The sequence below is a fragment of the Bradyrhizobium sp. UFLA05-89 genome, from assembly GCF_059803475.1.
Window position 1 is genome coordinate 1 of sequence record NZ_JBANBA010000025.1, and the last position, 92,252, is coordinate 92,252.

At 61.7% G+C, this 92,252-nt stretch carries 82 protein-coding genes and 1 tRNA gene; 30 read left to right on the forward strand and 53 right to left on the reverse strand.

Features of this window, described 5'->3' with window-relative positions; all coding sequences use genetic code 11:
• Nucleotides 1–168: sugar phosphate nucleotidyltransferase (locus SO139_RS15505; RefSeq protein WP_498540217.1), on the reverse strand; the 168-nt coding region annotated here is incomplete at its 3' end.
• A complete protein-coding gene (locus SO139_RS15510) occupies nucleotides 165–1,484 on the reverse strand; it encodes a methyltransferase domain-containing protein (RefSeq protein ID WP_474799980.1) in 1,320 nt (439 codons plus the stop codon). The genes SO139_RS15505 and SO139_RS15510, both read right to left, overlap by 4 nt.
• A gap of 244 nt (nucleotides 1,485–1,728) precedes the next feature.
• Between SO139_RS15510 and rfbC (SO139_RS15515) the strand changes: the two genes are divergently transcribed.
• Together rfbC (SO139_RS15515) and SO139_RS15520 are read left to right on the forward strand one after the other, a co-directional pair.
• Nucleotides 1,729–2,259, forward strand: coding sequence for a dTDP-4-dehydrorhamnose 3,5-epimerase (rfbC, locus tag SO139_RS15515; protein WP_449383049.1), 531 nt, complete (start codon nucleotides 1,729–1,731; stop codon nucleotides 2,257–2,259).
• A gap of 83 nt (nucleotides 2,260–2,342) precedes the next feature.
• Nucleotides 2,343–3,182 (forward strand): thioesterase domain-containing protein, encoded by an 840-nt coding sequence (locus SO139_RS15520; protein ID WP_474799938.1) that lies wholly within the window; start codon nucleotides 2,343–2,345, stop codon nucleotides 3,180–3,182.
• 244 nt (nucleotides 3,183–3,426) lie between these two features.
• On the opposite strand, the gene SO139_RS15525 is transcribed toward SO139_RS15520, so the two are convergent.
• From SO139_RS15525 to rfbC (SO139_RS15560), 8 genes are all read right to left on the reverse strand, one after another.
• Entirely contained in the window at nucleotides 3,427–4,758 is a 1,332-nt protein-coding gene (locus SO139_RS15525; RefSeq protein WP_474799936.1) for a DUF4910 domain-containing protein, read from the reverse strand.
• Entirely contained in the window at nucleotides 4,755–5,807 is a 1,053-nt protein-coding gene (locus SO139_RS15530) for an NAD-dependent epimerase/dehydratase family protein (RefSeq protein ID WP_474799934.1), read from the reverse strand. The genes SO139_RS15525 and SO139_RS15530 overlap by 4 nt, the downstream gene beginning before the upstream one ends.
• 93 nt (nucleotides 5,808–5,900) lie before the next feature.
• Entirely contained in the window at nucleotides 5,901–6,902 is a 1,002-nt protein-coding gene (locus SO139_RS15535) for an SDR family NAD(P)-dependent oxidoreductase (protein WP_474799932.1), read from the reverse strand.
• Nucleotides 6,899–8,089 carry a DegT/DnrJ/EryC1/StrS family aminotransferase gene (locus tag SO139_RS15540; protein ID WP_449383064.1) on the reverse strand — a complete coding sequence of 397 codons (1,191 nt, stop codon included), beginning with the start codon at nucleotides 8,087–8,089 and terminating at the stop codon, nucleotides 6,899–6,901. The genes SO139_RS15535 and SO139_RS15540 overlap by 4 nt, the downstream gene beginning before the upstream one ends.
• A gap of 198 nt (nucleotides 8,090–8,287) precedes the next feature.
• Nucleotides 8,288–9,166, reverse strand: a complete 879-nt coding sequence (gene rfbA / locus SO139_RS15545; RefSeq protein ID WP_449383044.1) for a glucose-1-phosphate thymidylyltransferase RfbA — start codon at nucleotides 9,164–9,166, stop codon at nucleotides 8,288–8,290.
• Nucleotides 9,075–10,064 carry a dTDP-4-dehydrorhamnose reductase gene (gene rfbD / locus SO139_RS15550; RefSeq protein WP_449383043.1) on the reverse strand — a complete coding sequence of 330 codons (990 nt, stop codon included), beginning with the start codon at nucleotides 10,062–10,064 and terminating at the stop codon, nucleotides 9,075–9,077. The genes rfbA and rfbD overlap by 92 nt, the downstream gene beginning before the upstream one ends.
• An 8-nt stretch (nucleotides 10,065–10,072) precedes the next feature.
• Nucleotides 10,073–11,131: a dTDP-glucose 4,6-dehydratase gene (rfbB, locus tag SO139_RS15555; protein ID WP_498540204.1), complete on the reverse strand. Its 1,059-nt coding sequence runs from the start codon at nucleotides 11,129–11,131 to the stop codon at nucleotides 10,073–10,075.
• 10 nt (nucleotides 11,132–11,141) lie between these two features.
• Complete coding sequence (rfbC, locus tag SO139_RS15560) at nucleotides 11,142–11,699, reverse strand: dTDP-4-dehydrorhamnose 3,5-epimerase (protein ID WP_474799927.1); 558 nt, start codon at nucleotides 11,697–11,699, stop codon at nucleotides 11,142–11,144.
• Between the two features lie 925 nt (nucleotides 11,700–12,624).
• On the opposite strand from rfbC (SO139_RS15560), the gene SO139_RS15565 reads away from it, so the two are divergent.
• The 3 genes from SO139_RS15565 (at nucleotide 12,625) to SO139_RS15575 (ending at nucleotide 18,771) form a co-directional block, all read left to right on the forward strand.
• Nucleotides 12,625–14,958 carry an AAA family ATPase gene (locus SO139_RS15565; protein ID WP_449383040.1) on the forward strand — a complete coding sequence of 778 codons (2,334 nt, stop codon included), beginning with the start codon at nucleotides 12,625–12,627 and terminating at the stop codon, nucleotides 14,956–14,958.
• Nucleotides 14,959–15,164: 206 nt separating this feature from the next.
• Nucleotides 15,165–17,087: a hypothetical protein gene (locus tag SO139_RS15570; protein ID WP_498540205.1), complete on the forward strand. Its 1,923-nt coding sequence runs from the start codon at nucleotides 15,165–15,167 to the stop codon at nucleotides 17,085–17,087.
• A 220-nt stretch (nucleotides 17,088–17,307) separates the two neighbouring features.
• The gene (locus SO139_RS15575; RefSeq protein WP_449383038.1) at nucleotides 17,308–18,771 is read left to right on the forward strand and encodes an exopolysaccharide biosynthesis polyprenyl glycosylphosphotransferase; all 1,464 of its coding nucleotides are present in this window, start codon (nucleotides 17,308–17,310) and stop codon (nucleotides 18,769–18,771) included.
• A gap of 69 nt (nucleotides 18,772–18,840) precedes the next feature.
• Here SO139_RS15575 and SO139_RS15580 read toward each other — a convergent pair whose 3' ends face one another.
• Entirely contained in the window at nucleotides 18,841–19,224 is a 384-nt protein-coding gene (locus tag SO139_RS15580; RefSeq protein ID WP_449383037.1) for an H-NS histone family protein, read from the reverse strand.
• A gap of 730 nt (nucleotides 19,225–19,954) precedes the next feature.
• On the opposite strand from SO139_RS15580, the gene SO139_RS15585 reads away from it, so the two are divergent.
• Nucleotides 19,955–20,344 carry an H-NS histone family protein gene (locus SO139_RS15585; RefSeq protein WP_449380089.1) on the forward strand — a complete coding sequence of 130 codons (390 nt, stop codon included), beginning with the start codon at nucleotides 19,955–19,957 and terminating at the stop codon, nucleotides 20,342–20,344.
• Nucleotides 20,345–20,416: 72 nt separating this feature from the next.
• On the opposite strand, the gene SO139_RS15590 is transcribed toward SO139_RS15585, so the two are convergent.
• Complete coding sequence (locus SO139_RS15590) at nucleotides 20,417–20,662, reverse strand: hypothetical protein (protein ID WP_449380085.1); 246 nt, start codon at nucleotides 20,660–20,662, stop codon at nucleotides 20,417–20,419.
• A gap of 721 nt (nucleotides 20,663–21,383) precedes the next feature.
• On the opposite strand from SO139_RS15590, the gene SO139_RS15595 reads away from it, so the two are divergent.
• From SO139_RS15595 to SO139_RS15610, 4 genes are all read left to right on the forward strand, one after another.
• Complete coding sequence (locus tag SO139_RS15595) at nucleotides 21,384–22,877, forward strand: hypothetical protein (RefSeq protein ID WP_498540218.1); 1,494 nt, start codon at nucleotides 21,384–21,386, stop codon at nucleotides 22,875–22,877.
• 104 nt (nucleotides 22,878–22,981) lie between these two features.
• Nucleotides 22,982–23,977 (forward strand): TAXI family TRAP transporter solute-binding subunit, encoded by a 996-nt coding sequence (locus SO139_RS15600; RefSeq protein WP_449380087.1) that lies wholly within the window; start codon nucleotides 22,982–22,984, stop codon nucleotides 23,975–23,977.
• Nucleotides 23,978–24,162: 185 nt separating this feature from the next.
• Nucleotides 24,163–24,510, forward strand: a complete 348-nt coding sequence (locus SO139_RS15605) for a hypothetical protein (protein WP_449380084.1) — start codon at nucleotides 24,163–24,165, stop codon at nucleotides 24,508–24,510.
• A gap of 62 nt (nucleotides 24,511–24,572) precedes the next feature.
• Complete coding sequence (locus SO139_RS15610) at nucleotides 24,573–25,139, forward strand: DsrE family protein (protein WP_449380086.1); 567 nt, start codon at nucleotides 24,573–24,575, stop codon at nucleotides 25,137–25,139.
• 455 nt (nucleotides 25,140–25,594) lie between these two features.
• Here SO139_RS15610 and SO139_RS15615 read toward each other — a convergent pair whose 3' ends face one another.
• A complete protein-coding gene (locus SO139_RS15615) occupies nucleotides 25,595–25,888 on the reverse strand; it encodes a hypothetical protein (RefSeq protein WP_449380083.1) in 294 nt (97 codons plus the stop codon).
• Nucleotides 25,889–26,672: 784 nt separating this feature from the next.
• Here SO139_RS15615 and galE point away from each other — a divergent pair.
• The 5 genes from galE (at nucleotide 26,673) to SO139_RS15640 (ending at nucleotide 29,336) form a co-directional block, all read left to right on the forward strand.
• Nucleotides 26,673–27,668, forward strand: coding sequence for a UDP-glucose 4-epimerase GalE (galE, locus tag SO139_RS15620; protein ID WP_474799921.1), 996 nt, complete (start codon nucleotides 26,673–26,675; stop codon nucleotides 27,666–27,668).
• Between the two features lie 284 nt (nucleotides 27,669–27,952).
• Nucleotides 27,953–28,126, forward strand: coding sequence for a hypothetical protein (locus SO139_RS15625; RefSeq protein WP_449380081.1), 174 nt, complete (start codon nucleotides 27,953–27,955; stop codon nucleotides 28,124–28,126).
• Between the two features lie 27 nt (nucleotides 28,127–28,153).
• Nucleotides 28,154–28,345, forward strand: coding sequence for a hypothetical protein (locus SO139_RS15630; protein ID WP_474799919.1), 192 nt, complete (start codon nucleotides 28,154–28,156; stop codon nucleotides 28,343–28,345).
• A gap of 249 nt (nucleotides 28,346–28,594) precedes the next feature.
• Nucleotides 28,595–28,960, forward strand: a complete 366-nt coding sequence (locus tag SO139_RS15635; protein ID WP_449380079.1) for a VanZ family protein — start codon at nucleotides 28,595–28,597, stop codon at nucleotides 28,958–28,960.
• A gap of 121 nt (nucleotides 28,961–29,081) precedes the next feature.
• Nucleotides 29,082–29,336 (forward strand): hypothetical protein, encoded by a 255-nt coding sequence (locus tag SO139_RS15640; protein WP_474799917.1) that lies wholly within the window; start codon nucleotides 29,082–29,084, stop codon nucleotides 29,334–29,336.
• Between the two features lie 9 nt (nucleotides 29,337–29,345).
• Here the strand turns inward: SO139_RS15640 and SO139_RS15645 are convergent, their stop codons facing one another.
• The 13 genes from SO139_RS15645 to SO139_RS15705 form a co-directional block, all read right to left on the reverse strand.
• The gene (locus tag SO139_RS15645) at nucleotides 29,346–29,636 is read right to left on the reverse strand and encodes a CHRD domain-containing protein (RefSeq protein ID WP_474799915.1); all 291 of its coding nucleotides are present in this window, start codon (nucleotides 29,634–29,636) and stop codon (nucleotides 29,346–29,348) included.
• Nucleotides 29,637–29,710: 74 nt separating this feature from the next.
• Nucleotides 29,711–29,992 (reverse strand): hypothetical protein, encoded by a 282-nt coding sequence (locus tag SO139_RS15650; RefSeq protein WP_449380078.1) that lies wholly within the window; start codon nucleotides 29,990–29,992, stop codon nucleotides 29,711–29,713.
• A gap of 381 nt (nucleotides 29,993–30,373) precedes the next feature.
• Nucleotides 30,374–31,897, reverse strand: coding sequence for a sugar ABC transporter ATP-binding protein (locus SO139_RS15655; protein WP_474799911.1), 1,524 nt, complete (start codon nucleotides 31,895–31,897; stop codon nucleotides 30,374–30,376).
• Nucleotides 31,894–33,012, reverse strand: coding sequence for an SMP-30/gluconolactonase/LRE family protein (locus SO139_RS15660; protein ID WP_449380076.1), 1,119 nt, complete (start codon nucleotides 33,010–33,012; stop codon nucleotides 31,894–31,896). Before SO139_RS15660 ends, SO139_RS15655 begins: the two co-directional genes overlap by 4 nt.
• A gap of 2 nt (nucleotides 33,013–33,014) precedes the next feature.
• The gene (locus SO139_RS15665; protein ID WP_449380075.1) at nucleotides 33,015–35,162 is read right to left on the reverse strand and encodes an ABC transporter permease; all 2,148 of its coding nucleotides are present in this window, start codon (nucleotides 35,160–35,162) and stop codon (nucleotides 33,015–33,017) included.
• 57 nt (nucleotides 35,163–35,219) lie between these two features.
• On the reverse strand, nucleotides 35,220–36,242 hold the full coding sequence (locus SO139_RS15670) for a sugar ABC transporter substrate-binding protein (protein WP_449380074.1): 1,023 nt from the start codon (nucleotides 36,240–36,242) through the stop codon (nucleotides 35,220–35,222).
• Between the two features lie 61 nt (nucleotides 36,243–36,303).
• Nucleotides 36,304–37,329 (reverse strand): ABC transporter permease, encoded by a 1,026-nt coding sequence (locus tag SO139_RS15675; protein WP_449380073.1) that lies wholly within the window; start codon nucleotides 37,327–37,329, stop codon nucleotides 36,304–36,306.
• Nucleotides 37,330–37,593: 264 nt separating this feature from the next.
• Entirely contained in the window at nucleotides 37,594–38,046 is a 453-nt protein-coding gene (locus SO139_RS15680; RefSeq protein ID WP_449380072.1) for a hypothetical protein, read from the reverse strand.
• Nucleotides 38,047–38,282: 236 nt separating this feature from the next.
• On the reverse strand, nucleotides 38,283–39,272 hold the full coding sequence (locus SO139_RS15685; protein WP_449380071.1) for an ABC transporter substrate-binding protein: 990 nt from the start codon (nucleotides 39,270–39,272) through the stop codon (nucleotides 38,283–38,285).
• A gap of 31 nt (nucleotides 39,273–39,303) precedes the next feature.
• Nucleotides 39,304–41,457, reverse strand: a complete 2,154-nt coding sequence (locus tag SO139_RS15690; protein WP_449380070.1) for an adenylate/guanylate cyclase domain-containing protein — start codon at nucleotides 41,455–41,457, stop codon at nucleotides 39,304–39,306.
• 36 nt (nucleotides 41,458–41,493) lie between these two features.
• Nucleotides 41,494–42,507: a SphA family protein gene (locus SO139_RS15695; RefSeq protein ID WP_474799901.1), complete on the reverse strand. Its 1,014-nt coding sequence runs from the start codon at nucleotides 42,505–42,507 to the stop codon at nucleotides 41,494–41,496.
• A gap of 50 nt (nucleotides 42,508–42,557) precedes the next feature.
• Nucleotides 42,558–44,264, reverse strand: coding sequence for an arylsulfatase (locus SO139_RS15700; RefSeq protein WP_474799899.1), 1,707 nt, complete (start codon nucleotides 44,262–44,264; stop codon nucleotides 42,558–42,560).
• A gap of 10 nt (nucleotides 44,265–44,274) precedes the next feature.
• Complete coding sequence (locus SO139_RS15705) at nucleotides 44,275–45,288, reverse strand: formylglycine-generating enzyme family protein (protein ID WP_449380067.1); 1,014 nt, start codon at nucleotides 45,286–45,288, stop codon at nucleotides 44,275–44,277.
• A 482-nt stretch (nucleotides 45,289–45,770) separates the two neighbouring features.
• Between SO139_RS15705 and SO139_RS15710 the strand changes: the two genes are divergently transcribed.
• From SO139_RS15710 to SO139_RS15720, 3 genes are all read left to right on the forward strand, one after another.
• Complete coding sequence (locus SO139_RS15710) at nucleotides 45,771–46,748, forward strand: helix-turn-helix domain-containing protein (RefSeq protein WP_474799896.1); 978 nt, start codon at nucleotides 45,771–45,773, stop codon at nucleotides 46,746–46,748.
• A gap of 178 nt (nucleotides 46,749–46,926) precedes the next feature.
• Nucleotides 46,927–47,592, forward strand: coding sequence for a hypothetical protein (locus SO139_RS15715; protein WP_498540206.1), 666 nt, complete (start codon nucleotides 46,927–46,929; stop codon nucleotides 47,590–47,592).
• Between the two features lie 18 nt (nucleotides 47,593–47,610).
• Nucleotides 47,611–49,755: an adenylate/guanylate cyclase domain-containing protein gene (locus tag SO139_RS15720; RefSeq protein ID WP_474799894.1), complete on the forward strand. Its 2,145-nt coding sequence runs from the start codon at nucleotides 47,611–47,613 to the stop codon at nucleotides 49,753–49,755.
• Between the two features lie 60 nt (nucleotides 49,756–49,815).
• Here the strand turns inward: SO139_RS15720 and pobA are convergent, their stop codons facing one another.
• On the reverse strand, nucleotides 49,816–50,988 hold the full coding sequence (gene pobA, locus SO139_RS15725; protein ID WP_449380063.1) for a 4-hydroxybenzoate 3-monooxygenase: 1,173 nt from the start codon (nucleotides 50,986–50,988) through the stop codon (nucleotides 49,816–49,818).
• A 51-nt stretch (nucleotides 50,989–51,039) separates the two neighbouring features.
• Between pobA and SO139_RS15730 the strand changes: the two genes are divergently transcribed.
• Nucleotides 51,040–51,942, forward strand: coding sequence for a helix-turn-helix domain-containing protein (locus SO139_RS15730; RefSeq protein ID WP_474802322.1), 903 nt, complete (start codon nucleotides 51,040–51,042; stop codon nucleotides 51,940–51,942).
• 38 nt (nucleotides 51,943–51,980) lie between these two features.
• Here the strand turns inward: SO139_RS15730 and SO139_RS15735 are convergent, their stop codons facing one another.
• From SO139_RS15735 to pcaH, 4 genes are all read right to left on the reverse strand, one after another.
• Nucleotides 51,981–52,520, reverse strand: a complete 540-nt coding sequence (locus SO139_RS15735; protein WP_449380061.1) for a hypothetical protein — start codon at nucleotides 52,518–52,520, stop codon at nucleotides 51,981–51,983.
• 260 nt (nucleotides 52,521–52,780) lie between these two features.
• A complete protein-coding gene (locus SO139_RS15740; RefSeq protein WP_449380060.1) occupies nucleotides 52,781–54,265 on the reverse strand; it encodes an ATP-binding protein in 1,485 nt (494 codons plus the stop codon).
• Nucleotides 54,266–54,402: 137 nt separating this feature from the next.
• A complete protein-coding gene (gene pcaG / locus SO139_RS15745; RefSeq protein WP_449380059.1) occupies nucleotides 54,403–55,029 on the reverse strand; it encodes a protocatechuate 3,4-dioxygenase subunit alpha in 627 nt (208 codons plus the stop codon).
• Nucleotides 55,030–55,033: 4 nt separating this feature from the next.
• Nucleotides 55,034–55,834, reverse strand: a complete 801-nt coding sequence (gene pcaH, locus SO139_RS15750) for a protocatechuate 3,4-dioxygenase subunit beta (RefSeq protein WP_474802318.1) — start codon at nucleotides 55,832–55,834, stop codon at nucleotides 55,034–55,036.
• A gap of 91 nt (nucleotides 55,835–55,925) precedes the next feature.
• Here pcaH and SO139_RS15755 point away from each other — a divergent pair, with 91 nt between their 5' ends.
• On the forward strand, nucleotides 55,926–56,855 hold the full coding sequence (locus SO139_RS15755; protein ID WP_449380057.1) for a LysR family transcriptional regulator: 930 nt from the start codon (nucleotides 55,926–55,928) through the stop codon (nucleotides 56,853–56,855).
• Nucleotides 56,856–56,923: 68 nt separating this feature from the next.
• Complete coding sequence (gene pncB / locus SO139_RS15760) at nucleotides 56,924–58,228, forward strand: nicotinate phosphoribosyltransferase (protein ID WP_449380056.1); 1,305 nt, start codon at nucleotides 56,924–56,926, stop codon at nucleotides 58,226–58,228.
• A gap of 92 nt (nucleotides 58,229–58,320) precedes the next feature.
• Here pncB and tcuB read toward each other — a convergent pair whose 3' ends face one another.
• Together tcuB and tcuA are read right to left on the reverse strand one after the other, a co-directional pair.
• Entirely contained in the window at nucleotides 58,321–59,421 is a 1,101-nt protein-coding gene (gene tcuB / locus SO139_RS15765; protein ID WP_474802314.1) for a tricarballylate utilization 4Fe-4S protein TcuB, read from the reverse strand.
• Nucleotides 59,408–60,799, reverse strand: coding sequence for an FAD-dependent tricarballylate dehydrogenase TcuA (tcuA, locus tag SO139_RS15770; protein WP_449380054.1), 1,392 nt, complete (start codon nucleotides 60,797–60,799; stop codon nucleotides 59,408–59,410). The genes tcuB and tcuA overlap by 14 nt, the downstream gene beginning before the upstream one ends.
• A gap of 143 nt (nucleotides 60,800–60,942) precedes the next feature.
• Here tcuA and SO139_RS15775 point away from each other — a divergent pair, with 143 nt between their 5' ends.
• Nucleotides 60,943–61,623: a GntR family transcriptional regulator gene (locus tag SO139_RS15775; protein ID WP_449380053.1), complete on the forward strand. Its 681-nt coding sequence runs from the start codon at nucleotides 60,943–60,945 to the stop codon at nucleotides 61,621–61,623.
• A gap of 120 nt (nucleotides 61,624–61,743) precedes the next feature.
• Entirely contained in the window at nucleotides 61,744–61,980 is a 237-nt protein-coding gene (locus tag SO139_RS15780) for a hypothetical protein (RefSeq protein WP_449380052.1), read from the forward strand.
• A gap of 30 nt (nucleotides 61,981–62,010) precedes the next feature.
• On the opposite strand, the gene ybaK is transcribed toward SO139_RS15780, so the two are convergent.
• From ybaK to mobB, 8 genes are all read right to left on the reverse strand, one after another.
• The gene (gene ybaK / locus SO139_RS15785; protein ID WP_449380051.1) at nucleotides 62,011–62,484 is read right to left on the reverse strand and encodes a Cys-tRNA(Pro) deacylase; all 474 of its coding nucleotides are present in this window, start codon (nucleotides 62,482–62,484) and stop codon (nucleotides 62,011–62,013) included.
• 285 nt (nucleotides 62,485–62,769) lie between these two features.
• Nucleotides 62,770–65,535, reverse strand: a complete 2,766-nt coding sequence (fdhF, locus tag SO139_RS15790; RefSeq protein WP_474802309.1) for a formate dehydrogenase subunit alpha — start codon at nucleotides 65,533–65,535, stop codon at nucleotides 62,770–62,772.
• A complete protein-coding gene (locus SO139_RS15795; RefSeq protein WP_498540207.1) occupies nucleotides 65,532–67,235 on the reverse strand; it encodes an NADH-ubiquinone oxidoreductase-F iron-sulfur binding region domain-containing protein in 1,704 nt (567 codons plus the stop codon). The genes fdhF and SO139_RS15795 overlap by 4 nt, the downstream gene beginning before the upstream one ends.
• Nucleotides 67,236–67,401: 166 nt before the next feature.
• Nucleotides 67,402–67,686, reverse strand: a complete 285-nt coding sequence (locus SO139_RS15800; protein ID WP_498540208.1) for a hypothetical protein — start codon at nucleotides 67,684–67,686, stop codon at nucleotides 67,402–67,404.
• Nucleotides 67,687–67,778: 92 nt separating this feature from the next.
• Nucleotides 67,779–69,431 (reverse strand): OFA family MFS transporter, encoded by a 1,653-nt coding sequence (locus SO139_RS15805; RefSeq protein WP_449380047.1) that lies wholly within the window; start codon nucleotides 69,429–69,431, stop codon nucleotides 67,779–67,781.
• A 315-nt stretch (nucleotides 69,432–69,746) separates the two neighbouring features.
• Nucleotides 69,747–70,010: a sulfurtransferase TusA family protein gene (locus SO139_RS15810; RefSeq protein WP_449380046.1), complete on the reverse strand. Its 264-nt coding sequence runs from the start codon at nucleotides 70,008–70,010 to the stop codon at nucleotides 69,747–69,749.
• A gap of 45 nt (nucleotides 70,011–70,055) precedes the next feature.
• Nucleotides 70,056–71,312, reverse strand: coding sequence for a molybdopterin molybdotransferase MoeA (locus SO139_RS15815; RefSeq protein WP_474802302.1), 1,257 nt, complete (start codon nucleotides 71,310–71,312; stop codon nucleotides 70,056–70,058).
• A 9-nt stretch (nucleotides 71,313–71,321) separates the two neighbouring features.
• Nucleotides 71,322–71,849 (reverse strand): molybdopterin-guanine dinucleotide biosynthesis protein B, encoded by a 528-nt coding sequence (mobB, locus tag SO139_RS15820; RefSeq protein WP_449380044.1) that lies wholly within the window; start codon nucleotides 71,847–71,849, stop codon nucleotides 71,322–71,324.
• A gap of 132 nt (nucleotides 71,850–71,981) precedes the next feature.
• On the opposite strand from mobB, the gene fdhD reads away from it, so the two are divergent.
• Together fdhD and mobA are read left to right on the forward strand one after the other, a co-directional pair.
• On the forward strand, nucleotides 71,982–72,872 hold the full coding sequence (gene fdhD / locus SO139_RS15825) for a formate dehydrogenase accessory sulfurtransferase FdhD (RefSeq protein ID WP_474802300.1): 891 nt from the start codon (nucleotides 71,982–71,984) through the stop codon (nucleotides 72,870–72,872).
• Nucleotides 72,817–73,500, forward strand: coding sequence for a molybdenum cofactor guanylyltransferase MobA (mobA, locus tag SO139_RS15830; RefSeq protein WP_474802298.1), 684 nt, complete (start codon nucleotides 72,817–72,819; stop codon nucleotides 73,498–73,500). Before fdhD ends, mobA begins: the two co-directional genes overlap by 56 nt.
• A 67-nt stretch (nucleotides 73,501–73,567) precedes the next feature.
• On the opposite strand, the gene SO139_RS15835 is transcribed toward mobA, so the two are convergent.
• From SO139_RS15835 to SO139_RS15860, 6 genes are read right to left on the reverse strand one after another with little or no spacing between them, the layout of a single operon-like run.
• Complete coding sequence (locus SO139_RS15835) at nucleotides 73,568–74,698, reverse strand: FAD-dependent monooxygenase (protein WP_449380041.1); 1,131 nt, start codon at nucleotides 74,696–74,698, stop codon at nucleotides 73,568–73,570.
• Nucleotides 74,699–74,748: 50 nt separating this feature from the next.
• Nucleotides 74,749–76,698, reverse strand: coding sequence for a molybdopterin biosynthesis protein (locus SO139_RS15840; protein WP_498540209.1), 1,950 nt, complete (start codon nucleotides 76,696–76,698; stop codon nucleotides 74,749–74,751).
• 13 nt (nucleotides 76,699–76,711) lie between these two features.
• Nucleotides 76,712–77,818 carry a molybdopterin-binding protein gene (locus SO139_RS15845; RefSeq protein WP_498540210.1) on the reverse strand — a complete coding sequence of 369 codons (1,107 nt, stop codon included), beginning with the start codon at nucleotides 77,816–77,818 and terminating at the stop codon, nucleotides 76,712–76,714.
• 56 nt (nucleotides 77,819–77,874) lie between these two features.
• A complete protein-coding gene (locus SO139_RS15850; protein WP_449380038.1) occupies nucleotides 77,875–78,708 on the reverse strand; it encodes an ABC transporter substrate-binding protein in 834 nt (277 codons plus the stop codon).
• Nucleotides 78,709–78,722: 14 nt separating this feature from the next.
• A complete protein-coding gene (locus SO139_RS15855) occupies nucleotides 78,723–79,445 on the reverse strand; it encodes an ATP-binding cassette domain-containing protein (protein ID WP_449380037.1) in 723 nt (240 codons plus the stop codon).
• A gap of 2 nt (nucleotides 79,446–79,447) precedes the next feature.
• Entirely contained in the window at nucleotides 79,448–80,140 is a 693-nt protein-coding gene (locus tag SO139_RS15860; RefSeq protein WP_474802291.1) for an ABC transporter permease, read from the reverse strand.
• Nucleotides 80,141–80,227: 87 nt separating this feature from the next.
• Here SO139_RS15860 and SO139_RS15865 point away from each other — a divergent pair, with 87 nt between their 5' ends.
• Together SO139_RS15865 and SO139_RS15870 are read left to right on the forward strand one after the other, a co-directional pair.
• On the forward strand, nucleotides 80,228–81,121 hold the full coding sequence (locus SO139_RS15865) for a substrate-binding domain-containing protein (protein WP_474802289.1): 894 nt from the start codon (nucleotides 80,228–80,230) through the stop codon (nucleotides 81,119–81,121).
• Nucleotides 81,122–81,233: 112 nt separating this feature from the next.
• Nucleotides 81,234–82,451, forward strand: coding sequence for an ABC transporter substrate-binding protein (locus SO139_RS15870; RefSeq protein WP_449380034.1), 1,218 nt, complete (start codon nucleotides 81,234–81,236; stop codon nucleotides 82,449–82,451).
• A 19-nt stretch (nucleotides 82,452–82,470) separates the two neighbouring features.
• Here the strand turns inward: SO139_RS15870 and SO139_RS15875 are convergent, their stop codons facing one another.
• Nucleotides 82,471–83,445 carry a TAXI family TRAP transporter solute-binding subunit gene (locus SO139_RS15875; RefSeq protein ID WP_449380033.1) on the reverse strand — a complete coding sequence of 325 codons (975 nt, stop codon included), beginning with the start codon at nucleotides 83,443–83,445 and terminating at the stop codon, nucleotides 82,471–82,473.
• Between the two features lie 107 nt (nucleotides 83,446–83,552).
• Here SO139_RS15875 and SO139_RS15880 point away from each other — a divergent pair, with 107 nt between their 5' ends.
• Together SO139_RS15880 and SO139_RS15885 are read left to right on the forward strand one after the other, a co-directional pair.
• Nucleotides 83,553–84,530, forward strand: coding sequence for a Bug family tripartite tricarboxylate transporter substrate binding protein (locus SO139_RS15880; protein WP_474802287.1), 978 nt, complete (start codon nucleotides 83,553–83,555; stop codon nucleotides 84,528–84,530).
• Nucleotides 84,531–84,844: 314 nt separating this feature from the next.
• Nucleotides 84,845–84,920 (forward strand) — tRNA-Ile (locus SO139_RS15885).
• A gap of 18 nt (nucleotides 84,921–84,938) precedes the next feature.
• On the opposite strand, the gene SO139_RS15890 is transcribed toward SO139_RS15885, so the two are convergent.
• On the reverse strand, nucleotides 84,939–86,189 hold the full coding sequence (locus tag SO139_RS15890; RefSeq protein WP_498540211.1) for a tyrosine-type recombinase/integrase: 1,251 nt from the start codon (nucleotides 86,187–86,189) through the stop codon (nucleotides 84,939–84,941).
• A 362-nt stretch (nucleotides 86,190–86,551) separates the two neighbouring features.
• A complete protein-coding gene (locus SO139_RS15895) occupies nucleotides 86,552–88,051 on the reverse strand; it encodes a CoA-acylating methylmalonate-semialdehyde dehydrogenase (RefSeq protein WP_498540212.1) in 1,500 nt (499 codons plus the stop codon).
• A gap of 149 nt (nucleotides 88,052–88,200) precedes the next feature.
• On the opposite strand from SO139_RS15895, the gene SO139_RS15900 reads away from it, so the two are divergent.
• A complete protein-coding gene (locus tag SO139_RS15900; RefSeq protein ID WP_498540213.1) occupies nucleotides 88,201–89,088 on the forward strand; it encodes a LysR family transcriptional regulator in 888 nt (295 codons plus the stop codon).
• A 21-nt stretch (nucleotides 89,089–89,109) separates the two neighbouring features.
• Here SO139_RS15900 and iolB read toward each other — a convergent pair whose 3' ends face one another.
• The 3 genes from iolB to SO139_RS15915 all read right to left on the reverse strand — a co-directional run.
• Complete coding sequence (gene iolB / locus SO139_RS15905) at nucleotides 89,110–89,916, reverse strand: 5-deoxy-glucuronate isomerase (protein ID WP_498540214.1); 807 nt, start codon at nucleotides 89,914–89,916, stop codon at nucleotides 89,110–89,112.
• Nucleotides 89,917–89,970: 54 nt separating this feature from the next.
• Nucleotides 89,971–91,806, reverse strand: a complete 1,836-nt coding sequence (gene iolD / locus SO139_RS15910; RefSeq protein WP_498540215.1) for a 3D-(3,5/4)-trihydroxycyclohexane-1,2-dione acylhydrolase (decyclizing) — start codon at nucleotides 91,804–91,806, stop codon at nucleotides 89,971–89,973.
• The coding region (locus tag SO139_RS15915) for a 2-deoxy-5-keto-D-gluconate 6-phosphate aldolase domain-containing protein (protein ID WP_498540216.1) at nucleotides 91,803–92,252 on the reverse strand (450 nt) is incomplete at its 5' end. The genes SO139_RS15915 and iolD, both read right to left, overlap by 4 nt.

Below are 92,252 nucleotides of genomic sequence, written 5' to 3' on the forward strand. Positions count from 1 at the left end.
TTTATAGCCAAGACACAGAACGAAATCCCGATGTCCATACTGGCTGTAGTATTGCATGACATGCCAGAGGATCGGCTGATGACCGATCGGTATCATCGGCTTCGGGATACTCTCCGAATACTCACGGATCCGGGTACCAAGTCCTCCGCAGAACAGAACTACCTTCATGGCGCAAACTCTCGCGGATCGATAACCTCTACATTCGGAATGGGCACCACCAACTTGCAGCCCCAAGAGCTCACGTGACGCATCTGTCCGACGATTTCGCTCTTCAAATTCCACGGCAAGATCAAGAGATAGTCTGGCCGCGCCTCGTCGATCGCGGAAACCGGACGAATCGGAATGTGCATTCCGGGCGTGTAGCGTCCATGCTTGTAGGGATTGCGGTCGACGGTAAAGTCGAGAAAATCTGTGCCGATCCCGCAGTAGTTGAGCAACGTGTTGCCTTTGCCAGGGGCGCCATACCCGCAGATCTTTGCACCCTTCTCCTTGCACTCGATCAGAAATGACAGGAGCTGGCGCTTGGTGCGATGAACATTTGCAGCGAATCTGGCGTAGCTCGCAATGTCCTCAAGTCCAATTTCTCGCTCGCGAGCGAGCAAGCCATCAACCTGCGGAGCTATCGCGTGTCTGCTGTCCTGATGGCACAGATACACACGTAGCGATCCTCCGTGTGTTGCAAGTTGTTCGACATCAAATATTTTCAGGCCGTGCCTGCGCGCAAGGCGATCGATGGTGACGAGCGAAAAATACGAGAAATGCTCATGGTAAATGGTGTCAAACTGGTTTTCCTCGATCAAGCGCTCAAGATGTGGGAATTCAAGTGTGACAACTCCATTCGCCGCCAGAAGATGAGCCATTCCGGCCGTGAAGTCGTTGAGATCGGGCACCTGCGCCAGCACATTATTACCGATGATGAGATCGGCCTTGCCACCTTCCAACGCAAGGCGCCGGGCAAGATCCAGCCCAAAGAACTCAACCAACGTCGGAACATTCTTTCCCCGAGCGGCCTGGGCCACATTCGCGGCTGGCTCGATTCCGAGAACGGGAATCCCCAACGGCAGAAAGTGTTGAAGCAGGTATCCGTCGTTGCTCGCAATCTCAACTACCCTGCTCTTGGGCCCGAGAGCAAACCGCGCTGCCACCGCTTCGCAATAGCGACGCGCATGCTGAACCCAGGAGGTGGAGTATGAGGAGAAATACGCATACTCCGTAAATATGTGCGCCGGTTTGACGTACTCCTGCAACTGCACCAGGAAGCAGCCGTCGCACACGAGCACGCGTAACGGAAAATAGGGCTCCATCTGATCGAGTTGATCGCCAGGCAAGAAGCTCTCGCACAGCGGCGACATCCCAAGGTCGATGAACGTCGTTGCGAGCTTTGCGCCGCATAGGCGACAACACCCCCGGGGAGACGTATCGATGCTCACTTTCGCGGTTTGGCGTGTCGCCACCTGGATTGATTCTGCTTGACTGGTAAACATCACTATTCGACGCCCTGCTCCAACGCCGGCCTTGAACCTTAAGCCAGAAATGAACACTGTCCTATAATACACACCCGCATTTAAATTTAAATATGGTTTTGCAATAATAAGCGCGCTATTTTTGTTAATTAAATCACCAAATAAACCATCTTCCGCCTGCTCTCGCCAGAAGACAAAGCCTGCGGGACGGCGGGATGAGCAGAAGGTTCCTCCCAGGTTTGGTAATCCAAAGGCAGTCATTCAGATGGAATTTTGCCCTACAGAGCTCCATGAAGCCTATCTCCTACGACTTGAGCCGGCGCACGACAGACGCGGCTTCTTCGCTCGCAGCTTCTGTGTCGAAGAATTCGTGGCCCGTGGACTCGAGGCCGATTATCCGCAGCACAGCATTTCATTTTCCGCGCGCAAGGGAACTCTGCGCGGCATGCACTACCAGAACGCCCCGTACGGCGAGGCAAAATTGGTCCGCTGCACCCGAGGCGCCATCTTTGACGTTATTATCGATATCAGACCCGACTCACCAACCTATCGCAATTCGCAGGGATTTGAGCTGTCGAGCGCGAACGGCGACCAACTCTACATTCCGAAGGGGTTCGCGCACGGGTTCCAGACGCTTTGCGATGATGTCGAGGTGAGCTACCTGATTTCCACGCCATACCAGCCTGATTTCGCCCGCGGCATTCGCTACGACGATCCGGCGTTCGGACTGAATTGGCCGCTAGCGATTGCGGAAATTTCCGAGAGGGATTTGCATTGGCCTGATTTTTCCCAATAGAGCGCACGAGCCTTGTACAAGGGTCAACTCAGTCGGCTTCTTGCTGGCATTGCAACGCAAATTCTTGAATCAAATGGTGGTTTATGGCGGCCATTCTCCAGCTCAACGCCAACTCCGGCTCTCTGGTCCAGTTGAGAACGGGCGCAGCGGATGCGCCGCTTTTCCTCTTCTGCGGAGGCGACGGCAACCCCCACGGCCTCTCAGCACTGGCATCGCGCATACGCAACTCAAGAGCGTCGATTGGCATCGATTTTTGTCGAGGCGACAGTCACGGTAAGTTACCTTCGACGGTCGAAATTATGGCGGATCGCTGCTGCTCTGCAATCCGCGCGTTTCAGCCTCGCGGGCCCTATCACCTTGTTGGCTATTCGTTTGGAGGCCTAGTCGCGATCGAGGTTGCGCGCTTGCTTCGGCAGTCGGAAGAGGAGATTGGGCTGGTAGGACTAATCGATACTCGGTTCGACCAACGCTTCTGGCCGACGCGTATTTTTCTCCGCTCACAAGCGCACCTGATCTACCGACATCTCGCGATCCTTGTCGGAGTACCACTGAACCAAGTCGTTCCGACGTTTTTCCAACGCTCTCGGCGACTGGTCTATCGCTTGCTGAGACGACAAATGCCTGCCTCTCGACCCACCTCGACGACACCGGTGGAGTCGATGAGCGCTATCGAACAACACTGCAGAGCACTGATGGCCGAATACCGTCCAAGGTATTATGCGGGAAAGATCACTTCGTTCGAGGCCGACAATCACGATGCGTACGGTTGTAGCCCGGCCGAGCTCTGGCAGGGAATGGCTGCTGACATCGAATGCCGGTCGATAGTTGGCACCCATGTCGGCATCGTGACTGACAGCGCATCGCTCAATGAGCTTGCCGCGGCCCTCGACTCTGCTCTTATGGCCTGCCTACCGCCCCCTTGAGCTTGGGATTTTCAACCATCTCGGCCTTTGCAGTGGAGCCGCCGGCTCGACCGCAATGCGGTTTCCCTCATTCTCGTTTGACCTATTTGCGACGTGCTTCGGATTCCGGTCACCCGAGAGATGACGCGGCGTGTTGGGCGGTGCCCCCGAAAAAAGCCCTGCGTCACGATCTCGGCGACTCTCTCTCATCCAGACCAGCGCTCCACTTGCATACTGATTGGAGCTGGCATCGTTACCCAAGCATCTATTTTGGTTGAGCAACGAACAGTGGCCTCAAGAGCCCGCTCTGATACAGTTGTTGCGCTGCGCCCCCGATTGCAGAAAATGGCAAATTAGCACGCTCGGCAATGTCAAGTAGCGAATGCGCTCCATCAGAAAGGTTCAGTATCCACAGCATAGCCATGTTGGCAGCTACAGCGCCCTTGTCTCCGCCGACCGGTCCATAGAGTCCGCGCCGTCCGAGTTGGGGCTCGCATTTCGGCAGTGTGTTGCAATACACCCCGTTGTTTTCCACGATATCGATTGTCTCGGCAATGAGGCGGTACGACAGGGACAAGTGGTTGGGTGCAATGAAATCGAGATTGTCGCCCGACGTATGGTACTCAGGAATTTCACCGAATTTGCTGCGCTGGAAAAGCCCTACCGGCAAGTTAAATCCGGGCGAACAATACTGGCGTTCGTCATAGCCGTAAGGAGAAAAGTCAAGGATCGTCGGCGTCAGCCCGGAGTGATGCATCGCATGGATAACCGCCCGATCGATCTCGCTATCGCCGCGCCGGCTCTTCTTGTAGGTTGGTCCGCCACCATCTCCAACCATGGAAACGATCAGCCCGTGCTTGATGCGTCGGCACCGATCCTCGTTGCGCGCTAGCCACGTAATCGCGCCGATCGTACCAGGCGCAAACAGAAACCGGTAAGTATATCGCGTCGGCAGTCCCTTCATCCGCTTCGCAAGCTGTGTCAGCAGCGCGATGCCGGAACAGTTGTCGTTGGCGAGCGAGGGGTGGCACACGTGGGCCGAGAGCAAAAATTCATCCTCGGATTCGCCCTCGTGCAGATACTCGCCGTATGTCAGGTATCCGTCCTCGAGGGTCGAGTCGATGACGACCTCGTAGGTCTCGTCTCTGAGCCCCTCAAACAAGCGGTGGCTCATGCAGAATGCCCAGTTCTCCGCGTAATATGATGTTCGATAAGGGATCCGGTCGGGTTGATCCGGCAACGTGTAGACGTGCTGCTTCAACTCGCTCAGCGAGACATGCTTTCGCACCGGCACGCTATAGCTCATGACATGCAGATTTGACCGAGCGAAGTCGAGAATCTTCTCGCCCCGCTCATTCTTGATATACGCATCGCGAATATTCCATTCGCGGGGGACGACCCAGTCGAAGACCGCGGTTCCAGTTGGTACCTCGTGGATCTTAAGATCGATATGCGTGCCGACCGCACGCAGCGTTTTCCGTACCCCATCTCCGGTGATGCTACGGCAGATCGGGTATATCTCCGCAGCAAAGGCGAACAGATCTTCGCCAATATTTTCGCTCAGAAGCAATTCGTTCAACTTCAAATGATCATTCATACTTCAGCTTGAAGATGCTGCTTCGCGTAGCGCAAGTCCCGATCAAGCACTCCGTCGCGGACGAGCTTCCGAATATGGCCAATCCGCTGATATCGCGCTCCTTCGAACTCTTCCAAGGTCACGTTGGACAAACGATAGGCCCTGTAAAGCTGCTCAGCTCCCATTCGGGCATCCCAGCGCGGCTGGAATCCCGGCAACTTGCGCCCGATCTTCTCAAAATTCACCCGGTAGGAACGCGCATCTGGACCCGCACCGTCGGCCAATTCGATCCTGCAATTCGGCACGACGCTCGCGACGATTTCGGCCAAATCTCGAATTCGATAATTGTGGGCGGTCTGGCCGACATTGAATGCTTCATTGAACACAGCCTCGGCCGGCGCCTCCAGGGCGGCAATGAACGCTCTTGAAATGTCTTCGATGTGGACGATCGGACGCCACGGCGTGCCATCCGACTTCAGATGAATCTTCCCCGTCGTGAACGCCCACGCAACCAGATTGTTCAATACGATATCGAAGCGTAGCCGCGGTGAGAGCCCGTATGCCGTTGCGGGCCTCAGATATACCGGACAGAATCCATTTCCGGCCAGTGTCGATATACCTTGTTCGGACGCGACCTTGGATTCGCCGTAGGCCGTCACGGGATTGAGAGCGGCGGTCTCGTCGATCATCTCATCGCCGGCTTTCCCATAGTTGCTGCATGAAGAGGCAAATACAAAGCGCTGCACGCCGGCCTGCTTGGCTACCGCAGCCATTCGAACGCTTGCGCGATGGTTGATTTCGTCCGTCAGCTCAGGCTTCAAATTTCCAAGCGGATCGTTCGACAGCGCAGCAAGATGCAGTATTGCATCATAGCCGACGAAGTCAGCCACCTCCACATCTCTGACATCCTTCTGAATCGTGGGAACATCGAGAATCGAGCCGCCTGCCGAGTATGTGCATCGAGAATAGAGATTACTGTCTAATCCGGTCACTTGGTGGCCAGCGCTGACCAGCATTGGGGTCAAGACGGTACCGATGTAGCCAAGATGTCCAGTTACAACAACTCGCATTTCTTCCTCTCCAAGTAGTGTCTTTTCAGGAACGGGGCTGCCTCACGCGTCCTGGCCAAGCATCGCACGCTCGACCGTCGACAGTCAGCGAACTCACGAAGCTATCCCCTGTTGCTCACGGGCGGCCGCGAACCCACGTTCGGCGCGCCACCACTTCACAAGATCAGATAGCCCCCGCTCAAGTGAGATCGTGGCGCGAAAGCCCAGAAGACGTTCCGCCTTGCCCGTGGCAGCCAAGCGGCGCGGAGCCGGATTCGCCGAGCGTTCGGGTGCGAATTGCGGAACTACCTCGCTACGCCCCATCACTGATGCGAGTGCTGAAGCGAGCTGCACGATGCTTGTTTCGATGCCGCTTCCGACGTTGAACACCTCGTCGCTGACCCTTGCCCGCGCAGCAAGGATGTTGACACGTGCGACGTCGCGTACGTGTACTAAATCCAACGTCTCTTGGCCGTCGCCAAAAATCACGGGAGGCATTCCGACTTCCAGCCGCTCCATCCACCGAATTAGCATCTCAGTGTAGCGTGCGTGGATATTCATCCGACTGCCATAGACGTCGAAATATCTGAACGCGACATAATCAAGGCCATACATATCGTTGTAAGCACGCAGCAGTCCTTCAATACACGCCTTCGCAGCTCCATATACCGTCCGGTTGCCATACGGATTCTGACGCTCGGTCGTCGGAAACTCTTCAGCCATGCCGTATACCGACGCCGACGACGCCGCGATGACCTTCTCGACGTCGTGCTTCACACAGAGCTCAAGCAGCTCGAAGGTGCCATTTACCATGACATCCATCGCCATCCGCGGTTCGGCGGCACAATGGGAGTTTCGTAGTGCCGCTTGATGAAAGACGATATCGGCGCTCTTGACCAGCGCCGCTACCAATTGGCTATCGCGTAGGTCCCCGTCGACCAGCCGCACCGGCCCTCTCGTCAGCGGCCGTCGAAGATTCTCTGGTCGACCAGTCGACATATTGTCGAGCCCGACGATTTCGGTGCAGCCCTCGTCGCACAGCAATTCTATGATATGCGAACCGATAAACCCGGCGGCACCAGTAACGAGAACGCGTTTACCCTTGAGGTCAATCAACACCACTCTCCTGCTGCTAACCTGTTAGGCCTTGTCGCAACGACTTTCTTCTGGAATGCGCCATCATCGCGGAACACTTGAGCTTCGGATCCCGCGATCGTCTTCAGTTCGGCTGCGATGGAAGTGATTCGGTCCGGCGACAATTCCGGATAGATCGGAAACGAGAGAAATTCCCGCCCAAGTCTCTCGGTCACCGGGAGATCGCCAATTCGATATCCAAGTTCGACGTATTTCTTCTGTAGATGGACCGGGATAGCGTAGTGAACACCAACCCCAATCCCAGCGTCGCGTAGCTTCTCGATCACCTTATCACGACATTGAAACCTGACGGCGTATACATGATAGACATGTCGGCTATGGCTGGATGGCTGCGGATGCGCGAGTGACCTATCCGACAACACCCGATCATACTGCATGGCGATGGACCGACGAGCTTCGGTCCAGAACTCAATATGGTTCATCTTAACGTTCAGCACGGCAGCTTGAATTTCATCCATGCGGTCGTCATATGATGATGGGACAACCTGATCACTGTTGTCGCCCTGCTTCCAATCGAGCAGCCGTGATATCCGACGGGCAAACTCGGGGTGATTTGTCGTCACGGCCCCAGCTTCGCCATACGCTCCGAGATTCTTGTCGGGGTAGAAGCTGAAACAACCGAGGTCCCCGATCGAACCAGCTCGCCGGCCCTTGTACTCGGCGCCGTGGGCCTCTGCCGCATCCTCGATGACAATGAGACCGTGCCGGCGGGCCATCGACATAATTCGGTCCATGTCGGCCATGAGTCCATGTAGGTGGGCCGGCACTATTGCCTTCGTCCGCGGTGTGATTGCCGCCTCGATCGAGGCCGGGTCCATCGTCCACGTGACTGGATCGACCTCAACGAAAATCGGCGTAGCGCCCCGGCGGACAATGGCAGCCGCTGCTGCAGCGGAATTCATTGACACCGTGATCACCTCGTCGCCCGGTCCAACTCCGGCCGCCAACAATGCCAGATGGAGTGCCGTCGCGCCGCTATTGACGGCTCGGCAATAGCGGACGCTACAATAATCGGCAAAGCGCGCCTCGAAGACGCCAACCTCAAGCCCGCGCGCAGATTGCGCACTTGCGATAGCACACGCTATCGCGGCTTCGATCTCCGGCCCGATCGTGCGAGCTTGTGCTTTCAGGTCCAGGAACGGGATCAATTCAGCTACCACGATCGTCGTTCTATATGATTTAATAATTTAATGTATCACTATCATTAAATCAAATAAATTGTAATAATCTGGCGACAGATAGTATTAACGGCAGATTTTCGAACCGTCCCGCAGGTTTCCCGTTCGGATTGTCGATTCAGTCCTGGGGGCGCCGCAGACGACGCCGGATTGTGCGGCACTCATTTTCTATCTGCGGTCGATATGCGCGACCTCATTTAGATACGTCCCATAGCCGCTTTTCTCTAACGATCTCGCCAGCGCGACGACCTGGTCGCGATCGATGAATCCCTGCCTTAAGGCGACTTCCTCGAGACAGGCAACCTTCATCCCTTGCCTTTTCTCAATGGTCTGCACGAACATCGCCGCGTCAATCAGCGACTCCACTGTGCCGGTATCCAGCCAGGCGAAGCCTCGTCCCATCCGCTCAACGTGGAGCGCATCGGCCAACAGATAGCGCATCTGCAGATCGGTGATCTCCAGCTCGCCCCGTGCCGAGGGCTCGACACGTTGTGCATATCGCACGACGCGGTTGTCGAAGAAATAGAGGCCCGTGATAGCCCAGTTCGATTTCGGAACCTTTGGCTTTTCTTCGATCTGAAGTGGACGATCGGCGTCATCAAAGGTAACGACGCCATATCTCTCAGGATCTCGCACGTGATAGGCAAAAATCGTTGCACCTTCCTCACGACCCGCAGCTCTGGCGAGGAGTGCACTTAGCCCGTCGCCGAAGAAAATGTTGTCGCCGAGCACCATCGCAACGCGATCGTTCCCGATGAAATCGGCACCAACAATGAACGCATCCGCAAGTCCGGCGGGACGGGGTTGCTCCGCGTACCTGAGCCGAATCCCCCATTGGCTGCCGTCGCCCAGCAGGCGCTCGAACTGACACCGATCTGAGGGCGTGGTGATGACAAGAATCTCGCGGACTCCTGCCAACATCAGCGTCGACAGCGGATAATAGATCATCGGCTTGTCATAGATCGGCAGCAACTGTTTGCTGACAACGTGCGTGATCGGATAAAGTCGCGTTCCGCTGCCCCCAGCCAGCACGATTCCTTTCAGCATCCGCTTCTCCTTCTCCGACAAGTTGATCGAGACAAGTTTCGAGAGAATGGCGCCACACCGGCAGCCGTATCCCGAACACGCGTTCGGCTTTGGACGAATCCAGGCGCGAATTCGGCGGCCTCCGGGCAGCGGTCGGGTGTTCTTCCGTCGTAATTGTTTCGAGTTTCGGAACCTGAAGTCCACGACGGGCGAGGCCATCAAAGATCGCCTCAGCAAAACCGTGCCAGGTCGTTTCGCCCTGCGCTGCGAGATGAAAGATGCCGGAGCTTGCCCTGCGATCAACCGTTACCGACCGTTCCGCAATGTGGAGCAGCGCTGCAGCTAGATCCAAGGCGGACGTCGGCTTTCCGTGTTGATCCTGAACAACCCTTACCACCGGCTGTGTTTCGCACAGCCGCAGCATCGTTCGAACGAAGTTGGTGCCAAAGGGGCTATACAGCCATGAGCATCTGATCACTGTCGCAAGCGGATGCGCCGCTAGAACGGCAGCTTCGCCCGCAAGCTTTGACTCGCCATAGACATTTATGGGAGCCGGAAGATCGCTTTCGTCATAGACGCCCGACTTCGCACCGTCGAAAACATAATCGGTTGACAGATGAATAAGCGGAATATTCCTCCGCCATGCGATGTCTGCCAACGTAGCGGCGCCATCACGGTTGATGCTGTACGCATTCGCTACTTCGGACTCAGCGCGATCGACTGCTGTATAGGCGGCGGTGTTGATAATGATTGAGGGGGCAATCGAATCGACGGCTTTTTCGATCGCTAGACCGGCCGCAAGATCGAGCTCCTTACGACCAAGTGCGACCACGGGCAGCCCGCGATCGACACCGAGATTGTAAAGACACCTGGCTAGCTGACCATTGCGACCGGTGACTAGGATGGATCTTTCCGTCATTTGCGACCTCAATGTTGGGCAACCAGAAGCCCCAGGCGCGAGCCCTTGTGGATTTCCAGGCGTGCGCGTTCCCACCACGCGCGATTCCTAAGATACCAACCAACGGTCTCGGCTAAGCCTTGCTCGAAAGTTCTCTTGGGTTGCCAGCCAAGTTCGCGATGAGCTTTCGACGCGTCGATAGCGTAACGAGCATCGTGGCCCGGACGATCTGCTACAAAGGTGATCAGGGATCGCCTCGCCGACAAACCAGGACATAGCCGGTCGAGCACATCGCAAATCTGGGTGACGACGTCCAAATTTGAGCGTTCTGCGCCACCGCCAAAATTGTACTTCTCTCCGATTTGGCCTCTGAAGAGCAGCTCGATCAAACCAGCTGCATGATCCTCGACATGGAGCCAGTCGCGCACGTTGCTACCGTCGCCATAGACCTGCAACGGCTTCTGCTCGATTGCGTTGAGAGTGGTCAGTGGGATCAGCTTCTCCGGGAATTGAAACGGCCCGTAATTATTTGAACAGTTCGAGACCATAGTGGGCAAGTCGTAGGTTCTGCACCAGGCAAGTGCGAGGTGGTCCGATGCCGCCTTGCTCGCTGAATATGGCGAACTGGGCTGATAAGGCGTATCTTCGCGAAAGCGATCCGACGGCCCCAGCGAGCCGTACACTTCGTCGGTCGAAACGTGGACAAAGCGAAACCGCTTCCGGCGTGCAGCAGAAAGGCCAACGTAATATCTCTTGGCCGTTTCCAGCAGAGTATACGTGCCGAGTATGTTGGTGTTGATGAATTCCGCCGAGCCGGTGATTGACCGATCGACATGGCTTTCGGCTGCGAGATGGATGACCGAGGTCGGCTCGTATTTGGTGAACACGAGGTCCATGGCCGCCTGGTCGCAGATGTCGTGCTGCTCGAACGCATATGAACTTAGCCCCGCGATCGACGACAAGGAGGCGACGTTGGCCGCATATGTCAGCTTGTCGACATTGACCACTGAAGCTCCATGCTGCAGCATCAGTTGCCGACACACTGCAGAACCGATGAAGCCCGCCCCGCCGGTTACTAGGACACGCATGCTCTCTCCGTTATTCGAAGATCGAATTCAGCTGGTTGAGCGTAGGAAGCGTTCGATCTTTTGGTGACACCTGGGCTTCAGACACGTCGACCGGCCACGTAATCGCTAATGCGGGATCGGCCCAATAGAGCCCCCCGTCATGAGTCGGAGCGTACACCTGATCGACCTTGTAGAAGACCACGGTTTTTGGCTGCAACGTACAGAACCCGTGGGCGAATCCCTTCGGAACAAACAACTGCTCTCCGCCTTCGCTATCCAACTCGACCGCAACATGCTTGCCGAAGCTGGGCGATGAGCGTCGGAGATCAACCACCACATCGAGGATGGCCCCGCTTAGCACCCGGATGAGCTTGGCCTGTGCAAACGGCGGACGCTGGAAATGCAAGCCGCGGACCGTGCCAATCCGGTCCGAACTCGACTGGTTGTCCTGAATGAAATCGTGGAGAATTCCCTTCTCCGCGAAGGCGGACCGTCGAAAAGTCTCGCAAAAATAACCGCGGGCGTCGCGGAATCGATCCGTTCGGATCATCTTGACGTCAGGAATCGCCAAACATCGCATTTCCAGCATCAGCGCGTCCTCCGATTATACCGGCCCTCTATCTTCCGAGGGAAAGTCGGCCAGATCTGCGATGCGAAATTTGTCCGTCACGCAAAGGCGTCGCATCTGATGCATTCGAATCTCCGAACCTACGCTCATCGAGTCTCGTGCCTCCAACCATTGCAGTGCGCGATTTCGTGCTCGCGCACGCGAGCCTGGTCGTCGAGCGAGCTCCCGTTCCTCACCTTCGGGACGATGATCAGGCACCCCCCCGCCCCCCAAATAGAGCAACCGAATATCTGTTTGCCCTCCGCCGCTGCTGCTCCAAGAGTCCGACAGAGAGTGTCGATCTGGCCCAAGGACAACTCCAACTCGACCATGCCTGGGGGAGCCGGAGCAATCCACGCGGCCGGCGGAGACTGAATATCGATCATCGAAGCCTCCCCGTAGAAGACCAAAAGGCACGCACAACGGATCGACCTCCTCCGACCGTGCAGACGGCGCAAACGAGGCTCGGCAGCACTGCCAGTTGAACAACCGCAGCGCTTCGAGACGGGCTGCCCAAGTAGCGGCGGTTGTCTGGGAATCGATCAGCTGCGAGCGCCGTCGAAGCGGAGGCTGCCAAACATCGCACTTGCAACATCGAAGCTCTCTGACTTTGCTCGCAATTAAATCCATTATTACAGCACGAAGCCCGAAACCGGGTTCATGGCTGCGAAGACGATCAACGCGAATGAAAAAATAGCTCTGTAATTACCGACAGTTCCACTCCACAACCAACTCGTGCACCTTCAATCGAACTACGCAACCCGAGCCCAAATAATATCTCAATACTATTTAATTTGGCAATTGCCATTTTACCAGATATATTTCATTTAAATGCCAGACGCAAAATACAGACGCCGGTGCAAGCGGCTGCGCCGTCGTGGTTGCGCCAACCGAGAACAGGTACCTAATGCTCCAGAGCAATCTCCCACAGACCGACAGGGCACGCCTGCAGCTGAGTGGGCAGACACAATTCGATCAAATCGAAGGCGGGGGGATCGCCGATCTCGTCAAATACGGCATCACCTTTGTAAGACGCCAGTATCTCGTGATCATCGTCACCGCGGCGCTCGTAGTGGCTGCCACGACACTCTATCTTCGAATGGTCCCCCCAACATACACGGCACAAGTTCAAGTCCTGTTGGCGAGTCCGAGGTCTCAATTTGTCCAGCAGCAATCTCTTCTTCCTGAGCCCGTGGTCGATGCCACCCAGATCGAGACACAACTGCAAATGGTCAAATCGCGAGCCGTTGCAGCTGCAGTTATCACACAGCTCAAGCTCGCCGATGACCCTGATTTTACTGGACCAAAACTGTCTCTAAGCTCCTTGCTGCAGCACATCCGAGGCTTGAACCTACGGAAGGACGATCAGCCCTCAGTCTCGGTCGGCGCGGGTCAACCCTCCGAACGGGAAATTGCCGCATTCCTGGACCGACTGTCTGCGTATCGTGTCGGGTATAGCTACGTCATCGAGATCAGTTTCAGCTCGAGCAGCGCGATGCGCGCGGCGGAAATCGCCAATGCCGTGGCGAACGCCTATATCAACGACCAGACAAACGCTAAGTTTGAAGCCACGCGAACAGCGAGAAACTGGCTGCAGGAACGCCTGGAAAAACTCAATGAGCAGGCCCAGGCAGCCGAGCGTGCGGTGAGCGCGTACAAGTCTCAGAACAACATTGTGTCGGCCGGCGGAAAGCCGATCGACGAGCAGCAGATCAACGATCTCAATGCCAGACTGGTGGCAGCTCGCGCGCAGACCTCTGATGCGCAGGTAAAGGTAAACCGGTACGAGGCGATTTTGCGCTCCGATGCTAACGGTTCGTCGGGCATCAGCTCCCCTGATGCGGCTGGCGCGGATGTGCTGCAGAGCCCGATCATCAATAACCTTCGCCAACAGTATCTCGAGCTTTCGCGTCGTGAGTCAGATTGGACGGTGCGGTATGGGCGCGACCATCTGGCAGTCGTCAATCTGCGAACTCGAATTCGAGATCTTCGCACGTCGATTCTGGAAGAAGTCAAGCGGCTCGCCGAGGCAAGCCGGAATGAAATGGAAGCAGCTCAGCAACGGCAACAAGAACTGGAGAAACAGCTCGCTCAGGCGGTCTCTCAATCGCGCCTGACGAATTCGGCGGAAATAACGATACGAGAGCTGGAGAGCCGAGCGAAGGGTCTTCGTGCGATGCACGAGGCGTTCCTTCAGCATTATATGGGCTCGACGCAGCAGGAAACATTCCCGATTTCCGAGACCCGGGTGATCTTTCCTGCCTCACCGCCCCAGAGCAAGAGCAAACCCAAGACGAAGATGGTACTTGGCTTGGGCATATTCGCGGGGATCGCCCTAGGCTTCGGCCTCGCTTTCATCAGGGATCTCATGGATCGGGTCTTCCGTACCTCCTCGCAGGTAGAGACCATATTGGAGCTGCCGTGCCTATCGCTAGTCCCTTTGCTGCGGCTTCCTAAAACTCTAAAACCGCCAGCCCGCTCGCAGCAAGCAGATGAGGATACGCGGCTGCGGACGATCTCAAATGTTCCGGCCATTCATCGGGCTGTTGTAGGGATGCCGCTCTCGCGGTTTACGGAGTCCATCCGTTCAATCAAGCTTGCCATTGACCATAGTCCAGCGAAAGTTTCCAACCAGGTGATTGGCATAACTTCCGCTCTGCCCAACGAGGGCAAGACTTCAATCGCAGCATCTCTGGCTCAACTCATCGGGCATAGTGGCAAGAAGGTTATCATCGTCGATTGCGATCTCAGAAACCCGTCCCTGTCTGCTGGCGTAACACCCAAAGCGCGCACCGGCATTATCGAAGTTGCGAACGGCAGCCGCTCGCTCGAGGAGACGATCTGGCGCGATCCGAAGACCAATTTGGACGTGCTTCCTGCAAGACGGGGCTCCCTGATCCACACCAGCGAGTTTCTTTCAGCCGATACCATTTGCAAGCTGTTTGAGCGTTTGCGTCAAACGTATGACTACGTCATCGTGGATCTTCCCCCACTAAGCCCCCTGGTCGACGTACGCGTCACTGCCCCCTTGATCGACTGCTACGTTTTGGTTGTCGAGTGGGGGCGAACGAAGATCGACGTCGTTCAGCACGCTCTGCATACCGCGCCGACCATATCGGATTCGTTGATCGGCGCTGTCCTCAACAAGACGGATATCAAGGCGATGACTCGATTTGATGCTTCGCGCAGAGACTATTACGATGACAGCCACTACCTTCGATATGGTTTCTCTGATTCCTAAGTTGCCTAGCCGCAAGAACGAATTCAGGTTCGGCGGCGGGCATCCTCGACCGAGGTGATCGCCTGCGGCGAGGGCCGAGTTACAAATGGTGTCAGATGATTGTCCGGCTCCTACTGCTAGCCCAACTCCTGGTCGTTGTTCTGGCCTTAGCCATGGGCGACAGCTCCCCAGCGTTGGGCACCGTGTCAGTCCTCCTTGCGTCAGCCATGTTAACCATCGGGATCTCGGTCTCGTCCTCCGTCCTAACCCGCTTTGGGATGCTCCTGCATCCTTTCTTTGTCGTTCTCCTCGCGCTTCCAGCGCTTTGGATGGTCTTTCAAGTGCTTCCGATCCCGATGCGGGGACTGGGCAACCCAATCTGGGCGACCGCGTCGGCTGCCTTGAATGAACCTTTGGCCGATAGAATCACCGTCGACATCTGGGCAACTGTGCTCGGACTTGCTTGGTATAATGCAATCGTCGCCCTCGGCCTCCTTACAGCGGTCGTCACACTCGACAGGCAGCGCGCGGCACACACCCTTTACGCGCTCGTCTCAATCACGATGTGCACGTCCGCGTTATCCATATGGGGAAAGACCAATGGTTTAGATACGCTCTTTCTTGGCAAGCCTATTCCCCTACTGATCTACAGCCCGACCGCAGCAGTATTGGGCGTTCTTCTCTCTTTGGCGATGGCGATACGTACGATCGACCAATTGCCACGTAGTCGGCAGCCACGACGACCTGCAGGCGCCCGGACGACCACTCTATCGGTCGCGGTGATCGCATTCTTGATATGCACGGCGGCGATTCTCGTTCGTGGAGATTCCACTGACGTTATTGCCGCGTTCATTGGCGCGAGCCTGCTTCTGGCCATCGTCGCCATTCGCATATGGTTCTTCGGACTCTGGGGCATGGCCGGCGTCCTTGCGACCGCCGCAGTGATCTTCGTCGCAAGCTTAACGGTCGTTCCCTTCAAGTGGGACGCGGACCTCACCATAGCGTTGTCGACGCAAAATCAGGCCGCAACCGAACGAATGCTACAGGACATCCGCCCGGGCGGATCCGGCGCCGGTACGTTCAAGGTGCTTCTGCCACTCTATCGAGATATTGGCAGGACCGCACTGCGTGAGCAGCCGACTGCCGCCTCCGCGGTTACAATTGAGATGGGGCGGGCTTTCCTTTACGGGATGTTGTTCGTCGCGGTGATCGGTGCCTTTATTTTGTTTAAGCGGTCTCTGGCGCGTGGTCACGACTATGTTTATGCGGCGCTCGGGGCAGCCGCGTCAGTCTCTCTGCCAATCATGGCGTTTACAAAAACTAGCATTTTCGATTCGGGCGTGCCGTTTCTGGTGGCCGCACTTTACGGCTTGGCTTTTAGCCAAAGCCTCCACGGACCAAGGCGCGAAATCGGTTCATCGGGCTCAGGGCTTTCAACTGAAAGCAACGATCAGCCTATGGCGGCTCGATCTGTTTTTCCGCCTTCTTTCGGCAGCTTGAGCGCGCGTGCGGCACTCTTGTCAATTGGAGTACTTCTGATCATTCAAGCGGCAGCGATTTTTTCGCAATCGCTGCATTTTGACCTCAACGTCTCGAATATGCTGGGCACGACTTCCAGCGAAGCGTCGCTGCGAAATGGGCCCAACACGACCGCGATCACGTCCGTCCCCAAAAACGACGAAATAGGGTCGCGATTACCAGTTGCAGAACAGTATCAGGCGGATGAGACCGCTCGGGACCATCTGAGCACCGATCGCCCCGCGCTCAACGTGTTCGCCAGACGATTGTACTATTCGCCGCTTCGCGGCGATCTTTGGCTTATGCTGGCAGCAACCTCGCAGCGAAGTCGGGCATCTGGATACGACACCGCAGCCCTCCTTAAGATGTCCTACTATACAGCACCAAATGAGGTGGATCTGTTCCCGCTTCGACTGTCCGTCGCCCTGGGTACGGATGCCGCCATGAAGGACCCTGAATTCCGTGATCTGATCAGACGTGACCTCAAATTTGTGCTCACGCGCCAGCCAGCTCTCAGGCCAGCCATTGTTGCGGCGTACCGATCTGCTTCAGCGGATGGCAAGAGGTTTGCCGAGAACCTGCTTTCAGAGTTCGATCCGGGTTATCTCCCGAACGTGCGTGGGCTACCGTAAGGAGCCCAAATCAACATTGGAGCAACCCATGGCATATACGCGCTGGTAGAGCTGACAAGGCGCGTATCCGAAAGCCCGGAGCGATCTTTCCCAGCCCGGCGCTTCTTCCAACGAGAAACATTTATCAGGCGTCGCTTTTTTATAGATTAAAATTTTTTTCTTGATATTATCGAACAATTAATCATACATTAAACAACAATATTTTCTCGCGTTCCCCAATATGAATTTCGTAAACAGACATATCGCAGATCGCGCCGTCGAAACCGCCGATCTGGGCTCGGACCTCTCGCTGGTCGCGCGAAAGTGGCCGATCCGTTATGATTCAATTGAGTTCGTTACGCTCTGTGCAGATGTTGCAACCATTCTGTGCGCCAGCATCGTTTCCGGCCTGCTCGCCGAAAGCGGTGGGACGGCGAATGAGCTAGGCACGTCACTCGGATACGGCATTATCGCGTCTGCGTTTTTCGCATCCGTACTCAAAGCAAATCGCCTTTATCAACCAACCGAGCTCCTTGTGCTCCGAGGTCAGGTCCGCGCCATTTGCCTGACTTGGGCTTCCTTGCTGCTTCTCGCTGTGATTGTGGATCATTTCAAGGCTCACCCGGATTTTTCGCGGGGCGCCGGCCCGTTTTTTGCGCTGCTCGGCCTGGCCTCCTTGATTGCCGAGCGGTGTGTTATCAGAACTCTACTCATAAGCTGCCTGAGCGGCAGGAAATTTGCCGAAAAAAATATCGTCCTGATTACCGATCAACCACTGTCGCTACATGCGGGATTGTCGGAGACGCTCGCGATCCTGGGCTTTCGCGTTACGAGCCGATTTAGCTTACCTCCGATTGGATTCGATCCCACCTGGCGAAAGCGACTCAGCGCTCGCGTGATTGAGCATATCCGCAGCTCCGAGATCGACGAGATTGTGGTGGAGGCTACCCCCGACCGATGGTCCGACTTGCGGGCTTTCATTGCCGATTTGAGGGTATTGCCATTCCCGATCATGTTTGTCCCGGTCGGGGCAGCCTCTGACCTGCTCCGCCACCCAACACGAAAACTCGGGAGCGCTGTTTGCGTAGAACTTCAGTCAGAATCTCTGACGGCATTTGAAAGTACGATGAAGCGAGCGATCGATCTCATTGGCGCTTGCCTGGTCCTGATTGCATCGGTTCCGTTAGTCGCGATTGTTGCACTAGCAATCAAGGTTGATTCCCCCGGCCCTGTTCTGTTCCGGCAACAACGCTGCGGCTTTAACGGCCGTATTTTTTCAATTCGCAAGTTCCGCACAATGCACGTACTTGAAGACGGACCCTATGTCGTTCAGGCCGTCCCCGCCGATCGCCGTGTCACCCGCGTTGGACGATGGCTACGCCGCACTAGCCTTGATGAGTTGCCGCAGTTGTTGAATGTGCTCGACGGCAGCATGTCGCTGGTGGGCCCGCGCCCCCATGCGCTGGCTCATGACGGACAATTCGAGAAACTCCTGCGGAGCTATGCCCTCCGCCGCCGCGTCAAGCCAGGTTTGACGGGCTGGGCACAAATTCATGGCTGCCGGGGACCCACCAATGCCCCGATTGCGATCGAGCGGCGTGTTGAATACGATCTCTGGTATATCAACAACTGGAGCCTAAAGCTCGATTTAGCAATCCTGCTACGCACGCCCATCGAGGTGCTGAGGGGACGCAACGCCGTCTGAGAACCTATTGCGGCTTTGGCTACCGTAGTACAACTATTCGGCGAAGGTTCCCAAGGCTTAATTTAATACCTAAGCTCGCTGGCGAGCTTTCCCGCTGACCTCGCCGATCTGGAACTCCTCGATCTTACGTCCGGACTTCATAGCCGCCACCAACCACCGTGGCCGCTTGCCGCGACCAGACCAGGTCTCCGAGGTCTGAGGATTACGATACTTCGGCAGTACCCGCGGATACTTCCGCCGTGGCTTGTCGCCAGGACCGCCTTGATTCGAACCGCCTTGAAACGAGTTCGCGTCCCGCGGCACGCGCGTCCCACCATTGAGCACGGCCAAACGCTTCTCTAGTTCCTGCTTTTCGGCCTTGATTCGGGCTGACAAAATGCCACTGATTTCCCCATGAAGCGACCACAGGTCGTCTAGTGACATCGATTCTAATTCCAGCTTCTTTGCGGACATGCTGTCACCCTATAATTGCACCGTACTCATATTCCCGTAATGGACATTAATCAAGCTGGATAGAGCATATCCACCTGAGAATATGGAACTGCAACAAAGGCTGAAATAGCGGCTCCCCCATGATTAATCAAGCGGTGAACTCGCGGCCGCGCATTAAACAGCACAACAAAATGCCACGGTCGGAACGTGTACTCTGGACGTTCCAACCGGGCTGATATGCTCTAGAATTGGATACCGAAGGTCAGGCTCGGCGGACCACGCGCCGGCAAGACCGGCTCCGCGATGATCCGGCCGCCCCTAATCGACTGAGGCGCCTAGGCGTTTGGCGCCTCAGTGCCTGGAGTGTGCAGCCGCTGCCTCGCAACCGGGATCGAATGATCTCGATGTCGCTCAGCACTCGTCGCCGCAATTCGATCTGGTTCTCCAGTACCTCGACGTCCCTGCACCCTGCGGTCGGCAATGCCAACTGACCCATGCATGCCTGCAGTCGGGAGAGAGTGAGATCGACGAACACAATTTTCGTCTCTTGCGCCAACAGAACCTCCCGCAGTCCCATCATTTAAAAATAATTATCGCATAATTCTTTAAAATGATTATATTTATATTTGTTTGAACGTCAATTTCAAAATGCGATTGTTCTTTCTTGCTTCCTTTTCCGCCGCTCGGAGCAAACCGAATGTCGACGGCAGCACGATGGACCTGGAGTCACCTGAACAGCGGCGAGAGCGCGATGCGCAAGGAAGATCTCGAGGCCATGGATTTCGACGAACTCTGGCTTCTTCACGAGGAGCTAACAAAACTCCTGGCTGAAAAGATCACAGCGGAAAAACAGGAACTCGAAAAGCGCCTTGCGCAACTCAATCGCCCTGAACACGAGGTCACCGGCGACAGAGGTCCGGTGGACCCGAGCACGGAACCACCAGCTCGGCGCAAATATCCAAAAGTAATACCTAAATACTACAATCCGCTCAGGCCAACCGAGACTTGGTCCGGACGCGGCAAACAGCCCAGGTGGCTCGTTGCGGCGCTTCAATCCGGACATACGCTCGAGGAATTTCAGATTCCTGAAAAGGCCAAGGAATCTGATCCGAACTCTCGGGAGCAGGAGCACGGTTCGTAGTCGACAAACAAATCATTCTTGCAGATGTTCTGGCGGATGCGCCCCTGCTCGAAGTCCTAGGCCATCTGGCCGTTATGCTGCCAGCTGATTGAATTGAGCTGCCGCAACCTGGTGAAGGTCCGCTACTTGGCTCGCAGGAAATGTTTCCCGCGCAAACACCTTGTGAGCGTCGAGCAGGTAACGATAGGCCTCGCGACTCGCATTCCGTTCGTTCAAAATTCGCTCGATCTCCCGTAGGTTGAGCAGTTTCCGTCGCATCTCAGCGATTTGCTGTTCCATAGAAACCATCGCATGTTCCCTGTGAAGATCCTGCCGCATCTTTTCCTCCCTCCGGACGGACTTGGCACTCAGAGCTTACCCTTTTGTCGAAAATTAACCAATGATATTTCAGCACCGATTTTTGATCACGATTTATTTCTATTATAGATCTTCGACCGCGTTCCGAATTCGGCAGTTTCCATGCAGTCAGCCGAACTTTGCGCGTCACAGCTTCGCAGTGACGACCAGACTGGCCTGATAAAGCACGATGATCCTCGCTGAAATGCAAAGTCTCTGAGCAATTACCCGCATCAGAACCTCGGAGATCGACAGGAGCACGGGACCTCAGACGCGGAGGTAAGCTTGGGAGCCGCAGGCGTGCGACGCTGCGCGGGGCCACTGCAGCTGCGCCCGAGCCCCGCGCCATTGCCAAGCGAAGATTGATTTCGAGAATTGAATGAAATTTAATCCATTGAAATGAAGCCGGATTTTGTTTAACTTTAAAACATAATCTAAAAAAACCGCGGGCCTTGCGCTACAAAATGCAGAGCCTAAGGCGGAACATTTGTAATCAGCTAGCCATTTCCTGACAGTTTGGTGATTTGACGTGCACACCAGACCTTTAGTCACACAGAGGCGTATATACGAGGCCTCAATCGCAGCAACCCTCCTCGCGGTGACGTGGGCGACGGAACTGCAGAGTTCCCCTAGGCAGCCGGGGAAACCCGAAAGTCCGGCCGGAGCCGAAACAAGTATCTCGTCAGGAGCTGAGTTGGGCCCCGTGACGAATAGCGGGCAATCCCGAGGACGATTTTCCGAGCAAACCTCCGAGAAAGCGCTGCGGTTCGCCCAGGCCACTAAAACCGACAATGAGGACGTACGAGCGCAGCTGTCGCAGGAGCAGCAGAAGGTTCAAGCACTGACTCAAGACCTCCGGGCATCTCGGCGCGAACTCGGAACCGTCTTGAACCTACTGAAGCAGGCGCGCGAACAATGGCTCGATATAGCGGATGCGGCAGACAGCCAGGCGACAAAACTGCGGAACTCACTACAACAGGAGAACGAGCGGGCGCAGCGCCTCGAGCAGGAGCTTGCGGCTACTCGCCGTGATCTTCAATTGCAGGCAGAGCTGACTGCCAAGGCAAACGGCGAGAGCAGCGACGTCAAACAAACCGGAGGACGCGATCTGGCTCCGGTGCAAAAGCTTCTGCAGGAAGAAAGGGATCATGCGAGCGAATTAGAGCGGGATCTTGCTACAGCCCGTCGCGATCTTCAGATACGGGCAGCATCAGCTGCAAAAGCTAGCGACGAAGAAAATCGCGCTAAGGACGCGGCAGAGAAACGCTGTGCGGAGGTTCAGGCACTCCTACAGCAAGAACGGGGCAAGGCAGAGCAGCTGGAGAAAGCTCTGGCTACGACTCGACGCGAACTGGAGAGCCAGAGCTCAGTCGCCAAAAAAACAATAGAAGAGGCCGACCAGCTAAAGCAAACAGCCAAGGCCAGCTTAGACAAGGCTAGTCTGTCCCTAAAGAGTGAACGTGATCGCGCAGAGGAACTCGCTCAGCAGCTGTCGTTAGCGCGCACCAAGCTTTATGCCTACGAGGCTCAGACGGAGACAAACCATGAGCGAGCACAGCTGCCAAGCAGCGCCGCGGAATTGGAAAAATTACTTCAACAAGAACGCGACCGATCTGGCCAACTTGAACAGGAACTCGCGATCGCGCACCGTGCCTTGCAGGCGCAGCTGGACGCAGACCGGCAATTCGCGGCAACGGAGCTGACCCCACAAGGGAGTTGGACAACATTTCTCAACTTGCCTCAAGTCAACGATCCTTTGTCGCGCGACAGCAGTCTTCAATTCTCGCGCGGGCCCTCTGCGGCGCAAGGCGTGGTGACGGCAGACCAGAACGCTGAATACCCTCCCCGATCCCATACCGCAGCCCTTGTCGCATCCGCGACATCGACGGGCACCTTTGATGATCTCCAATCGGGGACGGAACAGCAGGCGGAGATATCGCGGTTGATGGAGCACGCAACTCTGCGGCTCAGACAAGGTGATATCGGTGCCGCGCGCACGTTCCTGGAGCGCGCAAGCGAACTCGGCAGCGCCCAGGCTACCTTCGCGCTCGCTGAAACCTATGATCCACAAATTCTTCCTAAGTGGGGAGCCTACGGAACGCGCAGCGACGCGAGCAGGGCACGGGAACTGTATGCGAAGGCCGAAGCCGCCGGAATCACCGAGGCAAAGCAGCGCTTTGAAGCGCTCGGCCGATAACGCACGACGGGTAAGCGGTCACAGGTTATCGACGACTCTAATCTTACGAAACGGCTGCTGGGAGACAACTTATGCGCAAGTCGTTCAGAATCGATCCGTCACTAATGGCCACGGTATTGTCTCTACTGCTCCTCCTAGTAGAGCCCTGCTCTTGCATCGCCCAAACCCACAGCGCACATGCGCGGATGCCAACGCAGCCGGTGAGGCCGGAAGTCACTGCGATGAACGCGTGGACGGTCGGCCTTGCGGGCGGTCTCTTAGAGGGCGCTCCCATTCGCTTGGCGGCTGAAATGGCCCGCGTGGTCGATGACGGTCGAAATCTCCATGTCTTGCCCGTTGTCACGCGCGGCGCAACCGAAAACGTAAACTCGCTTCTCTACTTGCGGGGTATCGACGCCGCGATCATCAATTCGGACGCTCTGGAAGAGTACAGGAGCCAGGTGCCGGACATACAGCAGCGTGTCTCATACGTGCTCAACCTCTTTCCATCTGAACTCCATATCTTTGTCCGGCCAGAGATTCAGACGCTGCGCGATCTGGTCGGCAAAAAGGTGAATTTCAATACACAAGGAACGGCTGCGGCGTATTCGGGGCCGATGATCTTCAGCCGGCTTGGGCTCGAGGTGGAGAAGACCTTCATTCCTCACCAGGTTGCGCTCGAACAAATGCGCCAAGGCGACATGGCCGCCGTTGTTTTCATTACGTCAAAGCCGGTCGATGCCTTCCTGCGCGGCCATTGGGATCCGGGGTTCAAGTTCCTGCCTCTGCCATATGACAGCAAGTTCGAAGATTACTATCTCCCGTCCTCGCTCGAGGCGGCCGATTATCCGAACCTCATAAGACAGGGCGAACGGGTCGCCACCATCGCGGTGCCGACTGCTCTCGTCGCGTTCAACTGGCCGGTCAACTCAGATCGGTTCCGACGGGTAGCGCGCTTTGTGGATTATCTGTTTTCGCGAATCGATCGGCTGCAAGGGACCGGCTTTGATCCAAAGTGGAAATCGATCAACTTGGCCGCAACTGTACCTGGACTGACACGCTTTCCTGCCGCGCAGGCGTGGCTCGACCGCATTGCGCGTTCAAGCCAGGCCTCTCGATGAGACATGCCGTTGTCCTCGTGGCGTTCGCGCTCACAAGGATCGCTCCGGCGGAAGGAATCATGCCGCCAGTCCTAGCCGCACAGAATGGAGAAAACTGGATCATCAGCGAGACGACTTCGCCTGTGGACTACTCGCCGATCGTGAGTGCGACTACATCATCACGATCTGATTCGGGCGCATCCGCTATGAAACTGTCAATTCGATGTTGGGCCGGTCGCACCGAACTATTGCTCAACCCTGTCAGCACGCACGGCCGCGGCGAGGACTACGTGATTTCACTCCGGCTGAACAACGACCAACCCATTCAGATCCCGACGGTAGGTCCGGCAAATGGACCCAGCATCACGCTCGCGGGCGACGTCGTTCACCTGTTGCAATCGCTCCCCGACACCGGCGAACTTACTGTTTATCTCACCGCGAGAACAGGCATCAGTCAGCGCGCCATGTTCGCTCTAGCTGGCTTGGAAAAGGTTCGCCGGAAAATGGTCACTGTCTGCAAATGGCCGCAGGCAGTCGCAAAGCCCAGGACTTAATTGTGGGTAGCATGGACGATGGAGAGCACATCATGAGCATATTTCGGCAATTTATCAGAGGAGTGGTGCCCGGTCTCATTTCGTTGCTGTTTGCAACCTCGAGCCCTTGGGCACAGGAGACCATTCAGCCGTGGCAAACAAATGCATCTACTCAGGCATTGAAGCACAGCACGCATTCGAGCACTCGAAAGGTACCGATCACAGCAACGAGCCATACGCGATCTGCCCTTGCTCGTATGCCAGGGCACTCGGACGACCAGAAGGAGCACCACTTGATCCTGCAGGTGAACACTAATGATTCTGCTGCCATGAACCTCGCACTGAACAACGCAAGCAATGTCGCGACATACTACAAAGAGCTCGGTGAAAAGGTAAAAATCGAGGTGATCACGTTTGGCCCGGGCCTGCATATGCTTCGTGACGATACTTCGCCGGTGAAGGCTCGCATCGAGGAGATGGCACTTGGCGCGCCGGAGGTGTCGTTCAAAGCGTGCGGTAACACTCGGGAGAAGATGCAGAAGGCCGAGAACAAGGACATTCCCATTGTTCCGCAGGCTCAGGTGGTGAAGTCGGGTGTCGTTCGTGTCATGCAACTGCAGGAGCAGGGATGGACGTATGTCAAGCCATGAAGCGTACCAGCGCAAAACCTGAAAATTCCAGCAATTGTGCGCGCCCAATACCCCGGATACGTGTTCGGTGGACTATAGCGACGCCGCCGCGAAGCAGGAGCCGCAGGTCGTTGGCGGAATGACGTCTTCATGCCAACAAACGTGACCCGACTCGCACGAACATTGCCTACGGGGTGGACCGGGGCGATCGGAAGCTCGGTGGCGCAGCGGTTGCGTTGGTGATGGAGGACGAACCGAAAACAGTGAGACAGCGAAAAGGCTGCCAGGTTCGACGCGCGCCCCTGGGTTGATGCCGTGCAGACGCCTCATCGGCCGGAGTTCAGGGGCGGTCGTCAATTCCGAAAAAGATGACTTTGCGGTAACTTCGGGCCGGTTGTGGAGGGTGGTGCAGAACCGACGGAGAACGCGCTCCTCTTGCATGACGGGCTCGAGCCGAGCCCCCACGCGCGTCAAAGTTAAAAGGGGGTTGTGGGCTTTGCGGGACACGCCAGATTTGACCACCGTCCCCTTTGCGTGATCCAGACCTTCCAAGCTTCGTCATGCTTGGCATAGAGCTCGAGCCAGCGCGTCTCCTGTATCTCGGCGGGTTCCTCGGTCTGCCAAACGGCCGTTCGGAGACTGCCCGACCGGACGAAATCCTCAAGCGATTCGAACTCCGCGGTCTCCTCCAGCGACAGACCGATCAACACGCGATGTCCCTGTCTATCGACGAAATACCGGCGCGGCGCATTGCTTTTGTGATCAGTCATTTCGGAGCTTCTCCCGTGTGAGCCGTGGACCAGAGTGAACCCCAACACGGCGGCGACCGGCACACATGAAAGCGAGCACACCAACCGGAACACCAAACAGCGCAGCCAGATACGCTATCACTGCTCCGCTATCCCGTCGAATTCAGGGCAACTCAGCTTTTAGCAATTGCCGATGGTGTTCTGGGGCGCCAGTCCAAAGCTCACAACGAAGACCGCAAATTAACCTAACCGTATATGGTTAGTCCGACGTCTGCGGATTCATTACGAAGAGGGCGGACCTTGACCACTTCCCAGCGACGTCGAAGCATAAGGCGCATAAAGACGGTATCGCACTGATCTCTTGTGGGAACGCCATGCTCTCATGCCGTAGCCGCAACCAAAGCCAGCGGCAAAGATCGAAAACAAGACCAGTACGGGTATCATCCGAATATTCCACGTTTGCCGAACGCTCCTCCCAGGATCATTTCATCGTTTAGTTGTGGCGAGTTCAAGGTGTAACAGCGCTGAAAGTTTTGTCAGATGAAGATGAACTTTGTGCAACGGCTTGCTTGAATATTGATCGCCACAGATACGGGAGCTTGAGGTCGATCCCGTATCTCATCGTCCATGCCAGGAACTCCCTTCGGCACCGGAGGCCTCGTTCAGCCAGCGACTTCGGCACATGAAGGTTAACCGGTCAACGACCTTTTGCACGCACGGATGCCGATTGACCATCGATTGGGCTCGTCTTATTCGAAGCAACGCCGCTATTCGGCGCTTGCAGACAATGGAGCAGAGTCCCGGCATGACCAACCGACCGATCATTCTCGTTACCGGAGGCGCGGGCTATATCGGCTCACACGCGTGCCGCATGCTGGCTGCGGCTGGTTTCCAACCCTTCGTCTACGACAATCTTTCTACCGGCCATAGAAGTTTCGTCGCGGGACCCCTGGTCATCGGCGATCTCCTGGACGAAGCAACGCTCGCGCGCGTCTTCACCGAGCACGAGATTTCCGCGGTGATGCATTTTGCGGCCGCGAGCCTGGTTGGCGAATCCGTCGTCGATCCGCAGAAATACTACATCAACAACGTGCAGGGGACCCTGTCGCTGCTGCAGGCCATGCGCAATGCCGGCTGCCATCGCATCGTGTTCTCATCCACCGGCGCGGTCTACGGCAATGCCGATAGCAAAGCGCTGCCGGAGAATTTCGCCTGCGCGCCGATCAATCCGTACGGCGCATCGAAATGGATGATCGAGCGCATGCTGGCCGACTATCGCGCGGCGTATGGATTCGGCGCGTTCTGCCTGCGCTATTTCAACGCCAGCGGCGCTGATCCCGCCGGCGGTATCGGCGAGCAGCGCGACAACGAGACCCATCTCATCCCGCGCGCCATGATGGCGTTGCAGGGACATGTCGGCGACTTCGCCGTCTTCGGCGACGACTACGACACGCCCGATGGCACCGCGATTCGCGACTATATCCACGTCACTGATCTTGCGGCCGCGCATGTCGCTGCGCTCAGACTGCTGCTCGAGGGGCACAGCGGCGGCAGCTTCAATCTTGGCACCGGCACCGGCTTCTCGGTGCGGGAGATTCTCGCTGCGATCGAACAGGAGACCGGGCGCGAGGTGCCACATGTGATCAAGCCACGACGACCGGGCGATCCGACCTACCTGGTGGCCGATCCCTCCGCCGCACGCAGGGTCTTGAATTTCGTGCCGTCTCATTCCGATCTGCCGACAATCATTCGTACCGCCTGGGCGTGGCACCAGAAGGCTCATCCGTTGAGACAGAAATGACGCGGCGCAGCCGCGATCTGCAGGCCAGAAGCAAGGATTGACCGCACACGGATCGGGCTCGGCTCGCTAAACTCCGTGGTTGTACGGAGCCGCGCACTTTGATTTCGTCGCGGTAAGGTTGAGCAGTTAGCTTAATCTGCGGTCTTTGTTGCGTGTTTTCGCCAATAGCCTATCCCTCTTACGCACCGGGCTTCCCCAAGGCCCGGCCCCACCCAAGCAAAGCCGTCGAGCGAACATGGGTCGCTTGGCGGCTTTGTCGTTGTGTTAAGAGGATCGTTTTCGTCATGGCGCGCAAGCCCTGGTCGTTCAAGGAAGACCGTCGGTTAATGGAGCTAGCCAAGTCTTCAATTACGTTGGAAGAGGCCGCGAAGCAGCTGGGACGGTCGCCCGAGGCTGTCAAGCGCATGGCACTGCGACTTGGTCTGTCGCTCAAGTCCAAGGCCGACAAGAAGAGTTGAGACGTCGAGCTCGCGCGCGGGCTGCATATGACGGTGGTCGCTGAAGGCAGCGAGACCGAGGAGCAGGTCCGCGCACTGATCTCCTGCGGCGTCGAGCAAGGCCAGGGCTATTTGGTCGCCGCGCCGCTGCCGTTTGCCCGGTTCATGGCGCTCCTGGACGCCCGGCGCCGGGAAACCGAATCCGATGACGCAACCGCCGAGGCGCCCCTCGTCGCCTGAAGCGCGATGAGATTGGAACGAATCGTCATCGCGCTTCAGGTTATTGTTTGAGCATGATCTCCGCGCAAACACGTTCCGCGTTTGTCGCAAGGGAAAAACGCTTCACACTTTTCCGGATCATGCTCTAGATCCCGCGGCGCGCATGAAACGACGATTCAACCATGTCCGCGGAACCGCAGCCACGCACAACATCTTAACGATACCGGCAGCTTTTCCGGAGCCTTGCCTTCCGTTGCACTATGGTAAGCCATGACCCGGAACAAGCTCATCGCCGCAACGGGCATTTGCCTCGCGCTGATCGTCTACGCCACGCTCGCCGCGCTGACGGGGCGGCCGGTGCTGATCGGCCATCACGAAGCCTATTGGGTTGTCGTGATCGAACGCTTCAGCGCCTATGGTATCTTGGGCTTCCTGCTGGCCTTCCTGCTGCCAGGGCGCTTCGCCCAGGCCTGCCTGCTCGTGGTCGGCGTCGCCATTTCGCTCGAACTCCTGCAAGCGCTGCGGCCGGACCGGGATGCCGCATTCTTCGACGTCATCCAGAAGGCGGCCGGCGGCGTCGTTGGCGTCGGCATTGCGCAAACTGTTTTGGCGTTCTTGCCCCGGTCGCGCTCCTGATCGGGGCTCCGCGCCTGGCGAAGGCGGCATTGGTCGGCAGCAGACTTGATCGGTAGCAGACTTGCCGGATGCCCCCTTGCCCGCCTATTGTCCCGCGGCCAGTCGAGGAGAGACATCGCCCATGATGAGAACCGTAACGCCGCTTTTGGCTGCTTTTCTGATTGCCGGCGGAAGCGCGTGGGCACAAACCACTTCTTCGAACGGAATCCGCAGCGGATATGGCGCTCCGGCGGGTGCATCGACGACGCCTGCAACGTCAACTTCGACCGCGTCGTCGGGAACGCGCAATGTGGGAACCGGTCAGAGGCGCACCGAAGGTGCCATGGGCCTGACCCCACAACTCCAGAAAGAGCTCGGAATTCGTCGCCAGCAATAGGCAGGAGCCTTAGCCGTCGGACCTGGCGGCCTTCGCAAAAGGCGCTGAGCGGCTATTTCGCCATCTGCCCACGGAGCTCGCCCCCGGATTTGCCGCGGCGTGGACGCTCGCGTACCAGTTGCCCGCCAACAGATCCGCGGCCTGTGCGTCAGAGAGCGTGGGCGCGCCCTGGGTCGGGCTCTGAGCCGATTTGAAGGGCAGCGCGATGCTGGCGTTCTTCCCGAGCTCGCTTGGGCCATGGAAATGCGTGCCAACCGCGGGCCCGGTCAGACCTGAATAGGCGACCGCGTAAGTCAGCACCTTGCTGTCAGTATCGAACGTCGCCTCGGCCTTGCCGGAACCGTCATCCTTTGGGATGGGTCACAGAGGACGCCTCAAGCTACCCCGCGCTTGTCACCCTCTTCGCACGTCAGAAGCTGAGCCATCTGACGATGGGTATCGCGCAAGGCCTCGATCGCCCCGTCGAGATCGAATTCCGACTCGCGAATACTGGCAAGAAATCTGGCCGTCAGCGCGAGATTAAGCTTAACGCGCGTCGCGCCGTCGCTACTCTTGCGACGGTGAAGCGACAGATGCCGCACCATGAGCCTGGCTTCCGCCGCGCTGCAATCGCAGAGCGTCGCGAGTTCATCGTACGTCATCCAGACTTGGGGCATGTTCCTCACCGCCGGTTGCGAGACCCGCAACGTAGGGCGGATTCGTAAAAGCGAGGTTGCTGGCACATCAAGGTGATCGCCCGCCGCGAACGTTCGGAGGCGGCCGGAAAGGGCTATGTGATCTTCCCGAATGGAACTGCGAGGCGGATGACAGTTGTGGCTAAGATGACAGCAATTCCATGAATCGGGCAGCCGTCATGGACTCTTTCGTGGCCGTATGATCGCCAACGCCCATCGGCCTCGTATTATGTGTGCTGATCGTCGTCTTGGCCTATCTCGCGTTTCAATCGTTGGCACCAGCCGGTGACGTGCCGGCCGCGCGTGATACATTCGACGTGCGACGACGATCGACGGCCTTGCAGCAGCCTGTCGTCACGCACCTCAATGCACCGCTGCGTAGAGGATCTTGTCCTGTGTCGCCTCCGCCGCGTCGAACTCGGCGACGATGCGGCCGGTACGGGCGACCAGGATGCGGTCGGAGACCGCGAGCACCTCCGGCAGGTAGGAGGAAATCACGACCACCGCCTTGCCCTCGTCAGCGAGCCGTCTGATCTCGGCATGGATGTGCGGAATCGTGCCGACATCGACGCCACGCGTCGGCTCGTCGAAAATGACGATCGAGGGATCCTGCACCAGCGTCTTGGCCAGCACCACCTTCTGCTGGTTGCCGCCGGACAACTCGATGATCTTTGCCTTGCGCTGCAGCGCGCTGATCTTGAGACGCTCGACCCAGTAATTGGCAAGCTTGCCCCGCCTTGCGCGCGACAAGAGGAAGCTGAAACCGTTCCCTGTGCCGAGCTTGCCGAGATAGACGTTGTCGTCAACCACCATGGTCTCGAAGAAGCCGTTGGCCTTGCGGTCCTCGGTGATGTAGGCGATGCCGTCGTTGATCGCCTGTCGCGGCACACGGTAGCGGATCGCTTTCCCGCGCAGGCGAATAGTGCCGCCATTGATCAGGTTTCGCTTCAGCGCGCCGTAGATGACTTTTGCGATCTCGGTGCGGCCCGAGCCGATCAGACCGGCGATACCGACTACCTCGCCGGCATAGACGGAGAACGACATGTTCTTGACCGCCATGCCCATGGTGACATTCTCGACCGTCAGCACCTTTTCGCGGCGCTGGTGGGTTTTCTCCTTGCGGCCATAGACGGCCTGCGCCACCTCGCGGCCGACCATGTGTTGCACCAGGCTATCGCGCGTGAGCTGCTTTGCGGGCGCGGTGATCACCAGCCTGCCGTCGCGTAGCACCGTGATGCGGTCCGCGATCTGGAGCGATTCCTCCAGTGCGTGCGAGATGTAGATGATCGACACGCCGCGCGCGCGCAGGTCGCGCACCAGATGGAAGAAATGCACGATCTCTTCGGGCGTGAGGGATGCAGTCGGCTCGTCGAAGATGATGATGCGGGCCTTGTTGTAGATCGCACGTGCGATCTCGACCATCTGCTTCTTGGCAGTTCCGAGCATCGCCACCGGGGTCGCCGGATCGACGTGGAAGTTAAGCGATTGCAGGAGCTGCTGAGCCTGGATGTTCAGCGTGCGGAAGCGCGTCAGGAGCTTCTCGTTGCCGAGCTCGATGTTCTGCGCCGCCGTCATGGTCGGCACCAGGCTCGTTTCCTGATAGACCATACAGATGCCGGCGTTCAGAGCATCGCGTGGCTGCTCGAAATTGGCGGGCTTGCCGTCGAGCCGGAACTCGCCGGAGGTGAGCCCAATCGCACCCGCGATCGCCTTGCACAGCGTCGATTTGCCGGCGCCGTTCTCGCCGACCAGCGCATGCACCTCGCCGGGATAGAGGTTGAAGTTGACGCCTTCGATGGCGTGCACGCCGCCATAAATCTTGCTGCCGCCGATGATCTCGAGCACGGGCTCGGCTACGCCGTTGGCGAGATTTGCGCCGTCGCTCATCTGAGCTCTCCCGAATGGAGCAGAAGACAGCCGGTGCCGCGTGCGGCGATCACCACGCCCCGCCGGGTCCTGCACGCGGCCGTGATGCCGTGGAAACGGCCGCCGGCGCGGCTGTGCAGGCTGTCGGTCGCCTCGCCCTCGGGATCGAGATGCACGAGCAGTCCGTAGGAGCGCGGCGGCGCCCATGGTTTCTGGATGCCGAGCGCCTTGACACCGCCGATCTGCATCGGCTCCAGACAGTCGGCGCCGCCGGCAAGTGCCGGCGCAATCCAGTAATTTTCCGGCATCGTGCGCATCATCTCCTCGCGGAAATCGTCTTCCTTCAGCACGAACTCGATGAGATGCGTGCGTCGCGCGAACAGGCCGAGGAAAAAGCCCCGATTGCCGTCAAGATGCAGCCTTGCGGGATAGCCCGGCAGATTGCCGGCGATGACCTCGCCCTGTCCCAGGCCATTGGCGGTCAGCGGGAAGCGGCTGAGACGATGGGCCCAGCTTTCGGTCAGCCACAGGCTGCCACCATCCGCCGAGACCGTGGCGCCATAGGGATACGGCAGATCGCGCAACAGCACGGACGCGTTCGCAAGGCCCGGTCCGCAAACGATCAGCCGGCCATTGCTCCGCTTCTCCATCAGATCTCGCCGCCACTGGTCCGGCGTGCGGCCGGTCGAACCCTCGACCGCAAAGATTCGTCCGTCCGGAGCCACCGCGACCGACAGCAAACCCAGGAGACCACGGCCGTCGACGGTCTCCAGCCAGCGTGGGCTGGGGCCCGCCGGATCAATCGCGGCGAGGCCACGCCCGGCGACGCAAGCCAGTAGTCGCCCGTCCGGATGGATCGCGAGCCCGCCCGCCTCGCCCTCGAACTCTGCAACCAGCGTCCGTGTCGACAGATCATCGGAGAGCTTCAGGACCCGCTTGCCAGCAGACACGTAGATCGCGCCGTCCGCTGCCGCGACGACGTCGTCGACGCCGGCCAGGGGCTCGCCGATCACGGTGCAGCCATCGAGCCGGTCGTTCGGACTGAGCGCGCCGTCGAGCGGCGGGATCGCGTTCTGGCCGCCATCGCGATCGATGACGCTGCGGATGTCGCGCAGGAGGTGATCGAAAAATCCCATTGCTAACTCGCCACCCTGCTCTTGTCGCCCCAATAGGCGTCATAACCGGTCCAGCTCTCGTCGACACCGTCGAGCTTGATGCGGCCTATGCGGTTGTTCTCGAGTCCCCCGAGATAGAGATAGCCCTTGTGCTCGCGCATCGAGGTCAGGGTCGAATGCGAGATACCGGTCGGATCCCACCAGGATTCCAGCGTCTCACCCTGCTCGTTGAACTTCAGCACGCAGCCATGATTCAGCGCCGGCGCGAGCCATTCGTCGGCAGGCACCTGTTTGACCATGCGTAGCCGGAAACCCGGCTTGCGCGCGGAGAGATCGAAGGTTGGCGTTCGGATACCGACCAACGCCAGCCAGTAAGTACCGTCGGAGGCGCGATTGATGTTGTCGGGGTTGCCCGGCAGCTCGTCGATCAGGACTTCCGTCTTGCCCTTCTTCGGCCCCTCGATCCAGTAGCGAAAGACCTTGCAGAGCGAGGTGCTCGCGATCAGCACCGACTTGCCGTCATGGGAGACGCAAACGCCGTTCGGGAAATAGAAATGGTTGATGATCGTGCGCGTCGTCTTCGTCGTGGGATCGTAGCAGACTACGCGGCCGTTGGGCCTTGCTTCCAGGATGTCGAGCGTGTTGGTCGTCATCTCGTAGCGTGTGGTGCAGTCGCTGAAATAGATCTTGCCGTCGGGCGCGATGTCGAGGTCGTCAGCCATGCGCAGGCGGGAGTCGTCGTTGAGCTTGTACCAGGTGCGGTTGGTCTCGTCGGTGACCTTGAACACACGCTGGTCCGGCGCGATGCCGTAGACGCCCATGCCGGCTACCGCGACGATCAGATTTTCGTCGCGGTCGAACTGCATGCCGAGCGGTCGGCCACCGATATGGGCGAATACCTCGCGCGTCTCGAGGTTCGGCCCCGAGAAGCGGATCACGTTGCCGTCGCGGGTCGAGCCGTAGACGCGGCCCTGGCGATCGACGATGACGTCCTCCGGGCCCTCGACCTGGTCGAGCCCGATCGCCTGCGCATGGATCAGCCGGTCGTTCTGGGCATAGGGTGAGGCCGTCCCCGGTTGCACCGAGGGCGCCGGCGCCAGCGCCACATAGGCGGGGTTCACGTAAATCTTCTGAATCGCCTTGCCGCGGTTCTTCGACCATTTGACGTCGATGCCGACGGCGGCGAGCAGGATCATGCCCGTCACCGCCGAAGTGACGTAGCCGGGGATGCCCATCCGCACGAGGCCGTTGATGAGAAGGAAGATGATCAACGCTCCGATCATCGCCCGCCATACCGTGCCCTTGCCGCCGGCGAGCGAGATGCCGCCGAGCACGACCGCGGTCAGCGCCTGGAATTCCCAGCCCACGCCGGTCGTGGAATCCGTGCTGGCCTGCCGTGCGGCATAGAAAATGCCGCTCGCCGCGCACAGTGTGCCCGACAGCACATAAGTGAGGAACAGCATCAGCCGGACGCGAATGCCGGCGTGCCGCGCGGCCTTCCGGCTCGCGCCGATCGCGGTCAGATGCCAGCCATAGCGCGAGCGCGACAGGAAGATGTGGCAAACGAGCAGCACGACGAACAGCGTTGCCGCGTTGACAGGAATGCCGAACACGCTGCCGGTGCCGATGAAATCCCAGGCATCGCTGTCGACGGAATTGGTTGCAAACACCTGGGCGTAGCCGGTGTTGAGAAGGTTGACCGAGGCGCGCAGGATGATCAGCGTCACCAGCGTGGTGAGGAACGGCCGGGTCTTCAGAAAGCCGATCAGGAAGCCGTTGATGCTGCCGAGCGCGGCGCCGACCAGAAGGGTCACCACGACGACCAGGCCGACCGGCCACTCCATCACCAGCAGGAAGAACAGCGCAGCGAAATTGCAGAGAGCGAAGATCGCGCCGACGGAAAGATCGATGCCACCGCTGATCAGGCAAAATCCCATGGCGAGCGCCACGAAGCCGAATTCGGCAAACAGGCGGAGCAGCGATAGCGTGTTCTGCACCGAAGCATAGTCGGGAATCGTCAGCGCGAAATACAGCCACAGGCCGACCATGACCGTAAAAGGCACGACGGGCTCGAACCATTGCTTCAGCAAAAGCTCGGACAACAGCAGGCGGGGCGAAAACCGCCGCGCCGACATAGTAAGAGATTCGGCGAAGGCTTCGATCGTCGACATGATCCTGGCACTCCCAAGCAGCCGGCGTGCGACGGCGCACGCCGGCCAACGTTCAGATCAGCTCTTCTTGGGAAGCGCGAAGCAGTTGGCGCCCGACGCGTTGGTCTTATCGAGCCAGATCGGGCGCGTATAGTATTCGAGGTTCCGCGTGCCGGGCTTGTCTCCGGACATCAGCAACGTCTCAGCAGCGAACATCAGGTCGTGGCCCTGCTCGGTCGCCTTGTAGCTCAGGAATTTATAGAAATTACCGGAGTTGACCTGATCGCAGTCGAGCGAGGAGCCCTCGCCGGAGGCGAACACCTTGACGTCGTCGATCTTGCCGGCGTTGCGGATCGCTTGCGCCGCGCCGGATTCCATGATGCCCCAGAAGCCGATCGAGGCGCAGAGATCCGGATGCTGCTGTATCACCGTGGCGGTGATGTTGAGCGCGGTGTTGGCGTCCCAGTTGGCGGCCTGGTTCGAGACTACCTTGATGTTGGTGTCCTTGTTCAGGACCTCCATGATGCCCCCGACCTGGTCGACGCTGGCCGCCGCCGTCAGCTCGCCCTGGACGATCTGCACCTTGCCGGACTTGCCGGTGCCGGTGCCGCAGGCCTTGACCACTTCGGTCGCCAGCATCTTGCCGATCTCGCGCCAGTCGGCGCCGACGAAGGCGCCGGACTTGTAATTCGAGGACATGTTGATCTGGATGACATGCGTGCCCTGACTCTCGGCGCGCTTCAGATCCTTCATCAGCAGCGTGACGCTGGGGTTCTGCACGATCAGCACGTCGGGCTTCTGGTCGACCAGCGCGGTCAAGGCTTGCTGCATCGCCGACGGATTGTTGTTGGGATCGCGGACGATGAACTTCATGCCGCGCCACTCGGCTTCTTCCTGCACCACCCGGCCCCATTCATCCGAGAGCGGTACGCCAAGTGCGATCGGCAGGTATGCGATCGTCTTTCCTTGCAGCGCCTTGTCGTAGGACGCACGAAGCTCGCGCGCGGTCTTGGTACCACCTTCCTCCTGCGCGGCTGCCAACATCGGCAGCGCAAGGAACGCCGCACCTGCTGCCGCGATCGTCCAGAACTTCCTATTCATGGGATCCTCCTCGTCCTGTTTGTTGATTGTGAAACGGGATGCCGTTGACCGGCATTCCTCGTCAGTCACCTTGCCGTGCCGTCTCCTCGTCCCGCGGATGCAGGAAGTTGTCGAGCACGATAGCAGCGAGCAGCACCACACCCTTGATGATGTTCTGCACCTCGCTGTTGACGTCCATGATGGTGAAGGCGTTGAGCAAGGTGCCGATCAGGATACAGCCGACCACGACGGAGAACACGCTGCCGCGCCCGCCGATCAGGCTGATGCCGCCAATCACGACGACCAGCACGACGTCGAAGATCATGGTGCCCTGCGTGATCGCCATCTGCATGCTGCCCGTCGTGCCAACCCATACCAGGCCGGCAAGCCAGGCGAGAAAGGCGACCAGGGCATATTCGAGGACAATCAGCGGCCGCAACGGAATGCCGGTCAGGCGCGCCGCTTCCGGATTGTCGCCCTGCGCATAGATGAAACGGCCGATCGAGGTGCGCGACAGGAACAGGTGCATCGCGATCGCCGAGACGGCGAACACCAGGATCGGCACGGGAATGCCGAACAGCCGCCCGGCGCCCGCAAACATCAGGCCCGGTGCGTCCTTCGGCGCGTAGACCACCCAAGCCGGCGCGAGCCAGAACGCAAGGCCATAGATCACGAAGCCCGCAGCAAGCGTCACAAACAACGGCGGCGCCTCCACGAAGGCGACCATGACGCCGTTGATCACACCGATCAGGAGTGCAATCGCAAGCGCAAGCAGGACGGCGGCTCCGACTGGCATGCCGCGCTGCATTTCGATCAGGCCGATCGCCCAGCAGCCCGCCAGAGTCGCGACTTCGCTCAGATCGATGCCGCGGCTTATCACGATCAGCCCCATGCCGAGCCCAAGCACGCCCAGGATGGAAATGCTTCGCAACAGATTGAGCAGATTGGAGATCGTCGCAAAGCCGTTCAGCGTGAAGCCGAACACGATCAGCAGCACGATCGTGATCAGGAGAACGATCTGCTCCTGGTTGGGCCTGGCGATATTGAAGGGGATGCGAGGGGTAGTGGCCGGAACAGCAACACTGCGCGATGCCAAAGGCCACCGCATTTGTTTCCTCCCACTCGTATTTTGGTTCCGAGTGTAGGAGCGGCAACCAGTATTCGTCAAACATATTTCTCAAATGCTCGCAGTTCACGCTCCCGCGATCACCGCATCGTCAAATGATCAGCGTTTGATACTTAGTTTGATTTGAGGCAGTGAGGCTTGCTGCGAGCAAATCCGAAGTGGCGACCGTCACGACAAAAAGGTGAGGATTTCCATGAAGCGGCATATTCGCGGGACGCGACAATCTCGTTGACGCGAAAAGTGGCATCAGGCCAGCGGACCCTTCGACGGTCCGGGCGTGCGAGACAGACGCGGGCGCGAACGGCCGTCCATCGCCTTCGGCAGCTTGTCCGGCTTAAGCTTGACGACCGCGCATTTGGCATCCGTCGCCCGAACATCATCCTGGCTGTAGATCAACGTCGCCTCGAACAGCACATCGGGCGCCTCCTTGGCGCGGCCGGAACAACTCGCCATCGCGCCGGTACAAACGCCGGACAAATTGACCTCGACCTCGTCGGGACCGAACACCGTCGGCATGCCGTCAGCATGACGGCGGGTGGTCAGCACGGCAGTGAATCGATCCTGATCGACGTGATAGGAGCCACCATAGGTGAAGAAGCTGTCGCTGCCGGATATCCGGCCCTCCACGAGGTGTACGATTCCGGTCCCCTGGCCATGCGAAGTCCTGAACCAGGCTGCGTATTTTCCGTCTTTCAGCATGGAAGACACCCGCAATAGTAGTCGCGCGTATTTGCTACCAAGTCTGGGGCGCGACAATGGCCGATCGCACGGTCGCTACGTCACGGTTAACGCTTCCGAAACTCAGCCCGACAAATTGCAGCTATCTCGATCGGAACGCGCAAGGCGACCGGTCAGAACAGCTCGATGCCGTCATCGGCCGCTTCGGCCACCTCCGCGCGCGCAGATCGCGGCAAACCGGACGCGGCACAAGAGTGTTACTGCATTACGCCGAGATAGAGGCTCGGGTCGAAATAGTCCGATGCCCGCACCGAGTTGGCGATGCCTGCATCGGCCATGAAGAAATCGCTGACCTGCTGCAACCATCTCACGACCGTGCCGTCGGAATAGAGCTTCCTCCACTCGCGCGAAGCAAACATCTTCTGCGCCTTGAGCGCCTCGGTGACGTCGGAGGTCGCGGCCTGCCTGTAGTGATTATTCCTGAGCGCCTCCGCGACCGCAGCCGGGTTGCGGACCATGTGGTCGTTGGTCTCGATCCAAGCGCGGATGATCCGGACCAAGACCTCCTTGTTGTCGGCGTAATAGTCCGGACGCGCGACCCAGCCACCGAGCACCGCCGATTGCGGGTAGAATGCGGACGCATCCACAAGCTTGATCGCATCCGGCACTTCCTCGCGGACTGTGACGTTGAAGGGGACCCAGAGCGCGACCGCCGGAACCTCGCCCGCGATGAACGACCGGACTGCCACCGACATGCTGCTGTTGAGCACCTCGACCTCGGAGGGTTCGATTCCGTTGGCGCGCAATGCCCGGTGAAGGAAAATATGTGCCGTGGTTTGCGTGGTCGTCGCGATCCGCTTGCCCCTGAGATCGGCAAACCGGCTCACACCGAGCGCCGGCCTGACCCAGAGTTGGGCGGTCGCGATCTCGATGTCGTTGATGATAAACCCGCGGCCGCGTCCAAGTGCGAGATAGTTCGAGATGACGCCGCCAGCCGATAGGACGTCGAGCTGACCCTTTGCCATCGCCTCGAAGACCTCCGGGCCCGTGTTGAACTCGTGCAGATCGAATTCGATTCCCTGCCTGTCGAAGACGCCGCGATCAAGCCCGGTCCAGATGTGACCGTCCACCGCGACCACATGGAGATAGCCGAGCCGCAGTCTCGTCCTCACTTGCGCGATCGCGGGCGCCGGCCACGACATCCCGAATGTCGCAGCCGTCTTCAGGACTTGCCGCCGATCCAGCATCTCATTCTCCCGGCAATGGGGGCGGGACGGATCAATACAGCCTGGACGCGGCACCCGCTGGCGCTTGCATCGGTTCACGTGTCCGAAGCTGCGCCGCATGGTGCTGCGCGACACGGTCGTCCGGATAGTCGCGAAGAAAGGCCGAGATCGCGCTGAGCGCCCTGGCGTGATCCTGCGACAGCAGGCCGTAGACCTCATCCCAGCGCCGGCAGAATGCCGCTTCGGCCGCGAAATCCCCGATCTGCTCGCATCGCAACTCGAAGATCGCGACGGCTTCCGCAAAACCCTTCGGCTTGATCCGATCGACATTGCGGAACAGGAAGAGGTCCTGCGCACGCTTCCTGACCGCCTCGCTGACCAGCACCCTCGTGCCGTAGTTCTTGTTCAATCCTTCCAGCCGCGACGCCAGATTGATCGTGGCGCCGAACGCCGTGTAGTTCATGCGATCGTGCGAGCCGACATTGCCGACCACTGCATCCCCCGTGTGCAGCCCGAAACGCGTGGTGTAGGCAGGCCAGCCCTCGCGCTCGAAGCTTTCGTTGAGCTCCTCATTGCGGCTGAGGCAGGCGAGTGCTGCGCGGCAACCGTTAACGGCGTGGTCGGGATCATCGATCGGCGCGTTCCAGAACGCCATCACGGCATCGCCGATGAATTTGTCGATCGTGCCGTGGCGATCCATGATCGTCGACGACAACGCAGCGAAATAGCGCGATGTGTAGATCATGACTTGCGACGGATCGGCACGCTCGGTCTTCGCGGTGAAATCGGCGACATCGGAGAAGAGTACGGTGATCTCGCGCCGCGTGCCGCCGAGCGTCAGCGCCGTCCCGGATTCGATCAACTGCCGAACGATCTGCTTGGGCACGAAGCTCGAGAAGTTGCGCACGACCGTTCGCATGGTGGATACCGAACGGCCAAGATCATCGATCTCCGTAATCACCGAACGTAGCCGCCGCCGGTCGACCATCTGGAAACGCTGGATTTCGTCGGTCTGCCTTGCGAGCTCCCGTAGCGAGCGCGCCATCAGCGATCCGATCCAGAACGCAAAGGGCACCATGGCGCCAACAAAGGCAAGGGCCGTGGCGAACAACGTCCGCCGTTCGGCAATGATCTCCGAGTAGAACTCATCGAGCGCGGCGATTACCGCCAACCTGACGTTGGCGGCGCCAGCCGAATCGATCTTGTGGAAGGCGGCCACATAGGTCCGCCCGGTCGCATCGGTGATGAACTGATGCCTGGTCTGTTCCTGCTTCGACGACTGGATCGCCGCCGGCAGGCCCGCGAGCTTGATCGCGTCGATCTTCGGTAGATCGCCGCCACGCCCGTGAAAACTCTCGACCAGCTCGCTCATCTGCGGATGAGCGACGATGCGGCCGTCGTCGTTGAACAGAAATGCGAGTCCGGACGACCCGAGTCGCTGCTGGTTGAGCAGCATTTCCGATCTCGCGAGCAGAATGTCGCCGGCGACCACGCCGCGACGGCCCTCTGTCAGCGGCATCCGCAGGGTGTAACCCGGCGATCCCGTGGCAAAGAAGACGTATGGGCCGGTCAGCAGCGTGCCTTCCGCCCTGAACGCATCGACATACCAGGGCCGCTGGCGCGGATCGTAATCAGTGGGCGCCGGCATGTCGGCAACCGGTATCAGATTGTCCGACAGAAGCGACGTGACGGCGGTTTGCGGCGATGCACCCGTGTGCGATATCACCACAAGTCGGAACACGGCATCTTCGGACGCGTGCAGGCTGGCGCGGAAGCTGGGCCCCGCGCGATCGATAACGTCAAGCTCCAGGAAGGAGCCGTCTTCATAGCCGACATAGAGATTGAACAGCGGCTCGTTGTTGCGCAGCATCGCCGCCATCAGGCCGTAGAGCCTGGAATTGTCGTCAATCTCGGCCGATTGAATGGAGGGAAGCCCGCCGAGAATGGCGAGATTGTCACGGACATTCCTGAACTGCGTGTCGATGCGGTCCGCACCGAGCTGCGCAACCTTGTCGATGAAGGTGCCAGCCGCCGTTTGCGTGATTGCAGAGACGCGCGCAAAACTGAGATAAACCAGCGTCAGCCCGATCAGCAGCACAGCAGCGATGAACAACGTGATGACCGACGTGCGGAAGCCGACGCGGAGAAGCCGCGCTCCAGGTGAGCCGGCCTCGTCGGCAACTCGCCTGATCGTCAGAGGTTTCACATACTCACCCCGTGTCCGACATCCCGCCTACCCTCCCTAGTATTTCCGCACGATCGGCTTAGCCGATGCCGGCTCCGGCGGCGCGGGCGAGACCGAGAACGTCACCCACGCCGTCCAGGTGTTGGGCCGGTTCTCGACGTCGATATCCTTGTAACCCCTGACATTGAGATAGCCCTGGTAGCCTTGCGACAGTGGAATGATGAATCCGATCTGCGGACCGATGCCGATTGCGCGGCCCCTGAAACCGCCGAGCTTCGCCCCCGGACCGCTGTCGTCGGTGAGCTGCTGGAAGAAGTAGCCGGCGACGCCGAGATGGACATTCTTGCTGACGAACTGCGACGCCGCCCAGTCAACATGGAAATCAATGCCGTTCTGGTACTGAAGGAATGGGTTCATCCAATTGTATGTGAGCCCGCCAACCACCGAGAATTCATGTCCGGTCTTCAGATCGAGATACGTATAACCGGCACCTGCGTCGACCGCGGGAAAGCCAAAGCTCAAATTCGCGAGGCGGCTCGAATCATAGGTGCCGCTCGGGATGTTGCCGGTGACGTAAACCATCTCATTGTGGACACCCTGATTCCATTTCAACGTGCCCTGATAGAAAACGTCGGTCAGCGTCGTGCGATCGTCCGTTTTGCTTCCCGAGATGGTGTTTCCTCGGGGCCCGGTGAGCGAGGCGTCGATGCCCACACCGATGTTCCCCGGCGCCGTGAGCACGGTGAAGGCGGCCTGCCCGCCGAGCACGGGCATCGGCGAAGTATAGGTGATACCTTGAACGAGCACGTCAGCGTGCGCATTGATGCCAGCGGCGACCGAGCCCGGTACACCGCCGCTGGTGACGAAGGTTTGCCCGCCTCCGGCATTCGCCTGCAGATGGATATAGATCGTCGAATAGGCCCAACCCGGCACCGTCGGGGCGGCGGCAAGGCTACCGAAGATGCCGGGAAGCCAGAAGCTGACGCCGCCGGAATCGGCGAGGGCCGACGACGGCAGCCACACGGCAGCAAGGGCAAGTGCGCCGATTCCGAGCGGCCTGATGTTCGGCATGACTGGTCCCCTTCACGCGTCTTGGCTTCGAATCCTGGCGATCGCTCGCATCAGTTGCTCTGCACAGATTCGAAGCTCTGCTGCATCTTCTCGACGACCTGATCGATGCTGAAGCTCGACGGCCGTTGGCTGGGCGGATAGTCCTTGAACGTCGCCAGGAACTGGCTGACGATCGCAGGTCCCGCGACGATGACGCCAGCGGCATCCGACATCAGCCAGTCATAGTAGGTGTTCGACGTGACGTCGGCACGCTCGTATGGATCGGAGCGAAGGTTGAAGAATTTGGGAACGCGAAGCTTGGTGAAGGGCTCGGCCCAGATCCGCATCGTCCCGGGCGCGCGCTGCTCTTCGAAGACGATCTTCCAGTTCTCGATCCGCGCGGCGACCAGATCGCCGTCGTCGTTGAAGTAGATGAACTCCTTGCGCGCGCTGTTCGGCTGCTGGCCCATGAGATAGGGAAGCTGGTTATAGCCGTCGAGATGCACCTTGAAGGTCTTGCCGCCGGCAATATGGCCGGTAAGCAGCTTCTGCGTGACGTCGGGATCGCCGGCCGCCGCCAGCAGTGTCGGCATCCAGTCGAGACCGCTGACGACCTCATTGGAAATCGAGCCGGCGGCGATGCGGCCGGGCCACCGGATCAGGCACGGCACGCGAAACGCGCCTTCCCAATTGGTATTCTTCTCACTGCGGAACGGGGTGGTACCGGCATCCGGCCACGAGTTCTGGTGCGGGCCGTTGTCGGTGGTGTAGAGCACGATCGTGTCGTTGGCGATGCCGAGATCGTCCAGCGTCTTCAGGATCGTCCCGATCGTCGCGTCGTGCTCGATCATACCGTCGGCATACTCCGTCCTCGAGTTCAAGCCGGGCTTGTCACGATGGTCGGCGCGAACGTGAGTGCGGAAATGCATGCGCGTGGAATTGAACCAGCAGAAGAACGGCGTGTTCGCCTGCGCCTGCCGCTTGATGAAGTCGATGGCTGCGGCCGACGTCTCATCGTCAATCGTCTCCATCCGCTTCCTCGTCAGCGGACCAGTGTCCTCGATGGTCTGCCTGCCTACCTTGCCGAAGCGCGGATGCTCGGTCGGATCGTCGCGGTCGCTCGCCTTGCAGCGGAGCACTCCGCGTGGTCCGAATTTCTCGCGGAAGCCGGGATCGCGCGGATAAAACCAGTTCTCGGGATCCTCCTCGGCGTTGAGGTGATAGAGATTGCCGTAGAATTCGTCGAACCCGTGCAGCGTCGGCAAGTATTCGTTGCGGTCGCCAAGATGATTCTTGCCGAATTGCCCGGTGGCGTAGCCGAGCGGCTTCAGGAGTTCAGCGATCGTCGCGTCGCGGGCCTGCAAGCCGACGGTCGCGCCGGGAATGCCGACTTTGGAAAGGCCCGTGCGCAGCGTGCACTGCCCGGTAATGAAGGACGAGCGGCCCGCCGTGCAGCTCTGCTCGGCATAGTAGTCGGTGAACATCATGCCTTCCTTGGCGAGGCGGTCGATGTTGGGCGTGCGATAGCCCATTACGCCGAAGGAATAGGTGGAGATATTGGTCTGGCCGATGTCGTCGCCGAAGATGACGAGGATGTTGGGCTTGCGGCCGGACGGGGCTGCGACGGCGAGGGGTGCAGCCTTTTGCGCCTGCGCCAGTGCCTCAAATGTGAGCGTCGCCGCGGCGACGATTGAGGATGTGCCTAGAAGTAGGTTTCTGCGATTGATCGTCTGGTCAGCCCGGGACTGGTTGTTCTTGTTCTCCAACTCGCTGCTCATTCGATACTCCCTATGTTGCAGCACTTCCTTCTTGCTTGTGTCCAACGGCAAACGGCGACCTCACCACGCACCTGAACCCGACGTGACAGGTCGACGTATCGACCGGCTCGGCGTGGCGCGCGGCCGGGCGGTAGCGGCGGCAGTAGTTCGGCGCGCAAAGATGAGAGCCACCCTTCAAAACTTTGCGGGGGATGCGTATGTCGGGTTGACATGGATCAAAGCTCGCAGCTTCGGATCCACCACGCGGGTTGAGTGGGATACAACATGGCTTCGCCGCGTCCGCCTGGTGCCTGGCCGACCACCAGTCGGCGGTCCATTCCCAGACATTGCCGATCATGTCGTAGAGGCCGTAGCCGTTGGCAGGAAAGGCCATGACCGGCGAGGTACGCTCGAACCCATCCTCGCCGAGATTCTGGACAGGGAACCTTCCCTGCCAGATGTTCGCCATATGCCTGCCACCCGGCGTTAGCGTGTTGCCCCAGGCGTATTCCTCACCGTCGAGCCCGCCGCGCGCGGCGAACTCCCATTCCGCTTCGGTCGGCAAATCCTTGCCCACCCAGCGCGCATAGGCGAGCGCGTCGCTATGGGAGACGTGGACGACTGGATGATCGTCGAGCCCCCTGAGGTTGCTCTTCGGTCCGTATGGATGCCGCCAGTTGGCGCCGCGCATGAAGATCCACCATTGGCTCCAATCCCTGGGATCGGTGATGCGCGGAAGCGGCGAGAAAACCAGCGAGCCAGCATAGAGCATGTCGCGCACCGCGCCGGGATAGTCCTTCGGGTCAGGAACGATCTGGGCTTCGGTGACATGGCCGGTCGCGTTGACGAACTCCTTGAACTGCCGATTGGTCACTGGCGTGCGATCGATCCAGAAGCCGTCGACCGAGACGCGGTGGCTCGGCGCTTCCTCGGGATAGTGATGGTCGGAGCCCATCAGGAAGGTGTCGCCGGAGACGAACACCATCTCACCGCTCCGCGTGTCATCCGGCCGCCACACGCAGTGATCCATGTCCGCCCGAAACATGGTCAGACTCCACATCGTTCCCGCTGCCTCAGGGTGGTGGTATCCGGGGATTTCGACGGCTGCGGCTTGCGCGTCTCAGACGGCACATTGGTCGGGTTCCCATATCTGCCGGAGGTTTGAAAAAGCCAATGGCCCCCTCTCCTCCTTTTCTCTGCGTGCGCGTCACTGCGCACGCAGCCGGCCTTGCGGCGCGTGATCCGCCTTCAGCGGATGATCGCGACGAATATCGTTGAGGTTGCAAAAGCTAACTCAAGTTTCGCGCGCTGTGATGTGCAGATCGTGCCAGGGCAGCTTGCGAGCACGGCCCAGGCATTGGAGCGCGATCAAGGTATCCCCCATCGTCCCAGCGCAGCCGGGAAATCCCTCCTATGAAATTCGAGGATCATTTTCCTCAACTGCGGAACAGAGCCCATCGCGCCGCTGTGATGACCCGGGCTGCAACTTGCCGCAGAATCAACACGCTTGGGCATCACGCTGATCAAATGGGGACGCATCTACTGGTTGATTCGCGAAAGCTCGACGGCTTCGAAGGGCTGCATCAGGCTGTCCACGGGACGCATGTCGACGTGATGCAGCTCGGGCGCGGCAGGCTCCGCGGCACGTTGTCTCATGTCGGCATCGGCGACTTTTCGCTCAGCATCGGCTCCTTCAACGTCGGCATGCGGACGCAGCGGATTTCCAGCGACGACAAGCTTATCGTCGGCATGCTGCTGACGGCGGAAGACAGGGTCAACCATTGGTCGTTCGACATGCGGCCGACCGATGTGCTGGTGATGCCCCCGCTGGTCGAGCATGACGGCATCTTCCATGGCGCCTCCGCCTATGCGGCGATGCGGTTCGACCTCGATGAGGTCGCCTCGATCTTCGGTGGTGAGCCGCGGCTTGCTGATCCCGAAAGCTGGCGCCACAAGAACCACTTTCGCGCCGATCTTGACGTCGGCCACGTCGCCGCATCCCGGCTGAGCCGGATCGTGCTCCAGCTCGGCACGCATGACGGCGCCCTGTCCGAGTCATCCGCCGAGTTCTGGAAGCGATCGATCGCCGAGTGCATGGGAATGACCGTCCTGTCCGCATTGCCGCCGGGCGGAAGTGCGCGCTTGCCGTCGGCCCGACGGATCATCCGCAAGGTCGAGGACTATCTGGAAGAGGCTGGGACCCGTCCGGTCCATATCTCGGAGATTTGCGCCGCGCTCGGCGTGCCACGTCGCTCGCTGCACCGCGCCTTCAACGAAGTGTTCGGCGTGGGACCGGTGACCTTCCTCCGCCACAAGCGCCTGTGCGCCATCCACTCGATCCTTCGCGATAGCGTTCCCGGCACGACGACCGTGGCCACCGTCGCAATGCAGCAGGGCTTCTACGAGCTCGGACGGTTCTCGCATTACTACCGCGCGATGTTCGGCGAATATCCGTCTCAGACGCTGGGCGGGCCGGTCGGCGAACTCGCCGATCGGCAACTTTGACGGCGGCCTCCAAAACGGCTTCCCAGCCGATCGGGCGGCATCACGCCCTGCGTGCTTCGCATTGAACCTATCCCGAATAAAGTGCACCAATAACAAGAGTGATTCTGGTCACATTTCCTGCGGCCGCCCCCTGCTGCGCAGGGACGCCAGGGACCTTTCGAATTGGATGGGAAAGCTCATGAGACGCCTGATCGGTGCCATGGCCGGTGTGTTTTGCCTTGCGCCCGCATGGGCCGAAACTCCGGCCGCGATCGTCGAGGACGTACAGGGCAAGGTCGACGGCGTCGAGTTCATGGACTACGTGGCGCCCGGCAAGGTCGTCAAGCTCGGCCCAAAGGGCACCCTGGTACTCGGCTATCTCAAATCGTGCTGGCGCGAGACCATCACCGGCGGCGTCGTCCTCGTCGGCGCCGAGCAGAGCTCGGTGCAGCTCGGTGACGTCCAGCGCATCAAGGTGCCCTGCGACGCCAACGCCGCGCAGCTCACCGAGCGCGAGGCCAACCAGAGCGCGGCAACGACCTTCCGCACCGTGCGCTCGGACACGAAAGACGCGCCGGCAAAACTGCCCACAATCTACGGCGTCTCGCCGCTGGTCCAGGCCAAGAGCGGCGGCACGCTGGTCATCGAGCGCACAGACGGCAAGGAGCCGACGATCACCGTACCGCTGAAGAGCGATAGTCTGGTTGCCGGCAAGTTCTACGATTTCGCAAAGGCCGGCAAGACGCTGACGCCCGGCGGCACCTATCTCGCGACCCTCGGCGCGCGGCACTACACCTTTCAGATCGATGCTCACGCGACTTCGTCTGCAACACCGATCGTCGGTCGGCTGCTGCGGCTCGAATAGGCGGCGTGCGACGGGGCGATGCGAGGGATCGGCAGGCGGGACATCGTTGCGGCGATCGTGATCGCGCTGCTCGCAGGCACCGTCTTCACCTCGCCGCCTCTCAATACGCTGCAAGGGCTTTCGCTTGACATCTTGACGGCCCTGAGCGCGAGGCTTTTCAGCGATCGTCGCGATGCCGCCGCCTCACCCGTCGTCGTCATCGCGATCGACGACGAAACCTATGACACGCCCCCGTTCAAGGGGTCGCCGACGCTGACCTGGACGCGTGAGATCGGACGGGTGATCGGTGCCGTAGTCGATGGCGGGGCCAAGGTGGTCGGCTTCGACGTGATCTTTCCGAGCTCGATCGAGCAGTCGGAGATACCCTTTGGCGATGCGCCGCTCGGCGACCGCATGAAGGGCTTTGACCGAGACTACCTGATCGCCCTGCGCAAGTCGTCCGATGCCGGGAAGCTCGTGCTCGGCGCGATCGTGAGCAACGAGCATCCGGACTTTCCCTACCGCGCGCAGCAATTGGCAGTGAAGGGCAATATCCGCGCGCTCAACGTCAACACCGACCCCGACGACATCATCCGGCGAATGCCGCTGAGCTTTTCGATCGATGGCAAGGAAGTTCCCGCGATGGCGGTCGAGCTGGCCTCGCGCGCGCTCGGCGCAAAGCCCGAGCTTGCGCCGGACGGCAGCACGGTGCTCGCCGGTTACGCCATCCCGAGTGCCGTGCCGAACACGCTGACGCTCAATTTCCGTGGCGTCGGCCGCGACGTTCCGAAGTTTTCCTTCGCGGATCTGCGCGCCTGCGTCGAGAAAGGCAACGGCGAGTTCTTCCACCGCGCCTTTGACGGCAAGGTCGTCATTCTCGGCAGCGTGCTCAATGTCTACGACCGCAAGCTCACGTCGCTGCATCTCGCGGGCGGATATGACGGCACGTCGGCACCGCGATGCGCCCTGCCCGCCCCCTCACGGAAGGCACCGGCAGCACGCAGCGACATAGCCGGCGTCTTTATCCACGCGACCGTCGTGCGCAATCTGATGGAGCGCGATGCGGTGAGCGAGCTCGGCTTCCCCATGCGAACCGTTCTCACGATCGTCATTGCGGGGATCATCGCATTCGCTTCCTGCCTGCTTGCGCCGGGCCGCGCGGCGCTCGCCTATCTTGCACTCATGGCCGTCTACACCGCTTGCGCGGTGAGCCTGTTCGTTCGCGCCCACACCCTGCCTTTGACCGAGCCGGCGCTCGCAGGGCTTGCCTCTAGCGCCATGATGATCGGCTACCGTTTCATCATCGCCGACCGGGGTGAACGCTTCCTGCGCAGGAGTTTTGCGCTCTACCTTGCCCCGCAGGTGATCGAGAGCATGGTGACTTCCGGTAAGATGCCCGCGCTCGGCGGCGAGATGCGCAACGTCACCGTGTTCTTCTCGGACCTCGCCGGTTTCTCCTCGATCGCCGAAAAGATGGCACCTAGCGAGCTGGTCGCGCTTATGAACGCGTATCTCTCTGCCATGACTGACGTCATCGAAAGCCATGGCGGCTACGTCGACAAATATATCGGCGATTCCATCGTGGCTGTGTTCGGCGCCCCGGTCGCCGATCCCGATCACGCCTGCAATGCCGTGCGCGCGGCGCTTGCCTGCAACGCGCGGCTCGACGAGCTCAACCGCAACCACACCGCCTTCGAAAGCCTTGCGCACCGCATCGGCCTCAACACCGGTGAGGCCGTGGTCGGCAATATCGGCTCGCACCGGCGCTTCAACTATACCGTCATGAGCGATACTGTGAACGTCGCCTCACGCCTCGAAGGCGCCAACAAATACTTTGCGACCTCGATCATGGCCTCCGAAATGACGGTCGCGCAAACCGCCGACAAATTTGTCTGGCGCGAGCTCGACGCCGTCCGTGTCAAAGGCCGCGACGAGGCTATCAGGGTCTATGAGCCGCTGGCCGCGCGAGGCGTGGAGACGGCAGAGCAAGCGAAGACGGCGATGGGCTATGCCGGGGGGCTTGCCCACTGGCGGGCGCGCGAATTCGCGAAGGCAGCAGCTTGCTTCGACAACGTCGCTGCAACAGACGCACCATCAGCGCTCTTTGCAATGCGCGCCAAGGAATTCATCACCAATCCGCCAGCCGCGGATTGGACGCCGGTGAATACGCTGGAAGGCAAGTAGCGCCAAGCGCGCCGCTGCACCCTCTCCCCTTGCGGGAGAAGGGAAGGCAGCATGCTCGTCTCAGAACGGCAATCCGACGTAATTCTCCGCGAGCAGGCGCTGCGCCGTCTCGGACGAGAACAAATATTCCAGTTCGGTCTGCTGCAGCCTGTCCTCGTAGTCGATCCGGTCGGGAAAACGATGCAGCATCATCGTCATCCACCAGGAGAAGCGCTGCGCCTTCCAGATTCGCGCCAGCGCCTTGGCTGAATAGCTCTCAAGGCCGGAATCATCGCCCTTCTGATAGTGCGCGAGCATCGCGTGATAGAGATAATAGATATCGGAAGCTGCGCTGTTGAGCCCGCGCGCGCCGGTCGGCGGCACGATGTGGGCGGCATCGCCCGCGAGGAACAGACGGCCATAGCTCATCGGCTCGGCCACGAAGCTGCGCAGCGGCGCGATGCTTTTCTCGATCGACGGACCGGTGATCAGGCGGCTGGCGACCTCGTCCGGCAAACGGCGCTTCAGCTCGGCCCAGAACGCCTCGTCGGGCCAGTCCTCCACCTTGTCGGTCAGCGGCACCTGGATGTAGTAGCGGCTGAGCACCTGCGAGCGCAGCGAGCAGAGCGCAAAGCCGCGCTCGTGCTTCACATAGATGAGCTCCGGCGAGACCGGTTTTGTGCGCGACAGGACGCCGAGCCAGCCGAACGGATAGACCTTCTCGAATTCGCGCAATACGTCCTTCGGAATCGACTTGCGGCTGATACCGTGGAAGCCGTCGGCGCCAACGACGTAGTCGCAGTCGACGCGGATTGTCTCCCCGTTCGCGCGATAGGTCACGAACGGCTTGTCCGACTTGAGATCGTGCGGCGTGACGTCCTCGGCATTGTGCACGACCTTGCCGCCGAGACGGTCGCGCGCCTCGTAGAGATCGCGCGTCAGCTCGGTCTGGCCGTAGACCAGCACCGAATTGCCACCGGAATGTTTGTGAAGGTCGATATGCGAGAGCACGCCGTCATGGGCGATCTCGAAGCCCTTGTGTATCTCGCCTTCACGGTCCATCCGCTCGCCGCACTGCGCCTCGCGCATCAGCTCGGCAAAGCCATGCTCCAGCACGCCGGCGCGGATGCGGCCGAGCACATGGTCGCGGCTGTATTTCTCCAACACGACCGTGTCGATGCCCTTGAGGTGCAGGAGCTGGGACAACAGCAGCCCCGACGGGCCGCCGCCGATGATACAGACCTGAACTTTCATTTTCCCGTCCTCCCGTTTGCGGGTTTTTCGCAGATTTCGTGCGGTAAACCGATGGAGGGATCGGCCTTTGTCTTGTACAATTCGAACATGCCCCGTGCTCCCTCGACAACGGCCATCAAGGTCTACAATTTGTTCGGCGAATCCGGCGATCTGCCCGACGTCGTGCATTGCGAGACCATCGCCTCCCGCTCGGTGCTGCATGATTGGACGCTGGCCGTGCACCGCCACGCGCGGCTGCACCAGGTGCTGCTGATCGAACGCGGCGGGGGCGAGGCAACGCTCGACGGGCGTGTGGTGCCGTTGAAACCGATGCAGATCGTCAACGTACCGGTCGGCCACGTACACGGTTTCCGCTTCGTGCCTGATACCCAGGGCTGGGTGCTGACGATCGCGGCCGAAATTCTCGACGAGGCGCTGCTCGCCTCGGAAGGCCTGCGCGGCACGCTGTCGCAATCGGCCGTGGTGCGCGGCACGCCGCAGATCCGCACTACCATGAAGCAGATCTTTGCCGAGCACGCGGGCCGCAACTTCGGCCGCGCGCATGTGTTGCGCGCGTTGTCGGCGGCGGTGATTGGTCTCGTGGCCCGCGAGCTCACCGGCAGGAGTGGCGGCGGCGGCTCAGCGGACTCCGACCTGTTCCGCCGCTTCGAGGCGCTGCTCGAAGCGCACCATCTCGGACGCTGGAGCGTTGCCGACTATGCCAGGGCGCTGTCGGTGACGCCGACCCATCTCAACCGGATCACGCGCACCGCGACCGGAGACACTGCTTCGCATCTGATCCTCAACCGCCTGATACGCGAGGCGCGGCGCAACCTCGTCTACACGAACCTGCCGGTCTCGACGATCGCCTACGCACTCGGCTTCGACGACCCGGCCTATTTCAGCCGGGTCTACGCCGCCGCGACTGGGCTTTCGCCGCGCGCCTTTCGCGCGCAGCTACATGGCGGGGAATGATCTCTGCGCAGGGGAGCGACCTGACGACCTAATTGTCGTCACGTCGCGTGCGGGTTGACGACGGTATAGCCTCGCAGCGACCGCGCGTGAATTCGCGTTGAGCGATTGCCTGAGTTGGCATCGTACGCCATCCACATGTCGCCTTGGAGGTGTTGCTCCAAGACGAAGACGTGTCCGCGCCGTGCCGCAACCATGCCCGGTGCCGGCGCTGTCCGTGGGAAGCGCAGCCAATTGGCCGCAAGATTCAATTCCGGGACGATCCGGCCGAAGACATGCAAGGCCGCGCCGCAGCCGCAGAAGCTTCGAGGGCACCCGGACGGGCGACCGCCGACGATCTGGGTGCCGGAAACATTCACCTGTGTCACGGCGGCTTGAGCGTCAGCGACCGCTCCTCGCGTCACGAGGTGCGTTCGTCTCGCGTCCGGCAAAACTCTCTCGCGACGAACTTGAGACAATGAGAAGTCGCACGGCATCGTCACATTACATTCCAGTGCCGTGCTGGTGCGAAAAGGACGTGCTTCCGAAGCGATCGAACTGGTCACGACAAAGAGAGACGCAATAAGAATAGGTCTGAACATACAGGACTCCTACACAACAGTCCTGCCCCGTAACTAGGAATAAATACCATTTTGGCGAAATTAGAGCAGGATGAAATCAGGTTCGGTTGGCCGTTCGGAGATTCGACCTCTCCCTACGATGTGCTCTGCGTTCTGGGCGCCGCGATTCAACCAAAACCCATCCCGCTTCAGGCCTAAAGAACGGCCGACCGTCATCTTCGGAGCGTTCGAAGACGTTGCTCAGCGCGACGGAAGGGGAGCTCGGCTCAACCGTCCGCCGTTCACTTCGCGACGAATTCCGGCGGTGCTTCGCGCGGCACGATGATGCGGAATGTCGTTCCGGCACCGGGCTCCGTCTCCAGCTTGATCCGGCCGCCCAGACGGCTCGTGACGATGTTGTGGACGATGTGCAGTCCGAGACCGGTGCTGCCCTGGTCGCGTCTTGTTGTGAAGAACGGATCGAACGCCTGGCGCCTGACTTCGGCGGTCATGCCACAGCCGTCGTCCGAAAACAGCACTTCGACCTTGTCCTTGCCGTGCGCCTGCGCCGCGATATGAACCGATCCTCGCACGCCGTCCGGAAAGGCGTGCACCGCGGAGTTGATCACGAGATTGGTGAGCACCTGGCCGTAAGGCCCGGCGTAGCTGTTCATCGCGAGATTGGGTTCGCATTCGACCCTGACTAAAAGATTTTCGCTGCGTAGCCCGGAGCGTAGTCCCTTGACGACCTGCTCGGTGACCTCGCCGAGATCGAAGCGCCTGCGATCCGACACGTTGCGATCGGCCGCGACCTGTTTGAACGACTGGATCAGATCGACTGCGTGATTGAGGTTGATGATGATCTGCGATGCCGCCTCGCGGCCGGCTGCGATGAATTCGTTGAGGGTCGAACGACGTAGATCGCCGCGCGCGACGTCGGCTTCGAAACGATTGGCCTTGTTGGCGAAGGCGGAGGCGACCGTCAGACTGGTGCCGACGGGCGTATTGATCTCGTGCGCGACTCCCGCCACGAGCCGTCCCAAAGCGGCGAGTTTTTCCGTTTGCAGGAGACCGTCCTGGGCGGCGCGCAGTTCGTCCAGCGATTGCGACAACTGCCGTGTGCGCTCCTGCACCTCGGTGAAGAGCCGCGCGTTCTCGATTGCGATGACCGCTTGTCCCGCGAACGTCTTCAACAGCTCGACCTGCGCCTTGGGGAATAGTTGCGGCACGAGCCGCATGACGGCGATGGCGCCAATTGCGACCTCGTCGCGAAGCATCGGCACCACGAGGATGCTGCGATAGCTCGACGTCCGCTGCAATTCACTGTATCCGCCGGAGACGAGCACGTCCGGCTCGTGCACGACGCGCCGCTCGCGAACGGCAACCGAGATGAGGTTTTCGCTCGCGATCGGCGCCGGATAGGCTTTCTGCACCGCCGCGATCGATTCCGGCGAGAACTGGTCATAGGCGACAAGATGAACGCGTTCCCCGTCGCTGCGATAGACGGCGCTGAGAACGCTCTGGCAGAGCCGCGCCGCATTCCTGACGATCCGGTCGAACACGCGCGGAAGATCAGTCGGCGCATCCGAGATGAGTCTGAGGACCTCGGCCGTCGCGGCCTGCCGCTTTCTCGCTTCCTGGAGTTCGAGAGCAAGCTGCGCTGCTCCAGGTTTTGCCCGCGCGGAAACGGAAGCGCGCGATGCCTTCGGCACGCTGCGTCGCTTTTTCGTCTTCGCCGTGTTGCTACCCGATCTGCTCGGCCCGCCTGCCCTAGAGCGCTTTCCCATGGCCCTCCTCCGGCCCCAGAATAAGCCATCGTATCGGCTCGGGCGGATAACGGGAATGGGTGATCAGCCGCGGGTCCTCAGCAAAAGGCCGGCCTCACCGTTCAATGAGGCCGGCCTTGCGTAGCCATCGACGGCTTTTAGACGTCGAAGAACACAGTCTCCTCGGGTCCCTGTAGATTGATCGTGAAGGAGTACACCACCTTGCCGGCGCGCTCGCTGCGCTCAGCGATCAGGGTAGACCGTCGCACCGGCTGCTCGATCAAATTGAGCACGGGATCGGCAGCGTTCGCGGCCTCTTCATCCGAAAAATAGAGCCGCGTGTTCAACCCGATATTGATGCCGCGGGCGACGATCCAGACGTTGACGTGCGGGGCACATTTGCGCCCGGCCTTGTCCGTGATCGCGCCCGGCTTGATCGTCTCGAAGGTGATCAGCCCGCTGTCGAAATCCGAACCCGCGCGACCCCAGCCACGAAAGTCCTCCTCCAGCGCGCCGGCCGAGCGGTCAGCCGGATGGTTGTAGCGGCCGGCCGCATTGGCCTGCCAGATCTCCAGGAGCACGTCGCGCAGCGGCGTACCGGTGCCGTCGAGCACGCGGCCCTCCAGCGTAATGCGCTCGCCCTTGGTGTTCGGTGTAACGAGCACGTTGGAGAAGTTCTTCTCAAAGATGTCGAAGCCGGCCATGCCCGGGATCAATCCGATATGAACGTAGGGCCCGGCGGTCTGGGAAGCAGTTTCCTTGAGGTAGTTGAGCGGCTGCGCCATGACTTTAGTTTCCTTCCGGGCGATTTTCGAAATAGGTGGAGCGCGCCCCGCGCAGCACGATGTCGAAGCGGTAGGTAAGCGAGTCGAACGGGATAGAGGCGTTGAGATCAAGCGGCGCGACGAGACGGTCGAGCGCGTCCTTGTCCGGGATCGTCGTGAGGATTGGGCAGACCGGGATCAGGGGATCGCCCTCGAAATACATTTGGGTGATCAGCCGCTGCGCGAAGCCCGAGCCGAACACCGAAAAATGGATATGCGCCGGGCGCCAGCTGTTGACGTAGTTGCGCCAGGGATAGGGGCCGGGCTTGATGGTGCGGAAGTAGTAGTAACCGCTGTCGTCGCTGAGCGCGCGGCCGCAGCCGCCAAAATTCGGGTCGACCGGCGCCAGATAGGTGTCCTTCTTGTGCCGATAGCGGCCGCCAGCATTGGCTTGCCAGAACTCCACCAGCGTATTGGGCACGCCGCGGCCGATCTCGTCCATCACCCGGCCGTGCACGATGATGCGCTCGCCAATGGGATCGCCGTCCTTGGCGTAGTTGCGGATCAGGTCGTTGTCGAGCGGCCCGAGGTCGTTGTGACCGAACACCGGGCCGGTGATCTCCGAGATCGAGCTCTCCAGCGAAAGCAGCGACTGGCGCGGCGAGCGCAGCACCGAGGATTTGTAGCCGAGCGCATGCGCCGGCGGGTGGATGGAACGGTCACGCTGGAAGAAGCCGCCATCGCCAAGAGGCGGAGTGAACGGTTCGGGGCGGTTGAGGCGGGCGGCGTCCTGCGCGGCTGCGATACGAGCGGCCTGGGCGGTCATCTGGCGTTGTCTCCCTTTGGCGCGGCTGGGCGCGCGGCTTATGACAACGAGGATGCGCCGACCTATTCTCAAGATAAATAGATGAATTATAATGTATCTCATGAAAGAAATCGATCATTTGGCCCTCGACGGCCATTCGCTGTCGCTGTTTCTCGCCGTGCTTGAAGAGGGTTCGGTGACGGCGGCCGCGACCCGACTCGGCCTCACCCAATCCGCCGTCAGCCACGGGCTGAAGAAGCTGCGGCGCATCGCCGGCGATCCCCTGTTTGCCAAATCCGGCCGCGGCATCGTCGCAACCGCGCATGCCCAGGCGCTCGCCGCCAAGGCGCGCGCACTGATCGACGAGATGCGGAGCTTTGCCGGCGGCGTCACCTTCGAACCGAAAGCAGCGCACCTGTCGCTGACGATCGCCGCCAACGATTTCCAGCGCGACCTATTGCTGCCGCGCTTCTTCCGCCATGTCGCAGCCCAGGTGAAGAGCCTGAATCTGCGCGTGATCCCCTCGCAATCACCCTCGCCTGCCATGCTGCGCGAGAACCGTTGCGACCTCCTGATCAGCCCGCTGCCGCCATCTGGCATCGACATCGTGCAGAAGCGCCTGCTCAGGGATCACTACGTCTGCTACTATGACCGAACAGCGCGTTCGGCGCCGCCGACGCGCCATGCCTATCTCGCTGCGCGCCACGTCACCGTAGTTTATACCGACAACGAGCGGCTCGACTTCGACCGTAGGCTTGCGGCAAACGGCTTCCACCGCGATATCGCGATATCGGTGCCGAGCTTCTCCGGCGTGCCGTCTTTCCTGCGCGGCTCCGACATGCTGGCGAGCATGCCCAGCCTGCTTGCGGACGGTCTGATGCGCGACTTCGCGCATGTGCACATTCCGCTCGCCCCGCGCGCAAGGACGCTCGCCGAATTGCCGATGTTCATGGTCTGGCACCAGCGCTACCAGAAGGACCCGGCCCATCGGTGGATCCGCAGCCAGCTCGAGGCGGTCGCTGCGACCGCCTCGGGGGCATGAACAGGGCCGCCCTGCCCCCCCCGCCAAACCCACTGGTTGCGCCGCATCGGCCACGCTAGAATTCGGCCATGACCGTGACCGATATTGCGAGCCGAACCTATAACCACAGCTGGCGGCTGGACCCGATCGTCCGCAGCCTGCTCGACACCGATTTCTACAAGCTGTTGATGTTACAGATGATTCGGGAATTCTACCCGGATCAGAGGGTGACATTTTCGGTCATCAACCGCTCGCGCCATGTGCGCCTTGCCGAGATCATCGACGAGGGCGAGCTGCGCGCCCAGCTCGACCATGCCCGCACCATCCGCTTCACCAAGAAAGAGCTGATCTGGCTTGCCGGTAACACCTTCTACGGCAAGACCCACATGTTCTCGGCCGATTTCATCCGCTGGCTCGCCGAATTCCGCTTGCCCGAATACGAGCTGCGCAAGGTCGAGGGCCAGTACGAATTGCACTTTCACGGGCCCTGGACCCACACCACGATGTGGGAAATTCCGGCGCTCGCGATTCTCAACGAGTTGCGCTCGCGCGCGGCGATCAAGGGCCGTGGCCGCTTCGAGCTCGACGTGCTCTATGCCCGCGCCAAGGCCAAGCTGTGGACCAAGGTCGAGCGGCTCCGCCAGCTCGAGAATCTGCGCCTGTCAGACTTCGGCACGCGCCGTCGCCACGGCTTCCTCTGGCAGCGCTGGTGCGTAGAGGCGGTGAAGGAAGGGCTCGGGCAATCCTTCATCGGCACCTCCAACGTCCTGCTCGCCATGGACAATGATCTCGAGGCGATCGGCACCAATGCGCACGAGTTGCCGATGGTGGCGGCCGCTCTCGCCAAGGACGACGAGGAGTTGCGCTTCGCGCCCTATCGCATTCTCGACCAGTGGCGCCAGACCTATGGAGGCAACCTCCTGATCGCGCTGCCCGACGCCTTCGGCACCAAGGCCTTCCTGCGTGATGCGCCGGAATGGGTCGCCGATTGGACCGGCTTCCGCCCCGACAGCGCGCCACCGATCCAGGCCGGCGAAGAGATCATCAAATGGTGGGAGAAGAAGGGCCGCAATCCCAGGGACAAGCTGCTTGTCTTTTCCGACGCGATGGATGTCGGCTCGATCGAGGAGACCTATCATCACTTCTCTGGCCGGGTGCGCCTCTCCTTCGGCTGGGGCACCAACCTCACCAATGATTTCGTCGGCTGCCCGCCCGACGGCTCCGTCAATCTCGATCCGATCTCGCTCGTCTGCAAGGTGACGTCGGTCGACGGACGTCCCGCCGTCAAACTGTCCGACAATCCGGAGAAGGCGACCGGCATGCCGTCCGAGATCGAACGGTATTTACGTGTGTTCGGCGATGCTGGCCGCGTGCGCCAGGCCGTGCTGGTCTGACGCCTCGCGGAACTCCGAGAGCCGTTCGATGCGGCGTTCTCCGAGATTGCATCCGGCGAACGGCGACGACGCGAGATGGCGTAGTCGGCAGGCTAGCCGGCTTGCCGCCGCTCCTGCGCGTAGCGCACCAGGGCCGTGAAGCGGTAGATGCCATGCACGAACTTGCCATAGGGCATGGAGATGAACAGCGCGAACACTGCGCCGAGATGCAGCGCGAGCAGCGGGCCCATCGCGGCGGTCTCGCGCAAGGCGAGCAGCGCGAGGCCCGTGATGCCGGTCAAGCACAGCATGGCGATGAAGCCGACATCCATGCCGTAGCGGCCTTCATCGAGCAACGCGGAATCGCGCTGCATCCTGGCGATGAACAAACCGATCGGCCCGACGACGAGGCCGATGCCGCCAAGCGTGCCGAGCACGACCGGTAAATCCCACCACGGATAAGGCGCCTCGCGTCCCAGCAGATAATGATAGAGCGTGCCGACGCATGTCGCAGCGAAGCACAAGAGAAAGCCGTAGAAGGTAAGGTGATGGTAGAGCTTGCGCCGGTCGGTCGGCCGATCGTCCTCATTGTAGCAGCCGACGCCGCCGCCATGGAGATAGCGGAGCTCGCCGGCATCGCGGATCGCCTGGAAGATCGAGCCGCCATCCGCGCGGCCGCCGATCGGCGCGCCGATGTCGCGCCAGAACGCGCGAACGCTCATCACCAGCGCCAGGATCGCGTAAAGGAACGCGGCACCGAATAGTGCCGCCATCGCGTTGTGCGGCATCAGCTTGTAGAAGGCGCCGGGACCGCTATGGACTCCGAACAGCACATCACGGTCGTGCGCGGCGGCAAAGCCGAGGATGAACGCGGCCATGCTGAGCGCAGCCATGACGCTGATGACGAGACCGTTGCGTGCGAACACGCCAGACAGCGCCCGTGGCCAGGCATAGGCCGCATAGGACTCCGCGCGTGCTATCGCCAGCGTCTGCGGGACGTTGACGTTGAACTCGTGCGGCGGCGAAAACTGGCAATCCACGTAACAGGCGCCGCAGGCATGACAGAGATTGGCGAGATAATTGAGGTCGCCATCGGAAAACGCGCGGCGCATCTCCATCGCGGGAAATACCGCGCACAGGCCTTCGCAGTAGCGGCACGAATTGCAGACCGTCATCAGACGGTCGGCTTCGTCAAGAATCCTAGTTCCGTGCATGTTTCGCCGCTTCCCGTCCTGCGATCCGCCCGAACACGCTGCCGATCGTCATGCCCATACCGGCGGCATAGCCCTTGCCCAGCACATTGCCGGCCATGATTTCACCGGCCGCGAACATGTTGGCCGATGGCTTGCCGTCGTTCATCAGCATACGCGCCTCCTTGGTGACGCGGATGCCGAGATAGGTGAAGGTGATGCCGGGACGCACCGGATAGGCGAGATAGGGCGGCGTCTCGATTCGCCGCGCCCAATGCGTCTTCGGCGGCGTGACACCCTCGGTGCGACAGTCGTCGAGGATGGTGTGGTCGAAAGTGCCTGATAGCACCGCAGCGTTGAAATCGGCGACGGTCTTTTCCAGTGCGAGCGGATCGAGATCGAGCTTGCCGGCGAGCTCGGCAACGCTCGCGCCCGCAATCGGCGGAAACAGCGTCGGCATGAAGCTCGTGACGACAGTCGAGTCGAAGATGATGTAGGCGATTTGGTCCGGCTGCGCTGCGACCAGACGCCCCCAGATCGCGTAGCGCTTCGGCCAGATGTCCTCCCCCTCATCATAGAAGCGCTGCGCGTGCTTGTTGACGACGATGCCGAACACGACGGAGTCGTGCCGTGTGATGATGCCACCGTCGAATTTCGGCGCCCGCGCATCGATCGCGACGGCGTGGCACTGGGTGGGATCGCCGACCTCCTGGACACCCTTGGCAAGCAGCATCTTCAGGATGGAGCCGCGATTATAGGGCGTGCCGCGGATCAGGAAATTGTCGGCGGCCTCGCCCCAATATTCCTTCAGCCATTCGATGTTGGCCTCGAAGCCTCCGGCGGCGGCGACCAGCGAGGTCGCGCGTATCTCGTTTGCGCCATCGATCGGCCGCTTGAGACGCGCGGCCAGGAACATGCCGTCCTCGATCACGAGATCGGTGACCTCGGCATCATAATGGATCTCGACGCCGAGCCGTTCGGCGGTCAGATACAGCGCATTGAGCATCGCCCGGCCGCCGCCGAGGAAGAAGGAGTTGGTGCGCCCGAGGCTGAGCGTGCCGCCGAGCGAGGGCTGCCAGCGCACGCCCTGCTCCACGATCCAGTTCAGGATATCCTTCGACTCCCGGATCATGTGGCGCGCCAGCTCCTCGTCCGTCTGTCCACCGGTCACCAGCAGCAGGTCCTTCCAGAACTCCTCCTCGGTGTACGGGCCTGTCAGGATCTCGGTCGCGGCGTCATGCGCGCAGCGCATGTTGCGGGTGTGGCGGGTGTTGCCGCCGCGATAGAATTTAGGCGCGCCTTCCAGCACGACGACCGAGGCACCGCCGCGTCGCGCGGCAATTGCCGCGCAGAGCGCGGCATTACCACCACCGATCACCAGCACGTCGTATTTTCTGCTCATGCCGCCTGCCAGGACCCCAGAGCTGGAGCCATTCCATGGTTGTCCGACGGTACCGCCATTGCGCACGTTTGTATACAAAGATATACAAGCGTCGCGCAACGCTCCGCTTTGCATGGGAACGATGCGCCGGGATCGGAGAGAGCATGGCCAGGCGCCAGGCAAAGACAAGCGGATCGATCGATCGCGGTTCCGGCGTCGCATTGGGCGAAGCCGTGTTCCGCTCGCTGTGCGAGGCGCTCCAGGCCGGCAGCTACCGCGCCGGCGACCGCTTGCGGGAGGAGGAGGTCGCGCAGCGGCTCAACGTCAGCCGCACGCCGGTGCGCGAAGCGCTGGGGCGGCTCGCCGCGCGCGGCTTCGTGCAGCCGGCCGCGGGCCGTGGGCTGATCGTCCGCAATCTCGACGTTTCCGAGGTGCTCGAGCTCTACGCCATGCGCGAGATCCTGGAGGGCGCCGCCGCCCGGCTCGCCGCCGAGCACGCCTCGCGCCCCGAGATCGACGCGATGACCGATATCGAGCAGGCTTTTACCGAACATTCCGGCGACGCCGCCGAGATGGCGAGACTCAACCGCACTTTCCACGAGGCGGTGTGCCGCGCCGCGCGCAACCGCTATCTCGACAACGCATCGAAGGAGCTCCAGGACTGGATCGCGCTGCTCGGCCCGACCACGTTTTCCGTCGCCGGCCGCCCCTCCACGAGCCACAGGGAGCATCAGGCCATCATCAATGCCATTGCCGCCCGCGACGGCGACAAGGCCGAAGAACTGGCGCGCGCGCATATTCGCGAAGCGCTGCGGTGCCGACTGAAGCTCTTGCAGAAACAATAGCGAAACATCCGCGAGCGATCGATCACGAAACCTTGTGGGAATGAGATCGCGGCCATCGCGATCTCAGGGATGAACGGCAGGCTATCGGAGCCTGCTGGAACGCCTGCAAGGAGAATTCCCATGACTGCCCGCAAGACGCACGCCGCTGGCCTGGTACTGACAGCGCTCGTGGTCAGCACCGTTGCATTTGCCGCTCCCGGTGCGGCAACGGCCCGTCCGATCGATGGCGCGCGCGTTGCGCCGACGCGGCCAGCCGTACATGCCTATCGGACCCGCGAGACGCCTGCGCCGTACATTCGGGCGCCGCGACCTTCCGACCCATCGGATGGGACATTCCCGTTCGTATGGCTCGGATGATCGGCAGCTTCCAATTTGGTCTCGCGCTGATCAGGCGAGCACATCCGCAGCCATGGCCTTCAAGACATCGCGCACATCGCGCGGGCTGAGCCGCACCTGCAAGCCGCGCTGGCCGCCATTGACGTAGACGAGGTCGTGCCCGAGCGCGCCCTCGTCGATGATGGTCGTCACCGCGCGCCGTTGCCCGAATGGGCTGATGCCGCCGACCTTGAAGCCGGTGACGCGCTCGGCCTCGAGCGGCTTCATCATCTGAGCCGACTTGCCGCCCGCAGCCGCCGCGAGCTTCTTCATCGAGACTTCCCGGTCGGAAGGAACGACGACGCAAACCGGCTTGCCGTCGACAATCGCCATCAGCGTCTTCAGCACCCGCGCAGGATCTTCACCAAGCGCGGCAGCAGCCTGAAGCCCGATGCTCTCGGCGTCCGGATCGTAGTCATAGGCGTGCACGGTGAAGGATACGGAGGCGGCAGTAAGCGCGCGTGTGGCAGGGGTGGCTTTGGACATGCACTATCATCTACCACCGTGATTGCGAGGAGCGAAGCGACGAAGCAATCCAGACTGCCACTGCCGGGTTGATTTCTGGATTGCTTCGCTGCGCTCGCAATGACGCGATTGTGTTATGCGCAGACCACATCCTCGACGTCATCGCCCGCGAGGGCGGGCGATCCAGTATTCCAGAGACCGTGACGAGATACGGACAAGCCGCGGCGTACTGGATGCCCCGCTTCCGCGGGGCATGACAGCGGTTCATGTGGCGAGCGCTTGTCGCGGTGACGACGACGGGGCCACCTACTCCGCCGCGTCGCGCATCTCGACGCGTTCGGCACGCGCGGCGCAGAACTTGAACTCGGGGATCTTGCCGAAGGGATCGAGCGCCGGATTGGTGAGAAGGTTCGCCGCCGCTTCCGCGTAGCAGAACGGCATGAACACCATGTTCTCCGGCACGTCGCGGTCGGAGCGCACCTTGACCTCGACCGCGCCGCGACGGGTCTCCAGGCGAATGAAATCGCCGGGCGCGAGTTTCTTCTTGCGCATGTCCTTCGGCGACATGAAGGCCACCGCTTCCGGCTCGATCTGGTCGAGTACCTGAGCGCGACGCGTCATCGAGCCCGTGTGCCAGTGTTCGAGCACGCGGCCGGTCGACAGCACCATCGGATACTCGTCGTCCGGCAACTCGTCCGGCGGGATGACTTTGGCCGGCACGATCTTGCCGCGACCGCTTGCGGTCGGGAAGCCGGTGGTGAAGATGATCTCGTTGCCCGGTTTGTTCGGATCGTCGGCTGGATAAGTCACGGCGCCTTCGCGCACCAGCCGCTCCCAGCTGATGTTCTTCAGTGACGGCATCAGCTCCGCCATCTCGGTATAGACGTCGCCGGGGCCGGAGTAATTCCACGGCAAGCCCATCCGCTTGCCGATCTCCTGGATGATCCAGAGATCCTGCCGCGCATCGCCCGGCGGCTTGATCACCTGGCGCGCGAGCTGCACGCGGCGATCGGTGTTGGTGAAAGAGCCATCCTTCTCCGCAAACGCCGAAGCCGGCAAAATGACGTCGGCATGGAACGCGGTCTCGGTGACGAAGAGATCCTGCACCACGAGGTGGCCGAGCATGGCGAGCGCTTCGCGCGCATGCTGGAGATCGGGATCTGACATCGCGGGATTCTCGCCCTCGATATACATGCCCTTGATCTCGCCGGCGTGGATCGCGTTCATGATCTCGACCACGGTCAGACCGCGCACGGGATCGAGGTCTTGTCCCCACAGCTTCTCGAAATTGCCGCGCATGTCGTCGTGGCCAACCGGCTGATAGTCGGGCAGGAACATCGGGATCAAGCCGGCGTCGGAGGCACCCTGGACGTTGTTCTGGCCCCGCAGCGGATGCAGGCCCGTGCCGGGACGGCCGACCTGGCCGGTGATCAGCGCGAGCGCAATCAGGCAGCGCGCATTGTCGGTGCCGTGGACATGCTGGCTGATGCCCATGCCCCAGAAGATGATCGACGACTTTGCACGGGCATAGGTTCTGGCGACCTCGCGCAGCGTTTGCGCCGGGATGCCGCAGATCGGCGCCATCTTCTCCGGCGTGAATTCCTTGATCTTCTCCTTCAGGTCCTCAAAGCCCTCGGTGTAACCGGCAATGTACTGGTCGTCGGTCAGGCCCTCGGTGATGATCGTGTTGATCATCGCATTCAACATCGCAACGTCGGCACCCGGCTTGAACTGCAAATGCTTGGTGGCGTGACGCGACAACGACTGCCGACGCGGATCCATGACGAACAGCTTTGCGCCCTGCTTGGCCGCGTTCTTGATGTAGGTCGCCGCGACGGGGTGGTTCACGGTCGGATTGGCGCCGATCACCCAGATGACTTCCGCATCCATCGCGGCCGCGAAGGGCGCAGACACGGCGCCCGAGCTCAGGCCTTCGAACAGCGCCGCCACCGACGAGGCGTGGCACAACCGCGTGCAATGATCGACGTTGTTAGAGCCGAAGCCAGTGCGTACCAGCTTCTGGAACAGATAGGCCTCCTCGTTCGACCCCTTGGCCGAGCCGAAGCCTGCAAGCGCCTTCACACCCTTCTCGTCGCGGATTTTGACGAGGCCCTTGGCCGCGATGTCGAGCGCTTCCTCCCACGAGGCTTCGCGGAAATGAGTAAAGGGATTGGCGGGGTCAACCTGGTCGTTGGCGTCCTTTTTCGCGTTCGGCAGCCGCACCAGCGGCTTTGTCAGACGATGCGGATGATGGATGTAGTCGAAGCCGAAGCGGCCCTTGACGCAAAGGCGGTTGTGATTGGCGGGGCCGTCGCGACCCTCGGCGTAGATCACCTTCTCGTCCTTGACCTCGTAGGTCACCTGGCAGCCGACGCCGCAGAACGGGCAAAGCGAATCGACCTTCCTGTCGGCATATGTGACGCGGGTCTGGTTCTCGTCCAGCATCACGGCGGGCATCAGAGCGCCGGTCGGGCAGGCCTGCACGCATTCGCCGCAGGCCACACAGGTGGACTCGCCCATGGGATCGTCGAAGTCGAACACGATCTTGGCGCCTGCATTGCGGTAGGCCATGCCGATGACGTCGTTGACCTGCACCTCGCGGCAGGCGCGCACGCACAGGCCACACTGGATGCAGGCATCGAGATTGACGCGCATCGCCGGATGGCTGGCGTCGGTCTCCCAGCGCTCGGCGGCGGGGAAGCGGCTCTCGGTGACGCCGGTGGTCTCAGCCCAGTGCCAGAATTTGGAGTCGGGATCGTGCGAGGTCTCGCGCGCCGGCTGGTCGGCGACGAGCAGCTCCATCACCATCTTCTGCGCCGCGACCGCGCGGGCGCTCTCGGTCTTCACCTTCATGCCGACCGACGGCGTGCGCTTGCAGGACGCCGCAAGCACGCGCTCGCCTTCGATCTCGACCATGCAGGCGCGGCAATTGCCATCGGGCCGATAGTCTGGCGCCGGTGAATAGCAGAGATGCGGGATGTCGCGGCCCTGGCGTTTTGCGACTTGCCAGATGGTCTCGCCGGGTTTGGCTTCCACCTGCTTGCCATCGAGCTCGAACGTAATCTTCGTCATTCGGCCGCTTCCTTGAACTCGTCAGGGAAATATTTGATCACGGTTGTGAGCGGATTCGATGCCGCCTGTCCGAGCCCGCAAATCGAGGCATCGCGCATCGCTTGGCTCAATTCGTCCAGCAGCGCGCGGTTCCAGATCGGCCGCTGCATCAAGAGCGCCGCCTTCTGGGTTCCGACACGGCACGGCGTGCACTGGCCGCAACTCTCGTCCTCGAAGAATTTCATCAGGTTCAGCGCCGCGGACCTGACGCTGTCCTTCTGCGACAGGATCACGATCGCGGCAGAGCCTATGAAGCAGCCGTATTTTTCAAGCGTGCCGAAATCGAGCGGAATGTCATCCATCGATGCCGGCAGAATGCCACCGGACGCGCCGCCCGGAAGATAAGCATAGAAGGTGTGGCCGTCGGCCATGCCGCCGCAATGTTCGTCGATCAGCTCGCGCACGGTGATCCCAGCGGGCGCGAGCTTCATGCCGGGATTCTTGACGCGGCCCGAGACCGAGAAGCTGCGCAGGCCATGGCGCTCATGGCGGCCGTGGCTGTTCCACCAATCGGCACCCTTCTCGACGATGTCGCGCACCCACCACAACGTTTCGATGTTGTTGATCAGCGTGGGCAGGCCGAACAGACCGACCTGAAACGGATAAGGCGGCTTGTGCCGCGGCAGACCGCGCTTGCCCTCGATGCTTTCGAGCAGCGAGGATTCCTCGCCGCAGATATAGGCGCCGGCGCCACGCCGCATATGCAGCGTCGGGCCGCCCGCGGGGAGCTTTGCGATCTCGCGCTCGAGAATCTCGCGGCAGGCGGGATATTCGTCACGGAGATAGACGTAAACGTCGGACGCCTCGACCACGCGCGCACCGATCAGCATGCCCTCGATGAAGCGATGCGGGTCGGTCTCGAGATAATAGCGATCCTTGAACGTACCGGGCTCGCCCTCGTCGCCGTTGATCGCCATCAGCCGCGGACCCGGCTCCCCTAACACCGCGCGCCATTTGCGTCCCGTCGGAAAGCCCGCGCCGCCAAGGCCGCGCAGCGCGGCGTCGTCGAGCGCCTTCAGCAGATCTTCCTTCGGCAGCTCACCGGAGCGCAGGCGATTGAGCAGCCTGTAGCCGCCGGCGGCGACATAGGTGTCGTAGTCGATATATTTCGGCAGATGCGCATGTGTGTCGCCGGCCTTCGCTGCCGCCAGCACATTTCCGACCGTGGCGTTGTCGACGAAGTTGTGGCCGACCTCGGCCGCAGGCGCGGTGTCGCAGCGGCCGACACAGGGTGCGCGCACGACGCGGATGCCGGGACCGCTCGCGCTCTGGAGGTCTTCGAGCAGCTTTTCGCCGCCCATCATTGCGCAGGTCAGAGAATCGCAGACGCGGATGGTGAGCGGGGCAATGTCGGGCTCGCCCTCCTTCACGACGTCGAAATGTGCGTAGAAGGTCGCGGTCTCGAACACCTCGGCGAAGGCGAGTTTCATCTCGTCGGCAAGCGCTGCGAGATGCGCGGCCGAGATCTGGCGATACTTGTCCTGGACCAGATGGAGATATTCGATGAGCAGATCGCGCCGGCGCGACCTGTCGCCGAGCAATTGCTCGATCTCATGGGCGGCGATCGGGTCGACCTGCCGCCCCTTGGGCGTGGCCTTGGCTCGCTTCCGTCCCTCGCCCGGATGCTTGAACGAGCGGACCTGCTGCACGTCGTGGCTCATCGCTGCGTCTTGGTCCCTACTTTTAGAACGGCTCCAAACTAACCCATTGGCATACCAGATGCCAAGCAAATAGTTGATCCCGATTAGTCAGGTCCTACAAACATTTAAGGGGCACGTAGCCCAAGCTCCATGCCCCCTTTTAGTTGCATACTGTGAGCTCCTGGCCTCAGGTCTTGCTCATGCAGTCCTGAATGTAGAACCATCGGTCATCGCCGATAAGACCCTTGGCCTTGACCTCGGCCCGACACGCCTTGAGCTTAGGCTTGTTGGCCGCCCAGGTGGCCTTCATCTGCTTCAGCTTCTGCATGGTGAGCTTGACCTTCCCCGGCGGTTTGGCGTCGGCCGTTGTGGCCGGCGCGGGTGTCGCGGGCGACGTCGCGGTCTGCGCCGAGGCAGTATGAAGCCCTACGGCCAGCAGCGCGGCGGCAAGGCAGATACGGGTGCGAAGCATGAAATCCCCCTCAAGTCCCAATCATGATCATTCGGAAAGGCGAACGCCGCGGAATGCCTGTCATGGGCATCCCGCGGCGGTGTCGATTGCGATCAGAAGATTTTGACCGCGCTAAGCAGCGTCATGTACACGCCATAGGCCAAGGGAACACCGACGAACAGCCAGAACAGCGCGGCCTTGCCGTCGAGACCACCGGTGCCGATCCCGAACGAACCGGTCTGCCCCGCGTTGACACCGGCCGTTGCAGCCTGGAGCTTCGCCACTTCCCCCTCGCTCATGTACCACTTCGGATCGACCGGCTTGACCAGGTAGTTGCAGATCAGGCCCGCGATCAGCATCGCGCACAGGATGTACATGGTGGAGTTATAGAGCTGATCGCGCGGCACGCCGGCGGCGAGCTGGAATTCGCGCAGGTAGTTCACGACCACCGGACCAATGATGCCGGCGGTCGACCAGGCCGTCAGCAGACGGCCATGGATCGCGCCCACGAACTGGGTGCCGAACATGTCTGCGAGATAGGCCGGCACCGTCGCGAAGCCGCCGCCATACATCGACAGGATGATGCCGAAGCCGAGCACGAAGAGCAGTTTGTTGCCAGTTGCGGCAAATGTCGGCGCCAACGCGTACAGCACGATGCCGAGGATGAAGAACGTGTAGTAGGTGTTCTTGCGGCCGATATAGTCCGACAGCGAGGCCCAGAAGAAGCGGCCGCCGATGTTGAACAGCGACAACAGGCCGGCAAAGCCGGCGGCGATCGCCGCGATCTGCGCCTTCTGCGCCGGATTGAGCGCGTTGAAGCCGACGTCCGGCAGGCCGATCAGCTTGCCGGCGAAGATTTCCTGCAGCATCGGCGAAGCCATGCCGATCACGCCAATGCCGGCCGAGACGTTCAAGCACAACACCCACCAGATCAGCCAGAACTGGGGCGTCTTGTGCGCGTTGTCGAGATGGACGTGATGCTCGGAGATCATCGTCTTCTTCTCGCTCGGCGGTGTCCAGCCTTCGGGCTTCCAGCCCGTCGGCGGCAGGCGATAGCGGAACGCGCCGATCATCATGAAGACGAAATAGATCGCGCCCATGCTGAGGAAGGTTTCCCAGACGCCGACCGAGGTCGGCGACTTGAACTGATCCATCAGCCAGTTGGCCAGCGGCGCGCCGATCATGGCGCCGCCACCAAAGCCCATGATGGCCATGCCGGTCGCCATGCCGCGGCGGTCGGGGAACCATTTCACCAGCGTCGAGACCGGTGAGATGTAGCCAAGGCCGAGGCCGACGCCGCCGATCACGCCGGAGCCGAGCCACATGATCCAGAGCTGATGGACATAGATGCCGATGGCGCCAAGCACGAGGCCGCCGCACCAGCACAGCGCTGCAACGAAGCCGGCCTTGCGCGGCCCGACCCGCTCGAGCCAACCACCCCATAGCGCGGCCGAGACGCCGAGCACGACGAAGAACAGCGTGTACATCCACCCCAGGCTTGCGACCTTCCAGTCGCAAGTGGTGGTGAAGAGCTCCTGCCACAATGAAATGTCTGGGCATGCCTTGGGCGCGGTCAGCCCGATCGCGCGCGATAGCGGCAGCCAGAACACCGAGAAGCCGTAGGCCATGCCGATGCACAGATGGATGCAAAGTGCTGCCGGCGGCACCAGCCAGCGATTGAAGCCGGCCGTGGCGATCGTGCGCTCGCGATCGAGAAATCCCGCGCCAGCGCCTGACAGTCTTCCAGCGCTTTCAACTGTAGCCATACAAATCCTCCCCTGCAGGCCGCCCTTCTGAGCAAACCTGCTGCTACGATCCTTGTCGCTCAGCCCGTCGCGGCGCAGCCGTCCCTGCTGCTCCGCACAATGTTTCGACACGCGCCAGGATCACGACGCATATTCGAGAAGTCTAACCCCCTGGGTCGGCGTCTATGCCCGACACCACGCGACGTGGCTTCGACCAGCTTGTTCCGCGCATTGCGGGCACGAGTCAACCTCCGCGTCCCACAGATGAAACCGATTGGGACAGAAGCGCAGATCGATGTCGATAGACAAATGGTCGGTATCCACGAGGTGACGGCCCTAAGAACGCGGCGCACCATTGATGATTTCAATCGATGCATTGGTCTTCTCTATCAAGAAGACGATGCGCGCATCGTTGCGCTCGGTGATTTCGACCTTGTCGCCGGTTTCCCGGATCAGATTTGGAATGTCGATCACCGACAGGGGATCGGTGCAATAGACTTCGAGCTGGTCCCCTGCCCGCAACGGCTTCAGCGCCTTGCGCGTCTTCAAAGCCGGCAACGGGCATTTCAGCCCGGTGAGATCGAGAGTCGTTCTGGTCATGGCAGCACCATGGCGAGGCGGGTCGGGAGCGTCAATGCGCGATGCTCAGATCAGGTCCGCATAGGACAGAAATCCAATGCCCTGTCCGGGCTCGACCTGCGTGATCGCTTCGCCGAGCTCGACCAGCCCATCGGTCTCGACCAACGATGACAACAGCCCGGCGCCCTCGCGTGGAAACTTGATCGCCTCGAGCGCACCATCCTCGGCCTTGCGCAAGGAGACCCGGACATATTCGCGGCGGCCCTCCTTCTTCTTGTAAGTGAACGCCGCGCGCACCGGAATCGGAAGCAACGGCTCCGGCAGGCCCCCGGCGAGCGCCAGCACCGTCGGCCGCACCACGTGGACGAAGGTGACGAAGCTAGCGACGGGATTGCCGGGCAAGCCGATCAGCGGCGTGCCGCCGATGATGCCCATGGCGACCGGTCGGCCCGGCTTGATCGCCATCCGCCACAGCACCAGCGTGCCGATACTCTCGACCGCGGCCTTGACGTGATCCTTCTCGCCGGTCGACACACCGCCGGTGGTGAGGATCAGGTCATGCTGGCCTGCGACCTGCTTCAAACCATCCGCGAGCGAGGCTTTCTCGTCCCGCAAAATGCCGAGATCAGAAACCTCGCAGCCCAGCCGGCGCAGCATCGCCATCAGCATGAAACGGTTGGAGTCGAAGAGTTGCGAGGCCGCGCGCGGCGCGCCGGGCGAGGCCAATTCGTCGCCGGTCGAGAACACCGCGACGCGAATGCGCCTGATGACATCGAGCGCGGTCTGGCCGAAGGCGGCGGCGAGCGCGACATGTTGTGGCCGCAAGCGCTGGCCGGCGCGCAAGGCAACGTACCCTTGCGGAATATCCTCGCCGGCGGGCCGGACATTTGCGCCGGGGTTTAGCCCCGGCGGTAGCACGATCTTGCCGCTCTCTTCGACGCGCACGTCCTCCTGCATGAAGACGGTCTCGGCCCCCGGCGGCATCGGCGCGCCCGTGAAGATGCGTGCGGTATGACCGGGCTTGATCGGATGATCGGCGGCACTGCCGGCCGCGATACGGCTGTCGAGCGGAAACGCTTCTTCGTTCGCTTGCGGCAGGTCCGCATTGCGCACGGCATAGCCGTCGACCGCGGAGTTGGTGAAGGGTGGCAGCGGCAGCGGCGCGGCGATGTCGTGCGCGAGCACCCGTCCGTCGGCATCGACCAGCGCCACCGTCTCGATGTCGGCGATCGCATTCACGCGGGCCGCGATCAGGCCGACCGCATCGTCGACCGACATCATCGGCCCACCAAAGGCAAAGCAATCGTCGGATAGTTGCGCCATGATGCCTCGTCAGCGCACGAGCGCGCTCTTCGCCATCGCCTCGTCGGCCGTCATCGCGCAGCGCAAGAGCAGCGCGGCCACGGCCGGGATATCATCGAGATGGACTGTCGGCAGCCTGGTTTCAACCGCAACGTCGGTCGCAATCCCGACAATGCCGGGATCGTCGGGAAACAGTAGCTGCTTGCCGTTGGCAGCGCGGTGCACCTCGATCTTGCGATGCGGCTCGCGCTTGAAACCCTCGACCACGACGAGGTCGACCGCCGACAGCTTTGCGAGCAGTTCCGGCAGCCGCGGCTCGGCTGCCCCCCGCAGCTCATGCATCAGAGCCCAGCGATTTGCCGAGGACACCAGCACCTCGGCCGCACCGGCCTCGCGATGGCGCCAGGAATCCTTGCCGGGCACGTCGACGTCGAAATGATGATGGGCATGCTTGATCACCGAGACGCGCAGCCCTTGCGCGTTGAAATGCGGAATCAGCCGCGTCAACAGCGTGGTCTTGCCCGCTCCGCTCCATCCCGCAAGGCCGATGATTTTCATCACAACGCGATCTCCGCCAGTCGCCTCACGCGGCTGGAACCACCATCTCCGTCATTGCGAGCGGAGGCATTTTCTTCATTCGCTCACATGCTTATATCGGCCTGAGCAGAATGTCATGCTAACGTCGTGCCCATGATGAAGATCGACAAAGCCCCGGTCCCCCTGATCGTCCCGAACCCGGACGATCCGCGCCTGACGCAGAGCGTCGTCGGCGTCGACCAGGCCGGCGCGAGGGTCGAGACCAAGGTGCCGATGGAGCGACCGCTGACGCTCTATCTCAACGCCCAGGAGATCGTCACCATGATGACGATCGGCGATTATCCGGAGTATCTGGCGCTCGGCTATCTCCTTAACCAGAACATGCTGAAATACAGCGACGTCGTCACCGAGGTGGAATATGACGACGACCTCCAGGTCGTCGTGGTGCGCACCTCACATCACACCAATTTCGAAGCGAAGCTGAAGAAGCGCACGCAGACCTCGGGCTGTGCCCAGGGCACCGCGTTCGGCGACCTCCTCGAAGCGGTGGAAAGCGTGGCGCTGCCCAAGGCCGAGCTGCGCACTTCCTGGCTCTATCAGATGACGCAGACCATCAACACCATGCCCTCGCTCTATCTCGAGGCCGGTGCGATCCATGGGTGCGTGCTGTGCAAGGAGGGTACGCCGCTCTGCTACACCGAGGATGTCGGCCGCCACAACGCCGTCGACAAGATCGCGGGCTGGATGTACCGCCACGGCGTCGAGGCCTCCGACAAGATCCTCTACACCACGGGACGGCTCACCTCGGAGATGGTGATCAAGACGGTGCGGATGGGCATCCCTATCCTGGTGTCGCGCTCGGGCTTCACGGCCTGGGGCGTCGATCTTGCCCGCCAGGTCGGGCTGACGCTGATCGGGCGCACGCGCGGCAAGCGCTTCATCGCGCTCGCGGGCAAGGAACGCATCGTCTACGACCAGAACCTCGCTTATGTCGAGGAGGAGTCGGCCAAGCACAAGCGCAAGGGTGAAGGTGGTGACGACTGAGATTCCGCCGACCTTGGGCGTGCTGCTCGCAGGTGGCCTGGCGCGGCGCATGGGCGGCGGCGACAAGCCGATGCGCACCATCAGCGGCCGCACCATCCTGGAGCGCGTGATCGCGCGCCTGAAGCCGCAATGTGACGGGCTGATCCTCAACGCCAATGGCGAGCCCTCGCGCTTTTCAACATTCGGATTGACCGTCGTCGGCGATGACGTACCGGGCTATCCCGGACCGCTCGCCGGCATTCTCGCCGCACTCGATTGGACCGCGGCGAACCGGCCTGGCATCGAATGGGTACTGAGCGCTGCCGGCGACTGCCCGTTCCTGCCGCGCGATCTCGTCGCACGGTTGCAGGCTGCGCGTGCGGCAGAGAATGCACAGCTCGCCGTTGCCGCTTCCGGCGAACAGTCACATCCGGTGATCGGATTGTGGCGCGTCGCTTTGCGCGACGAATTGCGCCAGGCCCTCGTCGTCGAAGATATCAGGAAGATCGACCGCTGGACCGCGCGCTACGCGCTCGCCACCGTGACATGGTCGGTTCAACCGCTCGATCCCTTCTTCAATGCGAACACGATTGAGGATATCGCGGAAGCCGAGCGGCTGGCCGCACTGGACGAGCGCTCAGCTCAATAAAGTTGAGAGCCGCGCAGAGCGCGCTCGCCGAGGCAGAGGAGAGCGAACGCCTGCGCGAGTAAACGGCTCATGCCGCAAGCCGCACCGTCCAGGCGTCGTAACCATAGACCCAGGCCGGATCAGTTCGCTCCTTCAGCCAAATGTTGGCGCGCGAGGTCTCCTGCACTCGCGTGGTCCGTTCTTTGCGGGTCGCCTCGAAGCGGCGAAACGCGTTTGCCACGCCCTCCCGCTCGACGCCATCGAGGCAGCGCGACAGCACGGCGGCATCCTCGATCGCCATCGCCGCGCCCTGCGCCATATAGGGCGTCATCGGATGGCAGGCGTCACCGAGCAGCGTCACCTTGCCGTCCGACCAGCACTCGAGCGCGTCGCGGTCCATGATCGCCCATTTGTGCACGTCAGGACATGCGGCGAGCACCCGCGCGACCTGCGGATGAAAGCCTTCGAATGATGCACGCAAGTCCCGCACGTCGCCCTTCGCCGACCAGGACTCGATGCGAAAGTCCGGCTCCGGCTGGCTGGTGACGAGATAGACCTCGCTGCGGTCCGGTTTGACGTAATAGATGACGATGTGACGATCCTCGCCCCACCATTTGGTGCAGTCGTCGATCTCTTCGCCGCCGAGCAGCGCGGCCGGATAGGTGGTGCGATAGGCGATGCGGCCGGTGAACCTGACCGGCGCGGAGTCGAACAGGATGTCGCGCACGAGCGAATGCACGCCGTCCGCGCCGACCACGGCATCGGCGATGGCGCTTGCGCCGTTGGCGAAGGTGAGCCGGACGCCGTCGCCGGTCTCATCGAGCCCGACGAGCTTGTGATTGAGCCTAACGTATTCCGAGGGAACGACGCTCGCGAGCGCCGCATGCAGATCGCCGCGATGCGCAAGCAGATAGGGCGCGCCAAATCTCTGCTCGGCGCTCTCGCCGAAGATCATGTCGAACTTGACGTCGCCGCTCCGCCAGTCGCGGTTGTTCCAGGAGCGCGGATAGAAGGCGTGATCGCGCATCCGCATCTCGAGCCCGAGTTCGCGCAACACCTTCATCGCATTGCAGCCGACCTGGATGCCGGCGCCAATCCGGGCAAATTGCGACGCCTGCTCGTAGACCATGACGTCGATGCCGACGCGCCGCAGCGCAGCGGCGGTGGCAAATCCGCCCATGCCGGCACCGACGATCGCAACCGAAAGCGGCTTTGCCATCGCGTCCCCACCCCTGTCGTCGCGCGGCTCGATCGCCGCGTGGCTAGGCTTCACGCCGGCCGGAAACCGGCCCGCGCCAGCGCCGCACGACTTTCGTCCGAGGCAAGCGCATGCAGAAAAGCCTGCACCGCCGGGCGCTGCTTGCGCATGCTCACCAGCGCGAAATCATAATGCTCTTCTGCAAGTGGAATGAAACCGAGGCCGGACGCATGGGCGACCGGCGCGATGGTCATGCCCCAGTCGGCGCGACGCTGCGCCACCGCGGCAGCCACCGCATTGTGCGAGCGCGGCTGATTCCAATAGCCTTCCGGCCGCGCGCCAATGAGCAGGCGGTCGATGAGGATGCGCGTGCCAGCGCCCTGGTTGCGATTGACCATGATGCAGGCGGGATCGGCCAGCGCGGCAGCGACAGCGTCCTTTGCGCTCAGGCCTTCAAAGCGCTTGTCGCCCTGACGGAACACGATGCCCTGCATGCGCCGCCAGCCGGGCACCAGCTCGAGCCCGTCGGCAAGATAGGGCGTGTTGTAGGTCTCGGTCTTGTCGTCGAACAGATGGATCGGCGCCAGATCACACTCGCCGCGCCGCGCCGCCGCCAATCCGCCGAGGCTGCCCACCGCAATCGAGCGCACGGAGAGGCCAGCGCGCGCGAGCGGCGCGGTGACGAGATCGAGCCCGGTGCAATGACTGCCGATGATGACGAGATCAGGCACGCGCACATGCGGCGTGAACAGCGTCACCTCGGCCGAGGTGCCGGCCGACATCTGGTCGGCGAGTGCATCGATGCGGAGGAAACCGTCGGCCTGCGCGAAGGAGGTGATCGCGCCGGAGCCTTTTCCGGAGGGGTAAGCGATCAGTCCCTCCTTGCCATCGACCAGCGACACCATCACGAACTCGGTGCGACCGAGCTCGGAGGCGATCCGCACTGGCACCTTCGCACTCACTTTGGCATCCGCACGCGGCGGCAGGCCCGCCATCTGCCGCAGCACCGGCACGATCATATCGTGGAAAGTGAACATCGCGGAGGTCGGAAAGCCCGGCAGGATCACGACCGGCTTGCCGTCGCAGACGGCAAGGCACAGCGGCTTGCCGGGCTTCAGCGCTACACCGTGAGCGATGATGCCGGGCTGGCCGAGGCGTTCAATGATGCGATGGGACACATCGCCCGCGCCTTTCGACGTGCCGCCCGACAGTACCAGCATGTCGGCCTCCGCCAGCGCCTTGCGCATCGCGGCCTCGAGCCTGGCCTCGTCATCCGGAATGGCGCCGACGAAATGCGCCGCGCCGCCGTTCTCGTCGATCGCCGCCGCGACGATCGCGCCATTGGTGTCGTAGATCGCTGCGGGTGCGAGCGGCTCGCCGGGCTGTACCAGCTCGTCGCCGGTCGATACGACCGCAACCCGCGGCTTGCGGACGACCTTGACCTCGGCGATGCCGCAGGCGGCCAACATGCCGATCTCGCGCGAGCCGATGATCGTGCCACTGCGCAGCAGAGCTTCGCCGCGCGCGATGTCCGAGCCGGCATAGGACACGAACTGGCCCGGCGAAGCTGCGCGGCGGACCTCGATCGCGCCCGTCCCTGCCGGCTGGGTATGCTCGACCATGACCACCGCATCGGCGCCACGCGGCAGCGGCCCGCCGGTTGCAATTGCCGTCGCCGTGCCGGAGGCGACCTGAAGGGCTGGCGCGGTACCGCAGGCGATGATCTCGCCATTCAGGACAAGAGGCAGGGGCGCGGCCTCGCTCGCAGCGGCGAGGTCTGCGGAGCGGACGGCAAACCCGTCGACGTTGGAGCGGTCGAAGGGCGGCACGTCGATCGGCGCAAAGACGTCTTCGGCGAGCGCACTTCCAAGCGCAGCCGCAAGCGTGCGCACCTCGCTCGGCAGCGCGCGGGGGAACAACGCGGCTTCAAACCGCGCCAGCGCCTCCTCGCGGGAGAGGATCTTGAGGAACTGCTCCTGGTCGACCGAACGGCGGTCGGTCGGTTGCGGAATCTTGTTCATGCCGGAACCCATATCATTCCCGCATCAGATAGGCACCGACCGGCGCGCCCGCCGCAAAGCCTTCACTGTTGCCGGGAACGAGCAGCCATGCATCAGCGCGGGCGATCGCCTGCAAGGACAACTCACCGATCGCAAGCGGCAGCCAGGCACCTTGTTCCTCGCCCAGCAACGCGATCTCTGCCATCCCGACGCTCGATGCAATCTTGCGGGCGAGCGGCAAGGTGGCGGATTTGCGCGAGGCCCGCACCGACAGATGATCCAGCGCCGGACGAACCAGCGCGAGCCATATCGCAAATGCCTGATCCGGCGAGCCCGGCAGCGCGACGACCGGAACTGATTTCAGCTTTCCGATCGCCGCCGTTCGTCCCGGCTGCATCGCAATGCCGTGGGCCAGGACCTCGCCGCAATCGGCTAGCGCGGTGACGGCAGCATCCTTGCGGCCGACGCCGGTGCCCCCGACGGTCAGCAACAGATCGCAGGCCGCGAGGTCGAGAGCGTTCGCAATCGACGCCGCATCACGGCCAATTGCGTCTGCCACCGTCACTTCGGCACCCGCGGCTCGCGCCAAGTCCACAACAAGCTGCGCAGCGGTCTTGCCACCAGGCGTGTTGACCACGTGCAGCCGCGGACGTCGCACGCTCAACGTCTCCAGTGCTGCCGCTCGCGCCAGCAGCAGATCGCCGGTGCGAACAGGCATGCCCTCCGCGACGATCGAGCTGCCGGCGGCGATGTCGCTGCCCGCGCGCCGCACGCCCTGCCCCGGCAAGCCTTCCGCGAGCACCTGGCCGATCGGCCCCACAGTGTCGAGCGCGTCGGCATCGAGCACGCAGTCGCATCCCTCGGGCATCGTGTCGCCGGCCCCGACCCAAATCGAAGGCGCGGTCAAAGGCAGCGGCGAGTACGAGGACGCGCCGACGAGATCGCTGGCGCGCAACGCCCAGCCGTCCGTGGCAGCGAGATCATGAGGCGGATGGGTACCGAGCGACGGCATTCCGGCCGCGACGCAGCCGAGCACCTCGGCGAGCGGCAAATCGACCGGCGCCACCGGCTCAACGCCGTGCAGCAGCGCAGCGAGGGCGAAATCGAGCGGTGTAAGCGACGGCGGCAGGCGCTGGGTCATCCCTCACGTGGACCACGCAGCGCTCGGTTTGGCAACTCGCCTATTCCGGCTACTTGCTAGTCGGGTTTCCTGGCGGCATCCGGAAAGAACAGTTGCTGCCCGTCGATCTTGTAGCCGGCGATTGCGGCCTGGCCGTCCGGCGAGATCAGCCAGTCGATGAAGGTCTGCCCTAGCTCTTTTTTCACCGACGGATACTTCTCCGGATTCACCAGCATCACGCCATATTGGTTGAACAGCCGCTTGTCGCCCTCGACGACAATGTCGAGGTCGCCGCGGTTCTTGAACGCAATCCAGGTGCCGCGATCGGAGAGCACATAGGCATTCATCGCACTCGCGGTGTTGAGCGCCGCGCCCATACCCTGCCCGATCTCGCGATACCAGGCACCCTTGGTGCTCGCGACATCGATGCCCGCGATGATCCAAAGCGCAAGCTCGGCGGCATGGGTACCGGAGCGGTCGCCGCGCGAGACGAACGGCGCGCCCTTCGCCTCGATCGCCTTCAGCGCGGTCGCGATGTCCTTGCCCTTGACGCCGGCGGGATCGCTCTTCGGCCCGATCAGCACGAAGTCGTTGTACATCACGTCAAAACGCTTCACGCCAAATCCGTCGGCGACGAACCTCTCCTCCTGCGGCTTTGCATGCACGAATACGACATCGGCATCGCCGCGGCGTGCGGTGTCGAGCGCCTGCCCGGTGCCTTGCGCGATCACCTTCACGTCGATGCCGGTCTTGGCCTTGAAGATCGGCAGGAGGTAGCCGAACAGGCCGGAGTCCTGCGTCGAAGTCGTCGAGGCCACGACGATCGAGCGATCCTCGGCCAACGAAGTCGAACCGACCAGGGCGATGCCCAGCAGCATCGCGAGCGCAAGGAACGGGCGGCGAGATGCCATCGGAAAACTCCACTTCAAATCACGAGATCGCCGCGCAGGAAGGCCTGCGCTTCCGGCGTCGACGGATGGTCCAGGAATTCGCTCGCCCGCGCGCGCTCGCACAGCGTCCCGCGGGCTAGGAAGACCACCTCGCCCGCAAGCCGCCGCACCTGGCCGAGATCGTGCGAGGCCATCACGATCTTGATGCCGGATTGCGCCGCGCTCGTGACGATCTCTTCCACCGCGCGCGTCGCGGCGGGATCGAGATTGGCAGTCGGCTCGTCCAGCAGCAGAAGCTCGGGGTCGCGCGCGAGCGCCCGAGCCAGCGCGAGCCGCTGCTGCTCGCCGCCGGAGAGGAGCCGTGCCGGACGGTGCGCGAGCTCGGCAAGGCCAACCCGCTCCAGCAGCGCCGCCGCGCGCATCGTCCGGCGCGCGTGAGGCGCGCCGGCCTGCGCCAGGGCGTAGGTGACGTTGGCCGCCGCCGTGCGCCGCAACATCACGGGGCGCTGGAACACGAAGGCGCGGCGCGTCGGCGCCGGAGCGCTGCGGCCACCCCAACTGATGCGGCCACCCGTCGGCGCCACAAGTCCCATGCACAGCCGCAGAAGGCTGGTCTTGCCGGAGCCGTTGGGGCCGATCAGCAGCGTCGGCGCACCCGGCGTGATCGTGAGGCTGATGCGATCGAGGATCGCCGACGCGCCTCTCTGTAGTGAGACGTCCTCGAGCACCACAGGAAGATCGCTGATCGGCCCGTGCATGGTCACCCTGTCACCCGTTGTGACCACACGCGCGTACCCCAGGCCGCCGCGTTGATGGCGAGCACGATGAGGACCAGCAACGCACCGAGGCCCATGGCCAGCGGCAGATTGCCCTTGGATGTCTCGAGCGCCACGGTGGTGGTCATGGTGCGGGTAAAGCCGTCGATGTTGCCACCGACGATCATGACCGCGCCGACCTCCGCCGCAGCGCGGCCGAAGCCGGCCAGCAGCGCCGTGAGCAGGCTGAAGCGCGCGTCCCACAACAGCGTCTTCATGCGGCCGACCGCGCCGACATTCATGGCGCGGAGTTCATCGCGATACTCGATCCAGAGGTCTTCCACCGTCTGCCGGGTCAGCGCGGCGATGATCGGTACGATCAGCACGGTCTGCGCGATCACCATCGCCGTCGGCGTAAAGAGGATGCCGAGATCGCCGAGCGGTCCCGCGCGCGACAGCAGCAGATAGAGGGCAAGCCCGACCACGACCGGCGGCAGGCCCATCATGGCGTTGAGCAGCACGACCAGCACCGCGCGCCCCGGGAAGTGGGTCAGCGCCAGCAACGCGCCGAGCGGCATACCGATTGCTGACGCCAGGGCGACCGCCGCAAGGCTCACACCAAGTGAAAGCCGTACGATCGCCAGCAGCACAGGGTCGCCGCTGAGGATGAGTTGCAAAGCACTGAGATGATCGGGCATGGTTCCCATAGTATGACATTGAACTGCAAAAATTCCGGTCTGCGTCAAATGCCAAAAAGTAAACAAAGATATGCATAGGAATGCATAATGGAATTTCTGACGACGAGTGAGGCGGCGGACTACCTCCGCCTAGGGGAGCGCAAGCTCTATGAACTCGTTACCAGCGGGGCGATCCCCTGTAGCAAGGTTACGGGGAAGTGGTTGTTCCCGCGCCATGAACTCGATTTATGGGTGCTATCGGGCCTGGCGCGTCCGGCCGGCATGCTGGCCACCGAGGCGGCCCCGATCGTCGGCGGCAGTCAGGACAGCCTGCTGGAATGGAGCCTGCGGGAATCCGGCTCCGGGCTCGCTTCGCTCAACGAAGGCACGGCACGCGGGCTGGAACGGTTGCAGCGCGACGAGGTGATGGCGGCGGCGCTGCATTTTCACAGCCTCGACAGCTCGGATTATCTCGCCAACGACGCCAATGCCGCGGCCCTGCGCACTGCGCCGGACCTACATGATGCGGTGCTGGTCGGCCTGGTGCGCCGCGAGCAGGGGCTCCTGGTGCCGCCGGGCAACCCGAAGGGGTTGCGCAGCCTGCCGGACGTGCTCGCGCTCGGGGCCAGGATGGCGCTGCGACAAGAGGGCGCAGGCGCGCAGATGCTGCTCGACGTGCTGCTCAAGCGCGCCGGCGCCTCGTTTCGGGATCTGCGCCGGCTGGATGCGCCGAGCCTCACCGGGCCCGACCTCGCCGCCACGATCCGCGCCGGCCATGCCGATTGCGGCGTCGCAACGCGCGGGGCGGCCAAGTCGGCCGGACTCGATTTCGTCCCGCTGCTCTGGGAAAACTTTGATCTCGCGATGCGGCAGCGCAGCTATTTCCGTCCGCCGATGCAGGCGCTGATCCGGTTCCTCAACGAAAAGAAGCTGCGCCAGCATGCTGAGGAGTTGACCGGCTACGATCCCTCACCTGCCGGTCAGATCCGCTTCGCCGCCTGACCAGCGTTGACGCCCAGCCCAAAATAGTTGCAAAAGAAACCAATTAGCCGGGCCATACCCGGCCACGATCAAGGAAACAGCGGCCAACGAGCCGCGTGAGGGGAGGGATAGCGTGACTCCAGGCAGAACCGGACTGTCCGTCGTGGCCGCGATCGCAGCCGCGACGCTGCTGTCGGGCGCGGCTTTCGCGCAGGTGTCCGACGACGTCGTCAAGATCGGCGTGCTCACCGACATGAACGGCCCGGCCTCGACGCCGACCGGCCAGGGCTCGGTGACGGCGGCGCAGATGGCGATCGACGATTTCGGCGGCACCGTGCTCGGCAAGCCGATCAGCGTGGTGGTCGGCGACCACCAGCTCAAGCCCGATATCGGCGCGGCACTGGCACGGCGCTGGTACGACGTCGATCAGGTCGACCTCATCGTCGACGTTCCGGTGTCGGCGGTGGGATTGGCGGTGCAGAACATCGCCAACGAGAAGAAGAAGCTGTTCATCACCCATTCGACCGGCACGGCCGACTTCCACGGCAAGTTCTGCTCGCCCTATGCGATCCAGTGGGTGTTCGACACCCGCGCGCTCGCGGTCGGCACCGCGCAGGCGGTGGTCAAGCGCGGCGGCGACAGCTGGTTCTTCATCACCGACGACTATGCCTTCGGCCATTCGCTGGAGCGCGATGCGTCCGCGGTCGTGACCGCCAATGGCGGCAAGGTTTTGGGTTCGGTGCGGCCGCCCCTGGCAACGCCCGACCTGTCCTCCTTCGTGCTCCAGGCGCAGGCCTCGAAGGCGAAGATCATCGGGATTGCCGCCGGCCCCCCGAACAACATGAACGAGATCAAGACCGGCGCCGAGTTCGGCGTGTTCAAGGGCGGCCAGCAGATGGCGGCGCTGCTCGCGCTGATCACCGACATCCACGGCCTCGGCCTTCAGGCCGCGCAAGGCCTGCTGCTGACGACCTCGTTCTATTGGGACATGGACGACAAGACCCGCGAATGGGCAAAGCGCTATTTCGCCAAGATGAACCGGATGCCGACGATGTGGCAGGCCGGAGTCTATTCGTCCGTGATGCACTATCTCAACGCCATCAAGGAGACCGGCACCGACGATCCGCTCAAGGTCGCAGCGAAGATGCGGGAAAAGCCGATCGAGGATTTCTTCGCCCGCAACGGCCGCTTACGCGATGACAATCTGATGGTGCACGACCTCTGGCTGGTGCAGGTCAAGTCGCCGGAGGAAAGCAAATATCCCTGGGACTATTACAAGATCCTCGCGACGATTTCCGGCGACCAGGCATTCGGCCCGCCGGATCCGGCGTGTGCGATGGTGAAGAAGTGACGCTCGCGTTGAGCAACCGTCACTTCACTACGCCGATCTCGCGGAAATATTTCATCACGCCCGGATGAATCAATTCCGGCCTCGGTGCGGCCGCGACGGTGTTCGCAGCCGTCGTCTCGCAGGCCTGCGCGAGCTTCTTGCAGAACACGGCCTCGACGCCGTGCAGCGTTTTCGCCAGGCGATACGCAACGTCGTCGGGCAGGTCCTCGCGCGTCAGCACGAAGCTCCAGGAGCCGAGCGAGGCGATTGCCTCGGTCTGCTTCGGATAGGAACCGGCCGGCACCGTCAGCGGCTTGAGGAAGGAATGTTTTGCGCGGATGCGCGCGATCTCGTCGGCGTCAGGCGCAATGAAGCGCGCACCCGATGCGCTTGATGCGACCGCGGCAAAGCCGGGCCAACCGATGCCGGCGCCCCAGAGCGCAGCGACCCGACCGTCTTCCACCATCGCAGGGCCGTCGCCGGCGCGGTCGAGATAGATCGCCTTGAAGTCCTCGTCCTGCTTGAGGCCGAGACCGTCGAGCACGTAGCGCGAAAGGATCGGCAGGCCCGAGCCCTTCGCGCCGAACGCAACGGGCTGGCCGACGAGATCGCGGATCGTCTTGTAGGGGCTATCCGCTCGCACCACGAACATGCCGGGATTGGAATAGATCGCCGTGAGAATTTTCAGCGCTACCTTCGCGCGGCCGATGCCGGCGAAGGCCTCATAGGCCGGCTCGCCCGCGACCAAAGCGAGGTCGAGCTCGCCCTTCTCGAGCAGCGGAATGTTCTCGTTGCTACCCTTGGTGTTGCGCGGCGCGATCGCGAGCGTGGGATCGGCCGCGTTCATCACGTCGGCGAAGGCGTTGCCATAGAGCGGAAAGCCGCCGCCGGGCGTGGCAGTGCCGAGGCTGATTGTCATTTTCGAAATGGCCTTGTCTCCGTTCTCTTGGCTTTGAGCCGAGGCTGCGCCTGCAAACAGCAACACGCCCAGCATGATCAGCGAACAAAGTTTCATGAGGGCTCCTCGACCTGCTGCGTCAACACTAGACTTGTGACGATGTAGGCAGCCGCACGATTTTATGGAAGCATGGCCGCAACGACAATAAAACAACGGGAGGCGTCATGTTGGGAATTTTGCGTCGCGGTCTTTTCGGTCTTGCCCTTCTTTCCAGCCTCGCCGGCGTTGCAGCCCCCGCCTCCGCCGCCGACTATCCGAACCGCCCGGTGCACTGGCTGATCGGCTTTGCCGCGGGCGGCCCCGTGGACATCGTGGCGCGGATCATGGCGCAGTGGCTGTCGGATCGCTTCGGCCAGCAGTTCATCGTCGAGAACCGCACCGGAAGCGGCGGCAACATCGCGGCCGCCGCGGCGATCAACTCTGCGCCCGACGGCTATACGCTGCTGTTCGTCGCGCCCAACAACGCGATCTCGACCTCGCTGTACAAGAAGCTGCCGTTCGACTTCCTGCGCGACACGACGCCGGTCGCGAGCATCATGCAGCTCACCAACATGCTGGTCGTCTCCAACGCGATGCCGGTGAAGACCGTCCAGGAGTTCATCGACTACTGCAAGGCCAATCCCGGCCAGATCTCCTATGCGTCCTCCGGCAACGGCACGTCCGTGCACATGTCGGCGGAGCTGTTCAAGGCGATGACCAAATGCGACATGGTGCACGTGCCCTATCGGGGATCCGCGATCGCCTTCCCCGACATCATCTCCAACAAGGTGCAGCTGATCTTCGACAACCTGCCCTCCGCGCTGGAGCAGGCACGCGGCGGCAATGTGCGCGCGCTCGGCGTCACCTCACCAAAGCGCTGGCCGAGCGTGCCCGACGTTCCCGCAATCGCGGAGACGGTGCCGGGCTTCGAATCGGTCGGCTTCTACGGCATCTCGGCGCCCAAGGGCACGCCATCGGAGATCGTCGATCTCCTCAACAAGGCCGTCGGCGAAGCGTTGAAGGACCCCAAGCTGGTGGCGCGGCTGGCCGAGACCGGCGGCATCCCGATGCCCATGACGCCGGCCGAGTTCGGCAAGCTGGTCACCGACGAGACCGAGAAATGGCGCAAGGTGGTCGAGTTTGCCGGGGTGTCGGTGGACTAGCGGGCGGAAATTGCGGCTCCGCGGCGAGGCTCGGCTACCGTCGAAACCCGCGCCTGTCTTGCGCCAATCAAAATGTCGAAAACAACCCCATGCAAAGTAGCCAAGGGGGCCAGCACGGCCGCCTGCGTCTTTTCCGAAACCAATTGACACGTCGGGCAAATCACCGGCACAAATTGGATTATCGGGCCCGTCCCCCGCAGACTGCCCAATCCACACCGCGGCGGCGCGAGCGGGGCCGGCATTGCACCCTTGGCTCAAGCCTTGTAAACGAACCGCGCACCGTTGCCGGCCGCGTCCCGCGGCCGTTCGCGGCGGGGCCTGTAGCTCAATGGTTAGAGCCGGCCGCTCATAACGGTCTGGTTGCAGGTTCGAGTCCTGCCGGGCCCACCAATCAAATCAATCGCTTAGTCAGGGGTTGTTTCGCCGCAGCGGGATCACCGCACCAGAAATCGCACCAGATACGTGCGCCTTTCGTTCGTGACCGCACTCGCGCATCGCGATTTTCTCGACCGCATCTGACAAATAGTCAGGGTGATGGTGGCCGTAGGTGTTGAGCAGAACCTCGAGCGACATTCCAAGATAGCCGGCGGCCTGCCACGGATCCGCGCCCTTCTGCATCAGCCAAGTCGCTGCAGTATGCCGCAACGTGTGAGGCGATATGCCGGGACCGAGCCCGGCGAGCCTCACGGCGCTCTTGAATGCCGTTTTGACGGAATCTACCGGCTTGCCATTGAACTCGACGAAGTGCTTGGCCTCCGGATCGATCCGGTGCCAACGCCGCAGATGTGCAAGCAGGCGCAACGGAATTGGGACTGTCGGTTGGCGCTTGTTGGTCTTCGCGCTGCCTTGCTTACGACGATAGTACCGTCCGCGCTCGAGATCGACAAAAGAGCGGCCCACTGCCGGAATGGGCGATGCGGATGCGATCGCTCCCGCGCGAGTCCCGCTGTAGATCCCGAGCAAGATGAAGCGAGCGAGGTGTCGAAGCGGTCGCTTCGCTGTCGGAGCCTTCACATCGTCCTCCGGCCGACGTGATCTCTTTTGCATTTCACGATACCGCCAGCAAGCCCAGATCAATTTGGCCGCATCACTACGCGTCAACCATTTGTCGCGCGGCTCGCCTTTTTCCGGCAGCGGGACTTTGACGATTTCACAATGATAGCCTTCGGCGGCGTGATGGCCGATAGCCGCGCGCAAATCTTCGAGATCTCGCCTAGTACCGCCTCGGTTGCGTCGTTTCTTCCTATAACAGCGACACGCCTCTCCTTTCACCTCGCCGAGCATCTTTGCACCCCACCACGCGTTCAGTCGCTCGATGCGCTTCTTGAATTTCCGTATGGCGGGGATGGTGTCTTCGCTTTCGCTATCCACTTTGAAGCGATCGTGAAACTTTTCTAGCTGCGCATCCAAGTAAATCGAGAGAACGTCCGCGATTGGAATGTCGTCGATGTGCCGCACTCGCCGCTTGGGCGTGTATTTGGACGCTATATAGTCTTCTAGCTTTCTCTCCGCGGCCGCAATTTCATCTGCAGCGCAGCCCGTGCCGACATCGCGTCCGTTATCTCTGATGATCCAGGTTGCCTGGTGGGTAATCTTTCCGCTCTTGTCTCGGCGGGCGGCCTTAAGCCGGAGCCTAGCGCCCTTGCTTCGTCGCGGCATAGCTCTCGCATCCGTTCAATGTGAGCCAGCGTAGTAAATTCCTTGCCGGCAATCTTCTCAATCACTAGTCGATAGCAGCGGAGAGATTTAGCGAAAGCGCAGTCGCATACCTCAAGGCCTCGATCGAGCTGGGTGCCGGCGAAGATTCCGCGGAGGTCTGCGCAAGGTGATTTGAGAGACCCAGAAATGTGTGGGTCACGCGTGGTAGCGGCGGTCCGCTACATCGCTAAACCCACTATTTTGGAGGCAATGTTTTCTTATCGGCGGGCAGCCTAGCTCGCCTAGTCGCGACTTCGTAGCCCGTCAACAGGCTACGATACGCAATCGCCGCATTCGTCTCTCTTAGCAGGTAGCTGGATTGCTTACTTCATCGTCGGCATGACGAAGTCAGCTCCGGCGCGGACGCCGGTCGGCCACCGGCTCGTGATGGTCTTCAGCCGCGTATAGAAGCGGACGCCCTCGGGGCCGTGCATGTGATGGTCGCCGAAGAGCGATGCCTTCCAGCCGCCGAAGGAGTGGAATGCCATCGGCACGGGGATCGGCACGTTGATGCCGACCATGCCGACCCTGATGTCGTGGGCGAACTCACGCGCGGCATCACCATCGCGGGTGAAGATCGCAGTGCCATTGCCGAATTCGTGCGCGTTGATGATGCTCGCTGCGATCTTGTAGTCCGGCACGCGGACGACCGAGAGCACGGGACCGAATATCTCTTCCTTGTAGATGCGCATGTTGGTGGTGACGTGGTCGAACAGCGTGCCGCCGATGAAGAAGCCGTCCTCGTAGCCTTGGCGGCGGAAGTCGCGCCCATCGACCACGAGCTTGGCGCCTTCGGCGACGCCGAGATCGACATAGCCTCGCACCTTCTCGAGATGCTGGCGGGTGACCAGCGGCCCCATCTCGGCTTCCGGATCAGTGCCCGGGCCGACCTTGATGTCTCGAACGCGCGGGGCGAGCTTGGCCATCAGCGCCTCGGCGGTCGCCTCGCCGACGGGGACCGCTACGGAGATCGCCATGCAGCGCTCGCCGGCCGAGCCGTAGGCCGCCCCCATCAGCGCGTCGACCGCCTGGTCCATATCGGCGTCGGGCATGATGATCATGTGGTTCTTGGCGCCGCCGAGCGCCTGGCAGCGCTTCCCCGTGCGCGCGGCGGTCTCGTAGATGTAACGCGCGATCGGCGTCGAGCCGACGAAGCTGACCGCCTGCACGTCCGGATCGGTGAGCAGCGCATCGACGGCTTCCTTGTCACCGTGAACGACGTTGAAGACACCCTCAGGCAACCCGGCCTCGGTGAGCCAGTCGGCGATCAGGAGCGATGCGGACGGGTCGCGCTCCGAGGGCTTCAGGATGAAGGTGTTGCCGCAGGCCAGTGCGACCGGGAACATCCACATCGGCACCATGGCCGGAAAGTTGAACGGCGTGATGCCGGCGACAACGCCGAGCGGCTGGCGCAGCGAGTGGCTGTCGACGCGCGTGCCGACGTTCTCGGTCACCTCGCCCTTGAGGAGCTGCGGCGCGGCCGTCGCGAACTCGACCACCTCCATGCCGCGCTGGATCTCGCCCTTGGCATCCGAGAAGACCTTGCCATGCTCGGCGGAGATCACTGTCGCGAGCTCGTCGATGCGGTCTTCGAGAATGCGCAGGAAGCGATTCAGGATTCGCGCACGGCGCAGCGGCGTCGTGGCGGCCCAGCCCGGTGCTGCAACCGAAGCAGCGGCCACCGCTTCGCGCACGTCGGCAGCCGAGGCGAGGAGGACCTCGCCGGTCTGGCGACCGGTTGCCGGGTTGAACACCGACGCGGTGCGGCTCTTCACTGGGGCCAGACGGCGCCCGCCGATGTAGTGCGCAATACGTTCGACCATGTCATCCTCCGAGCGAAAAGGACCACCCCGGCTGAAAGCGGATCGGAGCGGACTTCGCTCCGTGAGGCGGCGACGCGGTCGTTATCTACTTGCGTGTTCTGCACAGCAATGCACATGCTCGCACTCTCGTTGTGCATTGGACGACATCGATGGATTGGAATCAGATCCGCATCTTCCTGGCGGTCGCGCGGACCGGCCAGTTGCTGGCAGCAGCCAAGGCACTCGGTCTCAATCATGCGACCGTAGGCCGCCAGCTGTCGGCGCTCGAGGAAACGATCGGCGCGAAGCTCGTCGAACGCCGGACGACGGGCTGTCGATTGACACCAGCCGGCGAGGCGATGATGCGCGCGGCCGAACACGCGGAATCGGAGTTCCTGCGCGTCGGCGCGACGCTCGGCAAGGAGGGAGACGCGATCCGGGGCGTCGTCCGTGTCGGCGCCCCGGAGGGCATCGGGAACTATTTCCTGTCGCGGACGCTCGGTGCCTTCGCCTTGGCGCACCCCGACCTGGTGGTGCAACTGGTCGCACTGCCCAGGACCTTCTCGCTGTCGCGGCGCGAAGCCGATATCGTGGTGACGCTCGACAGGCCGAAGCAGGGACGTCTCTTCGTGCGCAAGCTGACCGACTACTCGCTCGGAATCTACGCCACCCGCCGCTACCTCGATACGCATGGGGCGATCGAGGACGAGGCAGACCTCGCCGGCCACCCTTTCGTCACGCATGTCGACGATTTCGTCTACAGCCGCGCACTCGACTACGCAGCCTCTCTCGCAAAGCGCATGCCGCGCCGGTTCGAGTGCGGCAGCGTGGTCGGGCAGGTCGAGGCGGTCCGCGCCGGTTCGGGGATCGGTATCCTGCACGACTACATCGCCCGAGAAGACCCGGACTTGGTCCGGGTCCTGCCCGCGATCCGCTTCACGCGCAGCTATTGGCTGCTGACCCACCCCGACACGCGCGACCTGCGCAGCGTCGCCGAGGTGCAGCGGGAGATTGTCGACAGGGTGAAGGCGGCGCAGCGCTCGTTTCTGGTCGCTTGATGAGGCGCGATGCCCTCGGCACTATGCGTCGCGCTTCAGGATCCACTCGACGGCCGGGCTCGGCACGAAGCGCCATTTGCGCAAGGGACCGGCCATGACGTTCAGATAGTACATCTCGAATCCGTAAGGCGCCCCGCAGGGGTGATGGCCGCGCGGGACCAGCACCACGTCGCCGTCGGAGACCGCCATGGTGACGTCGAGCTGCCGGTCGTCGGTGTAGACGCGCTGGATGCCGAAGCCGTCGGCGGGCGCGATCCGGTGATAGTAGGTCTCTTCGAGATAGGTGATGCGCGGAAAGTCGTCTTCGTCGTGGCGGTGCGAGGGATAACTCGACCAGTGGCCCGCCGGCGTGAACACCTCGGTGATCAGCAGGCTGTCGCAGAAATCCTCGTTCTCCATCGCGATGTTGTTGATGTAGCGCGTGTTGGTACCTTTGCCTCGCTGCATGAGCGTGATGCCGTCGGGCCCGATCCGGCGCGCGGTGTGACCGCCCTTCCCCGGCGCAGAGCAGACCGCGATCGTGCATTCGGTCTCGGCGGTCGCACGCCAGTCGGTGCCGTTCGGTACGTAGAGACTGTGCGGCGGCGATTTCTCGAACACGTTCATGCGCTCGCCGAGCACGCCCCAGTCCTTGTCAGCAGCGGTGAAGGCGGCCTTGCCCTCGACCATGACCAGGATTGCCTCACGGTCACCGGTCGCCTCGGCGGCGGCTTCGCCGGGCCGGAGCCGATAGAGCGAGAAGCCGACATAGCGCCAGCCCGCCGATTGCGGCGTGATCTCGTGCACCTTGCCGTGCGCCCCGAAGGCCTTGCGTAGCAGATCCGGCATGTCTCACCTCAATAGTTGAACTCCGTTCGGGACAGCGCAACACCGGCGGCAGTCTCAATCGAAGGCGCGCTGGAGCGCAGCGTTGGTTTGATAGCGTTGGCGTGACTTTTCCAGGCGCCCGGGGCCGCCGACTTCGGGCACTGCGACATCCCACCAATGGCCGCCGGCGCCGGTGCCGGGCACGGCATCCGTGTCGATCAGGATGACGGTCGGCTTGGTCCGGCCGCGCGCGGCGACGATGCGGGCCTCGAGATCGGCGATGCTCGAAGCCTTCTCGGCATGCGCGCCCATCGCCCGAGCATGCGCCACGAAGTCGATTTCGGGCTGCTGCTCGACGGCACTGTCCTTGTACATGTTGTTGAACTCGGCCCCGCCGCATTCGATCTGCAGCCGGTTGATGCAACCATAGCCGCGGTTGTCGGTGAGAACGACGGTAAATGGGACGCGCCTCATGACGGCGGTGGCGAGTTCAGAATTCGCCATCATGTAGGAGCCGTCGCCGACGAAGCAGACGACCTCCTTCTCAGGCGCGGCGAGCGCGATGCCGAGCGCGCCGGCGACCTCGTAGCCCATGCAGGAATAGCCATATTCCATGTGGTAACCGCCCGCCGCCGCCTGCCACAGAACCTGCAGCGCGCCCGGCATGGTGCCGGCCGCGCACATGACGACGGTCTTTTCGGTCGCGACCCGCTGCACCGCGCCGATCACCTGCGCGTCGGTCGGCAGGACGTTGGCGGTCCCCTCCGGCGCGGCCGTCACCGACTTCACCTTGGCGTGCCAGGCAGTGCGCGAAGCGACGTCCGGCGTTTGCGCCTTGTGGTCGCCGAGCATAGCCGAGAGCTGTTCGAGCGCCACCTTGGCATCGCCGACTACACCGACCGCGCCGTGCTTGGCGGCGTCGTAGCCGTGCAGATTGATCGAGACGAGCTTGCGCGCGCCGTTCTTGAACAGGGCCCAGCTGCCGGTCGTAAAATCCTGGAAGCGCGTGCCGACGCCGATGACGAGATCGGCCTCGGTTGCCAGCGCGTTGCCGCATTCCGAACCGGTCACGCCGGGCGAGCCGAAGTTCAGGGGATCGGTCCAGGCGTTCGCCCCCTTGCCGGCCTGGGTCTCCAGGAAGGCGATGTTGTGCTTCGCGGCGAAAGCGGCAAGCGTCGCCTCGGCGCCGGAATAGACCACGCCGCCGCCCGAGATCAGCACCGGCTTCTTGGCGGCACGGATCAGGCCCGCGACCTCCTCGACCTCGCGCGAATCGGGCCGCGGCCGGCGGATGCGCCAGATCTTGGGCTCGAAGAAGCTTTCCGGATAATCATAGGCCTCGGCCTGGACGTCCTGGCAGAAGGCCAGGCACACCGGCCCACAATTGGCCGGATCGGTCATCACGGCCAGCGCGCGCGGCAGCGCGGTCAACAGATGTTCGGGTCGCGTGATGCGGTCGAAGTAGCACACCACCGGCCGGAAGGCGTCGTTGGCCGAGACCGTGCCGTCGTCGAAATCTTCGATCTGTTGCAGCACCGGATCGGGGCGACGGTTGGCGAACACGTCGCCGGGGATGAGCAGCACCGGCAGGCGATTCACATGCGCGAGCGCGGCCGCCGTCACCATGTTGGTGGCGCCGGGGCCGATCGACGAGGTCACCGCCATCGCCTTGCGGCGCTTCATGGTCTTGGCATAGGCAATCGCCGTATGCGCCATCGTCTGCTCGTTCTGGCCGCGCCAGGTCGGCAACGCCGTGCCGATGCCGTGCAGTGCCTCGCCAAGGCCCGCGACGTTGCCATGGCCGAAGATTGCCCAGACACCCTCAATGAAGCGCCCGCCCTCCTCCGTCATCTGCACCGAGAGCCAGCGCACCATGGCTTGCGCTGCGGTCAGTCGAATCGTCCTGGTCATGCTGCCTTCTCCCCCGCGGTTGCGCGCGCCTCGTCCCAGATCTCGCAGAGCCGGCGGTAGCGCCGCGCCATCTCGGCGACCGCCGCCTCGTCGGACGTCTCGCCCTTGAACCACACCCGCGCGACCTCGCCAAAGATGGTGCGCCCGACCGCAAAGCCCTTCACCAGCGGGAAGCCGGCGGCGACGCGGAAGCTTGCGGCAAGTTCGGCCTCGGGCGCATCGAGGCCGAGCACGACAATGCCGCGGGTAAAGCGGTCGTGCGCCTCGATCGCCTTGCAGGCGGCATCCCAGGCGGCTGCGCTCGCCAGCGGTTCGAGCTTCCACCAGTCGGGATAGATGCCGGCGGCGTAGAACTGCCGGATCAGCGTCGCCGTCGTCGCATCGTCGACCGGCCCGACCTTCGAGGCCACGATCTCCAGCAGGAACTCGAGGTTGTTGCGCCGTGA

Bases quoted from the DNA above. Each gene is read 5' to 3' on its own strand.
- SO139_RS15715 (WP_498540206.1), top strand. From the start codon at position 46,927: ATGAGACGCCTGATCGGTGCCATGGCCGGTGTGTTTTGCCTTGCGCCC.
- SO139_RS15605 (WP_449380084.1), top strand. From the start codon at position 24,163: ATGAAACTGTCAATTCGATGTTGGGCCGGTCGCACCGAACTATTGCTC.
- pcaG (WP_449380059.1), bottom strand. From the start codon at position 55,029: ATGGCGCAGCCGCTCAACTACCTCAAGGAAACTGCTTCCCAGACCGCC.
- SO139_RS15840 (WP_498540209.1), bottom strand. From the start codon at position 76,698: ATGAACAAGATTCCGCAACCGACCGACCGCCGTTCGGTCGACCAGGAG.
- fdhF (WP_474802309.1), bottom strand. From the start codon at position 65,535: ATGACGAAGATTACGTTCGAGCTCGATGGCAAGCAGGTGGAAGCCAAA.
- SO139_RS15525 (WP_474799936.1), bottom strand. From the start codon at position 4,758: ATGAATGATCATTTGAAGTTGAACGAATTGCTTCTGAGCGAAAATATT.
- SO139_RS15755 (WP_449380057.1), top strand. From the start codon at position 55,926: ATGTATCTCATGAAAGAAATCGATCATTTGGCCCTCGACGGCCATTCG.
- SO139_RS15815 (WP_474802302.1), bottom strand. From the start codon at position 71,312: ATGGCGCAACTATCCGACGATTGCTTTGCCTTTGGTGGGCCGATGATG.
- SO139_RS15695 (WP_474799901.1), bottom strand. From the start codon at position 42,507: ATGCCGAACATCAGGCCGCTCGGAATCGGCGCACTTGCCCTTGCTGCC.
- SO139_RS15570 (WP_498540205.1), top strand. From the start codon at position 15,165: ATGTTAACCATCGGGATCTCGGTCTCGTCCTCCGTCCTAACCCGCTTT.
- iolB (WP_498540214.1), bottom strand. From the start codon at position 89,916: ATGCCGGATCTGCTACGCAAGGCCTTCGGGGCGCACGGCAAGGTGCAC.
- SO139_RS15810 (WP_449380046.1), bottom strand. From the start codon at position 70,010: ATGACCAGAACGACTCTCGATCTCACCGGGCTGAAATGCCCGTTGCCG.
- SO139_RS15720 (WP_474799894.1), top strand. From the start codon at position 47,611: ATGCGAGGGATCGGCAGGCGGGACATCGTTGCGGCGATCGTGATCGCG.
- mobB (WP_449380044.1), bottom strand. From the start codon at position 71,849: ATGAAAATCATCGGCCTTGCGGGATGGAGCGGAGCGGGCAAGACCACG.
- pncB (WP_449380056.1), top strand. From the start codon at position 56,924: ATGACCGTGACCGATATTGCGAGCCGAACCTATAACCACAGCTGGCGG.
- SO139_RS15800 (WP_498540208.1), bottom strand. From the start codon at position 67,686: ATGCTTCGCACCCGTATCTGCCTTGCCGCCGCGCTGCTGGCCGTAGGG.
- pobA (WP_449380063.1), bottom strand. From the start codon at position 50,988: ATGAAAGTTCAGGTCTGTATCATCGGCGGCGGCCCGTCGGGGCTGCTG.
- rfbA (WP_449383044.1), bottom strand. From the start codon at position 9,166: ATGCTGAAAGGAATCGTGCTGGCTGGGGGCAGCGGAACGCGACTTTAT.
- SO139_RS15860 (WP_474802291.1), bottom strand. From the start codon at position 80,140: ATGCCCGATCATCTCAGTGCTTTGCAACTCATCCTCAGCGGCGACCCT.
- SO139_RS15660 (WP_449380076.1), bottom strand. From the start codon at position 33,012: ATGGGATTTTTCGATCACCTCCTGCGCGACATCCGCAGCGTCATCGAT.
- SO139_RS15700 (WP_474799899.1), bottom strand. From the start codon at position 44,264: ATGAGCAGCGAGTTGGAGAACAAGAACAACCAGTCCCGGGCTGACCAG.
- galE (WP_474799921.1), top strand. From the start codon at position 26,673: ATGACCAACCGACCGATCATTCTCGTTACCGGAGGCGCGGGCTATATC.
- SO139_RS15585 (WP_449380089.1), top strand. From the start codon at position 19,955: ATGCGCAAGGAAGATCTCGAGGCCATGGATTTCGACGAACTCTGGCTT.
- pcaH (WP_474802318.1), bottom strand. From the start codon at position 55,834: ATGACCGCCCAGGCCGCTCGTATCGCAGCCGCGCAGGACGCCGCCCGC.
- SO139_RS15775 (WP_449380053.1), top strand. From the start codon at position 60,943: ATGGCCAGGCGCCAGGCAAAGACAAGCGGATCGATCGATCGCGGTTCC.
- SO139_RS15780 (WP_449380052.1), top strand. From the start codon at position 61,744: ATGACTGCCCGCAAGACGCACGCCGCTGGCCTGGTACTGACAGCGCTC.
- rfbB (WP_498540204.1), bottom strand. From the start codon at position 11,131: ATGCGTGTCCTAGTAACCGGCGGGGCGGGCTTCATCGGTTCTGCAGTG.
- fdhD (WP_474802300.1), top strand. From the start codon at position 71,982: ATGATGAAGATCGACAAAGCCCCGGTCCCCCTGATCGTCCCGAACCCG.
- SO139_RS15865 (WP_474802289.1), top strand. From the start codon at position 80,228: ATGGAATTTCTGACGACGAGTGAGGCGGCGGACTACCTCCGCCTAGGG.
- ybaK (WP_449380051.1), bottom strand. From the start codon at position 62,484: ATGTCCAAAGCCACCCCTGCCACACGCGCGCTTACTGCCGCCTCCGTA.
- SO139_RS15835 (WP_449380041.1), bottom strand. From the start codon at position 74,698: ATGGCAAAGCCGCTTTCGGTTGCGATCGTCGGTGCCGGCATGGGCGGA.
- SO139_RS15655 (WP_474799911.1), bottom strand. From the start codon at position 31,897: ATGAGCGACGGCGCAAATCTCGCCAACGGCGTAGCCGAGCCCGTGCTC.
- rfbD (WP_449383043.1), bottom strand. From the start codon at position 10,064: ATGACGGAAAGATCCATCCTAGTCACCGGTCGCAATGGTCAGCTAGCC.
- SO139_RS15685 (WP_449380071.1), bottom strand. From the start codon at position 39,272: ATGCTGGATCGGCGGCAAGTCCTGAAGACGGCTGCGACATTCGGGATG.
- SO139_RS15670 (WP_449380074.1), bottom strand. From the start codon at position 36,242: ATGAATAGGAAGTTCTGGACGATCGCGGCAGCAGGTGCGGCGTTCCTT.
- SO139_RS15850 (WP_449380038.1), bottom strand. From the start codon at position 78,708: ATGGCATCTCGCCGCCCGTTCCTTGCGCTCGCGATGCTGCTGGGCATC.
- rfbC (WP_449383049.1), top strand. From the start codon at position 1,729: ATGGAATTTTGCCCTACAGAGCTCCATGAAGCCTATCTCCTACGACTT.
- SO139_RS15580 (WP_449383037.1), bottom strand. From the start codon at position 19,224: ATGTCCGCAAAGAAGCTGGAATTAGAATCGATGTCACTAGACGACCTG.
- SO139_RS15665 (WP_449380075.1), bottom strand. From the start codon at position 35,162: ATGTCGACGATCGAAGCCTTCGCCGAATCTCTTACTATGTCGGCGCGG.
- SO139_RS15710 (WP_474799896.1), top strand. From the start codon at position 45,771: ATGGGGACGCATCTACTGGTTGATTCGCGAAAGCTCGACGGCTTCGAA.
- SO139_RS15590 (WP_449380085.1), bottom strand. From the start codon at position 20,662: ATGCGGCAGGATCTTCACAGGGAACATGCGATGGTTTCTATGGAACAG.
- SO139_RS15675 (WP_449380073.1), bottom strand. From the start codon at position 37,329: ATGCGGTGGCCTTTGGCATCGCGCAGTGTTGCTGTTCCGGCCACTACC.
- SO139_RS15880 (WP_474802287.1), top strand. From the start codon at position 83,553: ATGTTGGGAATTTTGCGTCGCGGTCTTTTCGGTCTTGCCCTTCTTTCC.
- SO139_RS15565 (WP_449383040.1), top strand. From the start codon at position 12,625: ATGCTCCAGAGCAATCTCCCACAGACCGACAGGGCACGCCTGCAGCTG.
- SO139_RS15650 (WP_449380078.1), bottom strand. From the start codon at position 29,992: ATGCCCCAAGTCTGGATGACGTACGATGAACTCGCGACGCTCTGCGAT.
- SO139_RS15530 (WP_474799934.1), bottom strand. From the start codon at position 5,807: ATGCGAGTTGTTGTAACTGGACATCTTGGCTACATCGGTACCGTCTTG.
- tcuB (WP_474802314.1), bottom strand. From the start codon at position 59,421: ATGCACGGAACTAGGATTCTTGACGAAGCCGACCGTCTGATGACGGTC.
- SO139_RS15680 (WP_449380072.1), bottom strand. From the start codon at position 38,046: ATGCTGAAAGACGGAAAATACGCAGCCTGGTTCAGGACTTCGCATGGC.
- rfbC (WP_474799927.1), bottom strand. From the start codon at position 11,699: ATGCTGGAAATGCGATGTTTGGCGATTCCTGACGTCAAGATGATCCGA.
- SO139_RS15875 (WP_449380033.1), bottom strand. From the start codon at position 83,445: ATGAAACTTTGTTCGCTGATCATGCTGGGCGTGTTGCTGTTTGCAGGC.
- SO139_RS15600 (WP_449380087.1), top strand. From the start codon at position 22,982: ATGGCCACGGTATTGTCTCTACTGCTCCTCCTAGTAGAGCCCTGCTCT.
- SO139_RS15520 (WP_474799938.1), top strand. From the start codon at position 2,343: ATGGCGGCCATTCTCCAGCTCAACGCCAACTCCGGCTCTCTGGTCCAG.
- SO139_RS15615 (WP_449380083.1), bottom strand. From the start codon at position 25,888: ATGACTGATCACAAAAGCAATGCGCCGCGCCGGTATTTCGTCGATAGA.
- SO139_RS15735 (WP_449380061.1), bottom strand. From the start codon at position 52,520: ATGTTCAGACCTATTCTTATTGCGTCTCTCTTTGTCGTGACCAGTTCG.
- SO139_RS15705 (WP_449380067.1), bottom strand. From the start codon at position 45,288: ATGTTTCGGGCGGACATGGATCACTGCGTGTGGCGGCCGGATGACACG.
- SO139_RS15630 (WP_474799919.1), top strand. From the start codon at position 28,154: ATGACGGTGGTCGCTGAAGGCAGCGAGACCGAGGAGCAGGTCCGCGCA.
- SO139_RS15900 (WP_498540213.1), top strand. From the start codon at position 88,201: ATGGATTGGAATCAGATCCGCATCTTCCTGGCGGTCGCGCGGACCGGC.
- SO139_RS15510 (WP_474799980.1), bottom strand. From the start codon at position 1,484: ATGTTTACCAGTCAAGCAGAATCAATCCAGGTGGCGACACGCCAAACC.
- tcuA (WP_449380054.1), bottom strand. From the start codon at position 60,799: ATGAGCAGAAAATACGACGTGCTGGTGATCGGTGGTGGTAATGCCGCG.
- iolD (WP_498540215.1), bottom strand. From the start codon at position 91,806: ATGACCAGGACGATTCGACTGACCGCAGCGCAAGCCATGGTGCGCTGG.
- SO139_RS15730 (WP_474802322.1), top strand. From the start codon at position 51,040: ATGGAGGGATCGGCCTTTGTCTTGTACAATTCGAACATGCCCCGTGCT.
- SO139_RS15845 (WP_498540210.1), bottom strand. From the start codon at position 77,818: ATGACCCAGCGCCTGCCGCCGTCGCTTACACCGCTCGATTTCGCCCTC.
- mobA (WP_474802298.1), top strand. From the start codon at position 72,817: ATGTCGAGGAGGAGTCGGCCAAGCACAAGCGCAAGGGTGAAGGTGGTG.
- SO139_RS15855 (WP_449380037.1), bottom strand. From the start codon at position 79,445: ATGCACGGGCCGATCAGCGATCTTCCTGTGGTGCTCGAGGACGTCTCA.
- SO139_RS15795 (WP_498540207.1), bottom strand. From the start codon at position 67,235: ATGAGCCACGACGTGCAGCAGGTCCGCTCGTTCAAGCATCCGGGCGAG.
- SO139_RS15625 (WP_449380081.1), top strand. From the start codon at position 27,953: ATGGCGCGCAAGCCCTGGTCGTTCAAGGAAGACCGTCGGTTAATGGAG.
- SO139_RS15805 (WP_449380047.1), bottom strand. From the start codon at position 69,431: ATGGCTACAGTTGAAAGCGCTGGAAGACTGTCAGGCGCTGGCGCGGGA.
- SO139_RS15890 (WP_498540211.1), bottom strand. From the start codon at position 86,189: ATGCCGCGACGAAGCAAGGGCGCTAGGCTCCGGCTTAAGGCCGCCCGC.
- SO139_RS15640 (WP_474799917.1), top strand. From the start codon at position 29,082: ATGATGAGAACCGTAACGCCGCTTTTGGCTGCTTTTCTGATTGCCGGC.
- SO139_RS15575 (WP_449383038.1), top strand. From the start codon at position 17,308: ATGAATTTCGTAAACAGACATATCGCAGATCGCGCCGTCGAAACCGCC.
- SO139_RS15895 (WP_498540212.1), bottom strand. From the start codon at position 88,051: ATGGTCGAACGTATTGCGCACTACATCGGCGGGCGCCGTCTGGCCCCA.
- SO139_RS15740 (WP_449380060.1), bottom strand. From the start codon at position 54,265: ATGGGAAAGCGCTCTAGGGCAGGCGGGCCGAGCAGATCGGGTAGCAAC.
- SO139_RS15635 (WP_449380079.1), top strand. From the start codon at position 28,595: ATGACCCGGAACAAGCTCATCGCCGCAACGGGCATTTGCCTCGCGCTG.